The organism is Acidovorax sp. GW821-FHT10E03 (genome assembly GCF_059415205.1).
This window is the reverse complement of record NZ_JBWKMU010000001.1, coordinates 56,879-168,073: the sequence shown is the minus strand read 5'-3', so window position 1 is coordinate 168,073 and position 111,195 is coordinate 56,879. Positions and strand designations below refer to the sequence as shown.

The following is a 111,195-nucleotide window of genomic DNA, read 5'->3' as shown; positions in this document are numbered from 1 at the left end:
CTCGTAGCCAAAGTTCTCACTGTAAAACCGGGCGGTGCGATGCATGTCCTTCGCATAGATGATTACGGTGCTAAGTGCGATGGTCATGGAGATCAGATGCCTTGTGGAATGCGCGGGAGTGTATCGAGCGTCCGCTCCTGGCCCCATTCTGCCCTCGCACCCCATCCGCCTGCAGCAATCACCGCATGGCAGCCCCTTTTCCACCAACCTGCGGCAGCCACTGCCTTCGCGGCTTGTTGCCGACCACGGGCACAAGCGACGCCACCCGCTCACCACGCGCCGGCAGGCGCAGCAAATCACGCACCTGCGCTCAAAAATGCGGCCCGGGCCCTTCCTGCGCCAGCGTGTCGTGCGCATTGCGCAGCGGGCAGACCTTGAGCGACAGGCAGCCACAGCCAATGCAGCCGTCGAGCTGGTCGCGCAATGCCGTCAGCGTGCGGATGCGCTCGTCCAGGTCGTCGCGCCAGCGGGCCGACAGGCGGCGCCAGTCCGCCACCGTGGGAGTGCGTCCGGCGGGCAGGGCCTGCAAGGCATCGGCGATGGCGGCCAGGGGCACGCCCATGCGCTGCGCCACCTTGATCACCGCCACGCGGCGCAGCACGGAGCGCGGGTAGCGCCGCTGGTTGCCCGCATTGCGCACGCTGGCGATGAGCCCGCGCGACTCGTAGAAATGCAGCGCGGAGACGGCCAGGCCGCTGCGGCTGGCGACCTCGCCCACCGACAGCTCGGACTGTTCGTTCACCGGCACGTCGGGAACGGGGGCGCCCTGCACACCGGGGGCGAGGGGGACGATGGGGACGACGCGCTTGCCTGGCTTCACAACAACTCCTGCAGGGTTTTTCTCCACGGCATTTGACCTCAATTTAACTTGAGGTTTGATACTAGCCCATGAAACCGGAGAAGCCGCCGAGCCCACGGCGGCCGCCCTGGTTTCCCTGGCCATTCCACCTTTGGCTTCACTTCACCACCCACCTCTGGACTCCTGCACCATGCGCCCTGATTCCGCGACGACCCTGCGCCCCGCCACGGCCGCTTCCAAGCTCCGCTTCCTCAACCCGCCCGGCCTGTACGACCCGCGCGCCAACGGCTACACCCACGTGGTGGTGGCGCCTGCCCAGGCGCGCACCGTCTACGTGGCGGGCCAGGGCGGCGAAAACGCGGCGGGACAGCTTTCCGCCGACTTTGGCGAGCAGTTGCGGCAGGCGTTCACCAACCTGCGCATGGCACTGGTCGGGGCAGGAGCCAGCGTGCACGATGTGGCCAAGCTCACCGTGCTGGTCGTGGACCACACCGAACAGCGGCTGGCCCTGTTCAGCCAGGCGGTGCGCAGCCTGTGGCCCGACGGGGCGGCACCGGCCTGCACCCTGATCCCCGTGCCCCGGCTGGCGCTTGACGGCATGCTCATAGAAATCGAGGCCACGGCCGCCATGCCTGCATGAGCACCGCGAAGGTGGCCGCGAACGCACCCCGTTTGTGACGTACCATGCCGGCACGGTCCCATTCCGAGACCCTTACAGGAGGCCCCATGGCAAAAGGCGAACAACGCAGCAACAAGATGGCGAAGAAACCCAAGAAGGACACTTCGCTGCCCAAGGAAAGCGGCGGTTCTGACCGCCCCATGCCACCGGTGACCTCCGTCATTCCGCGTGGCAAGGAAAAGAACAAGTAACGCGGTGGCGCGCACGCGCCCACCACCCTATTGCTACTATATCAATAGCTGTCAGCGCTTTACCATCAAGCGCTGGCAGCTATTTTCATTTGAACCTTGCGTATCAGTTCCGCGTACTCGTGGCGTCGGCCCGCGCCGTGCGGGCCAGCCAGTCGGTATCGGGCTCGGGGCGGCCGAACAGGTAGCCCTGGTACACGATGTCGGGCGCGCGCTGGCTCAGGAACTCGGCCTGGTCGCGGGTCTCCACGCCCTCGGCCACCACGCGCAGGCCGAAGTGGCGGGCCACCGCCAGGATGCCCTCCACCAGCACGCCATCGTCGGCATTGGTGGGCGCGTCGCGCACGAAGGAGCGGTCGATCTTGATCTCCTGGATGGGCAGGCGCTTGAGGTAGGCCAGCGACGAGTAGCCCGTGCCGAAGTCGTCCAGCGACATGTCCACCCCCAGCGCCGCGAGCTGGCCCATCTTGGCCACGGCGTCATCGAAGTCATCGATCACCAGGCCCTCGGTCACCTCCAGCGTCAGCAGCCGCGGGTCGGCGCCCGTGGCCGCCAGCACCGCGCGCAGCTGCGGCACGAAACCCGCCTGCCGGAACTGCCGCGCGCTCAGGTTGACCGACAGCCGCAGGCGGCGCTCCTGGAACACCGGCCCCGCCAGCAGCGCGCAGGCGTGCGTGAGCACCCAGTTGCCCAGGCTCACGATGAGGTCCGATTCCTCGGCCACGGGGATGAAGACGCCTGGCGGCACCAGGCCATCGCGCGGATGCTGCCAGCGCACCAGCACCTCGGCGCCGGTGAGCTGGCCCTGCACGTCCACCTGCGACTGCAGGTACAGGCGCAGCTCGTCCGCCCCGATGGCCTGGCGCAGCTCGCGCTCCACGCGAAAGCGCTGCTCGGCCGCCTCGCCCATGCCCTGCTCGAAGAAGGCCGCGCGCCCGCCGCCCGCCTGCTTGGCGCGGTGCAGCGCGGTGCCCGCGCGGCGCAGGGCGTCGTGCGCGACGTCGTTGGCGCTCTGCGGGTAGAGCGTGATGCCCACGCTGGCGCCCAGTTGCGCCTCCTCGGCATCGTTGTCCTGCAGGCGCAGCGGCCGCAGCAGCGCCGACTGCAGTTTTTCCGCGAAGGCCAGCGCATGCCGGCCCGCGAGCGAGGCGTCCGCGCCCAGGCCATGCAGCACCACGGCAAATTCATCGCCCGCCACGCGCACGAGCAGGCCCTGGGGGGGCAGGATCTCGGACAGGCGCAGCGCCACCGCGCACAGCAGGCGGTCGCCCATCTCGCTGCCGCGCGCATCGTTGAAGGTGGTGAAACGGTCCAGGTCGAGCAGCAGCAGCGCATGCTGGGTGCTGGGCGCCCGGCCCGGGCGCCCCTGCAGCGCGGACAGCCGCTCCACCAGCGTGAAGCGGTTGGGCAGGCTGGTGAGGCTGTCGAAGTGCGCCAGGCGGTGGATCTCCTGCGCCGCGTGCTTGCGCTCGGTGACGTCCTGCTTGAGCTCCACGTAGTGGCTGATGTGCCCGTCGGGCTGGCGGATCGGTGCCACCACCACGGCCTCGGCGATCTCGGCACCGTCCTTGCGGCGGTTGAGCTGCTCACCCGCCCAGTTCTCGCCGCGCGCCAGCGTGTCGCGCAGCCCCTGGCGCTGGGCGGGCGCCATGCCGTTGCTGGACACCAGCGCGGAGGGCTGGCCCAGCACTTCGCCGCGCGCATACCCGGTGCGCGCGAGGAAGGCGGCGTTGACATATTCGACGCGCCCCTGCAGGTCGGTGATGACAATGCTCTCGGGGCTTTGCTCCACCGCGCGCTGCAGCTTGCGCAGCTCGGCATCGATGGTGGCCAGGTTCACGGCGGTGCGCTGTGCCTCCTGCACGCGGCGCAGATAGCTGCGGCGCGACAGCAGGGTGGCCGCCGCCGTGACCGCCAGGATTCCGCTCAGGTAGGCGACATAGGCCAGCCGGTTGCCATAGCGCGCCGCGGGCAGCCAGCCCTGCAGGTCGGCCCAGACGAAGAACAGGAACAGCACGCCCGTGGCACCGGTCAGCACCAGGGTGGGCCGCGCGCCGAGGATCCAGCCGGCGAACACGATCAGCACGGGAAAGTTGAGCAGGTTGGGGCCCCGCAGGCCCCCGTTGGTCGCCGCCACGATGGCGACCACGCCCCAGACGCCCCAGATCAGCACCAGTGCCGCCTGGTGCCAGCGCCGCAGGCGCCCCAGCAGCACCGCCACGCCCCCCATCGCGCCCGCGCCCAGGTTGAGCAGCACGTGGGTCCACGACAGGGGCCGGTCCAGCAGCAGCAGGGCGGCGATGACGGTGCCCGTGACCATGACCGTCCAGGAGCCAGCCCGCACCAATTGCTCGGTGGTGGCATCGTCTCGTTCGGAAGGCGAGGAAGGGACAGCAGCGGGCATTGGTTTCAGGCGGTAACAGCCAGGCTGGCATGGTAACGCGATACCCCGCGGCCACCGAGCCTGCCGTGCGCGCCCACCGCCCGGGATGCCCTGGCCGGCGCCCGTGGCCCTGGGGCGCGGGGCCTACTCGGCGTCGCCGGACGCCGGTTCGCGCACGCCCGAACCCTTGCCCTTGGCCTTGGCGCGCGCGTCCTTGCGGGCCTGGCGCCTGGCGTCCTCGGCCAGCCCGGCGGCCCGCCAGGCCTCGAACTCCTGCGGGGTTTCCAGCGTGATGCGGCCCAGGATCGCGGTGCGGAAATCGGTCATCACGATCTCGGCCGTCTTTTGCAGGTTCACGCGGCCGCCGCCCAGCATGGCGCCGCGCTTGCGGCCGATGGCCTCGAGCAGTTCGTCGTCCTGCATCGTGGCCATGGCGCCGGCTGGCAGGCCCAGCTTGTAGCGTGCCTCCAGCAGCGGGGCGTAGTGCTGCTGCAGGCGGCGCAGCAGCTCCAGCGCCACCAGTTCCTCGTCGAAGGCATTGCGGCCTACCGCGCCGCTGGCGGCCAGGTTGTAGCCGCTTTCGGGCACGATGATGCGCGGCCACAGCATGCCGGGCGTGTCCCACAGGTAGAAGTCGTCGGCCAGCGTGATGCGCTGCTCCAGCTTGGTGATGCCGGCCTCGTCGCCGGTCTTGGCCTGGCGCTTGTTGGAGAGGGTGTTGATCAGCGTGGACTTGCCCACGTTGGGCACGCCGCAGATGAGCACGCGCATGGGCTTGGCCATGCCGCCCCGGTTGGGCGACAGCAGGTGGCAGGCGTCGATGAGCTTGCGCGTGGGGGCCGGGTCGGACGCATCGAGCGGCAAGGCGCGCGTGTCGCTCAGGGCGTTGTACCAGTCCACCCACAAGGCCGTGCGTGCCGGGTCGGCCACGTCCTGCTTGTTGAGCACCTTGAGCGTGGGCTTGTGGCCCGTGATCTCGGCCAGCAGCGGGTTGGCGCTGGAGCCGGGCAGGCGCGCGTCCAGCACCTCGATCACCACGTCAATGTCCTTGATGCGTTCGGTGATGGCTTTGCGGGTCAGGTGCATGTGACCGGGGAACCACTGGATGGCCATGCGGGGGTACTTTCTTCTGTATTTGAATCAATCCAAGGGTGGCAAGGATAATCGCGGTCTCATCTTTTCATGATCTGGCGCGTTTTTGCGCCGCCCTGCCCACCATGCCGCTGCCCACTCCGTCGCCCTCCAAGCCCACCGCCAGCAAGGCCGACAAGGAAGTGCTGTTCAAGGGCGTGACCTGCGCCCTGATTGGCCTGGTCATCCTGCTGGCGCCCCATGTGGCGCGCTCCACCAGCGTGCGCGATCTCATGAGCCAGGCGGCCCTGGTGGGCTGGTTCGCGCTGGTGCTGGGCATCGCGTTCGTGGCGCAGTACGGCATGCGGCGCGCCCGGGCCGGGCGCCGCCCACGATGACATCGAACACCGCCACCATCCCGGCCCGCGCTGTGGACGGTGCCTCCGCGCAGCGGATGTTCCAGTGGCTGCAGCAGCGCGCCACGGACGCGGGCATCACCCTGCGCAACCCGCCTCCCGAGCCCACCACCTGCTGCGGCCGCGGCTGCAATGGCTGCGTGTGGGAGGGGTTTCTGGACGCCGCCGAGTACTGGCGGCAAGAGGCGCTGCTGCGGCTGGAGGGCTGAATTTCAAGCCAAATTGGCCTCTAGCGCTTGATGAATAAACGCTGGAAGCTATCAAATTCAGAGTATCGAACAACTCTGCCTTGTAGCAGAGGTCGCCTAAAACTGGCGCTGCCCAAGGCCAGTGCCACCGTGGAACTGGCTCTGCCAGGCCACCGGTGGCGTCCCCCTTGGGGGAAGCGGCGCAGCCGCTCAGGGGGTCAATTCCTTCACCGACATGTACTGCTCGCGCCAGGCCTCGAACGGCAGCGTGTCCGCCGCCTCGATGGCCTTCTGCGCCGCGATCGACTCGTCGGCCATGGCCAGGTAGCGCGCCTGCTGCTCGGCCGTCCAGGGCAGGCCCAGCAAGGCGTCGCGCGCGGCGATGGACTGCTGGCGGGCAAAGGCTTCGAAGCTGTGGTGGTGCTCCTGCACGATGCTGTCGAGCACGCGGGCCGATGGCGTGCGCCCGGGAGCGGACATCAGCGCTCGGGCGTCGCGCAGCGCGGCGCTGTAATCCTGGGTGCCGTGGATGGCGTCCAGCGCGGCGGCCAGGGGCTCGCACGCGGCCAGCACCTCGGCGCCCCATTCGGTCAGCAGCACGCTCTGGCCGTTGCGCGAGAGCTGCAAGCCGGGCTCGCGGCCCCGCTCGGCCGTGAGGTGCTGGTTCTGCTTGAGTTCGGCGATCTCTTCGGGCGTGTCGGGCGGGCTGTCGGACAGCAGGCAGTGCAGCAAGAACACGTCCAGGAGCCGCATGGTGGGCGCCGTGATGCCCACGGGCACGAACGGGTCCAGGTCCATCAGGCGCACCTCGACGTATTCGACACCGCGTTCACGCAGCGCGTGCAGCGGGCGCTCGCCGGTGCGCACGGTGCGCTTGGGGCGGATGGTGCCGTAGAACTCGTTCTCGATCTGCAGCAGGCTGGTGCCCAGCTGGTTGTAGTCGCCACCCGGGTTGCGCACGCCCACGGTTTCGTAGGCCGGGTACGGCTTGGTGAGTGCTTCGTGCAGCGAGTTGGCGTAGCCCGTGAGGCCGTTGTAGCTCACGGCCAGCGTGGCCTGCGCGTCGCTCTGGTAACCCAGACGCCCCATGCGCAGCGAGGTGGCGTGCGGCAGGTACAGCGCGCTGCCGCCCTCCATCTGCTGCAGGCGGTGTTCGCGCCCTTCCACGAAACACGGGCACAGCGCGGGCGAGGCGCCGAACAGGTACAGCAGCACGAAGGCATGGCGGCGGAAGTTGCGGATCAGCGAGAAATACTGCTCGCTGTCCACGCCCGGCAGCGACCAGTTGTAGTGGATGCCCGAGATGGTCTGCATGCGCCGGCCATAGCGGTGGCCCAGGCCCATGCGGTACACGCTCTTGGCGCGCCCGATGTTGGAGCCGCCGTAGCGCCCGATGGGAATGGTCTCGTCGGTGGGCAGCCCGCAGGGCATGCTGGACGCCCACAGCAGCTCGCCGCCGCTGTTCTTCAGGGTGTGGTGCACGAACTGGTGCACCTCGGTCAGCTCATCCAGGCACTGCTGGACGCCCTTGTGGGCGCCGGTGATGAGTTCGAGCTGGGACTCGCTGTAGTCGGTGGTGATCAGGGGGTGCGTGAGGGCCGAGCCCAGCGCCAGCGGGTGCGGCGTGAGGGCCAGGCCATCGTGGGGCAGCACCCGCAGCCCCTCCTTTTCAATGCCGCGGCGAATCCCTCCCAGGGCCTGCGCCGGGTAGGCGGCCAGTCTCTCGTGCAATTTGCTCATATGTTTATACCGATCCGTCTTCTGTCGGCCCGGAACTTAGCACGGAGCAGGATTGCGCGTATGGACCTGGCTTAAACCCTCGCCGCCATGGCCTTGCTCACTTCATTGGTTCCCTGCGCCGCGCCACTTTGTGGTACTTGTTCGCCCGCGCGCCCCGTCGCTTCGGCCAGGCGGGCCGCCAGCTGCTCGGGAACGTCGGCGCCCAGCCCCAAGTGGATGCCCTGCGTGAGCGTGATGTGCGCGGCCTCGAACGTGCCCGCGCCCGCGCACAGGATGGTGCGCGTGGGCGCACTCTCGTGCGCCAGCACCAGCATGGCGGGCACCACGGCCTCGGGCTTCAGGGCGTCCAGCACCTCCTGGGGCATCAGGCCCTCGGTCATGCGCGTGGCGGCGGTGGGTGCCAGGGCGTTCACGTGGATGTGGTATCTGGCCCCCTCGATGGACAGGGTCTGCATCAGCCCCACCTGCGCCAGCTTGGCCGCGCCGTAGTTGGCCTGGCCGAAGTTGCCGTACAGGCCCGTGGACGACGTGGTCATCACGATGCGGCCGTACTGCTGGGCCACCATGTGCGGCCACACGGCCTTGCAGCAGTGGGCGGCGCCCATCAGGTGCACGTCCACCACCAGGCGGAAGTCGTCCATCTCCATCTTGGAAAACGACTTGTCGCGCAGGATGCCGGCGTTGTTCACCAGGATGTCCACCCGGCCCCAGGCGTCGATGGCCTGCTGCACCATGGCCTGCACGGCCGCGTAGTCGGTGACCGAGGCGCCGTTGGCGATCGCCTCGCCGCCGGCCGCGATGATCTCGTCGACCACGGCCTGCGCCGCGCCCACCGAACCACCCTTGCCGTCCACCGCGCCGCCCAGGTCATTGACCAGCACCTTGGCGCCCCGCGCCGCCAGGGCCAGTGCATGCTGGCGGCCCAGGCCGCCGCCCGCCCCCGTCACGATGGCCACGCGGCCCTTGAATTCGATGTCCATGCAAGGTTCTCCTGTTGTGTCTGTGAAAAAGTTGGCTGGCGCACGCGCGCCGCGCGTGGCACTGTAAGCCACGCGGCACGGGTGCATGGTTGCGCAGGCGACTCGGGCCCAGGGGCCCATGGCGCCCGCGCGCCACGCATGCCGCAGGCACGGCCCGGGCCGGCAGACGCCGCACCAGGGCCCGCGGGCGCCCCGGCGGCCTTGGCGTGCGTGCGCTGGCAGCGCCTCTCTTGCCATGCACAGCGCGGGAGAAAAGGGGGAAGCAACGGCGCCGCTCAGGGGGTCGCCGCTTCATGCATAGCGCACGGGCTGGCTGTAGCGTGGATCGCGGTGCCAGTCCCAGTAGGTCCGCACCAGCTGGCGCACCACCGGCCCCACGGCGCCATCGCCCACCGGCCGCCCGTCCACCCGGGTGACAGGCAGCACGCCCCCGCCCGAGGTGGACAGGAACACCTCGCGCGCACCGCGCAATTCGGCCGCCGGCAAGGCCCGCGCCTGCAGCGGCAGGCCCAGCGACGCCGCCATCTCGAGGACCGTGCGGCGCGTGATGCCTTCGAGCATGCCCTGGGCGGGCGTGGCGATGGTGCCCTGCGCATCCACGCAGAACACGTTGAAGCCCGGGCCTTCGACCACATGGCCTGCTCCGTCGGTGAGCACGACGGTGTCGCCCCCGGTGTCCAGCGCCCCCAGGAGCCCCATGGTGAGGTCGTTCCAGTGGTAGTTCTTGACGCGCGGGTCCACGCTGCTGGCGGGGATGCGCTGCACGTCGCTCACGATGAGGTTCAGGCCCCGCTCGCGCTGCGCCTCGTTGGCGATCCACACATAGGGCACGGCGAACGCGTAGAACTGGTTCACGGCCTGGCGCGGGTCGCGCGAACCCCAGGGCGGCTGGCCGCGCGTGACGATCATCTCCACATACGCATCGCGCAGGCCCGACAGGCGCACGCACTGCTCCAGCACCGCCGCGATCTCGGCGGGCGAGCGTCCCGGGTCGAGCCGCAGGCGCGCACAGCTGGCCAGGAACCGCTCCAGGTGCGCGTCGAGCCGGAAGAATGCGCCGTCCCAGACGGTGACCACGTCGTAGGTGGCGTCGGAGCGCAGAAACCCCCAGTCGGTCAGCGGAATCGCCGCGTCGCCAATGGGAACGTACTGGCCGCGCACGCAGGCGGCCCCCTGGGAATAATCGGGTAAGGTGCTCATGCCCGCATTCTGGCCAGCGCGGGCCGCCCCGCAAGGCCCGTGGGGCCATTGCTCGCACATTCATCGCGGTCACCGCTTGTCCGTCAAGCGCTGCGCGGCATTCAATTGAAAGGAAATACCATGAAAGCAGTCTGGAACGGCGTGGTCGTCGCCGAGAGCGACGACACCGTGGTGGTCGAAGGCAACCACTACTTTCCCGAAAGCGCGCTCAAGCGCGAGTTCTTCACCTTCAGCAACCACAAGACCACCTGCCACTGGAAGGGCCAGGCCAGCTACCTGTCGCTGCTGGTCAACGGCGAGATGAACACCGACGCCGCCTGGTTCTATGCCGATCCCAAGCCCGAGGCCGAAGAAATCCGGGGCCGCGTGGCGTTCTGGAAGGGCGTGAAGGTCGCCGCCTGACCAGGAGGCCAGGGTTATCCCTGCCAGCGCTGGACAATCATGTGGATAAGTTTTGGCAAGTCCTGTATGGCAGCGCCAAGTGCTTGATTCATAAGGCCAAGGCCTGCGACGCCTCTTTTTTAGGCAATCGATCCCGCACTGGCTCCGGTTATCCCAGCCCGCACTGGACAATCATGTGGATAAGTTTGGAGAAGTCTTGTATGACATCCTTAAGTGATTGATTTATAAGAAATATCCTTGCATTGCCCAAAAAAGCGGCAACCACGCCCAGGGATTCCGCGCACCGCGCCCAGCCCCTTGCCACCCCCCAGTCCGCCCCGGTTATCCCTGCCCGCACTGAACAATCATGTGGATAACCCTGGACAAGCCTTGTATGGCGGGGGTAAGTGCCTGATTTACAAGGAATATCCTTGCACCGCTTAAAAAACAGGCACTGCCCCGCCACGCGCCGGCTGCGATACAGTTCCCATCGGCGCTCCTTGCATAGCTACATTTTTAATAGCAACCAGCGCCCGCCAGTCCAGCGCGCATGAGCAAAATCATCCCATGTCCCACCCTCCGCTCCCGCACAGTCCCGCCGCCGAACGCAACCAGGGCCCCATCCTGGCGGTGCTGCAGTCCCTGCTGGCGCCGGAAGGCGCGGCACTGGAGATCGCCAGCGGCACGGGCCAGCACGCGGCGCACTTTGCCGCCGCCCTGCCCGGCTGGAGCTGGCAGCCCACCGACCTGCAGGGAACGCACTTCGGCGCCATCGCCGGCTGGGCCGCGCACACGGGCGCGCGCAACGTGCGCACACCCGTGGCGCTCGACGTGCTCCAGCCCGCCTGGCCCGCCGTTGGCCCGGCGTTCAGCCAGCCGTTCGACCTGATCTACTGCGCCAACATGCTGCACATCGCGCCCTGGGCGTGCTGCGCGGGCCTGATGCGCGGGGCGGCCCGCCACCTGGCGCCAGGCGGCCTGCTGGCCACCTACGGCCCGTACCTGGAAGACGGCGTGCCCACCGCCGCGGGCAACCTGGCGTTTGACGCCAGCCTGCGCGCCCAGGACGCCGCCTGGGGCATCCGCCGCATCGACGACGTGGCCGCCGTGGCGGCCGGGGCCGGGCTGCGGCTGGCGGCCCGCCATGCGATGCCCGCCAACAACCTCCTGCTGGTGTGGACACGCGCCACCCCCGCCCCCGACGCCCACCCCGACACCACGCACCACCCATGAGCACCCCACCCAACACCGCGCCCTTCTTCATCGCCACGGTAGAGCCCGGCGGCCAGCAATGCGACGCCTGGCCCGAGCAGCCGCTGCTGCTGTCGCTGGAACAGGGCGGCATCGACTGGCCCAGTTCCTGCCGCAACGGCACCTGCCGCACCTGCATGGGCCAGCTGGCCGAGGGCACCGTGCGCTACGCCATCGAATGGCCGGGCCTCACGGCCGAAGAAAAAGACGAAGGCTGCGTGCTGCCCTGCGTGGCCTATCCCACATCGGACGTGGTGCTGCAGGGCAGCATGGTCTGAAGCCCCCCGCAGCCGCGCCGCACCGCCCGACGGCAGGGCGGCGCCGGCAAGGGGCGCCCCCGTCTGGGGAGCCTGCCCAACCCACGGGGAACTGATTTGCATCAGCCCCGGGGCGCCTCACCGGGCACGGCGCGGCCCGGTGCACTAAAATCCCATCCTTCTGGGGCAATATGCCCCTTTGACGAGCGGCAGCGCCGCATCGCATGTTCTTTGGGCGGTTTCTTGGGGGTGCGCACAGCGTGGCGGCCTCCGGCCACGGGGACCTGCGCTGCGGCACCACCGCCAGCGGTCCCCTCAGAAAGCCCAGCCTTCCATGAACTCCCCCCTCACTCCCGTGCCGATCTCGCCCGTCGAGGACATCGTGGCCGAGATGCGCGCCGGCCGCATCGTCATCCTCGTGGATGAAGAAGACCGCGAAAACGAAGGCGACCTCGTCCTGGCCGCCGACCATGTGACGGCCGAGGCCATCAACTTCATGGCCCGCTTCGGCCGGGGCCTGATCTGCCTCACGCTCTCGCGCGAACGCTGCGAACGCCTGCGCCTGCCGCCCATGGTGGCCAGCAACGGCACCAAGATGGGCACGGCCTTCACCGTGTCGATCGAGGCGGCCGAGGGCGTGACCACCGGCATCTCGGCCGCCGACCGCGCCCGCACCGTGCAGGCCGCCGTGGCCCCCAACGCCGTGGCCGCCGACCTGGTGCAGCCCGGCCACATCTTCCCGCTGCAGGCCGTCGAAGGCGGCGTGCTCATGCGCGCGGGCCACACCGAGGCCGGCTGCGACCTGGCCGTGATGGCCGACTGCAGCCCCGCCGCCGTGATCTGCGAGATCATGAAGGACGACGGCACCATGGCCCGCCTGCCCGACCTGCAGCTCTTCGCGGCCGAGCACGGCCTGAAGATCGGCACCATCGCCGACCTGATCGAACACCGCAGCCGCACCGAATCGCTGGTCGAGAAGGTGGGCACGCGCGTGCTGCAGACGGCCTTTGGCGCCTTCACCGCCCACGCCTTCCGCGACAAGCCCAGCCAGGCCGTGCACCTGGCCCTCGTCAAGGGACAGTGGGGCGCCGACGACGTGGTGCCCGTGCGCGTGCACGAACCGCTGTCGGTGCTTGACGCACTGGAGGTCAACCGCTCCATGCACTCGTGGAGCCTGGACACCAGCCTGCAATACCTGTCCGAACAGGGCAAGGGCGTGGCGGTGCTGCTCAACTGCGGCGAGACCGCCGGCCAGCTGCTCTCGCAGTTCGAGGGCACGGCCCGCGCGGCGCAGGCCCCCGAGCGCGGCCGCATGGACCTGCGCACCTACGGCGTGGGCGCGCAGATCCTGCGTGAATGCGGCGTGCACAAGATGGCGCTCATGGGCCAGCCACGCCGCATGCCCAGCATGATGGGCTACGGCCTCGAAATCACCGGCTTCATTCCGAAAGAGTAAAAAACATGTTTGGCGCAGAAAAAGGAACAGCGGACAAGCTGGACGGCAAGAAGCTGCACATCGGCATCGTGCAGGCCCGCTTCAACGAAAGCATCACCAATACCCTGGCCGCGGCCTGCCGTGCCGAGCTTCTGAACCTGGGCGTGCAGGAAAAGAACATCCGGCACGTGCTCGTGCCCGGCGCCCTCGAGGTGCCCGTGGCCCTGCAGGCCATGGCCGAAAGCGATGAGTACGACGCGCTGATCGCCCTGGGCTGCATCATCCGCGGTGAAACCTATCACTTCGAACTGGTGGCCAACGAATCCGGCGCGGGCGTCACGCGCCTGTCGCTGGACTACCAGATCCCGATTGCCAACGCCATCATCACCACCGAGAACCTCGATCAGGCGGTGGCCCGCCAGACCGAAAAGGGCACCGATGCAGCCCGCGTGGCGGTGGAAATGGCCAACCTGCTGGACGACCTGTCATGAGCGAAAACACCCCCACGCCCTCCTCGGCGCGCCCTCCCAAGCAGGGCCGCACCGGGCTCAAGTCCACGGGCACGCGCAAGGCCGCCTCCAAGTCCAACCGCAGCCGCGCGCGCGAGTTCGCGCTGCAGGCGCTCTACCAGCACCTGGTGGGCGGCAACGACGCCCACGCCATCGACGCGTTCACGCGCGACCTGGCCGGTTTTCACAAGGCGGACTCGGTGCACTACGACGCCCTGCTGCACGGCTGCATCGCCACGGCCGCCGACATGGACCTGCTCATCACCCCGCTGCTGGACCGCAAGATGGCCGAAATCTCGCCCATCGAGCACGCCACGATGTGGATCGGCGTGTACGAGTTCCAGCACTGCCTGGACGTGCCCTGGCGCGTGGTGCTCAACGAGTGCATCGAACTGGCCAAGGAATTTGGCGGAACCGACGGCCACAAGTATGTGAATGCCGTGCTCAACGGCCTGGCCCCCCAGCTGCGCGCGCTGGAAGTGGCGGCGGACAAGGCTGGCGGCGCGGCGGCCGCCCCCACCGCCCCCCCATCCGGGGCATCCGCTGACGGCGCCTGAGCTCCCGGGCGCGCCGGGCCGCCACGGAGCGGCGGCGGGCGCGCCCCCATTCCCCCTTTCCATTTCAAACGACACCCGGCCAGCACGGGCAGGACGCCTTTCCATGAAGTTTTCCACGCGCGCCGAGCGCATCGAACCGTTCTATGTAATGGAGGTGGCCAAGGCCGCGCAGGCCCTGGCGCGCGAAGTGGCGGGCACGCGCGAGCCGATGATCTTCCTGAACATCGGCGAGCCGGACTTCACAGCGCCGCCGCTGGTGCAGGAGGCCGCGATGCGCGCCGTGCACGGCGGCGCGACCCAGTACACCAACGCCCTCGGCCTGGATGCGCTGCGCGAACGCATCAGCGGCTGGTACCAGGGCCGCTTTGGCGTGAACGTGCCCGCGCGCCGCATCGTGGTGACGGCCGGCGCCTCGGCCGCGCTGCAGCTGGCGTGCCTGGCGCTCATCGAATCGGGCGACGAGATCCTGATGCCCGATCCCAGCTATCCGTGCAACCGCCACTTCGTGAGCGCGGCCGAGGGCAAGGCCGTGCTCGTGCCCACCACGGCCGCCGAGCGCTACCAGCTCAGCGCCGACAAGGTGCGCGCCGCCTGGGGCGAAAAAACCCGGGGTGTCCTGCTCGCATCGCCATCGAACCCCACGGGCACCTCCATCGCCCCCGGCGAGCTGCGCCGCATCCACGACGTGGTGCGCGCGCACGATGGCATCACCCTGATCGACGAGATCTACCTGGGCCTGTCGTACGAGGAAGAGTTTGGCCACACGGCCCTGGCCATCGACGACAACATCATCAGCATCAACAGCTTCAGCAAGTACTTCAACATGACGGGCTGGCGCCTGGGCTGGATGGTGGTCCCCGAGGCCATGGTGCCCGTGGTCGAGCGCCTCGCGCAAAACCTGTTCATCTGCGCGAGCACCGTGTCGCAGCATGCCGCGCTGGCGTGCTTCGAGTCCGAGAGCATCGCCGAGTACGAACGCCGCCGCGCCGAGTTCAAGGCCCGGCGCGACTTCTTCATCCCCGCGCTGCAATCGCTGGGCCTTTCCGTGCCCGTGATGCCAGACGGCGCCTTCTACGCCTGGGCCGACTGCACGCAGGCCGCACAGCGCCTGGGCGTGAACGGCAGCTGGGACTTCGCGTTTGAGCTGATGCGCCGCGCCCACATCGCGGTGACGCCGGGGCGTGACTTCGGCACGGCAGAGCCCGAGCGCTTCATCCGCTTCTCCACCGCGAACTCCATGGCCCAGCTGCAGGAATCGGTGGAACGGCTGCGCAGGCTCCTCGGGTGACACCATGGGCTTTGAGTTCCCCATCCGCGTCTACTGGGAGGACACCGATGCCGGCGGCATCGTGTTCTATGCCAACTACCTCAAGTTCTTCGAGCGCGCCCGGACCGAATGGCTGCGCTCGCTGGGCGTGGGCCAGCAGCGATTGCGGGAACAAACCGGCGGCATGTTTGTCGTAACCGATGCGCAGCTGCGCTACCACCGGCCCGCCCGGCTGGACGATGAACTGATTGTTACCGCCGCCCTGCAGGCCCCAGGCCGCGCATCGTTGACAATAGTGCAGCAGGCGCTCCTGAAACCAGAGCAGATGACCGAACAGCCTCCCCTGTTGCTGACCGAAGGCACCATCCGCATCGGATGGGTCGATGCCGCGACGATGCGCCCTGCAAGAATACCGAGCACCCTCCTGGAACAACTCTCACCATGAACTCCCAAAACATGTCCATCATCTCCCTGGTGCTGCACGCCAGCTGGGTGGTGCAACTCGTGATGCTGCTGCTCCTGGGCGTGTCGGTCGCCAGCTGGGCGGCCATCTTCCGCAAGCTGTTTTCCTTGAAGCGCGTGAAGACGCTCAACGACGACTTCGAACGCGAGTTCTGGTCGGGCACCAGCCTCAACGACCTGTACGCCAGCGCCGCGCAGAACGCCAAGCAGGCCGGCCCCATGGAACGCATCTTCGCCAGCGGCATGCGCGAGTACCAGAAGCTGCGCGAGCGCCGCATCGTGGACCCCGGCACCCTGCTCGACGGCGCACGCCGCGCCATGCGCGCGAGCTTCCAGCGCGAGATGGACGTGGTCGAATCCAGCCTGTCGTTCCTGGCCTCGGTGGGCTCGGTCTCGCCGTACGTGGGCCTGTTCGGCACGGTGTGGGGCATCATGCATGCGTTCACCGGCTTCGCCGGCATGGAGCAGGTCACGCTGGCCACCGTGGCGCCGGGCATCGCCGAAGCCCTGGTGGCCACCGCCATCGGCCTGTTCGCCGCCATCCCGGCCGTGATCGCCTACAACCGCTTCGCGCGCGACATCGACCGCGTGGCCATGCACCAGGAGACCTTCATCGAGGAGTTCTCCAACATCCTGCAGCGCAACCTGGGCGCGCACCCGGCGGCCCCCGCCCCATCGGCCTCCGGCCACTAACCGCAGGAGCGCCACACCATGCCCGCCATGGCATCCCGCGGCCGAGGCCGCCGCACCATCAACGAGATCAACATGGTCCCGTTCATCGACGTGATGCTGGTGCTGCTCATCATCTTCATGGTGACGGCCCCCATGCTCACGCCCGGCGTGGTCGACGTGCCCAGCGTGGGCAAGGGCAAGAACATGCCCAAGGTGGTGGCCCAGGTCATCGTCAACAAGGACGGCTCGCTCCAGTTCAAGACCCCCGAGGCCACGCGCAGCCTGAGCCAGCGCGAGATCGGCGATGCCGCCAGCCGCTGGCAGAAGGCCCAGGGCGCGGACAGCGCGAGCGCGGTGGTCATCAGCGCCGACAAGGGTGTGCAGTACGAAAACGTGGTGAAGGCGATGGACGCCCTGCAGAAGGCGGGCGTGCAACGGGTGGGCCTGTCCGTCAAGCAGGGCGGCTGAACCGAAACCGCGCTCCGCACTCTCACCGCCCATGCACGCCCACACCGACCGCGACCAGTTTGCCCCGCCCCGCCCGCCGGCACGCCTGCGCGCCATCACGCTGGCGGTGCTGGTGCACGCGGTGCTGATCGGCGCGCTGACCTGGGGCGTGAACTGGAAGAGCAGCGCCGACCAGCCCGCGGTGGAGGCCGAGCTCTGGGCCGCCGTGCCCCAGCAGGCCGCGCCCCGTGCCGTGGAGCCCCCGCCACCGCCGCCCGCTCCCCCCGAAGTCCGCACCCCCACGCCGCCGCCACCACCGCCACCGCCCCGCGCGGTGGAACCGCCGGACACGCGCGAGGCCGACATCGCCATCGAGCGTGAAAAGAAGCGCCTGGAACAGGAAAAAAAGGCCCGCGAACAGCAGCAGGAGCGTGAAAAGCGCGAACGTGAACGCAAGGAAGACGAGCGCCGCGACCGCCTGGAGCAGGAGAAGAAGGAACGCCTGCAAAAGGAAAAGGAAAAAGAGCAGCGTGAAAAGCAGCTGGCCGAGCAGAAGAAGGCCGAGCAGGACAAGCAAAAGAAGCTGGCCGAAGACAAGCGCAAGGCGGAAGAAGCCACCAAGCGCAGGACAGAGGCCGAGGAAAAGCAGCTGGCCAAGCAGCGCGAGGACAACCTGCGGCGCATGCAGGGCCTGGCGGGCGCCACCGGCAGCGAAAATGCCACCGGCACCGCGCAGCGCAGCGCCGGCCCCTCGGGCAGCTACGGCGGCAAGGTGGCGGCCAAGGTCAAGCCCAACATCGTGTACCCCGATGCGATCTCGGGCAACCCGCGCGCGGAGGTGGAGGTGCGCCTGTCGCCCGATGGCACCATCGTCGGCAAGCGCCTCGTGCAGTCCAGCGGCAACAAGGCCTGGGACGAAGCCGTGCTGCGCGCGCTGGACAAGACCGAGACCCTGCCGCGCGACGTGGATGGACGCGTGCCGCCTTCCCTGACCATCGGTTTCAGGCCGCAGGACTGAGCCCCCAAAACAAAGCGCCCGGTACTTCCGGGCGCTTTTTCTTTTGCTTTTTGACCTCCAGCGCTTGATGGGTAAGCGCCAGAAGCTATCTATTCGATAGCAAAATACCCGCCGTTGCTACCGGTCGCGCCGCTCCATGCGGCGGTTCAGATTGAGGGCACCCAATGTGCAGGCCACGCCGGACAGCAAATACACCGTCACCGCCAGCAGCCCGAATTGGGAGGACAGGTACAGGGCCACGAGGGGCGCGAAGGCGGCGCCAATGATCCAGGCCAGGTCGGCCGACAAGGCGGCGCCCGTGTAGCGGTACTGGGGCGAGAAATTGGCAGTCACCGTGCCAGAAGCCTGGCCGTACGACAGGCCCAGCAGCACGAAGCCCAGCAGCAGGAACATGGTGCTGCCCACCTCGCCGGAGTTGAGCAACACCGGCGCCATGAAGCTGAACACGCCAATCATCACCGCCATGCCGCCCAGCAGCTTGCGGCGGCCCAGGTGGTCCGACAGCCAGCCCGACACCATGATGGCCCCCGCCGCCAGGAAGGCGCCCACGATCTGCACCCCCAGAATCTGCGTGACGGGTTGTTCCGAGTACAGCGTGATCCACGACAGCGGGAACACCGTGACCAGATGGAACAGCGCAAAACTCGCCAGCGCGGCGAAAGCACCCAAAAGCACATTGCTGCCTTCGTCGCGCACCACGCGGCTCACGGGCACGGGTTGCAGTTCGCGCTCCTGCAGCAGTTCGGCGTACGACTGGCCCACCACGAGGCGCAGGCGGGCGAACAAGGCCACCACGTTCACCGCGAACGCCACGAAGAACGGATAGCGCCAGCCCCAGGCCAGGAATTCCTCGACGGTGAGGCTGCTGTACAGATAGGCAAACAGGCCCGCGGCCAAGACAAACCCCAGCGGCGCGCCCAGCTGCCCGATCATGGCGTACCAGCCCCGGCGGTGCCGGGGGGCGGACATCGCCAGCAGCGACGGCAGGCCGTCCCACGAGCCGCCGAGCGCCAGCCCCTGGCCGATGCGCAGGATCAGCAGCGCCACGATGGCGGTCATGCCCACGTCCTTGTAACCCGGCAGGAAGGCCATGGCCACCGTGCACACCCCCAGCAGGAACAGCGCGATGGTCAGCTTCGTGCCCCGCCCCCAGCGCCGCTGGATGGCCATGGAAATGGCCGTGCCCACGGGCCGCACCACGAACGCCACGGCCAGCAGCGCAAAGGCGGCGAGCGTGCCATCCAGGCGCGACATGAAGGGAAACAGAAACGACGGGAACACCAGCACGCAGGCGATCCCGAAAACGAAGAAGTCGAAATACTCGGACGACCGCCCGATGATCACGCCCACGGCGATTTCGCTGGGAGTGACATCTTCATGCGTGTCCGCCCGGGAGAGAGAGGCTGGGCTTTCTTCGAAGCCGGCCGCGGGGTAGGTGGCAGAGGCGGGGCTGCTCATGAACAGGACTCCTTGTCGTTGTCGGAAAAAACCAGGACGGCTGGGCTCGTCCGCCTGATTTTCAGTGATCGCGCTGCCCGCAAAGGCACCGGGTACCTAGGTTTTACCCGCAAGCCTGCCCCGGGACAAGTACGCCTGGGCCAGGGCGCCGTGCAGGACAACGCCGGCTCTGCCCCCATGCCCTGGATGGGGGGCAACAACCTTTGACCCTGGACAAAATGTCCAATGGACAAAAAAGCTAGCGATATTACATTCTGCGGTATCCCGACATCCGCGTTTACCCTCGAATCAACGCCTTGGTAGCGCCTTTCACATGTTCAAACTTCCTCACTTTCGCGGGCCTGCCTGGCTCGCCGCCGCTGCTGCCCTGGGCGGCCTGGCCGGCTGCAGCAAGGCGGTGGTCCTCAACCCGGCGGGCGACATCGCGGCCCAGCAGGGCCACATGGTCATCCAGGCCACCTTGCTGATGCTCATCATCATCGTGCCGGTGATCGCCCTCACCCTGTGGTTTGCCTGGAAGTACCGCCAGAACAACACCGCCAACACCGAGGAAGACTACGACCCCGACTGGCACCATTCCACCACCCTGGAGCTGGTGATCTGGACGGTGCCGCTCATGATCATCATCGCCCTGGGCGCGCTGACCTGGATCGGCACGCACAAGCTCGACCCGTACCGTCCGCTGGACCGCATCTCGGCCACCAAGCCCCTGGACACGCAATCCACCCCCATGGAAGTGCAGGTGGTGGCCATGGACTGGAAGTGGCTGTTCCTGTATCCCGAGCTGGGCATCGCCACGGTCAATGAACTGGCGGCGCCGGTGGACCGGCCCATTCTCCTGAAGCTCACGGCCACGTCCACCATGAACGCTTTCTACGTGCCCGACCTCGCCGGCATGATCTACGCGATGCCCGGCATGCAGACCGAGCTGAACGCCGTGATCAACCAGCCCGGCGTGTTCCACGGCATGGCGTCACACTACAGCGGCTCGGGCTTTTCGGGCATGACCTTCAAGTTCCACGGCCTGGTCCAGGGCGACTTCGAGCAGTGGGTCGCCAGGGCCCGGTCCGAGGGCAAGCCCCTGACCCGCCAGGCCTACATGGCCCTGGCCAAGCCCAGCGAACGCGACCCCGTGCAGCGCTTTGCCAGCGTGGAAGAAGGCCTGTACGACAAGGTGCTCAACCGCTGCGTCGAGGACGGCAAGATGTGCATGCACCACATGATGGCCATCGACGAGAACGGTGGCGATGCCTACGTGCGCGCCATGGGCCTGAACCTGCCCCAGGACGTGTGCACCTCGCAGAACGCCGCCCAGGTGGTGGCCGCCCTCGAGTCGCGCCACGCCATTTCCACCCGCAGCACCGCCGCCCAATGACCCGCCCCAGCCCCGCCCTGCCGGCCGCCGGCGCCCACGCCCAAGAAGACTGACCGCCATGTCCTCCTCACCTGTTACCGCACCCCACTGGGCCCTGGGCCGCATCACCTGGGATTCCATACCGATGGCGCACGAGCCCATCGTGCTCTGGACCTTTGTCGCCACCGTGCTGGGTGGGCTGGCCGTGATGGCCGCCATCACTAGGTTCCGCCTGTGGGGCACCCTGTGGCGCGACTGGATCTGCAGCATCGACCACAAGAAGATCGGGATCATGTACATGATCCTGGGCGTGGTGATGCTGCTGCGCGGCTTTGCCGACGCCGTGATGATGCGCCTGCAGCAGGCCATGGCCTTTGGCGACAACATGGGCTACCTGCCGCCGCACCACTACGACCAGATCTTCACCGCCCACGGCGTGATCATGATCTTCTTCGTGGCCATGCCGCTGGTCACGGGCCTCATGAACTACCTCGTGCCGCTGCAGATCGGCGCACGCGACGTGTCGTTCCCGTTCCTCAACAACTTCAGCTTCTGGATGACCACGGCCGGCGCCGTGCTGGTGATGGTGTCGCTGTTCCTGGGCGAGTTCTCCACCTCCGGCTGGCTGGCCCTGTCCAACCTCGGCGCGCAGGACCCCGGCGTGGGGCTGGACTACTACATCTGGGCGCTGCAGATCGCGGGGGTGGGCACCACGCTCTCGGGCATCAACCTGATCGTCACCATCATCAAGATGCGCGCGCCGGGGATGAACCTGATGAGGATGCCCGTCTTCACCTGGACGGCCCTGTGCACCAACGCGCTGATCGTAGCCTCGTTCCCGGTGCTCACGGCCGCGCTCGTGCTGATGTCGCTGGACCGCTATGCCGGCACCAACTTCTTCACGAACGACCTGGGCGGCAACGCCATGCTGTACGTGAACCTGATCTGGATCTGGGGCCACCCCGAGGTGTACATCCTGATCCTGCCGTGCTTCGGCATCTTCTCCGAAGTGGTGGCCACGTTCTGCAGGAAGCGCCTGTTCGGCTACACCTCCATGGTGTATGCCACGGTGGTGATCACCATCCTGTCGTACCTGGTGTGGCTGCACCACTTCTTCACCATGGGCTCGGGAGCGAGCGTGAACACGTTCTTCGGCATCACGACGATGATCATCTCGATCCCCACGGGCGCGAAGATCTTCAACTGGCTGTTCACCATGTACAAGGGCCGCATCCGCTTCGAGCTGCCCATGATGTGGACCGTGGCCTTCATGGTGACGTTCGCCATCGGCGGCATGACCGGCGTGCTGCTGGCCGTGCCACCGGCCGACTTCGTGCTGCACAACAGCCTGTTCCTGATCGCCCACTTCCACAACGTGATCATCGGGGGCGTGCTGTTCGGCCTGTTCGCGGGCATCAACTACTGGTACCCCAAGGCCTTCGGCTACAAGCTGGACCGCACCTGGGGCGTGCGCTCCTTCTGGCTGTGGGTGGTGGGCTTCTGGGTGGCGTTCGGCCCGCTGTACGTGCTGGGCCTGATGGGTGTCACGCGCCGTGCCAACCATTTCGAAGACCCGTCCCTGCAGATCTGGTTCGTGATCGCAGCCGTCGGCGCGGCCATGATCGCGGCCGGCATTGCCTGCTTCCTGATCCAGATCGTGGTGAGCTACCTGAAGCGCGAAGAGCTGCGCGACCACACGGGCGACCCGTGGGACGCGCGCACGCTGGAATGGGCCACGTCCTCGCCCCCGCCCGACTACAACTTCGCATTCACGCCCGTGGTGCACGAGATTGACGCGTGGTGGGACATGAAGAAGCATGGCTACCGGCGTCCCCTCGCCGGTTTCCAGCCCATCCACATGCCTGCCAATACCGGATCGGGCGCCGTGATCTCGGCCCTGTCCCTGGTGCTGGGCTTCGCATTGATCTGGCACATGTGGCTGCTCGCGGGCGTGTCGTTCGCGGCCGTGGTCCTGGCGGCCATCATCCACACGTTCAACTACCAGCGCGACTTCCACATCCCGGCCTCCACCGTGGCCAAGACGGAAAACCACCGCACCCAACAACTGCGTGCCAGCCATGTCTGATATCCGATACACCCCCGGCGCGGCAGGCGCCGCCAGCGCGGCGCTCGCGCCGCGCGACTACCACCTGGCGCACGAGCCCCATCCCGAGAACGGCACGGCCCTGGGCTTCTGGCTCTACCTGATGAGCGACTGCCTCATCTTCGCCGCCCTGTTCGCCACCTACGGCGTGCTCGGCCGCAGCTACGCGGCCGGCCCCACCGGCGCGCAGCTGTTCGACCTGACGCTGGTGGCCATCAACACGGCCTTCCTGCTGCTGTCGTCCATCACCTTCGGCTTCGCCATGCTGCGCAAGCAGCTGGGCGACGCCAAGGGCACGCTGCTGTGGCTGGCCGTGACGGGTTTCTTCGGCCTGTGCTTCCTGGGCCTCGAACTCTATGAGTTCGCCCACCTGATCCACCAGGGCGCCACGCCCCAGCGCAGCGCCTTCCTTTCAGCCTTCTTCACGCTGGTGGGCACCCACGGCCTGCACGTGACCTTCGGCCTCGTATGGCTGGTGGTGCTGATGGTGCAGATCGGCAAGCATGGCCTGATCCATGAAAACAAGCGCCGCCTGATGTGCCTGTCGATGTTCTGGCACTTTCTGGACGTGGTCTGGATCGGCGTCTTCACCTTTGTGTACCTGATGGGGGTGCTGTAACCATGAGCGCGCAACACACACACGCACACGATGCCCACGGCCACGGCGATCACCCCCATGAGGTGGGGCCGCACAGCAGCCTGCGCGACTACACGATCGGCTTCGTGCTGTCGGTCGTTCTCACGGCCATCCCCTTCTGGCTGGTCATGGCCAAGGTGATCGCCGACCGCAACACCGCCGTGCTGGTGCTGGGCGCCTTCGCCGTGGTGCAGATCCTGGTGCACATGGTGTATTTCCTGCACATGAACGGCAAGGTTGAGGGAGGATGGACCCTCTTGTCCACCATCTTCACCGTGGTATTCGTGGCCATCGCCATCAGCGGCACGCTGTGGGTCATGTTCCACATGAATGCCAACATGATGCCCGCGCACCCCACTCCCACGCCGCCGGCGCACGAAGCGCCGGGGCATTCGACGCCCTGACACCTTGACGCCAGAGCCCTCCCCCGCGCACGCGCCCTTCGCCCGGCGGCGGCTCCGCCAGGCGGCCCTCGTGCTCGTGGGCATCGCCCTGTTCTCGGCATTTGCCGCCCTGGGCACGTGGCAGGTCCAGCGCCGCGCGTGGAAGCTCGCGCTCATCGAGCGCGTGGAGCACCGGGTGCATGCTGCTCCCGTGGCGGCGCCACCGGCCAGCCAGTGGCCCCGGGTCAACGCGGCAGACCACGAATACCTTGCCGTCACCCTGCAGGGCCGGTGGCTGGCAGACAAGACGGTCCTCACCCAGGCGGTGACAGAGCTGGGCGCGGGCTTCTGGGTCATGGCCCCGCTGCAGCTGGACGACGGCACGCAGGTGCTCGTGAACCGCGGTTTTGTACCGCAGGCGCAGCGCAACCAGTGGCTCACGGGAGGGGCGCAGCCACCCCGGCCCGTGGCCACCGTGGAAGGACTGCTGAGGATCTCGGAGCCTGGCGGCGGTTTTCTGCGGACCAATGATCCCGCGCAGCAACGCTGGCACTCGCGCGACGTGGCCGCCATCAGCCAGGCACTGGGGCTGCCCCGCGCCGCGCCCTTCTTCGTGGATGCGGGCCTGCCCGCCGCTGGCGGCGCGCCTTCCGTGCAGACCTGGCCCCGCCCGGGCATGACGGTGATCCGTTTTTCCAACAGCCATCTGGTGTACGCGGCGACCTGGTACGGGCTCGCGCTCATGGTTGCGGGCGCCGGCTGGTATGTGGCACGCTATGAACGCCGCCGGCATGGCCCTTCCCGCCGCCCCACGACCACCGATGAACCCCCTTCGCCCTGATGCCGCCACCGCCCTGCCGCAGCGCAATGCCCGCTCGGCCGATGCCGCGGCGGGCATCAAGAACCTCCAGCAGCTGATCCAGCTGCGCTGGATCGCCGTGGTCGGACAGGTGTTCACCATCGAGATGGCGCACTACAGCCTGGGCCTGGTGCTGCCGCAGCGCGAAATGCTGCTGGTGGTGGGATGCCTTGCGCTTTTCAACGTGGCCAGCCTGCTGCGCCTGCGCATGGGCCCCGTGGTGGTGCGCAACGTGGAGCTTTTCCTGGCGCTGCTGATCGACGTCGCCGTGCTCACGGTACAGCTCTACCTGAGCGGCGGCACCAGCAACCCGTTCGTGTTTCTGTACCTGCTGCAGATCACGCTGGGGGCCGTGCTGCTGCGCGGCGCCTACATCTGGTCCATCGTGATCACCACGCTGCTGTGCTTCGGCTTGCTGGCCGTCTACCACCTGCCCCTGGAGCTGCCGCAGGACCTGCACCAGGGCCTGTCCAGCCTGTACGTGATCGGGCTGCTGGTCTGCTTCGCGCTCAATGCCACCCTGGTCGTCGTCTTCATCACGCGCATCAGCCTGAACCTGCGCGAGCGCGATGCGCGCCTGGCGGCCGCGCGCCGGCGCCGCGTGGAAGAGGAACACATCGTGCGCATGGGGCTGCTGGCCTCGGGCGCCGCGCACGAGCTGGGCACCCCGCTGTCCACCCTGGCCGTGATCCTGGGCGACTGGCGACGCGATGAGCGCCTGGCGGCCCATGAACCGCTGCAGGAAGACATCGGCGAGATGCAGGCCCAGGTGCAGCGCTGCAAGAGCATCGTGAGCGGCATCCTGCTCTCGGCCGGAGAGACCCGCGGGGAAGCTTCGGTGCAGACCACCGTGCGCACCTTCGTCGATGCCCTGGCAGAGGAATGGCGCAGCACGCGGTCGATGCCGCGGTTCGTGTACGACAACGACTTCGGCGCCGACACGCCCATGGTGTCGGACACCACGCTCCAGCAGATGGTTTTCAATGTGCTCGACAATGCGCGCGACGCCTCGCCGGCATGGGTGCGCCTGGCCATCACGCGCAGCGCCGATGCGCTGCGCATCACCGTCACCGACGCAGGGCCCGGTTTTGCGCCGGGCATGCTGGCAAGGCTGGGAACCCCCTACCAGTCCACCAAGGAGCGCCCCGGGGGCGGGCTGGGCCTGTACCTCGTGCTCAACGTGGCACGCACGCTGGGCGGCAGCGTCACGGCGCACAACCGCCCCGAAGGGGGTGCCGAAGTCACCATAGAGCTGCCGCTGGCAGCGATCGCCTTGCCTGGAGCCTGACGCGCATCATGGATACCGACACAGAAAAAGAAGAACGCCTGTTGCTGATCGTGGAAGACGACGAGGCCTTTGCCCGCACGCTGGCGCGCTCGTTCGAGCGGCGCGGCTACCGCGTGCTGCAGGCCACGGGCCTTCCCGAGGTCGAAGCCCTGCTCGCACAGCACACGCCCGGCTATGCGGTGGTGGACCTCAAGCTCAAGGGCGAAGCCTCGGGCCTGGTCTGCGTGCAGAAGCTGCATGCGGCCAGCGAGGCCATGCTCATCGTGGTGCTCACAGGCTTTGCCAGCATCGCCACGGCGGTGGAGGCCGTGAAGCTGGGCGCATGCCACTACCTCGCCAAGCCGTCCAATACCGACGACATCGAGGCCGCCTTCGGGCTCAAGGCGGGCAACACCGACGTGGAGCTGACGAACCGGTCCAGCTCCATCAAGACCCTGGAATGGGAGCGCATCAACGAAGTGCTGGCCGAAACCGGCTTCAATCTCTCGGAAGCGGCAAGGCGCCTGGGCATGCACCGCCGCACCCTCACCCGCAAGCTGGAGAAAAAACAGGTCCGGTAACGGCCGGCAGGCGAGGAAACAGCGCCCCGCGCAGCGCCCTAGCGCGACGCAAAACCATGCCATGCCAGCACGTCCACCACCATGGCCACGCCCAGGGCCAGCAGGCCCAGCATGAGGCTGCGCCGAAACCACACGGGTGACATCCGGGCCCGCAGCCACTGCCCACACGCCATGCCCGCCAGCGCAGGCAGCAGCATCACGACCGACAGCCCCACGGTCGCCATGGAATAGCTCGCGTTGAATGCCAGGCCGGCGGCCAGCGCGAGTGTGGAGACCGTGAAGCTCAGCCCCATGGCCTGCACCAGCGCATCGCGCTGCAGGCCCAGCGCCTGCAGATAGGGCACGGCGGGCACCACGAAAACACCCGTGGCGGCGGCGATGGCACCGGTCGCGAACCCCACCAGGGGCCCCTGCCAGCCCTGGGCCGGCAGGGGCAGCACCCGCCGCGTCCCCGTCAAGCCCCAGGCGCCATACAGCGCGAGGGCCAGCCCCAGCGCCAAGCGCGACCCAGGGCCCGCGGGCGCCCCCAGCCACCACGCGCACAGCCAGGTGCCCAGGCAGATTCCGCATTGCATGCCGCCCAGGCGCCGCACCAGCGGCCACACGGCGGGCCAGGGGCGCATCTGCCAGACATTGGTGACCAGCGAAGGCACCACCAGCAACGCCGCCGCCTGGGCCGGCGGAACCAGCATGGCCAAGAGGGCCATCGCCACCGTGGGCAGGCCCAGCCCCACCACGCCCTTGACCGTGCCGGCCAGCCAGAAAATGGCGGCCGCCCCCGCCAGCCAGCCCGGCGCAATGCCGTGGCCCCACAGCTCGGCAACCCCGTTCATGAGCGCCCCGCCCCGGAAGGCGGCTGATTCATCACAAGTTCCATCGGTATCCCCTGGTCCGAAACCCACCCACCGCATGTCCAGCAACGCAGTGCCAAAGGCCATTGTTTCGGATGGCCCCGCCCCTGGAAATGCGGAAGCCGCGTAGCCCGCCTCAGGCGCGGCCGAAGCCTGCCATGTGGTACGTTTGCCCCATGCGCTTTGACCTCACCGACCTGCGTCTCTTCGTGCACGTGCACGAAGCAGGCACCATCACGGGGGGCGCCGAACGCAGCCACATGGCGCTGGCCTCGGCCAGCGAGCGCATACGCGGCATGGAGGACGCGCTGGGCGTGCCCCTGCTGCTGCGCGAACAACGCGGCGTGCAGCCCACGCCCGCGGGCCACACGCTACTGCACCACGCGCGGCTGGTGCTGCAGCAGATGGAGCACCTGCGCGGCGACCTGGGCGAATATGGCGCGGGCCTGGCGGGCCATGTGCGCGTGCTGTGCAACAGCTCGGCGCTGAGCGAGTACCTGCCGCGGGCGATGGCGGGCTTTCTGGCGCGGCACCCGCGCATTTCGGTGGACGTGGAGGAGCGCTCCAGCCAGGAGGTGGCCGATGCGGTGCGCGCCGGGCTGTGCGACATGGGCCTGGTGTCCGACGCGGTGGACCTCGAAGGCCTGTCCACGCGGGTGCTGCGGCCCGACCCGCTGGTGCTGGTGGTGCCTCAGGGGCACGCACTGGCCGCGCAACGCAGCGTGGCGCTGGCCGACGTCGCGCACCTGGACTTCGTTGGCCTGGCCGAGGGCAGCGCGCTGCAGGCCCTGGTGGTGCGCCAGGCACAGCGCCAGGGGCGGCGGCTGCGCTACCGCGTGCGGCTGCGCCAGTTCGAGGCGGTGTGCCAGCTCGTGGGGCTGGGCGTGGGCGTGGGCATCATTCCCCGCACGGCAGCCGCACGCCACAGCCGGGCGCAGCACGTGAAGGCCGTGCGCCTGACCGATGCCTGGGCGGACCGGCAACTGGTGCTGTGCCTGCGCGAGCTCGACGAATTGCCGCAGCATGCGCAGCAGCTGGTGCAGCATTTGCTGCCGGCGCTGGGCTGAAAAGCCCTGGAGCGGCCGACGAAACCCTTCTCGCGCCGCTGCTGTGCCCTGCCGTGCGCCTCGCACCGCCCGCAGTGCGGCGCCCTGGCCGGAACCGCTTCACGGTGAGCGGCCAGCCGCGCCTAGCGCACACGCCCCATCAGCCACCGCTCGGCCTCGGCCTGTTGCTTGAAGCGTGCCCAGTCCAGCGCGGTCTTGCCGTGGGCGTCCGTGCGCGCAAGGTCGATGCCACGGTCGGCGAACCATTGCAGCGCCTCCACGCGGCCCCGGCCTGCGGCCAGCATCGCGGGGGTCTCGCCCCGGCTGGCGGGCGCGGGTTCGTCGAGCGGCTGGCCTTGCGCATCCAGCCATTCGAGGCATGGGATGCAGCCGCCCTGCGCGGCCATGTGCACGGGCCCCCAGTCCCAGCGGTTGCGGGCCGAGAGGCTGGCACCTGCCTGCACCAGGCGCCGTGCCGCCGCCAGATGGCCGCCGTAGAAGGCACGCAGCAGGGCTGTGTCGCCCCGCTCGCTGTCCTTGCGCGTCTGGCGCAGGTCGGGCTGGGCACCCGCGCCCAGCAGCGCCTCGATGTGCTCGAGCTGGCCACGGTGGGCCGCCAGCATGAGCACCGAGGAACCATTGGGCGCGAGCAGGTCGGGATTCGCCCCGGCGGACAGCGCGGCCCGCAGCGCAGGGGCGTCGCCGGCATTCTGTGCATCGAGCAAGCGACCCTCCGCGAGGGAATACGGCACGGCCGGCGCGGTTGCAGCCGAAGCGGAAGCCTCGGCCCCGACAACGCGGCCCACGGTGCGGCCAGCCTGGGGCCCCACGATCCACCAGCCCAGCAGGGCCAGCACCAGCAGTGCGCCCCAGGCCGGGCGGGAATGCTGCGCCCGCACGGGCCGCTGCATGCCGGCGGCGAAACGGCCCCGCCGGTGCGCCCACGCCTGGCCCAGCGATTGCCCCAGGGCCGTGGCCGCCGCCTCGCCTGCCAGGCCCGGGGTCAGGCGCACCAGCGCACCGCCCGCACCGCGCGCGTACACCGCGTGGTAGCGGTGCTCGCTGCCGCCGCTGCCCGTGGAGTGCAGCAGCTTGTGCACCAGGGTGCGGCTGGCAGCGCCCGACACCGTGTCGGCGCGCGACCAGAGCCAGGAGTGGCGGCGCGCGGTGATGCCGCCGTCCTGCACGGTCAGGGTCCAGTGGCGGGTGGTCGCATGCAGGGCAAAGGCGGCCAAGGCCATCCACGCGCCGGCGGCAAAGAACCCACGGGGCAGCATCAGCCCCTGCGGGCCCAGCCGACCGTGGATGGCCGACTCCAGCAACAGCGCGGCCAGCACCAGGCCCCCGGCCCAGCGCCAGCCGCCCTGGGCGAATTCGTAGCGCCAGGCCTGCGGGGTTTCCCGCAGCGTGACCGAAGCGGGCAGAGGCCGGGAGCCTTCTTCTTCCTCTTCCTGCTCGCCCAGGGGCACGATGGGAACCTCCTGCTGCCAGGCGGCACGCCGGTCAAAACGATCCGGCAGTTCGTCCCCACCGAAGGTGCGGGGTGCGGCCTGCACGGGAAGGTCGTAAGTCAGCTCGACGGCGCCGTCCGGGTTGTGCAGCAGTTCCACGCGCCAGTCCACGCGCTCTCCCGAGCGCTGGCTGCCGTGCGGGGGCGCATCGGGCGGTACCTCGAAGCGTGCCACCAGCCGCAACCCGCCATCGGACGTGTGCTGCATGCGCGCGGCTTCGGTGAACGACTCCACGCACCGCTCGGGCGAACCGGAGCTCGACTCGTCCACCCGGTACTGGGCCAGGCGCAGTTGCAGGCTGTTCCCCTGCTGGTAGGCGGCGGCGCGCCCGGGGAGCAGCAGGGTCACTTCGAGCGGATGCCCGGCACGCGGTGCTGGCGGCAGCAGGACAAGGGCCGCGCCCGCATAGCGCCAGGCCATGTGGGTCTGTCGCACCGCAAGGGCCAGCAAGGCCATGCCGACCAGCACGAACAGGCCGATGAAGGCCTTGGCGAACCAGGGCGACTGCGGGTCGGTCCACAACATGCCGGCCATGGGAAAGGAAATGCCACACCAGAAGAAGGTGAAGAACCAGACGGCGCCCAGCGGGCTGCCGGCAGAGTTCTTGGGCAAGGGAATGGCAGAAACCCCGGCCTGCGGCTCCCTGGACGTGCCCAGTCCTGGCAGGGTGGCCAGGAAGACCCAGGCCGCGCCCAGCCCCACCGCAGTGAACACCAGGGCAAAGGGCAGGCGGAACATCAGCAGGGCCCAGCGGATGGAGGGGTCGATGAGGGAACGCGAGGGTTCGCGCGGGTCGACCATGATGGTGATGCGCGCGCCGCGGGCCTGGGCGCCTTGCAGCTGCGCGTGCCAGCGCTGGTGCCAGTCGCCGATGTTGTCGGCCGTCTCCGTGGGGTCGAGCCCGACGCGGGAGCCTTCGTATGGCCGCCCCGCGAATTCATAGCGGTAGCGGGCCCGCACCTGCCAGGTGGTGCCGTCGCCGTCGCTGTGGCGCGCGAGGTCGGCCGCGAGCACCTGGGCCTGCATGGGCTGCCAGCCGCGCACCGCCCACGCTGCCCGCAGGGTCAGGGCCAGCGGCTTGAGCCCGACGAAGTAACCACCCAGGCCAAAGCCCAGGGCGAAGGCGGCGCTGAGCAGCAGCACCGCGAGGCGCGCGCCGAACGTGCCGGCCTTGCCGGTTGTCCCTCTTGCCATGGATGTACCTCCATTTCTTTTGTTGTTGTTATGCGGCAAGCATGCGACTCCATCATGACATTTGCATGACAAAAAAATGTCTGGACCATGGCCACGGCGTGGCAAGCGCGTGGCGCGGCGCACCCGCAACGCCATGAAAAAAGCGGCCCGCAGGCCGCTTTTTGCAGTGGATCACTCCCCGGAGGGAAACAATCAGGCGGCCACGCCGTCTGCCACTTCCTTGAACTCGGCGATCTTGTCGAAGTTCAGGTATTGGTAGATCTTGTCGCCGTTCTGGTTGATGACACCGATGTCGGCCAGGTACTCTTCCTTGGAAGGAATGCGGCCCAGCTTGGAGCAGATGGCCGAGAGTTCGGCCGAGCCCAGGTAGACGTTGGTGTTCTTGCCCAGGCGGTTGGGGAAGTTGCGGGTGCTGGTGGACATCACGGTGGCGCCCTCCTTCACCTGGGCCTGGTTGCCCATGCACAGCGAGCAGCCGGGCATTTCCATGCGGGCACCGGCCGCGCCGAACACGCCGTAGTGGCCTTCTTCGGTGAGCTGGTGCGCGTCCATCTTCGTGGGCGGGGCCATCCACAGCTTGACGGGGATGTCCTTCTTGCCTTCGAGCAGCTTGGAGGCTGCGCGGAAGTGGCCGATGTTGGTCATGCACGAACCGATGAACACTTCGTCGATCGCGGCGCCGGCCACGTCCGACAGCGTCTTGGCGTCATCGGGGTCGTTGGGGCAGCAGACGATGGGTTCGGTGATCTCGGCCAGGTCGATCTCGATGATTTCGGCGTAGTCGGCGTTCTCATCGGGGGCCAGCAGCTGGGGATTGGCCAGCCAGGCTTCCATGGCCTTGATGCGGCGGCCGATGGTGCGTGGATCGGCGTAGCCCTGGGCGATCATGTTCTTGAGCAGCACGATGTTCGAGTTGATGTACTCGATCACGGGTTCCTTGTTCAGGCGCACCGTGCAGCCGGCGGCAGAGCGCTCGGCCGATGCGTCGGACAGCTCGAACGCCTGCTCGACCTTCATGTCCGGCAGGCCTTCGATTTCCAGGATGCGGCCCGAGAAGATGTTCTTCTTGCCCTGCTTGGCCACGGTCAGGTGGCCGGCCTTGATGGCGTACAGCGGGATCGCGTGCACCAGGTCGCGCAGCGTGACGCCGGGCTGCATCTTGCCCTTGAAGCGCACCAGCACCGATTCAGGCATATCGAGGGGCATCACGCCCGTGGCGGCAGCGAACGCCACCAGGCCGGAGCCGGCGGGGAAGCTGATGCCGATGGGGAAGCGGGTGTGCGAGTCGCCGCCGGTGCCCACGGTGTCGGGCAGCAGCATGCGGTTGAGCCAGCTGTGGATGATGCCGTCGCCGGGCTTGAGCGAGATGCCGCCGCGCGTGCTGATGAAGTCGGGCAGCTCGTGGTGCATCTTCACGTCCACGGGCTTGGGGTAAGCGGCCGTGTGGCAGAAGGACTGCATCACCAGGTCGGAGCTGAAGCCCAGGCAGGCCAGGTCCTTCAGTTCGTCGCGCGTCATGGGGCCGGTGGTGTCCTGCGAGCCGACTGAGGTCATGCGTGGCTCGCAGTACGTGCCGGGCACCACGCCCAGGCCTTCGGGCAGGCCGCAGGCGCGGCCGACCATCTTCTGCGCCAGGGTGAAGCCCTTGCCGGTAGCGGCAGGCACCTGGGGCAGGCGGAACAGGGTGGAAGGCGCCAGGCCCAGGGCCTCGCGGGCCTTGGCCGTGAGGCCACGGCCGATGATCAGCGGAATGCGGCCACCGGCGCGCACTTCGTCGAACAGCACTTCGCTCTTGACGGTGAACTCGGCGATGACCTGGCCGTCCTTCAGTGCCTTGCCGGCGTAGGGCAGCAGCTCGATCTCGTCGCCCATGTTCATCTGGCTCACGTCCAGCTCGATGGGCAGTGCGCCGGCATCTTCCATGGTGTTGTAGAAGATGGGAGCGATCTTGCTGCCCAGGCACACGCCGCCGAAGCGCTTGTTGGGCACGAACGGGATGTCTTCGCCCGTGAACCACAGCACGCTGTTGGTGGCCGACTTGCGGCTGGAGCCGGTGCCGACCACGTCGCCCACATAGGCCACCAGGTTGCCGCGGGCGCGCAGGTCTTCGATGAACTTGATGGGGCCGCGCTTGCCGTCTTCTTCGGGCGTGATGCCGTCGCGCTTGTTCTTGAGCATGGCCAGGGCATGCAGCGGGATGTCGGGGCGGCTCCAGGCGTCGGGCGCGGGCGACAGGTCGTCGGTGTTGGTTTCGCCGGTGACCTTGAGCACGGTGAGCTTGATGCTCTGGGGCACTTCGGGGCGGCTGGTGAACCACTCGGCGTCGGCCCAGCTTTGCAGCACGGACTTGGCGAAGGTGTTGCCCTTGTCGGCCTTTTCCTTGACGTCATGGAACTGGTCGAACATCAAGAGCGTCTTCTTGAGCGCTTCGGCGGCGACGGAGGCCACGGCCGCGTCGTCCAGCAGGTCGATCAGGGGGGTGAGGTTGTAGCCGCCCAGCATGGTGCCCAAGAGCTGCGTGGCGCGCTCGCGGCCGATCAGCGTGCAGACTTCGGTACCGTGGGCCACGGCGGCCAAGTAGCTGGCCTTGACCTTGGCGGCGTCGTCCACACCGGCAGGCACGCGGTGCGTGATCAGGTCCACCAGCGTGGCCTCTTCACCAGCGGGCGGGTTCTTGAGCAGTTCGATCAGCTCGCCGGTCTGCTTGGCCGTCAGGGGCAGCGGTGGGATGCCCAGCGCGGCGCGCTCGGCCACATGGTCACGGTAGGCTTTCAACATCATTTTTCTCCGGTTGCGTTCTAAAGTGGGGCGGCGCGCGGTGCAGGCGGCTCCCATGGCCGCTACGCCTGCACGCGCAATCGTGTTCGTCGTTCGTTCTTTGCAAGAGGCCTGCCAGGCCCGCGCTTATTTCAGGGGTTCCAGCACGCTCACGGGCGGGTTCTTCTTGATGGCCTCGGCCACCACCAGCTGCTGCGGGCTCATGCACTCATCGGCCAGGCGCTGGCCGAGCTTCTGGTTCATCAGCATGGACTTGTTGGCGATCTGCAGCCAGACCGCGCCGCCCTTCTGGTCTTCCAGGCGCACCGTGCCGGTGGTCGTGGCCACGGGCGACATGAAGTACTTGAAGCCCTTGCCTTCCACATGGAAGTGCCCTGGCGTGGCCGGGTCGGCCGTCACCGTGACGAATGCGCCCAGCTCGCAGGGAATGCGGCCCACGTGCACGCGGTCGGCGATGGCCAGCTCCTCGGGGGAAAGGGCCGCCTCTGCGGCGATGATGCCGGTGGCCACCTGGTTGGTGGCGCTCTTGAGCTGCGTGCGGCTGCTGGTCGCCTCGCTCTTGGCCACGGTGGCCTTCTTGGCGGGGGCCTTGTCCGCCGTCTTGGCGGTTTTCGCTTCGGACTTGGCGGCCGGCTTCGCGGCGGCCTTGGTCCCGGGCTTGGCCTCGGGCTTGGCCGGCGTTTGCGCCATCACGAAGGCTGGGGCCAGCAGCATGAGGGCGGAGGCGATGAAGGATTTCATGGAAGGTCCTGCGGGGAAGCAGTCAGGAATGTTCACGACGGAACGGAGGCCGGGGCGTCAAACCAATGGCGCACGGCGGGAGGAAGCGCACGCCCGGTGCGGTGGGCGCGCTCAAGGACTTGCCAGTAAAAACGGTAGCTGGCACGGTCATGCAAGGTATCGTCAAAACTGATCGGAGCCCAGTCGGAATCTGCGGCAGCAGCTATTATTTTTGCAGCAATTTCGATGTCATCCTGCTGCGGCGCAAATGCCTGCAGGATGGGACGTATCTGCGCCGGGTGGATGCTCCACATCCGGGTGTAGCCCAGCTCCCGCGCCGCCCGGCTGGCGGCGCCCTGCATGGCCGTGGTATCGGTGAATTCGGTCACCACGCAGTGCGACGGCACCTTGCCGTGGGCGTGGCAGGCCGCTGCAATCTCCAGCTTGGCGCGCACGACAAGCGGGTGCGAGAACTGCCCCGAGGAGGTCATGCCTGCCGCAGGGATCGCCCCTCCATGGGCGGACACAAAGTCCATGAGCCCGAAGCTCAGGCTCTGCACGCGCGGGTGGGCGGCAATCTCGAAGGCGCGATGGACCGCGGCGGGCGACTCGATCAGGACATGGATGGGCACCTGGGCGGCAGATGCCTGCTCCAGCGCCCGTTCCACCCGCAGGACATCGTCCACGGACTCCACCTTGGGCACCATGATGTGGCAGAGCCTGTGGCCCGCCGTGCCCGCAATCGTGGCGACATCGTTGGCGAATGCCGGGTGGTCCACCGCATGAACCCGGGCCGCCACACGCGCGCCGTCCGCAGTGCCCAGGGCGAGGCTGGCGACCAGGCGGGCATGCTCGGCCTCCAGGCCGATCGGAGCGCCGTCCTCGCAATCGAGGGTCACGTCGAAGACGCAGGTGCCGAACTCCCGGGCCAGGTCGGCCTGCAGTTGCAGGCTCTTGCGCATGCGCGCTTCCACGCCGCTGTAGTGGTCGCAGACCGGCAGGAAGCCGGTCTGCGCCTGGGCGCCCAGCAGCACATCGCGCGGATGGGGCAGCGCAGCGCCCTGCCCCTGCGCGGGGACGGAGGCGGCCCGAAGGCCCGATGCCTGTGGCGTCGGCTGCATGGTGGGCCCTGGTTTACAGCAGGTGCTTCACGCCGTCCTGCTCGCCTTGCAGTTCGGCCAGGGTCTTGTCGATGCGTTCTTGCGAGAAGGCGTCGATCTCCAGGCCTTCAACGATCTTGTACTCGCCGTTTTCGCAGGTGACGGGGAAGCCGAACATGGTGTCCTTGGGGATGCCGTACTGGCCGTCCGAGGGGATGCCCATGGTGACCCACTTGCCGTTGGTGCCCAGGGCCCAGTCGCGCATGTGGTCGATGGCGGCGTTGGCGGCCGAGGCAGCCGACGACAGGCCGCGCGCTTCGATGATGGCGGCGCCGCGCTTGCCCACGGTGGGCAGGAAGGTGTTGGCGTTCCATTCCTGGTCGTTGATCATCTTGGCGACGCTTTCGCCGTTGATGGTGGCGAAACGGTAGTCGGCGTACATCGTGGGCGAGTGGTTGCCCCAGACGGTCAGCTTCTCGATGTCAGCCACTGCCTTGCCCGTCTTGGCGGCGATCTGGCTGGCGGCGCGGTTGTGGTCCAGGCGCAGCATGGCGGTGAAGTTTTTGCGCGGCAGGTCAGGTGCCGACTTCATGGCGATGTAGGCGTTGGTGTTGGCGGGGTTGCCGACGACCAGCACCTTCACGTTGCGCGAGGCCACGGCGTTCAGGGCCTTGCCCTGGGCCGTGAAGATGGCGCCGTTGACGGCCAGCAGCTCGGCACGCTCCATGCCGGGGCCGCGAGGGCGCGAACCCACCAGCAGGGCGTAGTCGGCGTCCTTGAAGGCGGTCATGGGGTCGCTGTGAGCGGTCATTTCCACCAGCAGCGGGAATGCGCAGTCGTCCAGTTCCATCATCACGCCCTTGAGCGCCTTCTGGGGACCTTCGACAGGGACTTCGAGCAATTGCAGGATGACCGGCTGGTCCTTGCCCAGCATTTCGCCGGAGGCGATACGGAACAGCAGTGCGTAACCGATTTGACCAGCGGCACCGGTGACGGCTACGCGAACAGGCTTCTTGCTCATGGTGAAAACTCCAGGGAAGTGAGGAAAACAGGTGTGTGTGCAACGCAAGCACCAGCGCCTGTTACCAGCAGCCCGTGCCCCGCAAAACAGCCTTGGAGTGTACCGCCGATTGGGCACCCCGGTCAATTTGTCTTATGTCTTATATAAGATATGATTGAAGACTGGAACAAGCTCGCACACCCCCCGTGCGCAGCGCGCCATTTTTCTGATCGCCATGTCCTCGCTTCCGCTCAACGCCGACACCCCTGCACAGCCTTCGGCGGGCGCAGGCTCTGCCACGCCCGCGTTCAGCCCCCTGTACCAGCAGATCAAGGGTCTCATCCTGCAAAGCCTTCAGCAGGGTGAATGGAAGCCCGGCGAGTCCATTCCGAGCGAGATGGACCTGGCCGCGCGCTTTCGGGTCAGCCAGGGCACGGTGCGCAAGGCCATCGACGAGCTGGCGGCCGAAAACCTCGTGATGCGCCGCCAGGGCAAGGGCACTTTCGTGGCCACCCATGCCGAGCAGCATGTGCAATACCGCTTCCTCAAGCTCATGCCCGACACGGGCGATGCCCGCGTGGAAGGCCGCGCCCAGCGCCAGGTCGTGGACTGCCGGCGCGTGCGCGCCAGCGCGGACGTGGCGCGGGCGCTGGCCCTGCGCAGCGCCGACCCGGTGATCCAGGCCCGCCGGATCCTGTCGTTTGCGGGCGTCCCCACCATCCTGGAGGACATCTGGCTGCCGGGCCAGGCTTTCAAAGGGCTGACGACCGACCAGCTCGCCAGCTACCAGGGGCCCACCTACGCGATGTTCGAGCTCGACTTTGGCGTGCGCATGGTGCGCGCCGAGGAGAAAATACGCGCCGTGCTGCCCGACGCCGACCAGGCGGCCATGCTGCAGATCCCGCAGGCCACGCCGCTGCTGAGCGTGGAGCGCATCGCCTACACCTACAACGACGTTCCCATGGAGTTACGGCGGGGCCTCTACCTCACCGATACCCACCACTACCGTAACGAACTGAGCTGACACCACCCTGGCACCTGAGCGGAAACGTCGAACATTCCACCTGCGACAAACCCATGCTTGTTGCGTTGCAATAGAATTTTGCGTTCTTTGCATCTTCAAATTACAAAGCAGTTACATCCACGAAAGCACACAACATGACAGAACTCGCCAAGAAACGGCCTGAATTCCGCAACATCAATGCCTTCAAGGACCTGACCACCTACCGCATGACGCCTGCAGCGTGGGTTTCGATCCTGCACCGCGGCAGCGGGCTGATCATGTTCCTGCTGCTGCCTTTCATCATCTGGATGTTCGACACCTCGGTGTCGTCCGAAATCTCGTTCGCCAAATTCACTTCGGCGTTCAGCATCGGCATCGGCTTCGTGCCCGGCTGGTTCATCAAGCTGGTGGCGCTGGCGCTGATCTGGTCGTACCTGCACCACTTCACCGCCGGCCTGCGCCACCTGTGGATGGATGTGAGCCACAGCGCGGTGAACAAGGAATTCGGCAAGACCTCGGCCCTGACCGTGCTCGCGATCAGCATCGCCCTGGCCCTGGTGCTGGGCGCCAAGCTCTTCGGCCTGTACTGATCGATCAACCCATGAAACGGTGGCTGCTGCCAGGCAGTGCCCGCCGAAAACGATAGGAAATCTCCATGTCCGTCAATTACGGTTCCAAGCGCGTCGTCGTCGGCGCCCACTATGGCCTGCGCGACTGGCTCAGCCAGCGCGTCACGGCGGTCCTGATGGCCCTGTTCACCCTGGCCCTGCTGGCCCAGGTCATCTTCTCCAAGGGCCCCATCGGCTACGACAAGTGGGCTGGCATCTTCTCGGCCCAGTGGATGAAGGTGCTGACCTTCTCCGTGATCATTGCGCTGGCCTGGCACGCGTGGATCGGCCTGCGTGAAGTCCTGATGGACTACATCAAGCCCGTGGGCCTGCGCCTGGCGCTGCAGGTGTTCAGCATCGTCTGGCTGGTCGGCTGTGCTGGCTGGGGTATCCAGGTTCTGTGGCGTCTCTGAATCCCCCGACTGAAGGCAAAAAATAATGAGCTACACCAACGCTAACATCACCAAGCGCAAGTTCGACGTCGTCATCGTCGGCGCAGGCGGCTCCGGCATGCGTGCCGCGCTTGAACTCTCCCGCGCAGGCCTGAACGTGGCCTCGCTGTCCAAGGTGTTCCCCACCCGTTCGCACACCGTGGCGGCACAGGGCGGCGTGAGCGCCTCGCTGGGCAACATGTCCGAGGACAACTGGCACTACCACTTCTACGACACCATCAAGGGCTCCGATTGGCTGGGCGACCAGGACGCCATCGAGTTCATGTGCCGCGAAGCCCCCAAGGTGGTGTACGAGCTGGAACACTTCGGCATGCCATTCGACCGCAACCCCGACGGCACGATCTACCAGCGCCCCTTCGGCGGCCACACGGCCAACTACGGTGAAAAGCCCGTGCAGCGCGCCTGCGCCGCCGCCGACCGCACCGGCCACGCCATGCTGCACACGCTGTACCAGCAGAACGTGAAGGCCAAGACCAATTTCTTCGTCGAATGGATGGCCCTGGACCTGATCCGCGACGCCGACGGCGACGTGGTGGGCGTGACCGCCCTGGAAATGGAAACCGGCGACCTGTACATCCTGGAAGCCAAGACCGTGCTGCTGGCCACCGGCGGTGCGGGCCGCATCTTCGCCGCCTCGACCAATGCCTTCATCAACACCGGTGACGGCCTGGGCATGGCGGCACGCGCCGGCATCGCGCTGCAGGACATGGAGTTCTGGCAGTTCCACCCCACCGGCGTGGCCGGCGCCGGCGTGCTGCTGACCGAAGGCTGCCGCGGCGAAGGCGCCATCCTGCTCAACAGCAATGGCGAACGCTTCATGGAGCGCTACGCGCCCACCCTGAAGGACCTGGCCCCGCGCGACTTCGTGTCCCGCTCGATGGACCAGGAAATCAAGGAAGGCCGTGGCTGCGGTCCCAACAAGGACTACGTGCTGCTCAAGCTCGACCACCTGGGCGCGGACACCATCCACAAGCGCCTGCCATCGGTGTACGAGATCGGCGTCAACTTCGCCAACGTGGACATCACCAAGGAGCCGATCCCCGTGGTGCCCACCATCCACTACCAGATGGGTGGCGTGCCCACCAACATCAACGGCCAGGTGGTGCGCCAGGCCAATGGCATCCACAACGAAGTGGTCAATGGCCTGTACGCCGTGGGCGAATGCGCCTGCGTGTCGGTGCACGGCGCCAACCGCCTGGGCACCAACTCGCTGCTGGACCTGCTGGTGTTCGGCAAGGCCGCCGGCCGCCACATCGTCGAGTTCAACAACAAGAACAAGGAACACAAGCCCCTGCCCAAGGATGCGGCCGACCGCACGCTGGAGCGCCTGAACCAGCTCGACCAATCGAACGAAGGCATCTACGCGCAGAACCTGGCGGGCGACATCCGCGCCACCATGCAGCAGCATGCCGGCGTGTTCCGCACCCAGGTCAGCATGGACGAAGGCGTCAAGAAGATCGCCGAGATCCGCAGCCGCGTCGGCAGCGTGACCCTGAAGGACAAGTCCAAGGTGTTCAACACCGCGCGCATCGAAGCGCTGGAAGTGGACAACCTGATCGAAGTGGCGCAGGCCACGATGGTCTCGGCAGCGGCCCGCAAGGAATGCCGTGGCGCCCACACCGTGTACGACTACGAGCACCCTGCCGACCACGCAGAGTTCCCGCTGGGCCGCAACGACAAGGAGTGGATGAAACACACCCTGTGGTACAGCGAAGGCAGCCGCCTCGACTACAAGCCGGTCAACCTCAAGCCCCTGACGGTGGACAGCGTGCCCCCCAAGGTCCGTACGTTCTAAACAGTAGCCCCACGAGAGAAGAAACATGCAAAAGCGCACATTCCAAATCTACCGCTACGACCCGGACAAGGACGCCAAGCCCTACATGCAGACCATCGAGATCGAACTCGACGGCCACGAACGCATGCTGCTCGACGCACTGGTCAAGCTCAAGGAACAGGATCCCTCCCTGTCGTTCCGCCGCTCGTGCCGTGAAGGCGTCTGCGGCTCGGATGCCATGAACATCAACGGCAAGAACGGCCTGGCCTGCCTGACCAACATGAACACGCTCAAGGGCACCATCGTCCTGAAGCCTTTGGCGGGCCTGCCCGTGATCCGCGACCTGATCGTGGACATGACGCAGTTCTTCAAGCAGTACAACTCGATCAAGCCCTACCTGATCAACGAAGAACTGGCCCCCGACCGCGAGCGCCTGCAGTCGCCTGAAGAGCGCGAAGAGCTCAACGGCCTGTACGAGTGCATCCTGTGCGCCAGCTGCTCCACGAGCTGCCCCAGCTTCTGGTGGAACCCCGACAAGTTCGTGGGCCCCGCCGGCCTGCTGCAGGCCTACCGCTTCATCGCCGACAGCCGCGACGACGCGACCGGCGAGCGCCTGGACAACCTGGAAGACCCGTACCGCCTGTTCCGCTGCCACACCATCATGAACTGCGTGGACGTGTGCCCCAAGGGCCTGAACCCCACGAAGGCCATCGGCAAGATCAAGGAACTGATGGTGCGCCGCGCCATCTGACCTGGCACCCCCCCCTCCCAGACGCCAGTCCATGGAAATCCTGTCCACTCCATCCATCGCGCCAGCAGCGGGCTCGCCGCTGCTGGACGAGCGCGAATTGAGCAAGCTGCACTGGCGCTGCCGGCGCGGCCTGCTTGAAAACGACTTGTTCATCGAACAGTTCTTTGCCCGCTACGAGCCCACGCTCACCCAGCGCCATGCGCAGGGCCTGCGCGCGCTCATGGACCTGGCGGACAACGACCTGCTGGACCTGCTGCTGCGGCGGCGCGAGCCGCAGGGCGAACAAGACACAGAAGAAGCGCGCGAAGTGCTCGGCATGCTGAGACAAAGCGGTGGCGCGACGACGGCTTTCCACGCCTGACGCGGCCAAGGTGCATGCCCCAAGACCGGATCATTATCGGCAACCTACCCAAGGAAAGTAACAATGAAGCTAGCTGACAACAAAGCCACCCTGTCCTTCAGCAACGGCAGCCCCAGCGTGGACCTGCCGGTCTACCAGGGCAGCATCGGCCCGGATGTCATCGACATCCGCAAGCTGTATGCGCAGACGGGCATGTTCACCTATGACCCGGGCTTCCTGTCGACGGCAGCGACCCAGTCGGCCATCACGTACATCGATGGCGACAAGGGCGAACTGCTGTACCGCGGCTACCCCATTGAGCAGCTGGCCCAGAACTGCGACTTCCTGGAAACCTGCCACCTGCTGCTGTACGGTGACCTGCCCAACGAAGCGCAGAAGACCGACTTCACCAGCCGTGTGACCAACCACACCATGGTCAACGAGCAGATGCAGTTCTTCCTGCGGGGCTTCCGCCGCGACGCGCACCCCATGGCGGTGCTGACCGGCCTGGTGGGCGCCCTGTCGGCCTTCTACCACGACAGCACGGACATCAACAATCCGCAGCACCGTGAGATCGCCGCCATCCGCCTGATCGCCAAGATGCCCACGCTGGTGGCCATGGCCTACAAGTACGGCATGGGCCAGCCCTACATGTACCCTCAGAACAACCTCTCCTACGCAGGCAACTTCCTGCGCATGATGTTCGGCACGCCCTGCGAAGAGTACAAGGTCAACCCCGTGCTGGAACGCGCGCTGGACCGTATCTTCATCCTGCACGCAGACCACGAGCAGAACGCCTCGACCTCGACCGTGCGCCTGTGCGGCTCGTCGGGCACCAACCCGTTCGCGGCCATCGCCGCCGGCGTGGCATGCCTCTGGGGCCCCGCCCACGGCGGCGCCAACGAAGCCGCGCTGAACATGCTGTACGACATCCAGGCCCAGGGCGGCGTGGAAAAGATCGGCGAGTTCATCAAGCAGGTCAAGGACAAGAACTCCGGCGTCAAGCTCATGGGTTTTGGCCACCGCGTGTACAAGAACTACGACCCCCGCGCCAAGCTCATGCAAGAGACTTGCAATGAAGTGCTGGCCGAGCTGGGCCTGGAAAAAGACCCGCTGTTCAAGCTGGCCAAGGAACTGGAAAAGATCGCCCTGGAAGACGACTACTTCGTGCAGCGCAAGCTCTACCCGAACGTGGACTTCTACTCCGGCATCGTGCAGCGCGCGATCGGCATCCCCGTGAACCTGTTCACCGGCATCTTCGCGCTGGCCCGCACCGTGGGCTGGATCGCCCAGCTCAACGAAATGATCGGCGACCCCGAGTACAAGATCGGCCGCCCCCGCCAGCTGTTCACCGGCTCCGAGCGCCGCGACGTACCGCCCCTGTCCAAGCGCTGATCGGCCGTGCGCCAGCCGTCCACGGCTGGCTGGCTGGCGGCGCGACGCCCCCTGGGGCGCCAGTCCGCGACACCCCCCAAGCCCGCCATTGGCGGGCTTTTTCTTTGCCTGTGCGCAAACGCCGGGGCCGCCCCTCGCGGCCCAGGCCCCAGGCCCCGCGCCCCGCCGCAGGGTGCGCGGGCCCCTCCTGCGCACGTCGGCGCAAGATGCCCCTTGACTTGGAGTGCACTCGAACTTTTAGGATCGCTTTCATGGAATCCCACCTCACCATCAACGATGTCGCACGGCGCACGGGTTTGACGGCGCACACCCTGCGCTACTACGAGCGCGCGGGGCTGATCGCACCAGTGGCCCGCGCGGCGGGCGGCCAGCGCCGCTATGCGGCAGCGGACATGGAGTGGATAGGGTTCCTGCTGCGCCTGCGCGAGACCCGCATGCCCATCGGGCAGATGCAGGCCTTCGCCAGGCTTCGCGGCGAAGGGGATGCCACGGTGCCGCAACGGCGCGCGATGCTGCAAGCGCACCTGAACGACGTGCAGGCCGCCATCGCGGCGATGCAGCAGTCGGCCCAGGTGCTGCAGGCCAAGATCGCGCACTACCGGGCGGTCGAGGTTTCCCTGGACACCGCATCCACCCCTGATGAAAGCACCCTCCATGCACCACCGCACACGCTACGAACAAGGGCTGGCCAAACTCCGCGAAATCGACGGTGAGGCTGGCGAACAGGTCATCGACAGCCTCGCCGGCATCGCACCGGACTTTGCCCGCTACCTGATCGAGTTTCCCTTCGGCGACATCTATTCACGCCCCGGCCTGGACCTCAGAAGCCGCGAGATCGCCGTCGTCGCGGCGCTCACCGCCATGGGCAACGCCGCGCCGCAGCTCAAGGTGCACCTGCAGGCGGCGCTGAACGTGGGCGTCACGCGCGAGGAAATCGTCGAGGTCATCATGCAGATGGCGGTGTATGCCGGCTTTCCCGCGGCGCTCAACGGGCTGGCCGCCGCGCGCGAGGTTTTCGCGGCACCGCCGCGCAGCACGGCGCAGGCTGCTGCATGAGCGTGGGCCACGCCGGATGCGGGCGTGCTACGGCGGGGCTGCCCGTCCGGCGGCCACTAGCTGTGATGTCTCAATAGGTTGTTCATCCGTCTCGGATTTGGGAAGCTGTGGTTACCAGGCCAAGCAACTCAAGTCAGGAGAGACGGATGAACAGTCATAAGCATGCCCGCTTGACGGCTGCGGGTCGAGCCCTGCTGGTCAGCAGGGTATTGGACGAAGGCTGGTGCGTGACAGCGGCCGCCCAGGCCATGGGCGTGAGCTGCCGCACCGGGTTCAAGTGGCTGGCCCGCTTCAGGGCCGAAGGCACCGCAGGGCTGTGTGATCGAAGCTCGCGACCGCATCACAGCCCCACAGCTTGCCGCCCCGAACAGGTGAGCCAGTTCGAACTGCACCGCCGACAACGCCTGCCGTTGTGGCGCATCGCCCGCGAGTGCGGCCGCAGCCTGTCCACCGTGGCCCGGCACATGGCCCGCCTGGGCTTGAGCGCCTTGCAACCGCCCGTGCCCGTGTGCCGCTATGAGCGGGCCAGCCCTGGCGAGTTGCTGCACATCGACACCAAGCGCCTGGGACGCATCCAGGGCGTGGGCCACCGAATCACAGGCCAGCGCCAGCACCGCAACCGAGGCATCGGCTGGGACGCCGTGCATCTGGCCATCGACGATCACTCCCGGGTCTCCTTCGCCCGGGTGTTGGGCGATGAGACGGCCCTGAGCTGCGTGCAGTTCCTGCGCCAGGCCGTGGACTACTACGCCAGCCTGGGCGTGCGCATCGAGCGCGTCATGACCGACAACGGCGCGGGCTACAAGAACACCTTCGGGGCAGCCTGCCAGGAACTGGGCATCCGGCACATCCGAACACGGCCCTACACGCCCAAGACCAACGGCAAGGCCGAGCGCTTCGTGCAGACCAGTTTGCGCGAATGGGCCTATGCCAGGCCCTACGAGAGTTCAGCCCAGCGCCAAGCTGCATTGCAGCCATTCATTGACGGCTACAACTGGTGTCGACCACACTCCGCTCTCAACCATCAGCCGCCCATCAGCCGCATTCCGGCCATGAACAACCTCCTGAGAATCAACAACTAGCCGCCCGCCCTGCTGAACCGCTCCCGGTACGCCAGCGGCGTGATCCCCAGATGGCGCACGAACAGATGCCGCAAGGCCTGCTCCGAACCCATGCCCATGCGCGCGGCCACGGTCTTGAGCGGCAACCCGGCCTGCGACTCGAGCAGGCGCCGCGCTCCTTCCAGCCGCGCGGACTCCACGAAGGCCGAGGGGGTCTGCCCCGTCTCCTGCGTGAACACGCGCCGGAAATGCCGCTCGCTCATCGCCGCGCGTGCCGCCAGGGCCGCCAGCGGCATGGGCTCCGCAAGATGCTCCAGCACCCAGTTCTGCACCGCCTGGATGTCGCGGTGGCCCGTGCCCTGGCTGGCCAGCTGCACGCTGAACTGCGACTGCCCGCCGGGGCGCTTGAGGTACATGACGAGGTCGCGCGCCACCTCCAGCGCCAGGGCGTGGCCAAAATCCTCTTCCACCAGCGCCAGGGCCAGGTCGATGCCCGCGGTGACGCCGGCCGAAGTCCACAGGGGGCCATCGCGCACGTAGATGGCGTCCGGGTCCACCTCGATGGCCGGATAGCGCTGGCGCAGCAGGGCCGCCACGCTCCAGTGCGTCGCGGCGCGCCGGCCGTCGAGCAGGCCGGCGGCGGCCAGGAAGAAGCTGCCCGAGCACAGGGCGATCATGCGGTCCACGCGCGGGGCCACGCTTGCCGCCCAGGCCACGAGTTCGGGAGAGGCCGCCAGCACCTGCTCGATATTGCGCGACCCCACGAGGATCACGGTGCAACCCGCGCCGCCCTGCTCCAGTTCGGCCAGGGTGTGGGTGGCGTTCAGCGCCATCAAGGTGTCCGATGGCACCGCGCCCGCCTGCGCGGCCACCACGCGCACCGCGTAGCCGTCGGGCCGGCCATGCTGGCGCAGGTGCACGTTGGCATAGTCGAACACGGACATGGGACCCACGGCCTCCAGCGCCTTGAAGCCGGGGTAGACCACGAGATCGACGCGGTGCGGGCTGTTGGCGTGGTGGTGGTCCATGGGGTCGGTCGGCAGAGCGGAAATGAAAGGCGCCTGACTATACGGGAGGCAATGTCCGGCTGCCGCCCATGCCGTCGGATCCGGCCATAACCCCAGGATCTGCGGCCACGGGCTCCACCAGGCCCTGCACATGGCCTACAGTCATGCGGTCCCCCTGCGCGCTGCCGGCCAAAGAGCCTCGCCGCCGCCCTTCCCCGACCAACCCGTTGACCCACCATGACCATCAAATCCAAAGCCGCCGTGGCCTTCAAGGCCGGAGAACCCCTGCAGATCGTCGAAATCGACGTGGCCCCGCCCCAGAAGGGCGAAGTGCTCATCAGGATCACCGACACCGGCGTGTGCCACACCGACGCCTTCACCCTGAGCGGTGACGACCCCGAGGGCCTGTTCCCCGTGGTGCTGGGCCACGAAGGCGCTGGCATCGTGGTGGAAGTGGGCGAAGGCGTGACCAGCGTGAAGCCCGGCGACCACGTGATCCCGCTGTACACGGCGGAATGCGGCGAATGCCTGTTCTGCAAGAGCGGCAAGACCAACCTGTGCGTGGCCGTGCGCGCCACGCAGGGCAAGGGCGTGATGCCCGACGGCACCACGCGTTTCAGCTACAACGGCCAGCCCATCTATCACTACATGGGCTGCAGCACCTTCAGCGAGTACACGGTGGTGGCCGAGGTCTCGCTCGCCAAGATCCACCCCGACGCCAACCCCGAGCAGGTCTGCCTGCTGGGCTGCGGCGTGACGACCGGCCTGGGCGCGGTGAAGAACACGGCCAAGGTGCAGGAAGGCGACACGGTGGCGGTGTTCGGCCTGGGCGGCATTGGACTGGCGGTGATCCAGGGCGCCAAGCTGGCCAAGGCCGGGCGCATCATCGCCATCGACACCAACCCCTCCAAGTTCGACCTGGCCCGCACCTTCGGCGCCACCGACTGCATCAACCCCAAGGACTTCGACAAGCCGATCCAGCAGGTCATCGTCGAGATGACCACCTGGGGCGTGGACCATTCGTTCGAGTGCATCGGCAACGTGAACGTGATGCGCGCGGCGCTCGAATGCGCGCACCGCGGCTGGGGCCAGAGCGTCATCATCGGCGTGGCGGGCGCGGGGCAGGAGATCTCCACCCGCCCCTTCCAGCTCGTCACCGGCCGCAAGTGGCTGGGCACGGCCTTTGGCGGCGTCAAGGGCCGCAGCGAGCTGCCCGGCATGGTGGAAGACGCGATGGCCGGCAAGATCCAGCTGGCGCCCTTCGTGACGCACACCATGGGCCTCAAGGACATCAACGAAGCCTTCGACCTGATGCACGAGGGCAAGTCCATCCGCTCCGTGGTCAAGTATGCCGCCTGAGCCTGCCCCGCAGGCGATCAATCAAGGTAAAAACAGCCCCTAGCGCTTATCCTTCATGCGCTGCAAGCTATCAATTTTGAAGCAATCCACATGACCACCTCCCTGGACCTGCTCGGCAGCCACGCCTGCTTTGGCGGCGAGCAGCGCTTCTACCAGCACGCCTCTGCCGAGATCGGCCTGCCGATGAAGTTCTCGGTCTTCCTGCCGCCGCAGGCGCGGCAGCGCCCTGTGCCCGCCATGCTGTACCTGGCGGGGCTGACCTGCACGGAAGAAACCTTCATGGTCAAGGCCGGTGCCCAGCGCCTGGCGGCCGAGCTGGGCCTGGCGCTGGTCGCGCCCGACACCAGCCCGCGCGGTGCCAACGTGCCGGGCGAGGCCGAGAGCTGGGACTTCGGCGTGGGCGCGGGCTTCTACCTGGACGCCACGGCCGCGCCCTGGGCGCGCCACTGGCGCATGGAAAGCTACCTGATGAAGGAACTGCTGCCGCAGGTGGCGGCGCAACTGCCCATCGATGGCGAGCGCCTGGGCATCTGCGGCCACTCCATGGGCGGCCATGGCGCGCTCACGCTGGCGCTGCGCCACCCGGGGCGGTTCAAGAGCCTTTCGGCCTTTGCGCCGATCTGCGCGCCCACGCAGTGCCCCTGGGGCGAGAAGGCCTTCACGGGCTACCTGGGGCCAGACCGCACGGGCTGGATCGAGCACGACGCCACGGTGCTGATGCAGCACCAGCCGGTGGCGCCCTACCCGGCCGGCATATTGATCGACCAGGGCCTGGCCGACAAGTTCTTGCCCACGCAGTTGCACCCGCATCTGTTCGAGGAGGCGTGCCAGGCCATCGGCCAGCCGCTCACCCTGCGGCGCCACGAAGGCTACGACCACGGCTACTACTTCATCCAGAGCTTCATGGCCGACCACCTGAGGCACCACGCCAGGACCCTGCAGGCCCCCGGATGTTAATGCGGCCTTAAGTCTCGGGCGCCACAGTGCGCCCATGCCTTTGATCCTGCAGCGCCTGCTGCTTTCCCATGCAGCCACGGGCGCCGGGCCCCGGTCTCCAGCCCCAGCTTCCTCCGCACCCGCACCGCGCCACCTGCACCCCGCGTGGGTGGTGGTGCTCATCAGCGCCTGGCTGGCCACGGCCTGCAACGTGCCGCTGTGGCGCGAGGTGGCCGAGCTGCCCGGCCACGGCAGCGCGCGCGGCTGGGCCTTTGCCGCGGCGTTCGTGGTCATCGTGGCCGCCGGCAACGCGGCCCTGCTGAGCCTCCTGGCCTGGCGGGGCACGCTCAAGCCCGCGGCAGCGGTGCTGGTGGTGATGGCAGCCTTCGGGGCCTACTTCATGCTCGCCTACGGCATCGCCATCGATGCCAGCATGCTCGTGAACGTGCTGCAGACCGATGCCCACGAGGCGGGCGACCTGCTCGGCTGGCGCATGGCGGGCACCGTGCTGGCGCTGGCGGTACCGCCGCTGGCGTGGCTCTACCGCACTCCGGTGCTGCGCCTGGGCGGCCTGCGGCACGCGGCCCACAACGGCGCGCTCTTGCTCGGAGCCATCGCGGTCATCGTGGTGTGCCTGCTGATGGTGTTCCAGGACTTCGCATCCACCATGCGCAACCACACCAAGCTGCGCTATCTCATCAACCCGCTCAACAGCGTGTACGCGCTGGGCAACATCGCCACCAGGCCCTTGCGCATCGACACCAGCAAACTGCTGCCGCTGGGGCGCGATGCCAGGCTGGGCGCAAGCTATGCGGGGCAGAAACAACCGCCCCTGCTGGTGCTGGTGCTGGGCGAAACCGGCCGCAGCGGCAACTTCGGGCTCAACGGCTATGGCCGTGGCACCACGCCGCTTCTTTCGGCCCGCACCGACCTCGTGAGCGCCCGCAACGCGTGGTCCTGCGGCACCAGCACCGCCGCGTCGGTGCCCTGCATGTTCTCGCACCTGGGGCGCACCGGCTACGAGGCGCGCGTGGCCAATTTCGAGAGCCTCGTCGATGTGCTGCACCACGCCGGGCTGGCCGTGCTCTGGGTGGACAACCAGTCGGGCTGCAAGGGGGTGTGCGACCGCCTGGGCGACACCAACACGTCGGCACTGCAGGACCCCGCGCTGTGCCCCACCCGGGGCGAATGCCTGGACCGCATCATGCTCAAGGACCTGGACGCCCGCATTGCCGCGCTGCCCGCCGAGCAGCGCCAGCGCGGGACCGTGGTGGTCCTGCACCAGATCGGCAGCCATGGGCCCGCCTACTCCAAGCGCTCGTCACCCGAGCACAAGAAATTCCTGCCCGAATGCACCTCCACGGCGCTGCAGGAATGCGAACGCCAGCAGGTGGTGAACGCCTACGACAACAGCATCGTGGAAACCGACTTTTTCCTCGACTCAGTGCTCAAATGGCTTTCCACGCGCTCCGAACAAGCGCAGACAGCTATGGTTTATGTAGCAGACCATGGTGAATCACTGGGCGAGAACAACCTCTACCTGCACGGCCTGCCCTACGCCATCGCGCCCGACGTGCAAAAGCACGTGCCCTGGATCACCTGGCTCTCGCCCGCCATGCAATCGCGCACGGGTGCGGCCACGGGCTGCCTGCAGCAGGACCTGGCCGAACGGCGCATCACGCACGACAACTACTTTCACTCCGTACTCGGCCTCCTGGACGTGACGACGGGGGCCTACAACCCGGACCTGGACATGTTCACCGCCTGTCGCCACCAGGCACAGGCGATGGCCGCGCCCCCCGGCGGCAGCCGCAGGCTGTGACGGCGAGCAAGCCGGACTTGTGCGTTCCGGCCAGCTCCGGCCACTTCCACTTCCCTCGCAGCCCGGCCTGGCTCAGAACAGGCTGCCCTGCCCGCGCGCAAGCCCCGGCCTGAACTGCGACAGGTCCAGCTCCAGCCGCTCCCGGTTGAGCCCCAGCCGCCGGCACGCCCCCGCGAACCGCTGGCGCAGCATGTCCGCCCACAGGCCGCTGCCCTTCATGCGGGTGGCGAAGCTGCTGTCGTAGTTCTTGCCCGCGCTGCGCTGGGCCGCATCGAGATTGTGCAAATCCTGCACCCGCGCAATCACGCGCGCCGCGCGCTGCGGGTAGTGCACCTGCAGCCATTCGCGGAACACCGCATCCAGCTCCCACGGCAGGCGCAGCACGGTATAGAACGCGCTCCTGGCCCCCGCATCGCGCGCGGCCTCCAGCACCTGCTCCATGTCTTCGGTGATGAAGGGGATCTGCGGGGCCACGCTCACGCCCACCGGAATGCCGGCCTCGGCCAGCGTGCGCAGCGTGCGAAGGCGCCGGTGGGGGGCGGCGGCGCGCGGCTCCATGCGGCGCGCCAGCAGCGGGTCGAGCGTGGTGATCGTCACGTACACCGCGGTCAGTTGCTGCGCTGCCAGCGGCGCGAGCAGATCGAGATCGCGCTCCACCCCGCTCGACTTGGTGATGAGCGAGAACGGGTGCCGTGCATCGCGCATCACCTCAATGAGGCCGCGCGTGAGCCTGAGTTCGCGCTCCACGGGCTGGTAGCAGTCGGTGGCCGAACCGATGTTGAGCAGGCGCGGCACATAACGCGGCTGCGCCAGTTCGCGGCGCAGCACCTCGGCGATGTTTTGCTTGGCCACGATCTGGGTCTCGAAGTCGAGCCCGGGCGAAAAATTGAGATAGCTGTGCGTGGGCCGGGCGTAGCAGTACACGCAGCCGTGCTCGCACCCCCGGTAGGGATTGACGGACAGCTCGAAAAAAATGTCGGGGGAGTCGTTGGCGCAGATGGCGCTGCGGGCCGTCTCCAGGTGCACCGTGGTGGCGGGGGCGGGCCCGCCGCCGCCGCCATCATCATCCCCATCCGCCCCTCCCGCGCCCTGCGGGCCGTGGTTCCAGCCATCATCCACCACCTCGCGCACATCGCGGCTGAACCGGTGCGGCATGGCCGTGGCGGCCCCCCGGCCCCGGATGGCCTGCAGGGGGACGCGCACTTCCGCCGGTGCGTCGGGCAGGTCGGGGTCGGCGGCAGGGTTTGGTTTCATAACTGTATGAATATACAGTTATTTGAAGCGGGGCGCACTGCCCTCCCCCCGCCACACCCTACTCGCGGAAGAGCCTTTCGATCACCCCCCGCAGCCACTGGTTGCCCGGATCGCTCTCGAACCGGCGGCTCCAGTGCAGCGACACCGTGAAATCCCGCAGCGGCAAGGGCGGCTCGATGAGGGTGTAGCCCCCATCGGCCGCGAAGGTGCGCGCGATGTTGCGCGGCATCACCACCGCGAGGTCCGTGGCCCGCACGATGGCGGGCAGCACCATGAAGTGCTCGGTGGTCAGGCGCAGGCGGTCTTCGAGCTGCAGCATCTCCAGGATCCGCAGCGTGTCCGAATGCGTGCGCACGGCCACGAACTCCAGCTGCCGCAGGTCCTTGAGCAGGCCGGCCCCGGCGCGCCTTCGCGCGGCAAAGGGGTGGCCGGCGCGCAGGAGCACCACGTAGCGGTCCTGGATGAGCTCCACGCGCTGCGTGTCCTTCACCGTCGGCAGGAAACCAAAGGCGAAGTCGATGCGCCCGCTGTCCAGCCGCTGCGCGATCTCGCTGCGCGGCACGGGCAGCGTCTCCAGCCGCACGCCGGGTGCCTCGCGCCGCAGCGCCACCATCAGGTCCGGCAGAAAGCGGCCTTCGCCGATGTCGCTCATGTGGATGCGGAACACCTTGCGCGAATTCGCCGGGTCGAACAGCGCGGACTCGTTGAGCGCCTCCTCCAGCAGTCCGAGCGCGCCGCGCACCGCATCGGCCAGCCGGTCGGCCTTGGGCGTGGGCTCCACGCCGCCGCCCGCGCGCACGAACAGCGGGTCCTTGATCAGCAGGCGCAGCCGCGTCAGCGCCTGGCTGGCGGCGGGCTGGGTGAGGTCCAGCAGTTCGGCGGCCCGGCTCACGTTGCGCGTGCGATAGACCGCGTCGAACAGCCGCAGCAGATTGAGGTCGATGTCCTTGATATGCATTGGATGAATACCGCTTAGTCGTTTCATTGTATTGATGGATGACGCATGCCCGCCGAAGATCAGGGCCTTCCTCTTCAGCACCGCCACGCCCCATGCTCCAGGCTCTCCCCAAGAACACGGCCCCTGCCGCGCCCGCCCCCTCCAGCCGCCCCACGGTGCGCGAGGTGGTGCTCGACCTGCTGCGCGGCTTCGAGATCAACACCATCTTCGGCAACCCCGGCTCCACGGAGCTGCCGCTGTTCCTCGACTACCCCAGCGACTTCCGCTACATCCTGGGCCTGCAGGAATCCGTGGTGGTGGGCATGGCCGATGGCTATGCGCAGGCGAGCCACAACGCCGCCTTCGTGAACCTGCATTCGGCGGCCGGCGTGGGCCATGCGATGGGCAACATCTTCACGGCGCACAAGAACCGCACGCCCATGGTCATCACGGCCGGCCAGCAGGCGCGGTCCATCCTGCCGTTCGACCCGTTCCTGTTTTCGGGCCAGGCCACCGAGCTGCCCAAGCCCTATGTGAAATGGAGCATCGAGCCCGCCCGCGCCGAGGACGTGCCGCTGGCCATCGCGCGCGCCTACTACATCGCCATGCAGCAGCCGCGCGGGCCGGTGCTGGTGTCCATCCCCGCGGACGACTGGGACAAGCCCTGCGAGCCGCTGCAGGCCCGCACCGTGAGCACCGGGTCGCGCCCCGAGCCCCGCGTGCTGCAGGCCATCGGCGACGCACTGGACGCCTCGCGGCGCCCCGTGTTCGTGGTGGGCGCCGCCGTGGACCGCGACCGCGCCTGGGACGACGTGCTGGCCCTGGCCGAGCGGCACAGCGCCGCCGTATGGATCGCCCCCATGTCCGGCCGCTGCGGCTTTCCGCAGGACCACCGCCTGTTCGCGGGCGTGCTGCCGGCCATGCGCGAGAAGATCGTGTCGCTGCTCGGCGGCCATGACCTGGTCTTTGCGCTCGGCGCCGCCGCGTTCACCTACCACGTCGAAGGCTTCGGGCCGCACGTGCCCCCCGGCGCGCATCTGGTGCAGCTGATCGACGACCCCGGCACGGCCGCCTGGACGCCCGAGGGCACCTCGGCCGTGGGCAGCGTGCGCCTGGGCGTGCAGGATCTGCTCGCACGCCCCGCGCCCGCCGTGCGCGACCTGCCCGCCGCGCGCGCCGCACGGCCGCGCGCGGAGCCCTCCGCCCTGATGAGCGTGCCCTATGTGATGCAGACGCTGGCCGAGGTGCGCGAAGCGGCCTCCATCGTGGTGGAGGAAGCCCCCAGCTCCCGCGCGGCCATGCACGCCTACCTGCCCATCCTGCAGAGCGAGACCTTCTACACCATGTGCAGCGGCGGCCTGGGCTACGGCCTGCCCGCCGCCGTGGGCGTGGCGCTGGCCAGGCCCGACCGCAAGGTCATCGGCCTCATCGGCGATGGTTCGGCGATGTATTCCATCCAGGCGCTGTGGAGCGCCGCGCAGCTCGAGCTACCCATCACGTTCATCATCCTCAAGAACCGCCGGTACGCGGCGCTGCAGGAGTTCGCGCCCACCTTCGGCTTCCACGAGGGTGACAAGCTGGAGGGCACCGACCTGCCGGACCTGGACTTCCTGGCGCTGGCCCGGGGCCAGGGCTGCGATGCCGTGCGCGTGAGCGACGCCAGCGAGCTGCCGGACGTGCTGCGCACGGCGCTGGCCCATCCGCGCGCCATCCTGGTGGAGGTGGACGTGGCCTGACACGACCGCCACGGCGAGCCCCGCCATCCCTTGGTTTCACCCCGCAAAAGAAGCACACAAGACCCGGCACGCCCGGGCCACACCTGGAGACAAGCATGCATTCATTTCCCCCTCGCACCACGCGCCGCCTGCTGGGCGCGCTAGCCCTGACCGGCGCCGCGTCCAGCCTGCTGCTGCTGCCCGCCGCGGCACGCGCAGACACCTGGCCCGGCAAACCCATCAAGGTGGTGGTCAATTTCCCGGCGGGCGGCGCTGCGGACCAGATCGCCCGCGCGGTCACGGTGCCGCTGCAGGCCGCGCTCGGGCAGCCCGTGGTGGTGGAGAACCGGGGCGGCGCCGGCGGCAACATCGGCGGCGAAGCCGTGGCCAAGTCGCCGGCGGACGGCTACACCCTGCTCATGAGCTCGGGCGGCATGGTGTCGGTCAACCCGCACCTGTACCCCAAGATGCCGTTCGACCCCGCCAAGGACCTGGTCCCGGTGGCCGCCGCGGCGCGGGTGCTGGTGTTCCTGGAGGTCCGGCCCACGCTGCCGGTCAACAACATCCAGGAGTTCCTGAAGTACCTCAAGGCCAACCCCGGCAAGCTGACCTTCGGCACGCCGGGCAACGGCAGCTCGCCGCACCTGGCGGCCGAGATGCTCAAGGCCCAGGCCAACGTGTTCGCGGTGCATGTGCCCTATCGCGGCGCAGCCCCCGCCATGCAGGACCTGCTGGGCGGGCAGGTGGACTTCATGTTCGACCCCGGCATCGGCCTGCAGCACGTGAAGGCGGGCAAGCTCAAGCTGCTGGCGGTGGGCAGCTCCAGGCGCTCGCCGCTGTTCCCGGACGTGCCCACGCTCGAAGAGGTGGGCCTCAAGGGCTTCGATGCCGACACCTGGTTCGGCTTCTACGCCCCGGCTGGCACGCCGCCCGAGGTGGTCAGCCGCCTGAACCGCGAGATCAACAAGGTGCTGGCCACGCCGGCCGTGAAGGAGCGCATCGCGGCACTCGGAGGCGTTCCCGCACCGATGTCCCCCGCCGACTTCAACGCCCGTGCATCCATCGACAGCACACGGTTTGGAGCGCTGATCAAGGCGCGCAACATCCAGGGGGATTGACCCTCCGGGCCCCCAGCGCCGTCCCCACCGGGGGAAGCGGGCGGGCCGCCGTGGGGCCGCCCCGAATGACCGTGCGCGGCAGTGCGAGATTGGCGATGGTCTACAGTCCCGCGCTTTGCAACACACCACCGAGGTACCGCCATGGCGCGCAAGCCCCAGATCATCCTGTCGTCCCTGGACGTTGACCGCATCGAGGCCCTTCTGGCAGCCATTCCGGCCAGCGTCTTTCCGGGCAAGGCCGAGCTGCAGGCGGAGCTGGACCGCGCCGACGTGGTGGCCCCGGAAGAAATCCCGCCGCACGTGGTCACGATGAACTCCACCGTGCAGTTCTCGATCATGGAGACGGGAAAGGAGTTCTGCCTGACGCTCGTCTACCCCCGCGACATGGACGGCAGCGCGGACCGGATCTCGATTTTCGCGCCCGTGGGCAGCGCCCTGCTGGGCCTGTCCGTGGGCGACGAACTCGCCTGGCCCGGCCCGGGCGGCAAGTCGATGACGGTGCGGGTGAAGGACCTTCTGTACCAGCCCGAAAGCGCGGGCGAACTCCACCGCTGACCGCGCGACGAAACGTCGCCTGGCGGCACCACGCTTGGTGCCACCGCCACATGCAGTGACAATGGCATCCGCCATGACCAGCCCGCCTCCACCCCCCGACAACCCGCTCATCGAAACGTTCGACCCGGACTCGACCGTCGCCTTTCAAAGGCGGATGGAGCGCGCGCCGGAATGGTTCTGCTCGTTCCTGGCCGGCAACAGCCGCGAGAAAAGCCGCCTCAAGCGCGAGATGGCCACGATGAAGGGCTCGGTGGTGTGGCTGGTGCAGCAGCGCCGCCAGGGCAACTGGACCGCCGACGAACGCACGCACCTGCGCGATGTGATGCGGTCGGCGTCTTCCGTCAGCCCCTACCTTTTCATCTGGGTGATTCCTGGATCGATGCTGATCCTGCCCTTCATGGCCTGGTTCCTCGACCGCCAGCGCAAGCGCCGGGAACGCAAGCTGCGAGGCTGATTGCGCCAGGTGCCGCCGCGCGGCACCTCAGGGGTTTGCTGCGGCCCTCAGAACCTGTTCCTGCCTCATGCCCAGTTGCTGGATACCGCCACCAGCATGCCCGCCCCCACCAGCCCCATCTGCCAGCGCAAGGCCGTGGTCCAGGAGGGCACGTGGCGCTCCACGCGCAGATACAGCTGCCGCCCCGCCGCCAGCGACAGCACGAACGCCAGCAGCATGCCCAGCGCGTTGGGCACCGGCGATGCGGGCCACAGGTGGCTGACCACCGCGTTCACGAGCAGGCACACCGCGAAGTGCACCAGGAACACCGAGTACGACATCTGCCCGAGCTGCACCAGCGGCCCCACCCCGCGCCATGACCGCACGCCTTCAGAGCGCAGGGCGGCCACCAGGCACAGCGCCGTCACCAGGGCCACCAGGATGCGGCCACGGTGGTCAATGGCCAGCGCAACGCCCCCGAGCAGCACCATCGCGGCGAGCCAGCCCCACGCCTGGCGCGCCCGCACGGCCCAGTAGGCCAGCATGCCCAGCCCGTACGCGCCGAAGAAATACACGGCCCACATGTCCAGCTCGGGCATGCGGTTGAACACCCACAGCGACAGGGCCACGCCCGCCACGATCGCGCCCTGCGCCAGCCACGCCGCATGCCGCCGGGCCCAGGCGCCAGGCAACGCGCGCGCTCCGGCCCATGCCAGCACGCTCACCGCGAACAGCTGAAAGTCGATGGCCACGTACCAGACGCCCGCGGAAAGCGCGCTCTCGCCGACGATGTCCTGCAGCAGCAGCGCGTTGGCCAGCAGCTGCGCCAGGGTGGGCTCGTCCGGCACGGAAGCGTGCTCCATCCACGGCCGCACCAGCGCGGCCACCACCACCGTCAGCAGCAGCGCCACGGCATAGGGCACCACCAGCCGCACGAAGCGCCTGGCGATCGCGTGGCCTGCGTGGTCGAAGCGCGGCACGCCCTGCGGCGCCAGGCTGGCGGCGGCCAGGTAGCCGCCAAGCACCAGGAACACCTGCACCGCCATGCGGCCGTAGTCGTACAGCCAGGCGATGAGCCCCGGAGCCAGGGGCTGCGCGATGTCCGACATGGGCCCGTAGAAGGCCAGGTGGTGCCAGACGATAGCGATGCATGCCAGGCCTTTGGCCATGTCGATGACGGGCGTGCGGGAAAGGGAAGAGGACATGCTGCGGCAGGTAGTGGGCAAGCCGTGCGCCTACAGGAACACAGCCCAAAACCCTCTATTGTCGCCGTCCTTCGGATTCGATGCTGGTCGCCCAGGTGTCTTGCCGGATAACCCAGCCCTTCAGTCCACAATTTCCTGAATTTTCAGTATTTACTGAAAATTCAGGAAATGAGGCACAATCGATGTCCATGACCTACATCAATCATCTGCCACCCCTGAACCGCCAGTTCGTCGCCCACTTTGGCGAGATGGGCAGCCGGTGGGGGATCAACCGCACCGTGGGCCAGATGTATGCGCTCATCTTCCTGTCACCGCGCCCGCTCAACGCGGACGAGATCGCCGAGACGCTGGAGTTCTCGCGCTCCAACGTGAGCATGGGCCTCAAGGAGCTGCAGGCCTGGCGCCTGGTCAAGTTGAGCCACCAGCCCGGCGACCGGCGCGAGTACTTCGAGGCGCCCAAGGACGTGTGGGAGATTTTTCGCGTGCTGGCCGAGGAGCGCCGCCGCCGCGAGATCGAGCCCACGCTGTCGATGCTGCGCATGGCGCTGCTCGAGGAGCCCGGATCGGACGAAGAGCGCCATGCCCAGGAGCGCATGCGCGACATGCACGAACTGATCGACCGGCTCATGACCTGGTTCGACGACGTGCAGCGCCTCGCGCCCGAGACGGCGATGCAGCTCATGGGCATGGGCACCGCCGTCACCCGCGTGCTCGAATTCAAGGACCGGCTGACCGGCAAGGGCGGCCCCGCCAAGGGCAAGAGCAACCACCAGGGAGCCTGAAACCATGGACACCTTCATGCTGTCGCGGATCCAGTTCGCCGCCAACATCAGCTTTCACATCCTGTTTCCCACCATCACCATCGCGCTGTGCTGGTTCCTGGTGTTCTTCCGCTTGCGCCACTCGGCCACGCGCGGCACACCGGCCGCGCCGGGCTGGGAGCAGGCCTACTATTTCTGGACCAAGGTGTTCGCGCTGACCTTTGCCATGGGCGTGGTCTCGGGCATCACGATGAGCTTTCAGTTCGGCACCAACTGGCCGGGCTACATGGAGCACGTGGGCAACATCGCCGGGCCCCTGCTGGGCTACGAGGTGCTCACGGCCTTTTTCCTGGAGGCCACCTTCCTGGGCATCATGCTGTTCGGCCGGGGCCGCGTGTCCGAGCGCATGCACCTCGTCGCGACACTCATGGTGGCGTTTGGCACCACGCTGTCGGCGTTCTGGATCCTGAGCCTGAATTCCTGGATGCAGACCCCCGTGGGCTACGAAATCATCGACGGCAAGTTCCACGCGGTGGACTGGCTGGCGATCGTCTTCAACCCCTCCTTCCCCTACCGGCTGGGCCACAAGCTGCTGGCGTCGGCCCTGACCGCGGGCTTTCTCATCGCCGGGGTGAGCGCCTGGCAGCTCGTCAAGGGCACGGCCACCGAAGGCACCCGCAAGGCCCTGCGAACCGCCGTCGCCGCCGTCGCCATGGCGATCCCGCTGCAGATCCTCATGGGCGACATGCACGGCCTGAACACGCTGGAGCACCAGCCCGCGAAGATCGCGGCGATCGAAGGCATCTGGCACACCGAGCGGGGCGCGCCCCTCACGCTGTTCGGGCTGCCCAACGAAAAGGAAGGCCGCACCGACTACGCCCTCCAGATCCCCAAGGCGGCGAGCCTGATCCTGGCGCACGACATCGATGCCGAGCTCAAGGGCCTGAACGAGTTTGCTGGCGCCCATCCCCCCGTGGCGCCGGTGTTCTGGGCGTTCCGCGTGATGGTCGGCGTGGGCATGCTGATGCTCGCGGTCGCCTGGGCGGGTGCTGTCGTGCTGTACCGCCGCCGCAGGCACGACCTGGCCACCCTGCCCCGGCCCATGCTGTACGCGCTGGTGGGCATGACGTTCTCCGGCTGGGTGGCCACCCTGGCCGGCTGGTACGTGACCGAGATCGGCCGCCAGCCCTACCTGGTCTATGGCCTGTTCAAGACCGCCGACGCCGTGGCGGCGCATCCTCCGGCCATGGTGGCCTCCACCCTGGCCGCCTACCTCACCGTGTACGTGCTGCTGCTCGCGGCCTACGTCGGGGTGATCAAGTACATGGCGGAGCACTCGGCCATGCCGGTTCCCGCCGTGGCGCCGCCCGCCGCGCCACCCCATCCGCTGTAAGGAGGACACCATGGAAATGACCCTGGCCCACACCCTGCCCCTGGCGTTCATGGCCATCATGGGCCTGGCGCTGCTCGCCTACGTGATCCTGGACGGCTATGACCTCGGGGTGGGCATCCTGCTGCCCTTCGCGAGCGATGCGGAAAAGGACGTCATGGTGTCGAGCATCGGCCCGTTCTGGGACGCCAATGAAACCTGGCTGGTGCTGGGGGTGGGCGTGCTGCTGATCTGCTTTCCGATGGCCCACGGCGTGGTGCTGTCCGCCCTGTACCTGCCCGTGGCCGTGATGCTGGTGGGCCTGATCCTGCGGGGGGTGGCGTTCGACTTCCGCGTGAAGGCCCGCGATTCGCACAAGACGGCCTGGAACCGCCTGTTTGCCGCGGGCTCGCTGGTCACCACCCTGGCCCAGGGCTGGATGCTGGGCGCCTATGTCACCGGCTTCCAGAACGACACCTGGGGCCTGCTGTTTTCCACGGGCATCGCCATCACCCTGCCCGCGGCCTACGCCATGCTCGGCGCCGGCTGGCTTCTCATGAAAACCGACGGCGCATTGCAGCGCAAGGCTGCCCGCTGGGGCCAGGGGGCCCTGTGGCCCATGGGGTTTGCGCTCATGGGCATCTCGCTGGCCACGCCGCTGGTCAGCCACACGGTGTTCGCCAAGTGGTTCGTGCTGCCCGAACTGTTCGCCCTGCTGCCGATACCGCTGGCCTGCGTGGCCGCCTTCTTCGCCATCCGCCACGTGCTGGCCACGCCCCGCGTGGTCGAGGCGGGCTATGGCTGGATCGTGTTCGCGGCCACGGTGCTGATCTTCGTGCTGGCCTTTTTCGGGCTGGCCTACAGCATCTATCCGTACATCGTGATCGACCGCCTCACGGTGTGGCAAGCCGCCAGCGCGCCGGAGTCCCTCGCGGTGATCGGCATCGGGGTGGCCATCACGCTGCCGGCCATCATCGTCTACACGGTCTTCATGTACCGGGTGTTCTGGGGCAAGGCGCGGGAGCTGACCTACGGGCTGTGACACGCGCCCAGGCCCGCTGCCAGGGCGCCGTGGCCCGCCCGCAGCACGGGCGGCTTCCCCCTGGAGGCGGGCGCGCTGCGCCCCAGATATGGGATCAATACCGCAAGCTGCCCTCGGCATCCACGATGGCCAGCTCCACATAGGTGGAGCCGTTGTGGCTCCTGGGCGAATACTTGACGTTGAAGCGCCCGAACGAGATATCGCCCGCATCCTCCATGGTCTTGATGAAGGACTCCGTGCTCAGGTTGCGCCCGGTGCGGCGCAGGCCCTCCACCAGCAGCCGGGCGTGCACGAAGCCCTCGAACTGCGAGGCCGACGGCTGGGCGCTTGGTGACTTGGCGCGCAGAAGGGCCAGGTACTCGGCCACCACGGGCACCGTGGTGCTGCGCAGCGAGGGCATGATCTGCGCCAGGATGATGCCGCGCGCCTTGTCCTTGAGCTCGCGGTGGATCACGTCCATGCTGGCCACGGAAAACCCGTAGTACGCGGGCCGCGCCGCCGTGGACTGCACCGCCTTGATGTAGCTGGTGAACGTGGTGCCCGCCGTCGCCACGATGACGGCCTGGGGCTGTGCCTTGTCGGTGGCCTGCGCGGCGGCCGCGAAGTCGGGCTGCTTGGGGTCGACCTTGATCTCGGCGACGAAGGCGAGCTTTTCCTCCTCGGAGGCTTTCTTGAGCTCGGCCAGCAGCGTCTTGCCCAGGCCGTCGTCCTGGTAGAACACCGCCACGCGGCTGATGCCCTGGTGGCGCAGCTGCGAGACGATCTTGCCGGCCTCGCTGGCGTAGCCGGCCCGCACGTGAAAGACATAGGGATTCAAGGTTTCCCGAAACGCCGAGGCCCCCGTGACCGGCCCGAACAGCAGCGTGCGGTGTTCCTTGACCAGGGGCAGGATGGCCGCCGTCTGCGCCGTGCCCGTGCTGTTGTAGATCATGAAGACCTTGTCGTTCTCCAGCAGCTGGCGCGTGTTCTCCACGGCTTTCTGGGTGTCGAAGCCGTCGTCCAGCGTGGTGTAGCGGATCATGCGGCCGTGCACGCCACCCTGCGCGTTCACGGCGTCGAACATCAGCCGCGACCCTTCCCCATACTGCGCGGTCTGAGCGCCGAGCGGCCCGGAGAGCACGGCGGACGCGCCCAGGCGGATCTCGTCGCCGGTCACGCCCTCATTGCGGGCGTGCGCCCCCTGGCTGGCACAGAGGGCCAGCATCAGCCCCAGCAAACATGAACGAAGCATGGCACCTTCCCCGCGACGATGACGGACGGCGCCACACGATGTGGCACCCATCTGGTTATTAATCATCATCATTGTCCACGGCATGCGCTGCCGTCCATTGAGGGTTTGCCCTGTCGCGACCAGCCCACACCCGCCCCACGGGGCCGCACAAACGGCTGCGCCCGCAGCGCATGGCACGCTGCGGGCGCACAAGGCAGGCCTCGCCGGGGATCAGAGCTTCAGGCGCGCCCGGGCAGCCTCGTACTCCGCGCGCAGCCGTGCCACCAGCTCGGCGGTGCTGGTCACCGCATTGATCGCGCCAATGCCCTGGCCGCAGCCCCAGATGTCCTTCCAGGCCTTCTTCGCGTCGCCGCCGAAGTTCATCTTGCTCGGGTCCGATTCGGGCAGGTTGTCGGGGTCCATGCCCGCCGCGCGGATCGACGGCGCCAGGTAGTTGCCGTGCACGCCGGTGAACAGGTTGCTGTAGACGATGTCGTCCGAGCTGCCTTCCACGATGGCCATCTTGTAGTCATCGCTGGCGCGGGCCTCGTGCGTGGCGATGAAGGCCGAGCCGATGTAGCCGAAGTCCGCGCCCATGGCCTGCGCCGCCAGTACCGCGTCGCCGCTGGCGATGGAGCCGCTGAGCGCGATGGGGCCGTCGAACCACTGGCGGATCTCCTGGATCAGCGCGAACGGGCTCTTCACGCCCGCATGGCCACCCGCACCGGCGGCCACGGCGATCAGGCCGTCGGCGCCCTTTTCAATCGCCTTGTGGGCAAACTTGTTGTTGATGATGTCGTGCAGCACCACGCCGCCCCAGGCGTGCACGGCCTGGTTCACATCCTCGCGCGCGCCCAGGCTGGTGATGATGATAGGCACCTTGTACTTGGCGCACACCTGCATGTCGTGCTCCAGCCGGTCATTGCTCTTGTGCACGATCTGGTTGATGGCGAAGGGCGCGGCCGGCTTGTCGGGATGGGCCTTGTTGTAGGCGGCCAGCGTCTCGGTGATCTCGGCCAGCCATTCATCGAGCAGTTCGGCGGGGCGGGCGTTGAGCGCGGGCATGGAGCCCACCACACCCGCCTTGCACTGCTCGATCACGAGCTTGGGGTTGCTGATGATGAACAGCGGCGAGCCGATGACGGGGAGCGACAGGTTTTGCAACACGGGAGGCAGTTTGGACATGGCAACAACTTCCTGAACAGGTTTTTGGATGAAATAGGGCTCTAGCGCTTATTCATCAAGCGCTAGCAGCTATCATTTTTATATCAATGAGCTGCCCGCTCTGCGGGCAGTCAGTCTCCTCACAACACGCTCAACCTTCAAAAGGCGTCTAGCGCCAGTTCGGTCACGCTGGCGGCGCCGTCCACGATGCTGTCGCGCAGCCCCGGTGCCTTCACCAGGATGTGCTCGGCATAGAACTGGGCCGTGGTGATTTTTGCGCGCATGAAGGCTTCGTCCTGTCCCTTGTGCAACAGGTCCTGCGCCACCAGCAGGCTGCGCGCCAGCTGCCAGCCCGCCACCACGTTGCCTGCCAGCATCAGGTAGGGCACGCTGCCCGCGAACACGGCGTTGGGCTGGGCCTTGGTGCCACCCGCCACGAAGTCGATCACGTCGAGCAGCGCCTTGCGCGCGGCCGTCAGGCGCCTGGCCACGGCCAGTGCGGCCGGGGTGCCGCTGGCCAGCAGCTCGCCTTCGGTGGTCTCGATCTGCGCGGCGATGCCCTTGGCCACCTGGCCCCCATCGCGTGCCGTCTTGCGGCCCACGAGGTCATTCGCCTGGATGGCGGTGGTGCCTTCGTAGATGGTCAGGATCTTGGCGTCGCGGTAGTACTGCGCCGCACCGGTTTCTTCGATGAAACCCATGCCGCCATGCACTTGCACGCCCAGGCTGGTCACCTCCAGGCTGGTCTCGGTGCTGTAGCCCTTGACCAGCGGCACCATGAATTCGTAGAACGCCTGGTTCTGCTTGCGCGTCTCGGCATCGGGGTGGTGGTGAGCGGCATCGAACGCAGCAGCGGCCACGGTGGCCATGGCGCGGCAGCCCTCCACGGTGGCGCGCATGGTCATGAGCATGCGCTTCACATCGGGATGGTGAATGATGGCGGCGCTGGCGTTGATGCTGCCGTCCACGGGGCGGCTTTGCACGCGGTCCTTGGCGTACTGAACGGCCTTCTGGTAGGCGCGCTCGGAGATCGCGATGCCCTGCATGCCCACGGCGTAGCGGGCTGCGTTCATCATGATGAACATGTATTCGAGGCCCCGGTTTTCCTGGCCCACCAGGTAGCCCACCGCACCGCCGTGGTCGCCGAACTGCAGCACCGCCGTGGGCGATGCCTTGATGCCCAGCTTGTGCTCGATGCTCACGCAGTGCGCGTCGTTGCGCGCGCCCAGGGTGCCGTCCTGGTTGATCATGAACTTGGGCACCACGAACAGGCTGATGCCCTTCACGCCATCGGGCGCGCCCGCCACCCGTGCCAGCACTAGGTGCACGATGTTCTCGGCCATGTCATGTTCACCATAGGTGATGAAGATCTTGGTGCCGAAGATCTTGTAGGTGCCGTCGGGCTGGGGTTCGGCGCGTGTGCGCACAAGGGCCAGGTCCGAGCCCGCCTGGGGTTCGGTCAGGTTCATGGTGCCAGTCCATTCGCCCGTCACCAGCTTTTCAAGGTAGGTGGCCTTGAGCTCGTCACTGCCGGCCGTGAGCAGCGCCTCGATGGCCCCGTCGGTGAGCAGCGGGCACAGCGCGAAGCTCATGTTGGCGCTGTTGGTCATCTCGATGCAGGCCGCGCCGATGGTCTTGGGCAGGCCCTGGCCACCAAAGTCGGCCGGATGCTGCAACCCCTGCCAGCCGCCTTCGCCGTACTGGCGGAAGGCTTCCTTGAAGCCGGGGGTGGTGGTGACGACACCGTCTTTCCAGCTCGACGGGTTCTTGTCGCCTTCGAAATTGAGCGGAGACAGCACCCCTTCGTTGAACTTGGCGCACTCTTCCAGCACGGCGGCGGCCGTGTCCAGGCCTGCGTCTTCAAAGCCGGGGATCTGCGCGATCTGTTCAATGTTGGCCAGGTGCTCGATGGCGAACAGCATGTCCTTGAGGGGGGCGGTGTAGCTCATGGGTGTCTCCGGGGAATTTCGTCAAAAAAAAGGCATCGCGAGCGATGCCTTTGTGTGCACGGTGGCGTTCTTACAGGGCCTTGACCAGCTCTGGCACGGCCGTGAACAGGTCGGCTTCCAGGCCGTAGTCGGCCACGCTGAAGATCGGTGCCTCGGGGTCCTTGTTGATCGCCACGATCACCTTGGAGTCCTTCATGCCCGCCAAATGCTGGATGGCTCCCGAGATGCCGGCGGCGATGTACAGCTGCGGCGCCACGATCTTGCCGGTCTGGCCCACTTGCCAGTCGTTCGGGGCGTAGCCCGCGTCCACCGCGGCGCGGCTGGCGCCCAGGGCGGCACCCAGCTTGTCGGCCAGCGGGGTCATCACTTCGTCGAACTTTTCCTTGCTGCCCAGCGCCCGGCCACCAGAGACGATGATCTTGGCGGCGGTCAGTTCGGGGCGGTCGCTCTTGGCGATTTCACTGCCCACGAAGGTGCTCTTGCCGGCATCAGCGGTAGCAGCAGCGGTTTCGACGGCGGCAGAGCCGCCGGTGGCGGCTGCGGCGTCAAAGCCGGTGGTGCGCACGGTGATGATCTTCACGCTGTCGGCGCTTTGCACGGTGGCGATGGCGTTGCCCGCGTAGATGGGGCGCTCGAAGGTGTCGGCGGCGACCACCTTGGTGATGTCGCTGATCTGGGCCACGTCGAGCTTGGCGGCCACGCGGGGCGCCACGTTCTTGCCGCTGGCGGTGGCGGGGAACAGGATGTGGCTGTAGTTCGAGGCGATGGCCAGGACTTGCGCGGCGACGTTTTCCGCCAGGCCATGCTCCAGGCCGGGCGCGTCTGCATGGATGACCTTGGCGACGCCAGCGATCTGGCCCGCGGCGGCTGCGGCAGCGCCTGCATTGTGGCCGGCGACCAGCACGTGCACGTCGCCACCGCAGGCCACGGCGGCGGTCACGGTGTTCAGGGTGGCGCCCTTGATGGACGCGTTGTCGTGTTCAGCAATAACGAGTACCGACATTTAGATCACCTTCGCTTCGTTCTTGAGTTTCTCGACCAGGGCGGCCACGTCGGCCACCTTCACGCCCGCGCCACGCTTGGCGGGCTCGGTGACCTTCAGGGTCTTCAGGCGCGGAGCCACGTCCACGCCGAGGTCTTCGGGCTTGACGGTATCGAGCTGCTTCTTCTTGGCCTTCATGATGTTGGGCAAGGTGACGTAGCGGGGCTCGTTCAGGCGCAAGTCGGTCGTGATGACCGCAGGCAGGGTCAAGGCCAGGGTTTCCAGGCCGCCGTCCACTTCGCGGGTCACGTTGACCTTGTCGGCCGACAGTTCCACCTTGTTGGCGAACGTGGCCTGGGGCAGGTCGGCCAGAGCCGCCAGCATCTGGCCGGTCTGGTTGGCGTCGTCGTCGATGGCCTGCTTGCCCAGGATGATGAGGGAGGGCTGCTCCTTGTCCACCAGGGCCTTCAGGAGCTTGGCCACGGCCAGAGGCTGCAGTTCGACGTCGGTTTCCACCAGGATGGCGCGGTCGGCGCCAATGGCCATGGCAGTGCGCAGGGTTTCCTGGCACTGGGCCACGCCACACGAGACAGCGATGACTTCGGTCACCAGGCCTTTTTCTTTCAGGCGCACGGCCTCTTCGACGGCGATTTCGTCAAAGGGGTTCATGCTCATCTTCACGTTGGCGATGTCCACACCCGTGTTGTCCGACTTCACGCGGACCTTCACGTTGTAGTCCACCACGCGCTTGACAGGGACCAAGACCTTCATTGCTGCGGCTCCTAGATAGAGTTGGTTGAATTGACGTTTACGTAAACTAGAACATTCTATGCCGCACTGCAACGAAAGCGCTACGGGGCCGGAACACAGACCTCACGATTCCAAAAAAGAACGATCGTGCTTTTTGTCGATTATAGGCGAGTGCACCGGGCGCCTGTCTAGAGTCTGCTGTCGCATGCGGCACCCCGTTCGCGGCCCCCGGGGCCCGGTCACCGCGCGGTGGCAGCCCCAGGCGCCGCTGGCGCGCCGGGTGACAGCGCCGCCGCCAGCCCCCCTTCGACCTGCACGTGCATGACCCGCTGGGGGTAGGGAATCTCGATCTGGTGGGCGCGCAAGGCGCTCAGGATGGCGCGGTTGATCTCCGAGCGCAGGCCCAGTGAGCCGTTCTCGGGGTCGGCGATCCAGAAGCCGACCGTGAACTCCAGCCCGTCGGCCCCAAACGCCGAGAGGGCCACGCTGGGGGCGGGATCGCGCAGCACCCGGCTGCTGGCCAGCGCGGCGTCCGCGAGAAGCCGGGTCACCAGGTCCACGTCGCTTTCGTAGGCCACGCTCACCACGGTCGACAGCCACACGCGGGGGTCGGCCAATGACAGGTTTTCCACCCGCTGGGTGATCAGCATTTCATTGGGCACGATGGACTCGCGCCCCGTGGACGAACGCACCACGGTGTAGCGCGCATTGATGTTGGTGATGCGGCCTTCGAAATTGTCGACGCGCACGTTGTCGCCGATGCGCATGCTGCGCTCGGCCAGGATGACGAACCCGCTCACGTAGTTGGACGCCAGCTTCTGCAGGCCAAAGCCGATGCCCACGCCCACGGCACCACCCAGCACCGACAGCGCCGTCAGGTCGATGCCCACGGCCGACAGCGCCATGATGAGCCCGACGAAGATCAACAGCGCCCGCACGGCATTGCTCACCGCCTTGCGCAGCGACAGTTCCGCCCCCGTGGCCGAGCGCAGAAGGCGCGACTCGATGGCGGCGGAGATCCACAGCGCGATGAGCAGCACCGCACCGGCGGTCAGCGCGCCTTCGATGATGGTGCGCACCGACAGCGTCGCGCCCCCTACCTTCCAGTGGATCTGGTCCAGCTCCTCCAGCACCAGCGGCAGCAGTCCCGTGACCCAGAGCACCATGCCCAGCCAGGCCAGCCAGGAGATGGAGCGTTCGATGGGCCGCACCCAGGCAGCGTCCGGGTATGCCACCTGCAGCACCTTCACGCCAATGCGGATCACCACCAGCGCCACCAGCACCGGGATCGCCAGCTTGAAGGCGGCCAGCGCCACCCAGTGGTGCAGCAGCGTGCGCGCCACATAGGCCAGGCTCAGCAGCACCAGCGGAAACAGCGCGCCATCCACGATGCGGGTGCCAAACAGAATGGAGCGTGGATCGCCCCGGTGCAGGCCCCGCTGCAGCAGCGAGACCAGGCCCCAGGCCAGGGCGACGCACCCCGCCAAGGCCGCCAGCTCCACCAGCACCGTCGGGCTGAGGAAGGACTGCACCCACAGGCCCACATCGTCGAGCATCGGCTTGTCCATCGTGGCGATCCTCAGCGCTTCCAGCGGGGCTGGCGTTTTTCCGCAAAGGCGCGCGCGCCCTCCTGCGCGGCCTCGTCCATCATGTTGGTGGCCATGGCCTGGCCCGCCAGCTGGTAGGCGGCATCCATGCCCAGCTCGCGCTGCTGGTACACCAGCGCCTTGCCCATGGCCACGGCCACGCGGGGCTTTTGCAGGATGGACTGCACCAGCATCTCCACCTCGGCGTCCAGCGCATCGGCGGGCACCACGCGGTTCACCAGGCCCTGTGCCAGCGCGGTGGGGGCATCGATGAAATCGCCGGTGAGCAACATTTCCATCGCCCGCTTGGCGGGCACATTGCGCACCAGCGGCACGCTGGGCGTCGCGCAGAACAGGCCGTAGTGGATGCCGCTGGTGGCAAAACTCGCGCTGTCGGCCGACACGGCCAGGTCGCACTGCGCCACCAGCTGGCAGCCCGCCGCCGTCGCCATGCCCTGCACCCTGGCGACCACGGGCACGGGCAGCTTGTGGATGGTGAGCATCATGCGGCTGCATTGGGCAAACAGCTTCTGGTAGTACGCCAGCTCCGGGTTCGCCGCCATGTCCTTGAGGTTGTGCCCGGCACAGAAGGCCTTGCCCGCTGCGGCCAGCACCACCACGCGCACAGATTCGTCGCGGTGCGCTTCGTCCAGCGCCTGTTGCAGGGCTGTCAGCATTTCAGAGCCCAACGCATTGAAGCGTGCAGGGTCGTTCAAAGTGAGGGTGATCACACCGCGCGTATCACGGGTGATCAGCAGCAGCTCGTCAGAATTCGGAATCGTCATGTTGTTTCTCCTGTGCACAGCAATGCGAGGGGCGTTTGAAACAGGCGCGCATGAGGCCAGTGCCACCGTGGAACTGGCTTCGCCAGGCCACGGGTGGCGTCCCCCTCAGGGGGAAGACGCCGCAGGCTGCTCAGGGGGAGTCAAAGATCAGCCAGGACGCGCAGATGCGCCTCCACGCTGCGCGCCAGCGGCCCCATCACATAACCGCCCTCCAGGCACGACACGATGCGGCCCTGGGAATAGCGGCGGGCCACGTCCTTCACCCGCTGGGTGATCCAGGCATAGTCCTGCTCGGTCAGGCCCAGCTGGCCCATGTCGTCCTCGCGGTGGCCGTCGAAGCCGGCGGAGACGAAGATCATCTCGGGCTTGAAGGCCTCCAGGCGCGGCATCCACATCATCTCGATGATCTCGCGGATGTCCATGCCACGGGTGTACGCTGGCACGGGCACGTTGACCATGTTGGGGGCCGGGTCCTGGTCGCCGCTGTACGGGTAGAACGGGTGCTGGAAGATGCTGACCATCAGCGCGCGCGGGTCGCCCGCCAGGATGTCCTCGGTGCCATTGCCATGGTGCACATCGAAGTCCACCACCGCCACGCGCTGCAGGTTGTAGCGCTGCAGCGCATATTTGGCGGCCACCGCCACGTTGTTGAAGAAGCAAAAACCCATGGCCTTGTCGCGGCATGCATGGTGCCCGGGCGGACGCACGGAGCAGAACGCGTTCTCGACCTCGCCGGCCATCACCGCATCCGTGGCGGCCAGCGCGGCACCCGCGGCGCGCAGCGACGCCTTCCAGGTGTGGGCGTTGATGGAGGTGTCGGTGTCGATCTGCGCGTAGCTCGGGCCGCCCGCCATCAGCTCTTCGTTGAGCCGGTCGGACAGGCCCCGCAGCGCCGCGATGTGCATGCGGCCATGCGCCAGCTCGATGTCGGCCAGCGAGGCCTCGGGGGCCTCGTAGCGCTCCAGCGCATCGCCCACCCCGGTGACCAGCAAGCGGTCTTCGATGGCATCGAGCCTTTCGGGGCATTCTGGGTGGCCCGGGCCCATCTCGTGCTTCCAACAATCCCGATGGGTGAAATAGCCCGTCTTGCTCACAGTCAATCCCCGTGTCTCGTATTTTTTTGGATGGTTTTCGGATAACGTCGCGCCATGACAATGAATGCACAGCACAAGATCAAATCGCTTCTGGATCAGCTTAACACGGTGATCGTGGGCAAGCAGGCCCAGGTACAGGACTGCGTGGCCTGCCTGCTGGCCGGCGGGCACCTTCTCATCGAGGATGTTCCGGGGGTGGGCAAGACCACCCTGGCCCATGCGCTGTCGCGCACTTTCGGCCTGCAGTTCTCGCGCGTGCAGTTCACGGCCGACCTGATGCCCAGCGATCTGACGGGCGTCTCGGTCTACGAGCGCGGCAAGGAAGCCTTCGTGTTCCACCCTGGCCCGGTGTTCGCCCAGGTGCTGCTGGCCGACGAAATCAACCGCGCCAGCCCCAAGACGCAAAGCGCGCTGCTCGAAGCCATGGAGGAAAAGCAGGTGTCGGTAGAGGGCGAGACGCGCGCCCTGCCCCACCCCTTCTTCGTGATCGCCACCCAGAACCCGCACGACCAGCTGGGCACCTTCGCGCTGCCCGAATCGCAGCTCGACCGCTTTCTGATGCGCATCTCCATCGGCTACCCCGACCGCGCGGCCGAGCGCGTGCTGCTGGCGGGCGCGGACCGGCGCGACATGGTGGACACCATGCTGCCCCTGCTGTCCGACGAGGAACTGGCCGAGCTGCAGCGCCAGGTGCAGGCCATCCATGCGGCCGACCCGCTGCTCAACTATGTGCAGGACCTCATCGCCGCCACGCGCTCGGGCCGGTGGTTCCTGCAGGGCCTTTCGCCCCGCGCGGGCATCGCCCTGGTGCGTGCGGCCAAGGCACAGGCCCTCATCAGCGGGCGCGACTACGTGGCGCCCGACGACGTGCAGGCCGTGCTGCCCCAGACCATCGCCCACCGCCTGGTGCCCGTGGGCGATGCCGGACGCGGCGCGGTGGAACAGGTGCGCGCCATGGTCGAGGCCGTGCCGCTGCCGTGAAATGACAGCCGCCCATCCCCCCGCCACGCTCCGCCCGACCGGGGGCTGGCGCGCCATCCTGGCCCGGGTGAGCCCGCTTGCGCCACTGCGCCGCCGCTTCCAGCGCTGGTGGCAGGCGCGCCTGCCGCTGAGCGACACGCTCGCGCTCACGCAGCGCAATGTCTACATCCTGCCCACCGGCTCGGGCTGGATGCTGGCATTGACGCTCATCGTGCTGCTCATCGCGTCCATCAACTACCAGCTCAACCTGGGCTACCTGCTGACCTTTCTGCTGGCGGGCAGCGCCGTGGTGGGCATGCACATCTGCCACGCCAACCTGCGCGGCCTCACGCTGCACCTGAAGGCGCCCGAGCCACACTTCATGGGCACCAGCACGGCGTTTGACATCCAGCTGTCCAGCGAGCGCAAGACGCCGCGCTACGGCATCGCCCTGTCGGTGCACGGCACGGGCAAGGAGGCACACCACTGGGCCTGGACCGACGTGCCCGCGCAAGGCCAGTCGAGCGTGCAGGTCGCCTTCAAGCCCCCGCGCCGGGGCCTGCACCGCGTGCCCACGCTGACGGCCGAGACGCGCTTTCCGCTCGGCACCTTCCGCGTCTGGACATACTGGCGGCCCGCGGCCCAGGTGCTGGTCTACCCCGCGCCCGAGACCCCGGCACCGCCGCTGCCGACCGGCGAACCGCGCGCGGGCGGCGCCGGCAACACGCCCACGCAGGGCATTGGCGAATTCGACGGCGTGCGCGCCTACCGCCGGGGCGACCCGCTCAAGCTCGTGGTCTGGAAGAAGGCCGCCAAATCGCTGGGCACTGGCACGGACGACCTGGTCAGCCGCGACGCCCAGCAAGCCCAACGGCACGAACTGTGGCTGGACCTGGCCCGCGCCTCGCTGCCCGACCACGAAGCCCGCATCTCGCGCCTGACCGCCTGGGTGCTGCAGGCCGACCGGCTGGGGCTGGACTATGGCCTGCGCCTGCCGGGTGTCGAGATCGCCCCGGACACGGGTGCGGCGCACCGACGAAATTGCCTGGAGGCACTGGCGCTGTGCTGAACCCCGCTTCAAAATCCGTATCCAGTGGGCCCCTGTCGCATACAGGCAAGGCGCAGGGAGCTATATTTTTTATAGCATGTCCACCACTCCAAGCCGGGCCTGGACCGTTGCCATGAACCTGCGCCGAACCCTTGTTTCCCTGCCGCGCGACGCCCGCGACACGCTCTTTCTGCTGTTCGTGATCGTCTGGGTCATCGCACCTCAGGTGTCCAACCTGCCGGTGTGGACCAGCCTGCTGGCCGGCGGGCTGCTGCTGTGGCGCGGCTGGCTCGCCTGGAAAGGCCGGCCCCTGCCCGGGCGCTGGACCGTGGGCGCCCTGCTGGTGGTGGCGGTGGCGGGCACGCTGTTCACGCACCGCACCATCCTCGGGCGCGATGCGGGCGTCACCCTGGTCGTCATGCTGCTGGCGCTCAAGATGCTGGAGCTGCGCGCGCGCCGCGACGCGATGGTGGTGTTCTTCCTGGGCTTCTTCACGATGCTCAGCAACTTCTTCTTCTCGCAGTCGCTGCTCACCGCCGCCGCCATGCTGGTGGCGCTGCTGGGCCTGCTCATGGCGCTGGTCAATGCCCACATGCCGGTGGGGCGCCCGCCCCTGGCGCAGACCTTTCGCATGGCGGGCACCATGGCGCTGCTGGGGGCGCCCATCATGGTGGCGCTGTTCATGCTGTTTCCGCGCATGGCGCCGCTGTGGGGCATGCCCGGGGAGAACCTCACGGGGCGCAGCGGCCTGTCGGGCACCATGAAGATCGGCGAGATGGCCGAGATCGCGCTCGACGAACGCGTGGCCATCCGCCTGCGCTTCGCGGGGGCGCCCACCGATGTCCCGCCCCAATCGGCGCTGTACTTCCGCGGCCCCGTCATGACGGCGTTCGATGGCCGGCAATGGCAGGCAGAGCCGTTTCGCGAAGACAGCGCCTGGGCCGCACGCGCGGCCCTGCCAGCCAACCTGCAGGTCAGCGGACCGGCCGTGCGCTACGAAGTGACGCTCGAGCCCCAGCGGCAACCCTGGCTGATGGTGCTGGAAGCCACCCCCGAGGCGCCCGAGCTGCCCAACAACATGCGGGCCTACATGACCCAGGACCTGCAGTGGATGACCTCACGCCCCATCACCGAGGTGATGCGCTACCAGGCCGTGAGCTACCCCGAGTACCGCCATGGCCCCCAGCAGTCCGTGCGGCAGCTGCGCGTGTACACGGAGCTCCCCCCCGGCTTCAACCCCCGCACCCTGGCTTTGGCCGCGCAAATGCGCGCAGACCCCGCGCTGGCCAGCGGCGGAACAAGCGCGCTGGTCAATGCGGCCCTGCAGCGCCTGCGCACGGGCGGCTACACCTACACCCTCGATCCCGGCGTCTATGGCGAACACACCGCCGACGAGTTCTGGTTTGACCGCAAGGAAGGTTTTTGCGAACACATTGCCTCGGCCTTCGTGGTGCTGATGCGCGCCCTGGATGTGCCCGCACGCATCGTCACGGGCTACCAGGGGGGTGAACGCAATCCCGTGGACGGCTACTGGACCGTGCGCAATGCCGATGCCCACGCCTGGGCCGAGGTGTGGATGGAAGGCCGCGGCTGGGTGCGCGTGGACCCCACGGGCGCCGTCTCGCCAGGCCGCGTGGGGGCGTTCCAGCGCCTGCAGGCGCCCCAAGGCGCGTTCGCGGCAGCGATGGGCGCGCTCAGCCCGGGCATGGTGCAGAACCTGCGCGCCGTGTGGGAAGCCGTCAACAACAGCTGGAACCAGTGGGTGCTCAACTACACGCAGAGCCGCCAGATGGACCTGCTCAAGGCGCTGGGGTTTGAATCCCCCAGCTGGCAGGACCTCACCACCGTGCTGGGCACCCTGGTCATCGCGGCCGCGCTGGGCGGCATGGGCTGGAGCCTGTGGGAACGCAGCCAGCACGACCCCTGGCTGCGGCTGCTGGCCCGCACGCGCCAGCGCCTGGCGCGCGCGGGCCTGCCACTGCCGGAAACCCTGCCACCGCGCGCGATGGCCGAACGGGTGCGGGCACAATTCGGGGCGCCAGCCGACGCAGTGGCAGACTGGCTGCTGCGGCTGGAGCGACTGCGCTACGCCCCCCACCCCGACACCGAACTGGGCACGCTGCGGCGCGAATTCCGCACCCTGCCCTGGCCCAAGAAATGAATCATCCCCCTGAGCGGCTTCGCCGCTCCGTGCAGCCGCCAGAGACGGCAGCCCTTCGGGGCCGTCCCAGCCTGCGCAGGCAGGCCTGGATCCGCGGCCTCCAGCTCCTTCTCTCGGCTCCGCCAGCGCGGCGGGGCTGCCCTTGCGCGGTGACGCTGGCCCGGGCCGCGCCGGTTGCGCGGCGCAGGGACACAACAAAGTAACGAACAACCGACATGAAGAAGACAGCCCGATGGGCCAATATTGCTATATTTTTAATAGCATCTTGCGCAATAACAGCAAGCGCCAGCCCCCAAAAACCCTCTAAACCCACCGCCACGAAGCAAAAGCCCGCGGTGCCCTATGCATCGCGCCCCGAGGCCCTGCAGTTTGCCGACGACCTGGCCGCGCGCCGCGACCTGGACCGCGAATGGGTGCGCCAGGCCATCGGGCAGGCGCACTTCCTACCACAGGTCCCCCGCCTCATGCTGCCGCCAGCCAAAGGCACCGCCAAGAACTGGCGCGTGTACCGCAGCCGCTTCATCGACCCCATCCGCATCCGCGCCGGCCAGCGGTTCTGGCAGGAGAACGAGGCCACGCTGGAGCGGGCCGAGCGCGAGTACGGCGTGCCCGCCGAGATCATCGTGGGCATCATCGGCGTGGAGACCATCTACGGCCAGCAGATGGGCACGTTCCGGGTGATGGACGCGCTGGCCACGCTGGCGTTTGATTTCCCGTCAACCCACCCGCGTGCCAAGGAGCGCACCGCATTTTTCCGCGGTGAGCTGGAGCAGTTCCTGAGCCTCACCAACCGCAGCGACACCGACCCGTTCGAGCCCCGTGGCAGCTACGCCGGTGCCATGGGCCTGGGGCAGTTCATGCCGTCGAGCTGGGTGCGCTATGCGATTGACTTCGATGGCGACGGCCGCGTGGACCTGTTCAAGAGCCCGGCGGACGCCATCGGCTCGGTGGCCAACTACTTCCGCGGCCATGGCTGGACGCCAGGCATGCCCACGCACTTTGGCGTGCAGTTCGACGCCGCGCGCCTGCAGCTCGACGACCTGCTGGCACCCGACATCCTGCCCACCTTCAGCGTGGCCAGCATGACAGCCAAAGGCGCGGTGCTGGATGCCCAGGGCGCGCAGCACACCGGCCCGCTGGCACTGGTGGAACTGCAAAACGGCGGCGAGCCCGCCAGCTATGTGGCAGGCACCGAGAATTTCTACGCCATCACGCGCTACAACTGGTCCAGCTACTACGCGATGGCCGTGATCGAGCTCGGCCGCGAGGTGGCGGCGGCGCGAGCGCGCTGATCCTGGCGCTGAGGCGGCCGGAGCAGGCGCACAGGGTCGACCGAGGGGCCGAGCACCGGATGGCCCGCAATACCCTTCGCGAGCCGAACTGCCTGGTGGGGCTGCGGATCGGAGCCAGCTGTGCTACCCGCACCGCACGCATCCGGTGGCGAAGGGGAAAGACCTGTCCTGGCCGCAGGGCCAAAGCGGGGTTTGCCAGCGCCTGCCAGCGCGGTTGCGCAACTCAAGCCACAATGCGTCGCTCCCCCGCTTGCCCGGCAACCGCCGCGGCGGCATGCACTATTCCTGACCACCATCCCATGCCTGCATCACCTTCTTCCATGCCCGCTGCGGACGCGATCGTCCGTGTGCGCGGCGTGAGCAAAACCTACGCTGGCGGTTTCCAGGCACTCAAGAACATCGACCTGGACATCCGGCGCGGCGAGATCTTTGCCCTGCTCGGGCCCAACGGCGCGGGAAAGACCACGCTCATCAGCGTGATCTGCGGCATGAGCAATGCCACGGCGGGCTCCATCAGCGCCGATGGCCATGACACCGTGCGGGACTACCGCGCCGCCCGCGCGGCCATTGGCCTCGTGCCCCAGGAGCTGCACACCGATTCGTTTGAAACCGTGTGGGCCACGGTCAACTTCAGCAGAGGGCTGTTCGGCAAGGCTCCCGACCCTGCTTTCATCGAAAAGATCCTGAAGGACCTGTCGCTGTGGGACAAGAAGGACAGCAAGATCCTCGCGCTCTCGGGCGGCATGAAACGCCGCGTGCTGATCGCCAAGGCGCTGTCGCACGAGCCCAAGATCCTGTTCCTCGACGAGCCCAGCGCGGGCGTGGACGTGGAGCTGCGCCACGACATGTGGCGCCTGGTGCGGGCGCTGCGCGATGCGGGCACCACCATCATCCTGACCACGCATTACCTGGAGGAAGCCGAGGACATGGCCGACCGCATCGGCGTGATCCGCAAGGGCGAGCTGATCGTGGTGGAGGACAAAAATGTGCTGATGCGCAAGCTGGGCAAGAAGCAGCTTGCACTCACGCTGCAGCAACCGATGCAGCAGATACCCGCGTCGCTGGCCCGCTGGCCACTGGTGCTTAGCCAGGGTGGCACCATGCTCACCTACACCTTTGACACCCAGCAAGAAGACACAGGCATTGCCGCACTTTTGCGCGCGCTGGCCGAACACGGGATTGACTTCAAGGACCTGCATTCCAGCGAGAGTTCGCTCGAAGACATTTTTGTGGGCCTGGTGCACCAGGACAAGGACCAGGACCACGCCCCGTCGCAACAGAAAGCATCCCGAGCATGACCGGCCTGAACCTGCATGGCGTGCGTGCCATCTATCGCTTCGAGATGAACCGTGCCTTTCGCACCTGGATGCAAAGCCTGATCGCACCGGTGCTGTCCACAGCGCTGTACTTCATCGTCTTTGGCTCGGCCATTGGCTCGCGCATGGGCGACATCGGCGGCGTGAGCTATGGGGCCTACATCATCCCCGGCCTGCTCATGCTGTCGCTGCTGTCCGAAAGCATTTCCAACTCGGCTTTTGGCATCTACATGCCCAAGTGGTCCGGCACCATCTACGAGCTGCTCAGCGCGCCGGTCAACTGGGTCGAGGTGCTGCTGGGCTATGTCGGCGCCGCAGCCACCAAGTCGCTGCTGGTATCGGTGCTCATCCTCACCACCGCCAGGGTGTTTGTGCCCTACGAAGTGGCGCATCCGGTGTGGATGGTGGGCTTTCTGGTGCTCACCGCCGTCACGTTCTGCCTGTTCGGATTCATCATCGGCCTCTGGGCTGACAGCTTTCAAAAGCTGCAGGTGATACCGCTACTGGTCATCACACCGCTGACGTTTCTCGGCGGTGCGTTCTACAGCATCAGCATGCTGCCGCCGTTCTGGCAGACCGTTTCGCTGTTCAACCCGGTGGTCTATCTCATCAGCGGGTTGCGCTGGGCGTTCTACGGCCAGGCCGATGTCCACATCGGCGTGAGCGCGGGCATGACGTTCGTGTTCATGGCCCTGTGCCTTGTCGTGGTGTGGTGGGTGTTCAAGACGGGACGGCGCATCCGGCGCTGAACGCACCGCAAGACGTGGGCTGGGCGGTGCTTCATAGAGTCAGCATTTTGAACTTGAAACAACCCGTTCGGTCTGAGCCTGCTGCAACTGGATCACCTCTTACCGCAAGACTCCTGCCCACCTTCAGCGCTGCCAGCATACAAGCAAAGGGCGGCGTGCTGGATGGCGCCGCCGCGCCCCTGGCCTCGTCGAACTACACAACGGCGGTGATACGCCGAGCTACGTGCCGGGCACCGAAAACCGCTACGCCATCACCCGCTACAACCGGTCGATCTGCTACGCCATGTCGGTGATCGAGCTGGGCAGCGACGTCGCGGCTGCGCGGTCCACGCAGTAGCCGTCGACAGTCGGGCCGGCCGCCGCTGGAACCCAGCCCAGCTCCGGCGCAATGTACTGCGCGGTGTCGCTCAGGATCTGCGCGTACTCGTGCACGTTGAAGTCATATGGCAGCTCCAGCCGCAGCTCCTGCACGCGCGGCACGATCGGGTCCTGGCGCAGGCTTTCCAGGATCTCATCGGACGTCCCCACCAGATCGCGCGCAAACAGCGTACGGCGCTCGCCCTGGGGTGCCATCGTGCGAACCTCGCGCAGCGCCGCCCAGGCTCGGTAGCGCGCCCGGCTCGCAGCATCTGCGCTGTCCAGCGGCACGACGACCCGGCCCAGCGCCACACGCGGGGCGTGGGGAGCCGACCAGTGGGCATGAAACAGTTCGAGCTGACTGCGCTGCGCCGCGAAGAAATCGTCTGTCTGCTCACCACGGTTGAGATTGCCGATCAGCAGGTGGTAGCCCTGGGCACCCGCCCACTGCGCAGACTTCAGCGACCCGCCGCCGTACCACAGTCTCTCCACGAGCCCCGCCGCATGCGGCTGCACCCGCGGGCGCTGGCGTCCTGCGGGCGACTCCACGAAAAAGTCGTCGTCGCCGAAATAATCACCGCGCAGGTTGCTGCGCAGCCGCTCCACCCGCGCGTGCGAAAAATCGATGGCCTGCGCATCGCCGTCGAACAAACGCCCGCCCAACAGCGGCCCGTAGGGTGGCGCCCCCGCACTCAGCCCCACCTGCAGGCGCCCGCGCGACAGCACGTCCACCGTCGCCAGGTCCTCGGCCAGCCGGAAAGGGTTCTCATACCCCATCTGGATCACCGCCGTGCCCAGCGCGATGCGCCCCGTGCGCTGCGTGGCGGCGGCCAGCAGCGTGGCCGCGGACGACACCGCCCGCTCCAGATGCCGCTGGCGCACCCAGGCGCCCTGGTAGCCCAGCGCTTCCCCCAGCTCGAACAGGCGCAAGGTGTCTTCCAAACCCTGCAGCGGGCTGTCCTCGGCATAGTTGCCCGGCGTCAGAAATGCGAGATGAGAAATAGCCATGGATGAAAAAGAAAAAGGATCAACAGACGCCGATCAGACCGACAGACGCCCGCAACCGGCGCGCCCCCATACCAGCGCACCCGTGGATCTGGCTTCGCCAGTCCACCGGGTGCGTCCCCCTGAGGGGGAAGTCGCGCAGCGGCTCAGAGGGCTTCAGAACTTGGGCAAGCCCGGGGGATTGGTTTCCGATTTGGGCAACGCTTCCTCCAGCAGACTCCAGCGCTGCAGCGCCTGCGTGTACTTGCCGTTCTTGATGAGCCCATTGGTGGCCAGCGTCAGCGCATCGGCCAGGCCCGAGCCCTTGCGCGTGGTGATGGCCACGTCGGACTTGAGCGGCCAGCCCGCGTTCACCGTGCCCACGAGCTTGATCTTGCCGTCCTTGGCCGCGTGGTAGGCCTGCGGCGCGTTGGGGTTGAAGTTGGCGTCGGCCCTGCCCGACACCACGCCCAGCAGCCGCGCGGCGTCGTCGTCGAAGTACACGGGCTCCACGGGCTTGAGGCCTGCGGCGACGTTTTGCTTGTTCCACTCCAGCAGGATGCGCTCCTGGTTGGTGCCCGATCCGGTGATGACCTTCAGCCCCGCAATGTCCTTGGGCTCCTTGATGGACGTGATCTTGCTGTCGGCGCGCACATAGAAGCCGTGCAGGCCCAGGCGGTAGGTGGAGAAGTCGTACTTCTCCTTGCGCTGCTCCGTCACGCCCACGTTGGAGATCACCGCGTCGTACTTGCCCGAGGTGAGCCCGAGCGGCCAGTCGGCCCAGGCAATCGGCAGCAGTTCGAGCTTGAGCCCCAGTGCGTCGGCAATCAGCTGTGCATAGTCCGGATCGAACCCCACCACGGTCTTGGCGTCGCTGGCATAGGTGGCGATGGGCGGCGCAAACGGCGCGATCGCCACGGTAAAGACGCCCTCCTTCACGAACTTGAAATTCTTCGGAATGGACTGGACGGCCGCTGCGTCTTTCTCGGCGCGGATGCGGCCCTTTTGCCCGGGGCTGAAGTCAAACGCGGTGGCCGCACCGGCCACGGTCCACGCGCAGGCCAGCGCGCACGCCGAGGCCAGGGCTACCAGGCTGCGGCGCGACAGGGAATGGAGAGTCAGAATCATGGATGGTCCTTGAAGGCTGCAGGCTTACTTCTTGGGCAAGCCAGGAGGGTTGGTGCGCGAGACCTGGATGGCCTCGGACTGCAGGTTCCAGCGCTCGAGCGCCTTGGCGTAGTTGCCGTTCTTGATCTGCGCATTCAGTGCCGTGGTGATCGCGTCGGCAATGCCCGAACCCTTGCGCGAGGTCACGGCAATCTCGGCCGCCTGCGGCCAGCCGCCCGAGAAGGTGCCTACCAGTTTCGTCTTGCCATCGCGCGCGTTGTGCGCGGCGATGCCGTTGGGGGCCAGGTACGCGTCGGCGCGGCGCGAGGCCAGCGCCAGGTACAGCACCACATCGTCGTCGTAGTACTGGATGTCCACCGGCTTAAGGCCTGCGGCGATGTTCTGCTGGTTCCAGCGCAGCAGGATCTGCTCCTGGTTGGTGCTCGCGCCGACCACGACCTTCAGGCCCGCCACATCCTTCGGCTCTTTGATGGACGTGATCTTGCTGTCGGCCTTGACATACACGCCCAGCTGGTCGTTGCGGTAGGTCGAGAAGTCGAACTTCTCCTTGCGCTCCTCGGTCACGGTGACGTTGGAGATCACCACGTCGAACTTGCCGGATTGCAGGCCCAGCGGCCAGTCGGCCCAGGCCACGGACACCAGCTCCAGCTTGCGCCCCAGGCTGTCGGCCACCAGCTGCGCGATGTCCGGCGCGTTGCCCACGGGCGTCTTGTTGTCGGTGGCATAGGCGCCAAACGGCAGCCGGCCCGTGGTGGTGCCCACGGTGAGGACGCCGTCCTTGGCGAACTTGAAATCCTTGGCGACGAGCTTGATCGCCTCGTCCACCTTCTGCGAGCGGGGGCGCGTGGGCTGCTCGGGACTCAGGTCGATGGCCTGCGCAGTCGCGTGGATGGGCGCCAGTGCGGCGATGGACGCAGCGGCCAGTGCCAGGGCTGCGAGGGTTCGGTTCACAAGGGTCATGGATCGGCTCCGGGGATGAAATGGATGGGTCAGGAAAACAGGCAAAGGGAAAAACAAAAAATCGGCAGATCACAGCGGCGCCCATGCCGCAGCCCGGCCTGGGCTAAAGGCCGGCTGACCCAGAAAGGCCGCTGCGGGTGGGGGAATGTGAGGCGGGTGGCGGCTCAGAGCACCTTGGCCAGGAACTCCGCCGTGCGGGGGTGGTCGGGCTGGCTGAACACCTTGGCGGGCGTGCCGGTTTCCAGCACGCGGCCCTGCTCCATGAAGACGACCGTGTCGGCCACCTCGCGGGCAAAGCCGATCTCGTGCGTCACGATGATGAGCGTGGTGCCGGTGCGCGCCAGCTCCTTGATCACATCGAGCACCTCGCCCACCAGCTCCGGGTCCAGCGCAGACGTGGGCTCGTCGAACAGCAGCACCTTGGGCTTGAGCGCCAGGGCGCGCGCGATCGCCACGCGCTGCTGCTGCCCGCCGGAAAGCTGCCGCGGGTAGCTGTGCGCCTTGTCGGACAGGCCCACGCGCGCCAGCAGCTCCAGCCCCAGCGCTTCGGCCTCTGCACGGGGCAGCCTGCGCACGGTGACCGGTGCTTCGACGATGTTCTCCAGCACCGTGAGGTGCGGGAACAGGTTGAAGTTCTGGAACACCATGCCCACGTCCACCCGGCGTTGGAGGATGTCCTTCTCGCCCAGCTCGTACAGGGTGTCCGCTTCCTGGCGGTAGCCGATCAGCTCGCCATCGATGGCAATGAAACCATCGTCCACGCGCTCCAGGTGGTTGATGGTGCGCAGCAAGGTCGACTTGCCCGAGCCGGACTGCCCCAGGATCACCGTGACGCTGCCGGGTGGCACCGTCAGCGTCACGTCCTTCAGCACTCGCAGGGCGCCGTAGCTCTTGGACACGCCGTGGATGGTGACTTCACCACCGCGGTTGCGCTCGCCCGTCCAGCGCGGCACGGTGGCGACGGCGGGCGTGGGCGCTGCTGCCGGTGCGGTCACCGCTGTATCACCTTGAACGGCCGCGCGCCGCGCAGGCCGCAGGCGCTGCGCAATGCCGCCGAAGATCGACGGCGGCAGGCTGCGCAGCGCGCCCTTGGAAAAATGCCGCTCGATGTAGTACTGCAGCAGCGACAGCACCGTGAGGATCACGAGGTACCACACGGTCGCCACCATCAGCAGCGGGATCACCTCCAGGTTGCGGCGGTAGATGATCTGGATGGTGTAGAACAGCTCGGGCAGGGCCAGGATGTACACGTTGGACGTGCCCTTGGCCAGCCCGATGATGTCGTTGAAGCCCGCCGGCAATATGGACCGCATGGCCTGCGGCAGCACGATGCGGAACGCCTGGCGGCGGCGCGGCAGGCCCAGGGCGGCCGCCGCTTCCAGCTGCCCCTGGTCCACCGACAGGATGCCGCCGCGCACGATCTCCGACGCGAAGGCTGCCTGGTTCAGCGTGAGGCCGATCAGCGCCGCCACGAACGGGCTGATGAGCTGCGTGGTGGGGTACGAGAAGAACGTCCAGCCGGTGAACGGCACGCCCAGGCTCACGGTCTCGTACAGGTAGCCCAGGTTGTTGATGATGAGCAGCAGCACGATGACCGGGATGGACCGGAAGATCCAGATGAAGGTCCACGACAGCCCCACCAGCAGCGGCGAGCGCGACACCCGGGCCAGCGCCAGCGCCGTGCCCAGCGTGAAGCCGAACAGCGCCCCCAGCGCGGTGAGCAGCAGCGTGCGGCCCAAGCCCACCAGCACGGGCTCCGAGAAGAAATACTCGCCGAAGATGCTCCAGCCCCAGCGCGGGTTTGTGAAGACCGAATACAGCACCAGCGCGATGACCACGGCGGCAAACACCGTGCCGGCCGCCCGTGCCCGGTAGCGCGCGGGCACGACTTTGTAGTGTGAATAGTCGCCCTTCACCGGGGAAGGGGCCAGGGAAGGCGAGGGTGTGAGGGCAGGCGCGCCGGGCGCATGGCTGTGGACACCAGGGGGCGCGGCATGGCCGGGGCCCAGCGGCAAAACGGCTGCGGCGTCCAGGGTGGTGGAGGTGGACATGGTGATGAGGTCTCGCAGGCTGTCGGGGTTCGTGGAAAAGAGCGAGGCAGGCGGGGCCGGTGTGCTTGGCGGCTTTCAGGCCGCTTGCGCCACGACCGCAGCGCGTCCCAGGCCCAGGGCGTGCGGTGTGGCGGGCGCCGTCGTCAACGTGGCGGGGGACTCCAGGCCGTCCACTGCGCGCAGAGTCTTCTCGAACGGCAGATGGCGGTACGTCTCGTGCGGCAGCGTGGTGTCGAACAGCGCCGTGTACCCGTGGCCCAGATACAGCCCGACGGCCTCGGGCTGGCGAAAGCCGGTGGTGAGGTACAGCCGCGCATAGCCCTGGCGCAGCGCCTGCGCTTCGAGCTCCCGCAGCACCTTGGCGGCGAGGCCCTGGCGGCGGTGGGCCGAGTGCGTCCACACGCGCTTGAGCTCCGCCGTGTGCGCATCGCTGTGACGCTTGAAGGCGCCGCCGCCAATGGCCTGCCCGCCGCGCAGCAGCAGTACAAAGCTGCCACCGTGCTCCGGCGTGAACAGTTCGGGCGGGTACTTCTCCATCTCGCGCTGCCCGCCTTCGCGGTCATAGAACTCGCCGTAGCGCGACTCGTACTCGTGCGACAGCTCGTCGATGAGCGGGCGGGCCAGGGGATCGGCAGGCGAGGTGTAGATGAAGCGGTCACTCATGGGGAGGGCTTTCTCGTGAAAGGGGTCTCAGGCCAGAAAGCGCTCGGCCAGCCGCACCCAGTACGTGGCCGAGGGCGCCAGGATGGCGTCGTTGAAGTCGTAGTACGGGCTGTGCAGCGATGCCCCATCGCCATTGCCCACGAACACGTAGCTGCCAGGGCGCTTGAGCAGCATGAAGGCGAAGTCCTCGCTGGCCGTGCGCGGGCGAAAGCCTGCGTCCACACGGGCTGCGCCAAAGGTGTCCAGCGCCACGCTGCGTGCCAGCTCCGTCTCGGCTTCATGGTTGAGCACGGCCGGGTAGCCGGGCCGGTACAACACATCGGCCGTGGCGCCAAAGCTCTCGGCCTGCGCGCGGGCGATGGCCGGAATGCGCTCCTTGAGCACCTCGCGCACCTCGGGCTTGAAGGCGCGGGCCGTGAGCTTGAGCTCCACGCTCTCGGGCACCACGTTGGGTGCGTTGCCTCCGTGGATCGAGCCCACCGTGACCACGCCCATGTCGAGTGGATCGACGTTGCGCGAGACCACCGTCTGCAGCGCGGTGATGATGTGCGCGCTGGCCACCACCGGGTCCACCGTCTCATGCGGCGCAGCGCCATGGCCGCCCTTGCCGCGCACGGTGATGGTGATCTGGTCCACCGAGGCCATGGCAGGCCCCGTCACGCAACCAAAGTGCCCCTCGCCCACGCAGGGCCAGTTGTGCAGGCCGAACACCGCGTCGCACGGAAAGCGCTCGAAGAGTCCCTCGCCGATCATGCGGTGGGCACCGCCGCCGTTCTCCTCGGCGGGCTGAAAGATCAGGTTGAGCGTGCCGTCGAAGCGGCCCGACTCGGCCAGGAAGCGCGCGGCCGCCAGCAGCACCGTGGTGTGCCCATCGTGTCCGCAGGCGTGCATCACACCGGCGTTCCGGCTGGCATAGGGCAGGCCCGTGGCCTCGGTGATGGGCAGTGCGTCCATGTCGGCACGGATGCCCAGGGTCTTGGTGCCCTGCCCCTTGCGCAGCGTGCCTACCAGGCCGGTGCCCGCGATGCCGGTGGCTACTTCGTAGCCCCAGGACGCGAGGCGCTCGGCCACAATGGCCGAGGTGCGGTGCTCCTGGAACGACAGCTCGGGGTGCTGGTGCAGGTCCCGGCGCAATGCCTGGAACTCGTGGATGAAAGCGGCAATGCCCTCTTCCACACTTTTCACCCGCTGCACGTCGTGTGCGGAAGCCGCTGTCGGTAATGCTGCGCCCATCACGCCACCTTCTTCTCTGGCGCCGTGGCTGCGTCCGCACCGGCCTGCGCATACCGGCTGGCCTTGCGCGGCAAGCCCAGGTGGTCGCGCAGCGTATGGCCCGGCAGCGTGCGCTGGTAGCGGCCCCGCGCTTCCAGCGCCGGGATCACATGGGCGATGAAGTCATCAAGCCCCTGCGACAGCACGGGGAAGCCCAGGATGAAGCCATCGGCCGCGCCCTCGTCCACCCAGCGGATGATCTCGTCGGCCACGCGCTCGCCCGTGCCCACGAACTGCGAGCGCGGCGTGGCGGCCTCCAGCGCCACTTCGCGCAGGGTCAGGCCGCGCGCCTTGGCGTCGGCCTTGATGCGGTCGGTGGTGGAGCGAAAGCTGTTGCGGCCGATCTCGCCCAGCTCCGGGAAGGGTTCGTCGAGCGGGTACTGGCTGAAGTCGTGGTGGTCGAAGTAGCGGCCCAGGTAGGCCAGCGCTTCATCGACCGTGAGCAGCTCGCGGATGGCCTGGTATTTGGCGTCAGCCTCTTCCTGCGTGGCGCCCACCACGGGCCCGATGCCGGGGAAGATCTTCACATCGTCGGCCTGGCGGCCATGCACCACGGCACTGGCCTTGACCTTGCGCAGAAAGCTGCGCGTCTCCTCCACCGACGGCGAATGCGTGAACACCGCATCGGCGTACTTGCCCGCCAGGCCGATGCCGGCGTCCGATGAACCCGCCTGGAAGATCACCGGCTGCCCCTGCGGCGACCGGCCGATGTTGAGCGGCCCCGCCACCTGGAAGAAGCGGCCCTTGTGGTTCAGCGTGTGCAGCTTGGCGGGGTCGAAGAACTGGCCCGTGGCGCGGTTGCGCACCACGGCGTCTTCGTCCCAGCTGTCCCACAGGCCTTGCGTCACCTGCAGGTATTCGTCGGCGATCTCGTAGCGCAGCGCATGGTCGGGGTGGTTGCGGCTGTAGTTGCTGGCCGTGCCCTCCAGCGGCGTGGTCACCACGTTCCAGCCGGCGCGCCCCTTGCTGATGAGGTCCAGCGACGCGAACTGCCGCGCCACCGTGAATGGCTCGCTGTAAGAGGTGGAGATGGTGCCCGCCAGCCCGATCTTCGACGTCGCCACGGCCAGCGCCGACAGGATGGAGATGGGCTCGAAGCGGTTCAGAAAGTGCGGGATGGACTTCGCGTTGATGAACAGCCCGTCGGCAACAAAGGCGAAGGCGATGCCGTTGGCCTCGGCCTTCCGCGTGGTCTCGATGTAGAAGTCGAGGTTGACGCTCGCGTCCGCAGGGCCTGCGGGGTGCTTCCACGAATTCATGTGGCCGCCTGCGCCATGCAGCATGACGCCGAAACGGATGGGGGATGGGGTGTAGCTCATGGTGTCTTTTCCAGGGAAAGTAATGGCCGCGCCCGGCAGCTCAGACCTCGGCGGTGGCGTAGGCACCGGCCAGCAGTTCGACCGACGCCAGCCGCTCGGCAAAGCCCGTGACGGGCGTGTCGACCACGAACTCCTCGATGCCGTAGCGCTCGCTGAGCACATCGAGCTGCTCGCGCACATGCTCGGGCGAGCCGGCGATCACGTGGGGCCGGGTTTCTTCGAGCCGGTAATCCGCCACGCCGGCCTGGCGCGCGAACTCCGCGGCCGCCTGCGCGCTGGGCAGGTTCACGCTCTGTCCGGTGGACAAATGCAGCTTGAAGACGCGCAAGGCACCCACCAGGCTTTCGGCCTCGGCCTGCGTGGGGGCCACCAGCGCATAGAGCGCCAGCGACGGGGCCCGGCCAGCGGCTTCGCGGTACACGCGCACCGTGCGCTCGATGTTGACGGGGTCGCCGTTGAAATGGCCCGCGTACGTGAAATGCCAGCCGTGGCGCGCCGCCAGCACAGCGCTGTCGGGGCTGCCGCCGAGCAGATGGCGCTCGGGCAGGCTGGGCGGTGCGGGGTAGGCCACGGCGCCCGCCAGCGCGTGGTCCGGGTCCAGCGTGCCGTGCAGGAAGGCGTCCAGCTCCGCAAAGCGCGCGCTGAAATCGGACGGCCTGGATTTGTCGTGCAGCGCCTGCAGCGCCCGCGTGGACAGCGGCAGGCCGCCGGGCGCCTTGCCCACGCCCAGGTCCACGCGGCCGGGCGCCAGCGAGGCGAGCACCTTGAAAGCCTCGGCCACCTTGAAAGGGCTGTAGTGCTGCAGCATCACGCCGCCCGAGCCGATGCGGATGCGCGAGGTGCGCGCCAGCAGATGCGCCACCAGCACCTCGGGCGCCGAGCCGGCCAGGCCCGGGTTGCCATGGTGCTCCGCCACCCAGAAGCGTCGGTAGCCCAGTTGCTCGGCGCGCTGGGCCAGCGCTACGGTGCGCTGCAGCGCCTCGGCCGCCGTGGCCCCGTCGGGGATGGGACTTTTGTCGAGCAGGGAAAGGGCGTAGGACACGGTGGAGGCAGCGAATCGCGCATGAGTGATCGATGCGGCAAATTCTGTGGCCCGGGGGCCTCCACCGGTTGCGCTAACTTTTCATATCGATATGCGGCGCGCGCTGGGCCGCACATCCCCAAGTCGCGCGTCAGGGACGCTGCATTGCACAGCTGTGAGGCTGCTGGGCCTTGGCGGCGGCAATCTGCCTCACTACGCGAAAGCCGTAGCCCGAGCCCTCCACGTCGAACTTCACGCCCGGTGCACCCTTCTTGTCCATCACGCCCACCACCAGCGCCTGCTGGAACTGGTGGTCCGCCGCGCGCATGCTGCCGCCCTGGCCCGACAGCTGCACATTCGCGTTCTCCATCTGCCGCGCCACGGCCACGGCGTCGGTGCTGCCCGCGCGTTCGATGGACTGGGCCAGCGCCTCGACCATGAGCTGCATGCGCATGTGCACGTAGTCATCCTGCGGCTTGGGAAAGCGCGTGCGGAACGACTGGTAGAACGCCTCGCTCTGCGCGCCCGGCACGTTGGGCAGCCAGTCGGCCACGGCCACCACCTTGCCGATGCCCGCGTCGCCGATGGCGGCGGGCGCGCCTAGGGCGTTGCCGTAGAAGGTGTAGAAGCTGCCTTCGTAGCCCACCTCGCGCGCGGCCTTCACCAGCAGCGTGAGGTCGTTGCCCCAGTTGCCGGTGACCACGGCCTGCGCGCCGCTGGTCTTGATCTTGACCGCATAGGGCGCGAAGTCCTTCACGCGGCCGATGGGGTGCAGCTCGTCGCCCACCACGGCCACGTCGGGGCGCTGGGCGGCCAGCTGCTTTTTCGCCTCGCGCAGCACGGCCTGGCCGAAGCTGTAGTCCTGGCCGATGAGGTACACGCTCTTGATGCCCTTGTCTTCGCGCATCACTTCCATGAGCGCGGCCATGCGCATGTCGGCATGGGCGTCGAAGCGAAAGTGCCAGAAGCTGCACTTCTCGTTGGTGAGGATCGGGTCCACCGCCGAGTAGTTCAGGAAGATCACGCGCTTGTTCGGCTCGCGCTCGTTGTGCTTGTTGATGGCTTCGATCAGCACCGCCGCCGTGGCCGACGAATTGCCCTGCAGGATGACCTGCGCGCCGTCGTCGATGGCCGCGCGCAGTGCCGACAAGGCCTCCTCGTTCTGGCCCTTGCTGTCGTAGCGCTCCAGCGCCAGCGGGCGGGGGCCGCCGCTGCTGGCGGGCAGCTGCACGCCGCCGCGTGCGTTCACACGCTCCATGGCCCAGTAGACGTTGCGGTAGACCGCCTCGCCGGTGTTGGCGAACGCGCCCGAGAGGCTTTCGATGAGCGCCACCTTCACCGGTTTGGCCGGGGCCGCGGCCGTGGTGCCGGGCGCGGTCTGGGCATGGCTGGCGGAAAGGGGGGCCACAGCGCAGACCAGCGCCGCGGCCAGCGCCAAAACCGGTTGACGTAATGCCGCTGCGCCTGTTTTCAAGCCCACGGAGCGCAATTTATTCATGCCATTTTTCCCTTGAAAAGCAACCCGGCCGTACACAACTCCTTGGCATGCGGCGACCACGTCGAGAGCCGCGCAGTTTATAGGAGTTACCCATGATCTTCGCCCCCGTGATCCGCCGTGCCGCTTATGCCCAGTCCCCCCGTTCCGCCGACCTGGCGCTGCAGCGTTTCCTGATGGGCGCACTGGCCGCACCCGCAGCCCCGGCCTCTGCCGGCTGCGCCGTGACGCAGGACGAAAAGACCACCACCTTGCAGCTGGATGTACCGGGCCTGGCCCGCGAGCAGCTGTCCATCAGCATCGAAGGCAACCAGGTGCGCCTGCAAAGCGTGGAGGGCGCGCCCCGTCAGGTGCAGCGCGCCTGGGAGCTGGCCACTGATATCGACGTGGCCAACAGCTCCGCCAAGCTGGAAAACGGCGTGCTGACCCTGACGCTGGCCCGCCTGGAGCCCGCGAGCCGGGCCACGTCGCTGAGCATCCAGTAAACGGCTGCGCTTGCACAGTTACCCGCCCGCCCGCGCAGGGCGGGCCGCCTGCCGCCAGCACGACCGCTATTGATTCAATAGCTGAAAGCGGCAGGGGCGTTTTTTCTTATGAAACGACCTGCCGACAGGCCTGCGCAGCGGCCGGAGAGCGCGCTCAGTGTGGCAATGCCGGAACCCGGGCCCGCATGCGGTATTCGCTGGGGCTGCAGCCCACATGTGCGCGGAACACACGGCTGAAATAGGCGCTGTTGGAGAAACCCCAGGACAGCGCGATGTCCGTGACCGACCGCTGCGCCTGCGCGCTGCTGCGCAGGTCTTGCAGGCACGCCTCCAGCCGCCGGTGCTGGATCATGGTGGCCAGCGTGTTCTCCTCGTCCGCCACCGCGTTGTACAGGTGCCGCTTGCTGCAGTTGAGCGCCTGCGCAATACGGTCGATGGTGAGGTCCGGGTCTGCGAGGTGGCGGTCGATGTACTGGCCGATGCGGTCCCGCAGGGCCTCGCGCTGCGACACGGCACTGTGCTGGCCGTTGCGCTCCAGCAGCGACAGCTGCACCAGGTGCGTGATCACGTCGGCCACGCCGTCGGCAGCGGCGTCGGACATGCTGGGCAGCTCGGTGAACGCAGCGCGCATGGTGTCCCACGCCAGGCGCGACACGCCCGTGGTGCCTGAAAACCGCTGCACCATCAGGTCGTCGAGCTTGAGCTTGCGCTCGGGCAGTTGTTCCTTGGGGATCATCAGCACCATCTGGCGCACGGCCTCCGGGTTGCTCACCGCGTAGGCGCGCGTGGTGTCGTACACGCTCCATTCGCCCGGCGACAGCCACACCTGGCGGCCGTTCTGCTCGAAGCAGGCGCGCCCTTCGAGCTGCGCCACCACCTTGATGTAGGCCCGGTCGCTGCTGCGGATGAGGCTGGGGGTGCGCACCACGCGGTGGCGGCTCACGTCGAGCTGGCACAGGTTGACGTAGCCCGCCTGGCCCGACGTGATGTGGCCCGCGAAGGCCTCGTCGCCAAACGCATCGGACTCCAGCCCGCCAATGAGGCGCCACACCGCATCGCCCCACAGGTGCAGGCGGTCGCGCGGTGGCACGGTGTCGGTCGATACCTCGGTCAGAGGGTGGGCCATGGGTGTCTCCAGTCGTCATGCAGACGGTGCCGCCTGTCTCAGCGGGATTATCGGCCGCGCCGCTATTCCTGCGGCGGGCACGGAAATCCGGGTAAACCCCCTGCGCCGTGCACGCTGGGACAAGGCTTTTGTGCACGCTCAGCCCAGCGTACCGGGCGGCGTCTTCCTACGATCCGGGTACGGCCTGCACTGCGCGGGCCTCCCATCCGAGGAGACACACAATGACAACGCATTCACCATCCCAACCCTCCAAGCGCCAATGGATCAAGGGGGCCGCCGCCACCGTGGGCGCGCTGGCCGTGGCGCCGCAGCTGCTGGCCCAAGGCAGTGGCAGCGCCCCCGTGCGCATCGGCTACGCGATTGCCCGCACAGGCCCCTGGGCCGCAGGCGCCCAGGTCAGCCAGGAGCCCAACTACCTGCTGTGGGCCGAACAGGTGAACGCGGCGGGCGGCCTGAGCATCAAGGGCACCAAGCGCCCCATCGAACTCATCGGCTACGACGACCGCAGCGAGACCGAGACCTGCGTGCGGACGTTCGAAAAACTCATGGGCAGCGACAAGGTGGACCTGATCCTGCCGCCCTGGGGCTCGGGCGCCAACTTCGCCATCGCGCCGCTGGCCAACCGCTTCGGCTACCCGCTGCTGGCGCCCACGGCGCTGTCGCGCAAGCTGATCGACATGAACCTGCCCTACTTCTTCTCGCTGCTGCAGCAGCCCGACAAGATGATGGGCGCGCTGGTGGACATGCTGGTGGCCAACGGCGTGAAGTCGGTGGCCATCGTCTACATGGACGATCTGTTCGGTCTGGAGAACTTCGCGGCGCTGAACAGCGCGCTCAAGAAGACCAGCATCCAGGTGGTGGAGCGCAAGAGCTACCCGCTCGGCGTGAAGGACCTGGCGCCCGTGCTGCGCGGCATCAAGGACCAGAACCCCGACGCCTTCATCGGCATCACCTACCCGCCCGACACCATCCTGGCCAGCCGCCAGGCGCGCGAGGTGGGGCTGAACCCCAAGTTCTTCTACGCTTCGGTGGGCACCGCCTTCCAGCTGTACAAGAACGTGATGCAGGCCAACACCGAAGGCGTGATCGGCATGGGATCGTGGAGCGTGAAGACCAGCCCCGAGGCCAAGGCCTATTTCGACGCCCACGTGAAGAAGTTCAACAAGGAGCCCGACCGCTGGGCCAGCGGCCATGCCTGGGCAGGCCTGCAGATCCTGCAGCAGGCCGTGGAGAAGGTGGGCCTGGACCGCAAGGCGCTGCGCGAGCACATCGCCAGGAACGAGTTCAAGACCATCCTGGGCGGCATCCGCTTTGTGGGCAGCGAGAACGCGTCCATCCCCGGCACCGTAAGCCAATGGCAGGGCAGCGACTTCGAGGTGGTCTGGCCCAAGGACCGCGCCACGGCGCAGCTGAACACCACGAAACCAGCCTGGAAATAACACAGTGTCTTTGACTTCCTGGGCCGAACTGGTCGCCAGTGGCCTCATTACCGGCGGCATCTATGCGCTGGTGGCCATGGGCCTGAACCTGCAGTACGGGCTGATGCGCATCATGAACATCTCGCATGGCGAGTTCCTGATGCTCGGCGCCTTCCTCACCTGGTGGGCGCACACCGCCTGGGGCTGGTCGCCGCTGCTGCTGATGCCCATCGCCTTCATCGCGCTGTTCGTGCTGGGGGTGGCGGTGCATGCGCTGTGCTTCAAGCGCCTGGCGGCGCGCGCGCCGAACGTGGACGTGTTCGAGGCGCGCAGCCTGATGGTGGGCTTCGGCCTGATGTTCCTGGTGCAGAACACCGCCCTGCTGATCTGGGGTGGCGACCTGCGCGGCTACGAGTACCTGGCCGACCCGGTGCAGGTGGCGGGCATGCGCTTCACCGAGAACAAGCTGGTGCTGTTCGGCGTGGCGCTGGCGCTGTCGGCCGCGCTGATCGCGCTGCTCAAGCTCACCTTGCTGGGCAAGGCCGTGCGGGCGCTGATGCAGTCGCCCACGGGCGCGCAGCTCGTGGGCATCAACACCCGGCGCCTGCACCCGATGATGTTCGGCATTGGCCTGGGCCTGTCGGGCGTGGCGGGGGCGCTGCTGTCGATGACGTACGAGATCTCGCCGTCGATGGGCGAGCCCTACACCGTCACTGCGCTCATCGTCATCACGCTGGGCGGCTTTGGCAGCCTGGCGGGCAGCCTGGCCGGGGGCCTGCTGCTGGGTGTGGTCGAGGCGCTGGGCATGCACTTCAGCAGCCCCTCTCTCAAGATGCTGCTGAGCTATGCGGTGTTTATCGGCGTGCTGATCTGGCGCCCCAACGGACTGTTCAAGAAATGACACCCCCTGAGCCGCTTCGCGTCTTCCCCCTCTCCTTCGGGAGGGGGACGCCACCCCTGGCCTGGCAAAGCCAGTTCCACGGTGGCACTGGCTTCGATCGCGCCGTATCCCTTCGCCCATGGCGAAACAAAGCACGACCAACAACTCCATGAAAAATTCATCCTCAAGGCCCTGGCTCGCGCTCGCCGTGGGCACGGCCGTGGTCGGCACCCTGCCCTGGCTGGTGTCCGAGTTCGTGGCCTCGGTGCTGCTCAGCTGCCTCATGTACATCGCGCTGGCCACCAGCTGGTCGCTGTTCTGCGGCGCCACGCGCTACCTCTCGCTGGCCACATCGGCCTTCTTCGGCATCGGGGCCTATGCCAGCGCCACGCTGCTGGGCAGCCTGCCCTGGCCGCTGGTGATCGTGGCCGGCGCGCTGATCGCCGCCGTGGTGGCCGTGGTCATGGGTGCGGCGGTGCTGCACCTGCGCGGCACCTATTTCGCGGTGCTCACCTTCGGCATGACGGAGCTGATCCGCCACGCGGTGACCTTTGTCGAAAAGCAGGTATCGGGCACGGTGGGCCGTGTGCTCACGGTGGTGCCCAGCAACGAGACGGTGTACCTCACGGTGCTGCTGATCGCGGCGGCGGCCATTGCGACCGCCATCGCCATCCAGCGCAGCCGCTTCGGCCTGGCGCTCTCGGGCATCGGGGCCGACGAGCAGCGTGCGCAGACCCTGGGCGTGGACACGCGCCTGGCGAAGATCGCGGGCTTCGGCATCACGGCCGCGTTTGCGGGCGCCGTGGGCGCGGCCATGGCCGTGCGCTGGACCTACATCGAACCGGCCGCCGTGTTCAGCCCCTTCATCGGCTTCCAGACGGTGCTGATCGCGCTGATCGGCGGGGCGGCCAGCATCGGCGGGCCGGTGCTCGCGGCCATCGTCTTCAGCCTGCTGGCCGAGACGCTGCGCCTGCAGCTGCCCTATGGCTACATGATGGTGCTGGGCCTGCTGCTGATCCTGTGCGTGATGTACCTGCCCAACGGGCTGGCCACGCTGTGGCAGCGCAAGCGGGCGGCCACGCCTGCAACGGAGGCCAGCCATGTCTGAAGCCCTGCTGACCATCGACAGCGTGACCGTGCGCTTTGGCGGGCTGACCGCCGTGGACGGCGTGAGCGCCAGCCTGCACGCAGGCGAGCTGATCGGCATCATCGGCCCCAACGGCGCGGGCAAGACCACGTTCTTCAACGCCATCTCGGGCGTGCAGCCACCGACCTCGGGCACGCTGCACTGCGGTGCCGACAACCTGACCGGCAAGGGCCCGCACCACTATGCGGCCCACGGCATTGCGCGCACCTTCCAGACGCCGCGCGTGTTCCCCGACATGAGCGTGCGCGACAACGTGCGCTTTGGCATGCAGTTCGCGGGCCGCCACCGCCAGGGGCCCGTGGGCCTGCGCAGCGAGGACGAGATCCTGGCCATGCTGGGCCTGTCGGCCTTGGCCGAGCGCCCTGCCGCCGATGTGACGCCCTCGCAGCAGCGCCTGCTGGAGATCGGCATGGCCCTGGGCACGCGCCCGCGCCTGCTGCTGCTCGACGAGGTGGCCGCTGGCCTGACCGAGGCCGAGGTGGACGCCATGGCCCAACGCATCCGCCGCCTGCGCGATGACTGGGGCCTCACGGTGGTGTGGATCGAGCATGCGGTGACCACGCTGCTCAAGTACGTGGAGCGCGTGCTGGTGCTGCACCAGGGCCGCAAGATCGCCGATGGCACGCCCGCCGAGGTGGTGCGCAACCCGGAGGTGATCGAGGCCTACCTGGGCGATGAGATGGGCACACAGGCAACACCCGAAGGAGCCACGGCATGAGCGGCGCACACCTCACGGTACAAGGGCTGGTCACGGGCTACAACGGCTTTCAGGTGCTGCAGGACCTGTCGCTTGAGGCCCAGCCCGGCATCACGGTGATCGTCGGCCCCAACGGCGCCGGCAAGACCACGTTGCTCAAGGCCCTGGCCGGCCTGCTGCCGCGCCAGGGCACGGTGCAGCTCGACGGCCAGGCCGTGCCGGCCCTCAATGCGACCGCCTGCGTGCAACGCGGCCTGGCCCTGGTGGCCGAGGGCCGCCAGCTGTTTCCACAGATGACGGTGACCGAGAACCTGGAGCTCGGCGGTTGGTTGGTGCCCTCGCGCACGCGCGCCGAGCGCCTGGCCCAGGCCTTCGAGGACTTTCCGCGCCTCAAGGAGCGTGCCCAGCAACTGGCCGGCACCATGAGCGGCGGCGAGCAGCAGATGGTGGCCGTGGCCCGCGCCATGATGAGCGGCCCGCGCCTGTTGATGCTGGACGAGCCCTCGCTGGGCCTGGCCCCACGCATGGTGGACGAGCTGCTGGCCATCGTGCAGCGCATCGCGGCTCAGGGCGTCACCGTGCTCATGGTGGAGCAGAACGTGCGCAAGGCGCTGCAGGTGGCCCAGCGCGGCTATGTGCTGGAGCGTGGGCGCATCGTGGCCTCGGGCGATGCCGCCACGCTGCTGCAGTCCAACGCCGTGCGCCAGGCCTACCTGGGCTTTGCCTGAACGTCCCGCACCCCATCCCCATCCGATTTTTCCTTCCTATTCATCCAGGAGATATTCCATGACTGCCATTTCCATGCTGATCAACGGCGAGCGCGTGCAGGCCACTGGCAGCGCGACTTTCGAGCGCCGCAACCCGCTCGACGGCTCCGTGGCCACCACCGCGCCCGCCGCCACGGTGGCCGATGCCCAGGCCGCCGCCGACGCTGCGGCCAAGGCCTTCCCGGCCTGGTCGGCCCTGGGGCCCAATGCGCGCCGCGCGCTGCTGCTCAAGGCCGCGCACGCACTCGAAGCCAAGGGCGAGGCCTTCGCAGCCGCCATGGCCGCCGAGACCGGCGCCTCGGGCCTGTGGGCCGGCTTCAACGTGCACCTGGCGGCAGGACTGCTGCAGGAGGCTGCGGCCCTCACCACGCAGATCGCCGGCGAGGTGATTCCGTCGGACGTGCCCGGCAGCCTGGCCATGGGTGTGCGCCAGGCCGCGGGCGTGGTGCTGGGCATCGCACCGTGGAACGCCCCCATCATCCTCGGCGTGCGCGCCATCGCCACGCCGCTGGCCTGCGGCAACACGGTGATCTTGAAGGGCTCGGAGCTGAGCCCCGCGACGCACGGCCTGATCATCGAAGCGCTGCAAGAGGCCGGCCTGCCCCCGGGCGTGGTGAACTTCGTGACCAACGCACCCGCCGATGCCGGTGCCGTGGTCGAGGCCATCGTGGCCCACCCGGCCGTGCGCCGCGTGAACTTCACGGGCTCCACCAAGGTGGGCCGCATCATCGCGCAGACGTGTGCCAAGTACCTCAAGCCCGTGGTGCTGGAGCTGGGTGGCAAGGCTCCGCTGCTGGTGCTGGACGATGCAGACGTGGATGCCGCGGTGGCGGGCACCGTGTTCGGCTCGTTCGCCAACTCGGGCCAGATCTGCATGTCCACCGAACGCATCGTCGTGGACAACGCCGTGGCCGACGAGTTCGTGGCCAAGCTCGGCGAGCGCGCCAAGGCCCTGCCCCTGGGCGACCCACGCAAGGGCCCGGTGGTGCTCGGCTCGGTGGTGGACATGGCCACGGTGCACCGCTGCAACGCGCTCATCGACGACGCGCTGGCCAAGGGCGCCACGCTGGTGTGCGGCGGCAAGAGCGACAGCACGCTGATGCAGGCCACCGTGCTCGACCACGTGACGGCCGAGATGGACATCTACCGCGAGGAGTCGTTCGGCCCCGTCAAGCCCGTGGTGCGCGTGAATGGCGTGGAAGAAGCCATTGCCTGCGCCAACGACAACGAGTTCGGCCTGTCATCCGCCGTGTTCAGCCGCGATGTGGCCAAGGCGTGGAACGTCGCGGCGCGCATCGAGTCGGGGATCTGTCACGTCAACGGGCCGACGGTGCATGACGAGGGGCAGATGCCGTTCGGTGGGGTGAAGAGTTCGGGGTACGGGCGGTTTGGGGGGATGGCGGGGGTGCGGGAGTTCACGGAGCTGCGCTGGATCACGGTGCAGACAACCCCGAGGCACTATCCATTTTGAGGGCGTTGAAACGGCTCCCATGTACGGTGGACGGGTATCAGCGTCCACCTGAATGCCGCGCGCCTGGTCAATGTCGGTCAAGCCGCCATTCCCCCCCTGCGTCCGAGCTTGAGAGGCGTATTCAAAGGTTTCTGGGAAAGGTGCACAGAAATCAGCGCCCGTCGCACAACCCCGCGGGCATCGCCGATGCCTGCGCTTTTTTTCTTGACAGCTGGTAGCCCACCCCATAAGGTTGTTAGCGATTGTTTCAGCATTCATCGGCTAGTGCGCCGGCCCGGAAATAGCTGCATGCAACGAAGTCGATGGCTTCATTCTCAAAAAAGCAGGCGCGCCCCTCAGTGACCACCGCAGCGGTATCGAGGACTTGCAGTGCGGTACCGAGTGTGAAAATCCGATTTCGTGAGCATGTGGCTTGAGCGGTGACAGCACACTAGATTCGCGCAATGTGCTGTCCAGCATGAATGGCGCGACAAACGAACCGCCGCAAATGTGCCTCCCACGGGAGCGGACACGCATCAGCGTTGTCAATCACTACAGCGGACAGCCAGACATGAGCAGGATTTGTTTTCGTATTGCCACAATGATTCTCTTTGTGGTTGGTTTTTCCAGCCAGGCCTGGGCCCAGGCATTCACAGAGGATTTTGACAACATCACGTTGCTCACGGGCAATGGATGGTTCATGCAGAACAACAGCACCCCGGCCGGCTCAACCAGCTGGTTCCAGGGGACAGCAACCACAGCGACGCCAACCCCCGGCCCCTTCAACGCGTATAGCGGCGCAGCCAATGCATACATTGGCGCCAACTACAACAACACCGGCAGCACCGGCACCATCAGCAACTGGCTCGCGATGCCAAACCGGACGCTGCGCAATGGGGATGTGCTGACCTTCTTCACAAGAAAACCCACGGGGACCGACTATCCCGATCGGCTGGAAGTCCGGCTGAGCACCAATGGCGCAAGCACAAATGTGGGATCAGGCGCCACCGCCGTGGGGGACTTCACGGCGCTGCTGCTCAGCGTCAATCCAACGCTGGTGGCCGGCGGCTATCCCCAGACGTGGACGCAATACACCATCACTATCTCGGGACTTCCAGCCCCCACCTCTGGACGCATGGCGTTTCGCTATTTCGTCACCTCAGCCGGTGCTCTCGGAACGAATTCCGACTACATCGGTATCGACAACACGGTGTACACACCCTATGTGTGCCCGGCATTCACGATGACACCGGGGGGCGCGCTGGCCCCGGCAGTCTGGGGTCAGGCCTATAGCACCCCCCTTTCACAGACGGGTGCACTGGGAGCGCCAAGCTATGCGGTGACTGCTGGTGCTTTGCCCCCCGGGTTGACGCTGGGTGGTAGTGGCACCATCTCCGGCACGCCAACGGCCACTGGAACCTTCAACTTCACAGTGACAGTCGCGGACGCTAGCGGCTGCTCGGGTTCGCAGTCCTACTCCATCCAGGTCGAGGCCAATGTGCCTGGCGCGCCCCAGAACGTCAGCGTCACGGCTGGCAACGGGCAAGCGACCGTGAACTGGCAAGTACCATCCCACGATGGCGGCAGCGCCATCTCCGGCTACACGGTCACAGCGGTGCAAGACAGCAGCAAAACGTGTACGACCTCGGGTGCGCTCGGCTGCACGGTCTCTGGCCTCACCAACGGATCGGCGTACAGCTTCCGCGTCGTGGCTACCAACAACAAGGGGCCTTCCGCCGCGGGCATCAGCAATGTGGTCACACCAACACTTTCGACGGTGACCGGCGCGGTACCTGGCATGTCAGGCGCCGGCTCAGTCACCCTCGCTGGCGGAGGCGCAAGCTGTACGCTGGATTCCAGCTCTGCATTCACGGTGCCTTCTACGGCCCCCGCCAACCGCACCTTGCCTCATGGCGCGTTCGAGTTCCTCGCCACCGGCTGCACCGGCAGCGTCACCATCTCCATCACGTACCCGACTCCGTTGCCTGAAGGCGTGCAGTTCTGGAAGTTCGGACCGGCTACGGCAGGAGCACAGACCTCCACCTGGTTCTTATGGACCGAGGCAGCGCTCAGCCCGGACCGCCGCACAGTGACGTACAGCATCACTGACAACGGCATAGGTGATTCAGACATTGCCGCAGGGCGTATCCGCGATCCGCTGGCTCCGGCACTGGGCTCTGACCCCACCAGCATCCCGGTCAACAACCCGTGGGCACTGGCTGCACTGGCTGCCATCCTGGGTTGGATGGGACTGCGCAGGCAACAGCGCGGTTCTGCAGGATAGTTTTGTCGAAGGGGCTGGAATGACCAGCCCATTTCAGCCGACTGGCACGATGGAATCCAGCGGCCACCGCGGCTTCACATCAAACGCATAGTCGGTGTTCGCCTCCTGCTGCCCCGCCTGCAGCCGCATTGCCGCCGCCATGGCGATCATGGCCCCGTTGTCGGTGCACAGGTGCAATTCGGGGTAGTGCACCCGTACCCTGGCCGCCGCGCAGGCGGCATTGAGCTGCGCCCGCAGATGCCGGTTCGCGCCCACACCACCGGCCACCACCACGCGCTTGAGGCCGGTCTGCTTGAGCGCCGCCAGCGTCTTTTTCACCAGCACCTCGACGATGGCGGCCTCGGTGCTGGCCGCCAGGTCGGCCTTGCGCGCTTCCAGCCCGTCGCCCAGTTTCTTGGCCTGGGTCAGCACGGCGGTCTTGAGCCCGGCAAAGGAGAAGTCGAGATTGCCGCTGTGCAGCAGCGGGCGCGGCAGCTTGAAGGCCGCCGGATCGCCCTGCTCGGCCAGGCGTGACAGCGCCGGCCCTCCCGGGTAGCCCAGGCCCATGAGCTTGGCCGACTTGTCGAAGGCCTCACCCGCCGCGTCGTCGATGGTCTCGCCCAGGATCTCGTAGCGGCCCACGCCGTCCACCCGCATGAGCTGGGTGTGGCCGCCGGAGACCAGCAGGGCCACGAAGGGGAACTCGGGCGGGTCCGCGCTCAGGAAGGGCGAGAGCAGGTGCCCCTCCAGGTGGTGCACGCCCAGCACCGGCTTGTCCAGCGCCGCGCCCAGCGCGCAGGCCACGCCGGCCCCCACCAGCAGGGCACCCGCCAGGCCCGGGCCGCGCGTGTAAGCGACCACGTCCACGTCCGCCAGCGTCTGGCCAGACTCGGTCAACACTTGCGTGGCCAGCGGCAGCACGCGGCGGATGTGGTCGCGGCTGGCCAGCTCGGGCACCACGCCACCATAGGCCTGGTGCATCTCGATCTGGCTGTGCAGGGCGTGGGACAGCAGGGTGGGAACGGCATCGCCCGTGGAGCGCACCAGCGCCACGCCGGTCTCGTCGCACGAGGATTCAATTCCGAGGATCAACAGACTCATGCCCCGAGTGTAAAACCCGGGCTCGCGAGGGGCCTGATGCAAAAACCCCTGCCGGCGGTGGCCGGCAGGGGTCGTGCATCCCCAGGGTCGCAGGCCGCGCCTACCAGCGGTCCGAGCGCATGCGCAGCTCCCAGCTGCCGCTGCGCAGTTCGTACACGCCCACCGCGCCGTAGCGCTGCTCGCCCTTGTCATCCCAGGTCATCGTGCCGATCACGGGCGCGTAGCCGTTGATGCCGTGCATGGCCTTGGTGATGTCCTTGGGGTCCGCGGACTTGGCCTTCTGGATGGCCGCCGAGAGCACGTACATGCTGTCGTAGCTGTAGTGCCCGCCGTACGCGGGCGGCTTCTTGTAGGCATCGATGTACTTTTCCAGGAAGGGCTTGCCCGTGGAAAACTCCTTGGCTTCCAGCACGGGCGAGGTGGCATAGACGCCCTCGACGATGCCGGCCCCCTTGGTCATGTCGGTGGTCTTGATGGTGTCGCCGCCCAGCAGGCTCACCTTGGTGTGCCCCACCTTGCGCAGTGCTTCCAGCAGCGCCAGCGCCTGGAAGTCATTGAGGGTGGAGACGATCACCTCCACCTTCGCGGCCTTGAGTTCGCCGGCCAGTTCGTCGAATGCCGTGGTCTTGTCGTCGAACGACTTGCGCACCACCACCTCTTTCTTCTCGGCCTTGAGCTGCGCGGCGGCCCCGTCGGCCAGGCCCTTGCCGTAGGGCGTGCCATCATCCAGCGCGGCATAGCGCGCGGCGCCCAGCTGGGTGGCGGCAAACGAGCCGATGGCGCGCGCCTGCAGCGTGTCGTTGCCCACCATGCGGAAGGTGGTGGAGAAACCCAGCTGCGTGAACTTGGGGTTGGTGGAGATGGCGATCTGCGCGATGTCCTTGGCCGCGTAGATGGGCGCGGTCTCGATGCTCACGCCCGAATTCAGGTGCCCGATGACGGCCACCACGCCGGCATCCACCAGCTGCTGGGCCACCGTCTTGCCGGTGGCCGCGTCGGCCTTGTCGTCCACCGCCACCACCTCCAGCGTCACCCGCTTGCCGTCCACGGTGTAGCCGCCCTTGTTCAGTTCGGCCACGGCCAGGTTCACGCCATTGAGCAAGTCCTGCCCGAGGGCGCCCAGGGGGCCGCTCAAGGGCTGTGCCACGCCGATCTTGATGGTGTCGGGCACCTTGCCGCACCCGGACAGGAGCAGCAGCGCCATGGACGCGGCGGTGGTCAAGGCCAGCCCGGCGGCGAAACGGCGCCGGTCAATATGCTTGTTCATGCGGAATCCTCATCAATATGTCAATGTGACCAGATGTATATGCGACGACGGAGGAAAGGCGCTATCGGGTATGCCCTGCCAATCGGCAAACTATTAGCAAGTTTCAGACCCTGCAAGGCAAGGCCCTTGCCGGGACCGGGCGCCCGCCCGGGGCGCACCGCTTCGGCGCACCAATTTGTGGCGTAAAAATTGCTTATGCTCCAGGGTATGAACGAGTCTCTGCGCATCGTGGTGGTGGCCCCGGACCTGGCCATTGCCGACCCCGACGACGAACACGCCGTGCTGCAGGCGGAGCGTTCGCGGGCGCTGCGCATCGGGCTGCTGGAGAACAATTTCAATCTGATCGCCACGCTGCCCGCGGATGTGTTCCTGAGCGAGCGGATCGCCCAGCTGCAGCCCGACCTGATCATCGTGGACGCCGAGAGCGAGGCCCGCGACGCGCTGGAACACGTGGTGGTGGCCACGCGCGACGAACGCCGCCCCATCGTGATGTTCACCAACGACGAGGACACCTCGCACGTCAAGGACGCGGTGGCCGCGGGCGTGTCGGCCTACATCGTGGCCGGCCTCGCGCCCCAGCGCATCCGCCCCATCCTGGACGTGGCGATGGCGCGCTTCCAGCACGAGCAGGCGCTGCGCGCCGAGCTCGCCGATGCCAAGACCGAGCTCAAGGACCGCAAGACCATCGACCGCGCCAAGGGCCTGCTCATGCAGCGCCAGGGCCTGACCGAGCAGGCCGCGTACGAGAAACTGCGCAAGACCGCCATGGACAAGGGCCTCAAGCTCGTGGATGTGGCCCAGCGCATGCTCGACGTGATGGACCTGCTCGGGTAAGCAGGTGACATCCTCCTGAGGCGCTGCGCGCATCGGTGCAGCCGCCAGAGGCCGCCCGCTCCTGGGGACGTCCAGACTGCGCAGGCAGTCTTGGAACCGCGGCCCCTGGCCCCTCCTCTCGAATCGCTGCCCGACTCGGGAAAGGGGACGATCCCCTCGCTGCGCAGCGGTCCTTCCCCGGCATCCCCGGCCTGGGCCACGCCCAGGTCCACCGGCTTCTCCCGGATGGTGCGCCGCACAAAGGCAGTGCGGCATTCACCGCGCGCACCACCTCCGCGCGTTTGCAGGTCAAAAAGGCCCCCAGCGCTTGATTCATTTGCGCAAGCAGCTATTAATTCAATAGCAAACCATGCGCCGAACTGATGCGGAGCCCGTGCGGCAAGGCCTGGCACGCCACTTGCATTAACCCCTGCGAGACCAATGGCGGTCTCACCCCCACACAGCACGGGCCCAAAGGCGGGCCGGTGCTGGGCGAGCCCTTCATCGGGTATCGCCATGGACAGAGGCGTCCCTCACCGACCGGTGCTGCATGTATGCAGGCTGCTCGGGAGGACGCCTTTTTTGTTTTCAACGCTATGAGGAAGTGCCCCATGACCGATCTGCTCAAAACCAGCCTCAACCGCCGCACCGTGCTGCAGGCCGCCACCGTGGGCGCCGTCGGCGTCAGCCCCGCGCTGCGTGCGCTGGTGCACGCCCAGGGCTCGGACGCGCCGGAGAAGAAGGAAGTCAAGATCGGCTTCATCCCGCTGACCGACTGCGCCAGCGTGGTGATGGCCTCGGTGCTCGGCATCGACAAGAAGTACGGCGTGACCATCATCCCCACCAAGGAAGCCTCCTGGGCCGGTGTGCGCGACAAGCTGGTCAACGGCGAACTCGACTTCGCCCACGTGCTGTACGGCCTGGTCTACGGCGTGCACCTGGGCCTGGCCGGGCCCAAGAAGGACATGGCCGTGCTGATGAACCTGAACCACAACGGGCAGGCCATCACGCTGTCCAAGAAGCTCGCCGACAAGGGCGCCGTCAATGGCGCGGGCCTGGCCAAGCTGATGGCCAGCGAGAAGCGCGAGTACACCTTCGCGCAGACCTTCCCCACCGGCACACACGCCATGTGGCTGTACTACTGGCTGGCGGCCAACGGCATCAACCCGATGAAGGATGCCAAGGTCATCACCGTGCCCCCGCCACAGATGGTGGCCAACATGCGCGTGGGCAACATGGACGGCTTCTGCGTGGGCGAGCCCTGGAACCACCGCGCCATCATGGACGGCATCGGCGTGACCGCCACGACCACGCAGGACATCTGGAAGGACCACCCCGAGAAGGTGCTGGGCACCACGTCCGAATTCGTGCAGAAGTACCCCAACACGGCCCGTGCCGTGACGGCCGCCATCCTGGAGGCCAGCAAGTGGATCGACGAAGGCCTGGCCAACAAGAACAAGATGGCCGAGACCATTGCCGGCAAGGCCTACGTGAACACGGGCGTCGATGCCATCAACCAGCGCATCCTGGGCCGCTACCAGGACGGCATGGGCAAAACCTGGGACGACCCCAACCACATGAAGTTCTTCAACGAGGGCACGGTGAACTTCCCCTACCTCACGGACGGCATGTGGTTCCTCACGCAGCACAAGCGCTGGGGCCTGGTCAAGGACCACCCCGACTACCTGAACGTGGCCAAGGCCGTGAACCGCATCGACGTCTACAAGCAGGCGGCCGCCGCTTCCAAGACGCCGCTGCCCAAGAGCGAAATGCGTACGAGCAAGTTCATGGACGGCGTGGTGTGGGACGGCAAGGACCCCGCCAAGTACGCCGACAGCTTCAAGATCAAGGCGTAAGCGCCCTGCCCCGTCCACCCTGCACAGGAGAACACCATGGTCAGTGCCGTCTTTCACTCCCCGCTGGATGCAGCCCCCGTGGTTGCACAGAACGCTATGAATAATGTAGCTAGCAGCGCTTCGCCCGCAAGCGCCAGAAGCCAAAAACAGTCAAAAATGGCAATGGCGGCAAGCCCTGCGCCCACGGCACCCGCAGCCCCCGCCGGTCGCGACTGGGCGGCGCTGTCGCGCGGCTTCTGGATGGCGGTGCTGCCGCCGCTGTGTGGCCTGGGCTTGCTGGTGGGTCTGTGGGCCGTGGTGTCAGCCACCACGGGCAACAGCATTCCCGGCCCGGTGGAAACCTGGAAGCAGGCGCTGGAAATCTTCAGCAACCCGTTCTACCGCAACGGTCCCAACGACCAGGGCGTGGGCTGGAACGTGCTGATGTCGCTCGAACGCGTGGCCGTGGGCTTTGGCATGGCGGCGCTGGTGGGCATTCCGGCGGGCTTCGTGATCGGGCGCTTCAACTTCCTGTCGCGCATGTTCAACCCGCTCATCAGCCTGCTGCGCCCGGTGTCTCCATTGGCCTGGCTGCCGATCGGCCTCCTGGTGTTCAAGGGTGCCAACCCGGCCGCCATCTGGACGATCTTCATCTGCTCCATCTGGCCCATGATCATCAACACCGCCGTGGGCGTGCAGCGTGTGCCGCAGGACTACATGAACGTGGCCCGCGTGCTCAACCTGTCGGAGTGGAAGATCGCCACCAAGATCCTGTTCCCCGCCGTGCTGCCCTACATGCTGACCGGCGTGCGCCTGGCCGTGGGCACCGCGTGGCTCGTGATCGTGGCGGCCGAGATGCTGACTGGCGGCGTGGGCATCGGCTTCTGGGTGTGGGACGAGTGGAACAACCTCAACGTCAAGAACATCATCATCGCGATCTTCGTGATCGGCATCGTCGGGCTGGTGCTGGAGTTCGCGCTCATCAAGCTGGCCACTGCGTTCACCTTCGAAGAGGTCAAAACCTGACCCACCCCTGAGCCGCGCCTGCGGCGCGTCATCCCCTCAGGTGCCCCCCAGTGGCCCGGCCAAGCCGGTGCCGCGGCGGTCCTCGAAACAACCCGGAGTTCCTCATGCACACCTCTCTCACCACCAAGTTCATCGAAGTCCATGGCGTGGAGCAGACCTTCAAGACCGCCAAGGGCCTGTTCCCGGCGCTGCGCGACATCAACCTCACCATCGCCAAGGGCGAGTTCGTCGCGCTGATCGGCCACTCGGGCTGCGGCAAGTCCACGCTGCTGAACCTGATCGCGGGGCTGACCACGCCCACCAACGGCGCACTGCTGTGCGCCAACAAGGAGATCAGGGGCCCGGGGCCGGAGCGCGCCGTGGTGTTCCAGAACCACTCGCTGCTGCCCTGGCTCACCTGCTTTGACAACATCTACCTCGCCGTGGAACGCGTGTTTGGCGGCAAGGAAACGAAGGCCCAGCTCAGGGCCCGCACCGATGCGGCGCTGGCGCTGGTGGGCCTCACGCACGCCGGGCAAAAGCGCCCCGGCGAGATCTCGGGCGGCATGAAGCAGCGCGTGGGCATCGCCCGTGCGCTGGGCATGGAACCCCAGGTGCTGTTGATGGACGAGCCCTTCGGCGCGCTCGATGCCCTGACCCGCGCCAAGCTGCAGGACGAGCTGCTGGAGATCGTGGCGCGCACGCAAAGCACCGTGGTCATGGTCACCCACGACGTGGACGAGGCCGTGCTGCTGTCCGACAAGATCGTGATGATGACCAACGGCCCCGCCGCCACCATTGGCGAGGTGCTGGCCGTCGACCTGCCCCGCCCCCGCCGCCGCGTGGAGCTGGCCGAGGACCCGCGCTACGTGCAGTGCCGCAAGGCGGTGATCGACTTTCTGTACACGCGGCAGGCGCATGTGGAGAAGGCGGCCTGACGGCCAGAGCCTCCGGGGCTTTTCCCCGGCGGGCATCGGGAAGCAGCCTTGGCTTGGGCCAATACGGCACAATGCGGCCCCATCCGCAGGCCGCATTCGCTTCCTGTGGAAGACGGGCCTGGCATCCCGCATCCATGGCGACTTTCCACATGACATCTCCCCCTTTTTTCAGGCCCCACCAGCCCACCGCAAGCGCCGCCTTCCAGATTGACCAAGCCTTCCAACAGGCCCTGACCCTGCATCGCAGTGGACAACTGCAGGGCGCTGCCAACCTCTACCAGCAGATTCTGGCCAGGAGTCCCCATCATCCTGGTGCATTGCACATGCTGGGCGTGGTGGCGCTGGGCAGCGGCGCATTTGCAGACGCGCAACGGCTGATTGGGCAGGCAGTGCGGTTGTTGCCACAGGATGCGGGTGCTCACGTGAATCTGGCTCTGGCACTGGCCGGGGGCGGCAAGCCCCAGGAGGCCCTAGAGCGCATCAATCAGGCTCTAGATCTGCAGCCAGAAATGCCCGCCGCACAAATGAACCGCGTGGGCATCCTCATCAAGGCAGGTTTTCACGAAGAAGCCCTGTCCAGCGCTAGCCAACTTATCGAAGCGGGGCACGACCACCCCGAGCTACGGGTCAACCAGGGGATTGCCCTGCTGGAACTGAAAAGGTCCGAGGAAGCGATTGCCGCTTTCGAGCACGTGCTGGCGGCAGCCCCTGAAAACCTCAAGGCCCTCAACAACCTGGCGTGCGCCCTCATAGAAACAGCTCAGCTTGATGCGGCCATCGCTGCAGCCGACCGGGCGCTGGCGATTCACCCTCAGTATGCAGAGGCGTGTTTGACCAAAGCCCGCGCGCTCGCTGCGCAGGGCCTGCTTTTAGAAGCAGAACCTTTGCTGCGGCGTGCCGCCGAACTGCAGCCTGGCAATGCGCAGGTGGTGCTGGACCATGCAGGCTGCCTTCTGGACCTGCACCTCCACGAACAGGCCATTGCGCAAGTGGAAAATGCCCTTTCCATCAATCCGCAGCAAGCCAGCGCCTACGTCATCGGCGGACGGGCTCTGGCAGGAATGGGAAGGCACGATGACGCGATCGCCAACTACCAAAAGGCCCTGGAAATCGACCCCGCGCTGGAGGCTGCCCACTTTCACAAGGCGGCATCGGAAATCGACCTCAAGCGATTCACCGCCGCCATTGACAGCCTTGCGCATTGCCACGCCGATCCAGCCGTCGCGCAACCCGTGCGCATGCATATCTGCGACTGGACAGGATTCGATTCCTACCTGGAGGAATTGCGGAGCAAGGGTGCGCTGCAAAGAAGCAGCCCCTTTCCCTTCCTTGCGATAGTGGACGACCCACTCCTTCACCTCCAGCTGGCGCGTGCATATCTGAAATTGCATCGGCTGGACAAAGCTGCACAGCACAGCTTCCCTGCACGGCGGCCCGGACGCATCCGAGTGGGGTACTTCTCTGCAGACTACTTCACACATGCCACCACCTACCTGATGGCCGAACTGTTCGAAAGCCACGCCAAGGAACAGTTCGAGATTCACGCGTTTTCGCTTGGCCCCCAGGTGATGGATGGCATCCGCCGCCGTATCGAGCAGAGTGTGGACCATTTTCACGAGGTCGATGGGCGCACAGATCAGGAGATCGCCGCCATGGCTCGGGGCCTGGGAATCGACATCGCGGTCGACTTGAAAGGATTCACCCGGGATGGGCGCATGGGCATTTTTGCCAACCGCTGCGCACCCGTTCAGGTGAGCTATCTCGGCTACCCCGGCACCACCGGTGCCGATTACATGGACTATGTCATTGCAGACGAAGTCGTCATCCCCCCGGAGCACCAGGGATTCTTCACTGAAAAAGCAGTCTGGATGCCGTACAGCTACCAGGTCAACGACAGCCGCCGCCCCATCTCCGACCGCCAGTTCACACGCGCGGAACTGGGCCTGCCAGACAGCGGATTCGTTTTCTGCTGCTTCAACAACAACTACAAAATTCTTCCGGGCACCTTTGACTGCTGGATGCGCATCCTGAAGGCGGTACCTGGCAGCGTTTTGTGGCTGTTCAAGGACAACGAGGCCGCCGCCGAGAATCTCGTCAAGGAGGCCGAAAAGCGCGGCGTGGGTGGCGCTCGCCTGGTCTTTGCACAGCGGATGCCGCTGGACGACCATCTTGCGCGCCATCGGGCGGCAGATCTTTTCATCGACACCCTGCCCTACAACGCCCACACCACTGCCAGCGACGCGCTCTGGGCCGGGCTACCCGTGCTCACGCTCGCGGGCCAGGCCTTCGCGGGACGAGTGGCCGCCAGCCTGCTCACCGCAGTGGGTTTGCCCGAATTGATTACCCACACCCCGCAGGACTACGAAGCCCGTGCCATTGAACTTGCCAGCCAACCCGAGACCTTGGCGGCCGTTCGTGCCAAGCTTCAAAGGCTGCGCACCAACTCGCCGCTGTTTGATGGTCAACGCTTCACACGCGACCTCGAAACGGCCTACCGGATCATGTTCGAGCGCCAGCAAGCCGGTGAGGCTTGCGAGCCGATTCTCGTCGCCGGCTAGCAGCGGGTTCTCGGCCGATCCAGGCTGCCGGCCAACCGGTTTTCTCGCCCACGCGCCTGGGCTGCCGGGCATCTCCTGCCGTCAGCGCGCCCCGGTGATGTACTGCTCCAGCTGCTCGATGATGAATTTCTGCTCGGAAATGATGTCCTTGACCAGGTCACCGATGGAAATCATGCCCACGAGCTTGCTGCTGTCGTCCACCACGGGCAGGTGGCGCAGCCGGTTGCCGGTCATCAGCTGCATGCACTGCTCGCTGGTGTGGTCGGGCCGCACGAACAGCACGGCGGTCGTCATCACGTCCCGCACCTGGGTGACCGAGGACGTGCGCCCCATGAGCGCGATTTTTCGCGCGTAGTCCCGCTCGGTGAAGATGCCCACGATGTCGGCGCCTTCGGTCACGATCAACGCACCGATGCCCTTGTCCGCCATGAGCTTGAGCGCATCGAACACCGAAGTGGCGGGCCCGATGGTATGCACGGTGGCATCGGGTTTGGATTGAAGAATCTTGGCGACTACGGTCATTGGAACCTCCCTCGTGATGGCTGAAACAGGTACAGAGTGATTTCAGCCCATAAGCCTTGCCGATGCAACCCGCGCAAGTGCCATTCACCACACCTTTGGCGCGTTCCCCACGGACTCGATGCACATGTTTCGCACTTGTTGCATTCGGGAGAACCCGAAACAAACCGAAAAGAACCGAAACCGCGCTGAGACGACGCATGCCGCGCCGCCCGGCACGATACAGCCCATGTCCAACGCGCTTTCGAAAGGACTCACCGCCCACCTCTCCTGCCACCACGATCGCTTGCGACTGGCTACCGGCCCTCGGGCCGCAGGCAGAAAGACAGGCGTCTGGATTGTTTCCAAAACTGGAACAGTTAGTTTGCGACCGAGTAGTTTTTCTTTGTACCACCGCGGCGTACAGTTCATCCCATCGATGAGCCGAACCCGCAAGGCGACTCACCGAACCCGGTTCAGAAATGGTTTTTGTCCCGGCTTTTTTGAGACGCTTTTTTCTTCCTGAAGGATTTCATCATGAACAAGACCGCCCGCTTCCTCTCCATCGCCGCCGTGGCTGCTTTCGCTTCTTTCGGTGCCCAGGCCGACGAGGCCGATGCATCGCAGTTCGCCACGAAGTTCGAGACGAACCGCACCCGCGCCGAAGTGGCCGCCGAAGCCGCCACCGTGGCCCAGACCCGCTCCATCGAACCCGCAGGTTCGCGTGTGGTGACGTATCAATCCACGGCCGACCGCGCCGCCGTGCGTGCCCAGGCCGCCGATGCCGTGCGCACCGGCCAGATCCCTTCGGGTGAGCGTGGTTGATCAGCGTTTGATTCGCTGAATCCAGGCCCTCTCCTGCTGCGTATTTCCAAGTACATCGCCCTCATTTTTTTGAATTTCACCGGAGTTTCACCATGAACAAGACCGCACGCTTCCTCTCCATCGCCGCCGTGGCCGCTTTCGCTTCTTTCGGTGCACAGGCCGACGAAGTCGATGCTTCGCAATTCGCCACGAAGTTCGAAACGAACCGCACCCGTGCCGAAGTGCAAGCCGAAGCCTCGGCAGTGCCCCAAACCAGCGGTGCCATCCCCGTCGGTTCGCGTGCCTTGGTCTACACCTCCACCGCTGACCGCAACGCGGTGAATGCCCAAGCTGCAGACGCCCTGCGCACTGGCAAGATCTCGTCCGGCGAAATCGGCTCCCTGTAATCCGTCCTGCCCGCGCCGCAAGGCGGTGCGGGCAGGCAGTTGCAAATGCAAAAAGGCCGAGGCCCCTTTCGGGGCCTCGGCCTTTTGTCTTTGGGAGCCGCAATGGCGTTGCGGCAGCCGCGTCTCACCCAGGCTTATTTGCTCCCACGCGCCTGCGCCACGGCGCCCTGCACGTCCTTCCACAGCGCCTCGCCCACGTTGGCGGCAATGCTGGTATTGACCGCCCCCAGTTTCTCGCGCATGCGGCTGGCTTCTGCGGGCGACAGTTCGTTGACCTGCATGCCCTTGGCCTTGAGGTCGGCCAGCGCCTTGTCGGCCTCGGCGCGCGTATCCTGGCGCTCGAAGTCGCGGCTCTTCCTCGCGGCATCGAGCAGCACCTTCTGCTCGGCCTTGTTGAGGCCGTCCCAGTACTTCTTGCTGACCAGCACGATCCAGGGGCTGTAGACGTGGTTGGTCACCGTGAGGTACTTCTGCACCTCGTAGAACTTGCTCGACAGGATGGTGTTGTAGGGGTTCTCCTGGCCGTCCACGGTGTTGGTCTCGAGGGCGGTGAACAGTTCCGAGAACGGCAGTGGAACGGCATTGGCTCCCAGGGTCTTGAAGCTGTCGAGGAACACGTTGTTCTGCATCACGCGCAGCTTGATGCCATTCATGTCCTCCAGCTTGGTGACAGGGCGCTTGCTGTTGGTCAGGTTGCGAAAGCCGTTCTCCCAGTACACGAGGCCCACGAGGCCCTTTTCCTGC

At 67.2% G+C, this 111,195-nt stretch carries 104 protein-coding genes (2 of these 104 only partly in view); 64 read left to right on the top strand and 40 right to left on the bottom strand.

The window, feature by feature from the left end:
• Both AC07OD_RS00755 and soxR read right to left on the bottom strand, forming a co-directional pair.
• Positions 1 to 87: the 5' end (the start) of a VOC family protein gene (locus AC07OD_RS00755; protein WP_369641936.1), read on the bottom strand. The gene continues 276 nt to the left of window position 1, outside the view; the window shows 87 of its 363 coding nt (coding positions 1-87); the start codon lies at positions 85 to 87; its stop codon lies off the left edge, out of view.
• A 223-nt stretch (positions 88 to 310) separates the two neighbouring features.
• Positions 311 to 772, bottom strand: coding sequence for a redox-sensitive transcriptional activator SoxR (soxR, locus tag AC07OD_RS00750; RefSeq protein ID WP_370627834.1), 462 nt, complete (start codon positions 770 to 772; stop codon positions 311 to 313).
• A gap of 217 nt (positions 773 to 989) precedes the next feature.
• Here soxR and AC07OD_RS00745 point away from each other — a divergent pair, with 217 nt between their 5' ends.
• Both AC07OD_RS00745 and AC07OD_RS00740 read left to right on the top strand, forming a co-directional pair.
• The gene (locus AC07OD_RS00745) at positions 990 to 1,439 is read left to right on the top strand and encodes a RidA family protein (protein WP_218293967.1); all 450 of its coding nucleotides are present in this window, start codon (positions 990 to 992) and stop codon (positions 1,437 to 1,439) included.
• An 86-nt stretch (positions 1,440 to 1,525) separates the two neighbouring features.
• Positions 1,526 to 1,669, top strand: a complete 144-nt coding sequence (locus AC07OD_RS00740; protein WP_218293966.1) for a hypothetical protein — start codon at positions 1,526 to 1,528, stop codon at positions 1,667 to 1,669.
• A gap of 103 nt (positions 1,670 to 1,772) precedes the next feature.
• On the opposite strand, the gene AC07OD_RS00735 is transcribed toward AC07OD_RS00740, so the two are convergent.
• Both AC07OD_RS00735 and ylqF read right to left on the bottom strand, forming a co-directional pair.
• On the bottom strand, positions 1,773 to 4,070 hold the full coding sequence (locus AC07OD_RS00735; RefSeq protein WP_494594603.1) for a putative bifunctional diguanylate cyclase/phosphodiesterase: 2,298 nt from the start codon (positions 4,068 to 4,070) through the stop codon (positions 1,773 to 1,775).
• A gap of 123 nt (positions 4,071 to 4,193) precedes the next feature.
• Complete coding sequence (ylqF, locus tag AC07OD_RS00730) at positions 4,194 to 5,162, bottom strand: ribosome biogenesis GTPase YlqF (RefSeq protein WP_494594601.1); 969 nt, start codon at positions 5,160 to 5,162, stop codon at positions 4,194 to 4,196.
• Between the two features lie 104 nt (positions 5,163 to 5,266).
• Between ylqF and AC07OD_RS00725 the strand changes: the two genes are divergently transcribed.
• Both AC07OD_RS00725 and AC07OD_RS00720 read left to right on the top strand, forming a co-directional pair.
• Entirely contained in the window at positions 5,267 to 5,518 is a 252-nt protein-coding gene (locus AC07OD_RS00725; RefSeq protein ID WP_218340694.1) for a hypothetical protein, read from the top strand.
• A complete protein-coding gene (locus AC07OD_RS00720; protein WP_370628433.1) occupies positions 5,515 to 5,745 on the top strand; it encodes an oxidoreductase-like domain-containing protein in 231 nt (76 codons plus the stop codon). The genes AC07OD_RS00725 and AC07OD_RS00720 overlap by 4 nt, the downstream gene beginning before the upstream one ends.
• Positions 5,746 to 5,934: 189 nt before the next feature.
• Here AC07OD_RS00720 and gshA read toward each other — a convergent pair whose 3' ends face one another.
• The 3 genes from gshA to AC07OD_RS00705 all read right to left on the bottom strand — a co-directional run bounded on the left by gshA (position 5,935) and on the right by AC07OD_RS00705 (position 9,644).
• Positions 5,935 to 7,464: a glutamate--cysteine ligase gene (gene gshA, locus AC07OD_RS00715; protein ID WP_494594598.1), complete on the bottom strand. Its 1,530-nt coding sequence runs from the start codon at positions 7,462 to 7,464 to the stop codon at positions 5,935 to 5,937.
• A gap of 71 nt (positions 7,465 to 7,535) precedes the next feature.
• Complete coding sequence (locus AC07OD_RS00710; protein WP_218340691.1) at positions 7,536 to 8,444, bottom strand: SDR family NAD(P)-dependent oxidoreductase; 909 nt, start codon at positions 8,442 to 8,444, stop codon at positions 7,536 to 7,538.
• Between the two features lie 291 nt (positions 8,445 to 8,735).
• Positions 8,736 to 9,644 carry an aminotransferase class IV gene (locus tag AC07OD_RS00705; protein ID WP_218340690.1) on the bottom strand — a complete coding sequence of 303 codons (909 nt, stop codon included), beginning with the start codon at positions 9,642 to 9,644 and terminating at the stop codon, positions 8,736 to 8,738.
• Between the two features lie 120 nt (positions 9,645 to 9,764).
• Between AC07OD_RS00705 and AC07OD_RS00700 the strand changes: the two genes are divergently transcribed.
• The 11 genes from AC07OD_RS00700 to tolA all read left to right on the top strand — a co-directional run bounded on the left by AC07OD_RS00700 (position 9,765) and on the right by tolA (position 17,900).
• Positions 9,765 to 10,046 carry a DUF427 domain-containing protein gene (locus AC07OD_RS00700; RefSeq protein ID WP_218293960.1) on the top strand — a complete coding sequence of 94 codons (282 nt, stop codon included), beginning with the start codon at positions 9,765 to 9,767 and terminating at the stop codon, positions 10,044 to 10,046.
• 546 nt (positions 10,047 to 10,592) lie between these two features.
• A complete protein-coding gene (locus AC07OD_RS00695; RefSeq protein ID WP_218340689.1) occupies positions 10,593 to 11,258 on the top strand; it encodes a DUF938 domain-containing protein in 666 nt (221 codons plus the stop codon).
• Positions 11,255 to 11,554: a 2Fe-2S iron-sulfur cluster-binding protein gene (locus AC07OD_RS00690; RefSeq protein ID WP_218293958.1), complete on the top strand. Its 300-nt coding sequence runs from the start codon at positions 11,255 to 11,257 to the stop codon at positions 11,552 to 11,554. The genes AC07OD_RS00695 and AC07OD_RS00690 overlap by 4 nt, the downstream gene beginning before the upstream one ends.
• A 313-nt stretch (positions 11,555 to 11,867) precedes the next feature.
• Positions 11,868 to 12,989 (top strand): bifunctional 3,4-dihydroxy-2-butanone-4-phosphate synthase/GTP cyclohydrolase II, encoded by a 1,122-nt coding sequence (gene ribBA, locus AC07OD_RS00685; RefSeq protein ID WP_494594595.1) that lies wholly within the window; start codon positions 11,868 to 11,870, stop codon positions 12,987 to 12,989.
• A gap of 5 nt (positions 12,990 to 12,994) precedes the next feature.
• Positions 12,995 to 13,459 carry a 6,7-dimethyl-8-ribityllumazine synthase gene (gene ribH / locus AC07OD_RS00680; RefSeq protein WP_218340687.1) on the top strand — a complete coding sequence of 155 codons (465 nt, stop codon included), beginning with the start codon at positions 12,995 to 12,997 and terminating at the stop codon, positions 13,457 to 13,459.
• Complete coding sequence (gene nusB, locus AC07OD_RS00675; protein ID WP_218293955.1) at positions 13,456 to 14,034, top strand: transcription antitermination factor NusB; 579 nt, start codon at positions 13,456 to 13,458, stop codon at positions 14,032 to 14,034. The genes ribH and nusB overlap by 4 nt, the downstream gene beginning before the upstream one ends.
• A 103-nt stretch (positions 14,035 to 14,137) precedes the next feature.
• Entirely contained in the window at positions 14,138 to 15,322 is a 1,185-nt protein-coding gene (locus AC07OD_RS00670) for a pyridoxal phosphate-dependent aminotransferase (RefSeq protein WP_218340686.1), read from the top strand.
• 4 nt (positions 15,323 to 15,326) lie between these two features.
• A complete protein-coding gene (ybgC, locus tag AC07OD_RS00665; protein ID WP_218340685.1) occupies positions 15,327 to 15,746 on the top strand; it encodes a tol-pal system-associated acyl-CoA thioesterase in 420 nt (139 codons plus the stop codon).
• Positions 15,743 to 16,456: a protein TolQ gene (gene tolQ, locus AC07OD_RS00660; RefSeq protein ID WP_494594592.1), complete on the top strand. Its 714-nt coding sequence runs from the start codon at positions 15,743 to 15,745 to the stop codon at positions 16,454 to 16,456. The genes ybgC and tolQ overlap by 4 nt, the downstream gene beginning before the upstream one ends.
• A gap of 18 nt (positions 16,457 to 16,474) precedes the next feature.
• Complete coding sequence (locus AC07OD_RS00655; protein WP_056170151.1) at positions 16,475 to 16,903, top strand: ExbD/TolR family protein; 429 nt, start codon at positions 16,475 to 16,477, stop codon at positions 16,901 to 16,903.
• Between the two features lie 31 nt (positions 16,904 to 16,934).
• Entirely contained in the window at positions 16,935 to 17,900 is a 966-nt protein-coding gene (gene tolA, locus AC07OD_RS00650) for a cell envelope integrity protein TolA (RefSeq protein WP_218340684.1), read from the top strand.
• Between the two features lie 117 nt (positions 17,901 to 18,017).
• On the opposite strand, the gene AC07OD_RS00645 is transcribed toward tolA, so the two are convergent.
• Entirely contained in the window at positions 18,018 to 19,358 is a 1,341-nt protein-coding gene (locus AC07OD_RS00645; protein WP_494594590.1) for an MFS transporter, read from the bottom strand.
• A gap of 313 nt (positions 19,359 to 19,671) precedes the next feature.
• On the opposite strand from AC07OD_RS00645, the gene cyoA reads away from it, so the two are divergent.
• From cyoA to AC07OD_RS00610, 7 genes are read left to right on the top strand one after another with little or no spacing between them, the layout of a single operon-like run.
• On the top strand, positions 19,672 to 20,733 hold the full coding sequence (gene cyoA / locus AC07OD_RS00640) for a ubiquinol oxidase subunit II (protein ID WP_218293949.1): 1,062 nt from the start codon (positions 19,672 to 19,674) through the stop codon (positions 20,731 to 20,733).
• 58 nt (positions 20,734 to 20,791) lie between these two features.
• A complete protein-coding gene (gene cyoB / locus AC07OD_RS00635) occupies positions 20,792 to 22,798 on the top strand; it encodes a cytochrome o ubiquinol oxidase subunit I (protein ID WP_494594588.1) in 2,007 nt (668 codons plus the stop codon).
• A complete protein-coding gene (gene cyoC, locus AC07OD_RS00630) occupies positions 22,791 to 23,435 on the top strand; it encodes a cytochrome o ubiquinol oxidase subunit III (protein ID WP_218293947.1) in 645 nt (214 codons plus the stop codon). Before cyoB ends, cyoC begins: the two co-directional genes overlap by 8 nt.
• A gap of 2 nt (positions 23,436 to 23,437) precedes the next feature.
• Positions 23,438 to 23,857 (top strand): cytochrome o ubiquinol oxidase subunit IV, encoded by a 420-nt coding sequence (gene cyoD / locus AC07OD_RS00625; RefSeq protein WP_218293946.1) that lies wholly within the window; start codon positions 23,438 to 23,440, stop codon positions 23,855 to 23,857.
• Between the two features lie 4 nt (positions 23,858 to 23,861).
• Positions 23,862 to 24,677 (top strand): SURF1 family protein, encoded by an 816-nt coding sequence (locus AC07OD_RS00620; RefSeq protein WP_218293945.1) that lies wholly within the window; start codon positions 23,862 to 23,864, stop codon positions 24,675 to 24,677.
• On the top strand, positions 24,658 to 25,983 hold the full coding sequence (locus AC07OD_RS00615; protein ID WP_218340679.1) for an ATP-binding protein: 1,326 nt from the start codon (positions 24,658 to 24,660) through the stop codon (positions 25,981 to 25,983). Before AC07OD_RS00620 ends, AC07OD_RS00615 begins: the two co-directional genes overlap by 20 nt.
• 8 nt (positions 25,984 to 25,991) lie before the next feature.
• Complete coding sequence (locus AC07OD_RS00610) at positions 25,992 to 26,543, top strand: response regulator transcription factor (RefSeq protein WP_492254897.1); 552 nt, start codon at positions 25,992 to 25,994, stop codon at positions 26,541 to 26,543.
• Between the two features lie 38 nt (positions 26,544 to 26,581).
• Here AC07OD_RS00610 and AC07OD_RS00605 read toward each other — a convergent pair whose 3' ends face one another.
• Complete coding sequence (locus tag AC07OD_RS00605) at positions 26,582 to 27,376, bottom strand: sulfite exporter TauE/SafE family protein (RefSeq protein ID WP_494594584.1); 795 nt, start codon at positions 27,374 to 27,376, stop codon at positions 26,582 to 26,584.
• A 194-nt stretch (positions 27,377 to 27,570) separates the two neighbouring features.
• Between AC07OD_RS00605 and AC07OD_RS00600 the strand changes: the two genes are divergently transcribed.
• Positions 27,571 to 28,461, top strand: coding sequence for a LysR family transcriptional regulator (locus AC07OD_RS00600; RefSeq protein WP_494594582.1), 891 nt, complete (start codon positions 27,571 to 27,573; stop codon positions 28,459 to 28,461).
• Positions 28,462 to 28,583: 122 nt separating this feature from the next.
• On the opposite strand, the gene AC07OD_RS00595 is transcribed toward AC07OD_RS00600, so the two are convergent.
• The 5 genes from AC07OD_RS00595 to AC07OD_RS00575 form a co-directional block, all read right to left on the bottom strand.
• Positions 28,584 to 31,145 (bottom strand): ankyrin repeat domain-containing protein, encoded by a 2,562-nt coding sequence (locus AC07OD_RS00595; RefSeq protein ID WP_494594581.1) that lies wholly within the window; start codon positions 31,143 to 31,145, stop codon positions 28,584 to 28,586.
• Between the two features lie 192 nt (positions 31,146 to 31,337).
• Positions 31,338 to 33,923 (bottom strand): bifunctional aconitate hydratase 2/2-methylisocitrate dehydratase, encoded by a 2,586-nt coding sequence (gene acnB / locus AC07OD_RS00590; RefSeq protein ID WP_494594579.1) that lies wholly within the window; start codon positions 33,921 to 33,923, stop codon positions 31,338 to 31,340.
• A gap of 126 nt (positions 33,924 to 34,049) precedes the next feature.
• On the bottom strand, positions 34,050 to 34,664 hold the full coding sequence (locus AC07OD_RS00585; RefSeq protein WP_218293938.1) for a hypothetical protein: 615 nt from the start codon (positions 34,662 to 34,664) through the stop codon (positions 34,050 to 34,052).
• Between the two features lie 32 nt (positions 34,665 to 34,696).
• Positions 34,697 to 35,764, bottom strand: coding sequence for an HpcH/HpaI aldolase/citrate lyase family protein (locus tag AC07OD_RS00580; protein ID WP_255591334.1), 1,068 nt, complete (start codon positions 35,762 to 35,764; stop codon positions 34,697 to 34,699).
• A 13-nt stretch (positions 35,765 to 35,777) separates the two neighbouring features.
• Entirely contained in the window at positions 35,778 to 36,764 is a 987-nt protein-coding gene (locus tag AC07OD_RS00575) for a malate dehydrogenase (RefSeq protein ID WP_218293937.1), read from the bottom strand.
• A 214-nt stretch (positions 36,765 to 36,978) separates the two neighbouring features.
• On the opposite strand from AC07OD_RS00575, the gene AC07OD_RS00570 reads away from it, so the two are divergent.
• From AC07OD_RS00570 to AC07OD_RS00525, 10 genes are all read left to right on the top strand, one after another.
• Entirely contained in the window at positions 36,979 to 37,767 is a 789-nt protein-coding gene (locus AC07OD_RS00570) for a GntR family transcriptional regulator (protein ID WP_218293936.1), read from the top strand.
• Positions 37,768 to 37,901: 134 nt separating this feature from the next.
• Positions 37,902 to 38,336 (top strand): succinate dehydrogenase, cytochrome b556 subunit, encoded by a 435-nt coding sequence (gene sdhC, locus AC07OD_RS00565; protein WP_218293935.1) that lies wholly within the window; start codon positions 37,902 to 37,904, stop codon positions 38,334 to 38,336.
• A gap of 65 nt (positions 38,337 to 38,401) precedes the next feature.
• Positions 38,402 to 38,767, top strand: a complete 366-nt coding sequence (gene sdhD, locus AC07OD_RS00560) for a succinate dehydrogenase, hydrophobic membrane anchor protein (protein WP_124515511.1) — start codon at positions 38,402 to 38,404, stop codon at positions 38,765 to 38,767.
• Positions 38,768 to 38,792: 25 nt separating this feature from the next.
• Positions 38,793 to 40,601 (top strand): succinate dehydrogenase flavoprotein subunit, encoded by a 1,809-nt coding sequence (gene sdhA, locus AC07OD_RS00555; RefSeq protein ID WP_218293934.1) that lies wholly within the window; start codon positions 38,793 to 38,795, stop codon positions 40,599 to 40,601.
• Positions 40,602 to 40,626: 25 nt separating this feature from the next.
• Positions 40,627 to 41,331: a succinate dehydrogenase iron-sulfur subunit gene (locus tag AC07OD_RS00550; RefSeq protein ID WP_218293933.1), complete on the top strand. Its 705-nt coding sequence runs from the start codon at positions 40,627 to 40,629 to the stop codon at positions 41,329 to 41,331.
• A 31-nt stretch (positions 41,332 to 41,362) separates the two neighbouring features.
• Positions 41,363 to 41,692: an FAD assembly factor SdhE gene (locus AC07OD_RS00545; protein ID WP_218340675.1), complete on the top strand. Its 330-nt coding sequence runs from the start codon at positions 41,363 to 41,365 to the stop codon at positions 41,690 to 41,692.
• A gap of 63 nt (positions 41,693 to 41,755) precedes the next feature.
• A complete protein-coding gene (locus AC07OD_RS00540) occupies positions 41,756 to 43,066 on the top strand; it encodes a citrate synthase (RefSeq protein WP_218293931.1) in 1,311 nt (436 codons plus the stop codon).
• A 251-nt stretch (positions 43,067 to 43,317) separates the two neighbouring features.
• Entirely contained in the window at positions 43,318 to 43,779 is a 462-nt protein-coding gene (locus AC07OD_RS00535) for a MerR family transcriptional regulator (RefSeq protein ID WP_218340674.1), read from the top strand.
• Positions 43,721 to 44,122 carry a carboxymuconolactone decarboxylase family protein gene (locus AC07OD_RS00530; RefSeq protein WP_218293929.1) on the top strand — a complete coding sequence of 134 codons (402 nt, stop codon included), beginning with the start codon at positions 43,721 to 43,723 and terminating at the stop codon, positions 44,120 to 44,122. Before AC07OD_RS00535 ends, AC07OD_RS00530 begins: the two co-directional genes overlap by 59 nt.
• A gap of 146 nt (positions 44,123 to 44,268) precedes the next feature.
• Positions 44,269 to 45,204 (top strand): IS481 family transposase, encoded by a 936-nt coding sequence (locus tag AC07OD_RS00525; protein WP_494594573.1) that lies wholly within the window; start codon positions 44,269 to 44,271, stop codon positions 45,202 to 45,204.
• Here the strand turns inward: AC07OD_RS00525 and AC07OD_RS00520 are convergent.
• Positions 45,201 to 46,211, bottom strand: a complete 1,011-nt coding sequence (locus AC07OD_RS00520; protein WP_218293928.1) for a GlxA family transcriptional regulator — start codon at positions 46,209 to 46,211, stop codon at positions 45,201 to 45,203. The genes AC07OD_RS00525 and AC07OD_RS00520 overlap by 4 nt on opposite strands.
• A gap of 222 nt (positions 46,212 to 46,433) precedes the next feature.
• Here AC07OD_RS00520 and AC07OD_RS00515 point away from each other — a divergent pair, with 222 nt between their 5' ends.
• The 3 genes from AC07OD_RS00515 to AC07OD_RS00505 all read left to right on the top strand — a co-directional run bounded on the left by AC07OD_RS00515 (position 46,434) and on the right by AC07OD_RS00505 (position 50,307).
• A complete protein-coding gene (locus AC07OD_RS00515) occupies positions 46,434 to 47,549 on the top strand; it encodes an S-(hydroxymethyl)glutathione dehydrogenase/class III alcohol dehydrogenase (protein WP_492806542.1) in 1,116 nt (371 codons plus the stop codon).
• 90 nt (positions 47,550 to 47,639) lie between these two features.
• Positions 47,640 to 48,506, top strand: a complete 867-nt coding sequence (gene fghA / locus AC07OD_RS00510) for an S-formylglutathione hydrolase (RefSeq protein ID WP_492806059.1) — start codon at positions 47,640 to 47,642, stop codon at positions 48,504 to 48,506.
• 34 nt (positions 48,507 to 48,540) lie between these two features.
• The gene (locus AC07OD_RS00505) at positions 48,541 to 50,307 is read left to right on the top strand and encodes a phosphoethanolamine transferase (RefSeq protein ID WP_494594571.1); all 1,767 of its coding nucleotides are present in this window, start codon (positions 48,541 to 48,543) and stop codon (positions 50,305 to 50,307) included.
• Between the two features lie 72 nt (positions 50,308 to 50,379).
• Here AC07OD_RS00505 and AC07OD_RS00500 read toward each other — a convergent pair whose 3' ends face one another.
• Both AC07OD_RS00500 and AC07OD_RS00495 read right to left on the bottom strand, forming a co-directional pair.
• Complete coding sequence (locus tag AC07OD_RS00500) at positions 50,380 to 51,561, bottom strand: PA0069 family radical SAM protein (RefSeq protein ID WP_492806056.1); 1,182 nt, start codon at positions 51,559 to 51,561, stop codon at positions 50,380 to 50,382.
• A 58-nt stretch (positions 51,562 to 51,619) separates the two neighbouring features.
• Positions 51,620 to 52,519, bottom strand: a complete 900-nt coding sequence (locus AC07OD_RS00495; protein ID WP_218340667.1) for a LysR family transcriptional regulator — start codon at positions 52,517 to 52,519, stop codon at positions 51,620 to 51,622.
• Between the two features lie 92 nt (positions 52,520 to 52,611).
• Between AC07OD_RS00495 and mdlC the strand changes: the two genes are divergently transcribed.
• The 4 genes from mdlC to AC07OD_RS00475 all read left to right on the top strand — a co-directional run bounded on the left by mdlC (position 52,612) and on the right by AC07OD_RS00475 (position 56,340).
• Positions 52,612 to 54,234 (top strand): benzoylformate decarboxylase, encoded by a 1,623-nt coding sequence (gene mdlC, locus AC07OD_RS00490; protein WP_494594568.1) that lies wholly within the window; start codon positions 52,612 to 52,614, stop codon positions 54,232 to 54,234.
• Positions 54,235 to 54,329: 95 nt separating this feature from the next.
• A complete protein-coding gene (locus tag AC07OD_RS00485) occupies positions 54,330 to 55,331 on the top strand; it encodes a Bug family tripartite tricarboxylate transporter substrate binding protein (protein ID WP_494594567.1) in 1,002 nt (333 codons plus the stop codon).
• 141 nt (positions 55,332 to 55,472) lie between these two features.
• The gene (gene rnk / locus AC07OD_RS00480; protein ID WP_494594565.1) at positions 55,473 to 55,886 is read left to right on the top strand and encodes a nucleoside diphosphate kinase regulator; all 414 of its coding nucleotides are present in this window, start codon (positions 55,473 to 55,475) and stop codon (positions 55,884 to 55,886) included.
• A gap of 73 nt (positions 55,887 to 55,959) precedes the next feature.
• Positions 55,960 to 56,340 (top strand): hypothetical protein, encoded by a 381-nt coding sequence (locus tag AC07OD_RS00475; protein WP_218293919.1) that lies wholly within the window; start codon positions 55,960 to 55,962, stop codon positions 56,338 to 56,340.
• A gap of 65 nt (positions 56,341 to 56,405) precedes the next feature.
• Here the strand turns inward: AC07OD_RS00475 and AC07OD_RS00470 are convergent, their stop codons facing one another.
• Positions 56,406 to 57,524 (bottom strand): acyltransferase family protein, encoded by a 1,119-nt coding sequence (locus tag AC07OD_RS00470; protein WP_494594563.1) that lies wholly within the window; start codon positions 57,522 to 57,524, stop codon positions 56,406 to 56,408.
• Between the two features lie 188 nt (positions 57,525 to 57,712).
• On the opposite strand from AC07OD_RS00470, the gene AC07OD_RS00465 reads away from it, so the two are divergent.
• From AC07OD_RS00465 to AC07OD_RS00455, 3 genes are read left to right on the top strand one after another with little or no spacing between them, the layout of a single operon-like run.
• On the top strand, positions 57,713 to 58,306 hold the full coding sequence (locus AC07OD_RS00465; protein ID WP_369641917.1) for a GbsR/MarR family transcriptional regulator: 594 nt from the start codon (positions 57,713 to 57,715) through the stop codon (positions 58,304 to 58,306).
• Between the two features lie 4 nt (positions 58,307 to 58,310).
• A complete protein-coding gene (locus AC07OD_RS00460) occupies positions 58,311 to 59,678 on the top strand; it encodes a cytochrome ubiquinol oxidase subunit I (protein ID WP_492254886.1) in 1,368 nt (455 codons plus the stop codon).
• A gap of 16 nt (positions 59,679 to 59,694) precedes the next feature.
• Positions 59,695 to 60,696: a cytochrome d ubiquinol oxidase subunit II gene (locus AC07OD_RS00455; protein WP_370628452.1), complete on the top strand. Its 1,002-nt coding sequence runs from the start codon at positions 59,695 to 59,697 to the stop codon at positions 60,694 to 60,696.
• Positions 60,697 to 60,790: 94 nt separating this feature from the next.
• On the opposite strand, the gene AC07OD_RS00450 is transcribed toward AC07OD_RS00455, so the two are convergent.
• From AC07OD_RS00450 to AC07OD_RS00415, 8 genes are all read right to left on the bottom strand, one after another.
• Positions 60,791 to 61,927, bottom strand: a complete 1,137-nt coding sequence (locus AC07OD_RS00450; protein WP_218293914.1) for an ABC transporter substrate-binding protein — start codon at positions 61,925 to 61,927, stop codon at positions 60,791 to 60,793.
• Between the two features lie 210 nt (positions 61,928 to 62,137).
• Positions 62,138 to 63,091: an NAD(P)H-dependent flavin oxidoreductase gene (locus AC07OD_RS00445; protein ID WP_218293913.1), complete on the bottom strand. Its 954-nt coding sequence runs from the start codon at positions 63,089 to 63,091 to the stop codon at positions 62,138 to 62,140.
• 137 nt (positions 63,092 to 63,228) lie between these two features.
• Positions 63,229 to 65,019, bottom strand: coding sequence for an acyl-CoA dehydrogenase (locus AC07OD_RS00440; RefSeq protein WP_494594560.1), 1,791 nt, complete (start codon positions 65,017 to 65,019; stop codon positions 63,229 to 63,231).
• Between the two features lie 70 nt (positions 65,020 to 65,089).
• Positions 65,090 to 66,022 (bottom strand): electron transfer flavoprotein subunit alpha/FixB family protein, encoded by a 933-nt coding sequence (locus AC07OD_RS00435; protein ID WP_494594558.1) that lies wholly within the window; start codon positions 66,020 to 66,022, stop codon positions 65,090 to 65,092.
• The gene (locus AC07OD_RS00430; protein ID WP_494594556.1) at positions 66,023 to 66,772 is read right to left on the bottom strand and encodes an electron transfer flavoprotein subunit beta/FixA family protein; all 750 of its coding nucleotides are present in this window, start codon (positions 66,770 to 66,772) and stop codon (positions 66,023 to 66,025) included.
• Positions 66,773 to 66,990: 218 nt separating this feature from the next.
• Positions 66,991 to 68,319: a mechanosensitive ion channel family protein gene (locus tag AC07OD_RS00425; protein ID WP_218293909.1), complete on the bottom strand. Its 1,329-nt coding sequence runs from the start codon at positions 68,317 to 68,319 to the stop codon at positions 66,991 to 66,993.
• An 11-nt stretch (positions 68,320 to 68,330) separates the two neighbouring features.
• A complete protein-coding gene (locus tag AC07OD_RS00420) occupies positions 68,331 to 69,122 on the bottom strand; it encodes an enoyl-CoA hydratase (RefSeq protein ID WP_218340659.1) in 792 nt (263 codons plus the stop codon).
• Positions 69,123 to 69,262: 140 nt separating this feature from the next.
• Positions 69,263 to 70,168, bottom strand: a complete 906-nt coding sequence (locus AC07OD_RS00415) for a histone deacetylase family protein (RefSeq protein ID WP_255591329.1) — start codon at positions 70,166 to 70,168, stop codon at positions 69,263 to 69,265.
• 108 nt (positions 70,169 to 70,276) lie between these two features.
• On the opposite strand from AC07OD_RS00415, the gene AC07OD_RS00410 reads away from it, so the two are divergent.
• The 6 genes from AC07OD_RS00410 (at position 70,277) to AC07OD_RS00385 (ending at position 77,742) form a co-directional block, all read left to right on the top strand.
• Positions 70,277 to 71,197: an AAA family ATPase gene (locus AC07OD_RS00410; protein WP_218294447.1), complete on the top strand. Its 921-nt coding sequence runs from the start codon at positions 70,277 to 70,279 to the stop codon at positions 71,195 to 71,197.
• Position 71,198: 1 nt separating this feature from the next.
• Entirely contained in the window at positions 71,199 to 72,245 is a 1,047-nt protein-coding gene (locus AC07OD_RS00405) for a DUF58 domain-containing protein (protein WP_494594552.1), read from the top strand.
• 112 nt (positions 72,246 to 72,357) lie between these two features.
• On the top strand, positions 72,358 to 74,385 hold the full coding sequence (locus tag AC07OD_RS00400; protein WP_494594550.1) for a transglutaminase TgpA family protein: 2,028 nt from the start codon (positions 72,358 to 72,360) through the stop codon (positions 74,383 to 74,385).
• A gap of 215 nt (positions 74,386 to 74,600) precedes the next feature.
• On the top strand, positions 74,601 to 75,677 hold the full coding sequence (mltB, locus tag AC07OD_RS00395) for a lytic murein transglycosylase B (RefSeq protein WP_494594548.1): 1,077 nt from the start codon (positions 74,601 to 74,603) through the stop codon (positions 75,675 to 75,677).
• A gap of 299 nt (positions 75,678 to 75,976) precedes the next feature.
• Positions 75,977 to 76,975 (top strand): ABC transporter ATP-binding protein, encoded by a 999-nt coding sequence (locus AC07OD_RS00390; RefSeq protein WP_369641911.1) that lies wholly within the window; start codon positions 75,977 to 75,979, stop codon positions 76,973 to 76,975.
• A 5-nt stretch (positions 76,976 to 76,980) separates the two neighbouring features.
• Complete coding sequence (locus AC07OD_RS00385; RefSeq protein ID WP_218294445.1) at positions 76,981 to 77,742, top strand: ABC transporter permease; 762 nt, start codon at positions 76,981 to 76,983, stop codon at positions 77,740 to 77,742.
• 276 nt (positions 77,743 to 78,018) lie between these two features.
• Here the strand turns inward: AC07OD_RS00385 and AC07OD_RS00380 are convergent, their stop codons facing one another.
• The 9 genes from AC07OD_RS00380 to AC07OD_RS00340 all read right to left on the bottom strand — a co-directional run bounded on the left by AC07OD_RS00380 (position 78,019) and on the right by AC07OD_RS00340 (position 88,995).
• The gene (locus tag AC07OD_RS00380) at positions 78,019 to 79,107 is read right to left on the bottom strand and encodes an LLM class flavin-dependent oxidoreductase (protein ID WP_218340654.1); all 1,089 of its coding nucleotides are present in this window, start codon (positions 79,105 to 79,107) and stop codon (positions 78,019 to 78,021) included.
• 153 nt (positions 79,108 to 79,260) lie between these two features.
• Positions 79,261 to 80,211, bottom strand: a complete 951-nt coding sequence (locus AC07OD_RS00375) for an ABC transporter substrate-binding protein (protein ID WP_494594545.1) — start codon at positions 80,209 to 80,211, stop codon at positions 79,261 to 79,263.
• 24 nt (positions 80,212 to 80,235) lie between these two features.
• Positions 80,236 to 81,171: an ABC transporter substrate-binding protein gene (locus AC07OD_RS00370; RefSeq protein ID WP_494594543.1), complete on the bottom strand. Its 936-nt coding sequence runs from the start codon at positions 81,169 to 81,171 to the stop codon at positions 80,236 to 80,238.
• A 164-nt stretch (positions 81,172 to 81,335) separates the two neighbouring features.
• Entirely contained in the window at positions 81,336 to 83,222 is a 1,887-nt protein-coding gene (locus AC07OD_RS00365) for an amino acid ABC transporter permease/ATP-binding protein (RefSeq protein WP_494594541.1), read from the bottom strand.
• Between the two features lie 75 nt (positions 83,223 to 83,297).
• Positions 83,298 to 83,885 (bottom strand): GNAT family N-acetyltransferase, encoded by a 588-nt coding sequence (locus AC07OD_RS00360; protein ID WP_494594539.1) that lies wholly within the window; start codon positions 83,883 to 83,885, stop codon positions 83,298 to 83,300.
• Positions 83,886 to 83,912: 27 nt separating this feature from the next.
• Positions 83,913 to 85,118: a M20 aminoacylase family protein gene (locus AC07OD_RS00355; protein WP_494594537.1), complete on the bottom strand. Its 1,206-nt coding sequence runs from the start codon at positions 85,116 to 85,118 to the stop codon at positions 83,913 to 83,915.
• A complete protein-coding gene (locus tag AC07OD_RS00350; protein WP_494594535.1) occupies positions 85,118 to 86,476 on the bottom strand; it encodes an LLM class flavin-dependent oxidoreductase in 1,359 nt (452 codons plus the stop codon). Before AC07OD_RS00350 ends, AC07OD_RS00355 begins: the two co-directional genes overlap by 1 nt.
• Positions 86,477 to 86,516: 40 nt before the next feature.
• Positions 86,517 to 87,518 carry an LLM class flavin-dependent oxidoreductase gene (locus AC07OD_RS00345; RefSeq protein ID WP_218386104.1) on the bottom strand — a complete coding sequence of 334 codons (1,002 nt, stop codon included), beginning with the start codon at positions 87,516 to 87,518 and terminating at the stop codon, positions 86,517 to 86,519.
• Positions 87,519 to 87,648: 130 nt separating this feature from the next.
• A complete protein-coding gene (locus AC07OD_RS00340) occupies positions 87,649 to 88,995 on the bottom strand; it encodes a branched-chain amino acid ABC transporter substrate-binding protein (RefSeq protein WP_494594533.1) in 1,347 nt (448 codons plus the stop codon).
• Between the two features lie 92 nt (positions 88,996 to 89,087).
• Between AC07OD_RS00340 and AC07OD_RS00335 the strand changes: the two genes are divergently transcribed.
• The gene (locus AC07OD_RS00335) at positions 89,088 to 89,477 is read left to right on the top strand and encodes an Hsp20/alpha crystallin family protein (protein ID WP_218340645.1); all 390 of its coding nucleotides are present in this window, start codon (positions 89,088 to 89,090) and stop codon (positions 89,475 to 89,477) included.
• Positions 89,478 to 89,631: 154 nt separating this feature from the next.
• On the opposite strand, the gene AC07OD_RS00330 is transcribed toward AC07OD_RS00335, so the two are convergent.
• Positions 89,632 to 90,603 (bottom strand): AraC-like ligand-binding domain-containing protein, encoded by a 972-nt coding sequence (locus AC07OD_RS00330; RefSeq protein WP_494594531.1) that lies wholly within the window; start codon positions 90,601 to 90,603, stop codon positions 89,632 to 89,634.
• Positions 90,604 to 90,824: 221 nt separating this feature from the next.
• Here AC07OD_RS00330 and AC07OD_RS00325 point away from each other — a divergent pair, with 221 nt between their 5' ends.
• The 7 genes from AC07OD_RS00325 to AC07OD_RS00295 all read left to right on the top strand — a co-directional run bounded on the left by AC07OD_RS00325 (position 90,825) and on the right by AC07OD_RS00295 (position 99,246).
• Positions 90,825 to 92,042, top strand: coding sequence for an amino acid ABC transporter substrate-binding protein (locus AC07OD_RS00325; RefSeq protein WP_494594529.1), 1,218 nt, complete (start codon positions 90,825 to 90,827; stop codon positions 92,040 to 92,042).
• Positions 92,043 to 92,046: 4 nt separating this feature from the next.
• Positions 92,047 to 92,922: a branched-chain amino acid ABC transporter permease gene (locus tag AC07OD_RS00320; protein ID WP_218340642.1), complete on the top strand. Its 876-nt coding sequence runs from the start codon at positions 92,047 to 92,049 to the stop codon at positions 92,920 to 92,922.
• Between the two features lie 148 nt (positions 92,923 to 93,070).
• Positions 93,071 to 94,009: a branched-chain amino acid ABC transporter permease gene (locus tag AC07OD_RS00315; protein ID WP_369641901.1), complete on the top strand. Its 939-nt coding sequence runs from the start codon at positions 93,071 to 93,073 to the stop codon at positions 94,007 to 94,009.
• Positions 94,002 to 94,766, top strand: coding sequence for an ABC transporter ATP-binding protein (locus AC07OD_RS00310; RefSeq protein ID WP_494594527.1), 765 nt, complete (start codon positions 94,002 to 94,004; stop codon positions 94,764 to 94,766). Before AC07OD_RS00315 ends, AC07OD_RS00310 begins: the two co-directional genes overlap by 8 nt.
• The gene (locus AC07OD_RS00305; protein WP_494594525.1) at positions 94,763 to 95,473 is read left to right on the top strand and encodes an ABC transporter ATP-binding protein; all 711 of its coding nucleotides are present in this window, start codon (positions 94,763 to 94,765) and stop codon (positions 95,471 to 95,473) included. Before AC07OD_RS00310 ends, AC07OD_RS00305 begins: the two co-directional genes overlap by 4 nt.
• 58 nt (positions 95,474 to 95,531) lie before the next feature.
• The gene (locus tag AC07OD_RS00300; RefSeq protein ID WP_494594523.1) at positions 95,532 to 96,983 is read left to right on the top strand and encodes an aldehyde dehydrogenase; all 1,452 of its coding nucleotides are present in this window, start codon (positions 95,532 to 95,534) and stop codon (positions 96,981 to 96,983) included.
• Positions 96,984 to 97,533: 550 nt separating this feature from the next.
• Entirely contained in the window at positions 97,534 to 99,246 is a 1,713-nt protein-coding gene (locus AC07OD_RS00295) for an IPTL-CTERM sorting domain-containing protein (RefSeq protein ID WP_494594522.1), read from the top strand.
• A 33-nt stretch (positions 99,247 to 99,279) separates the two neighbouring features.
• Here the strand turns inward: AC07OD_RS00295 and tsaD are convergent, their stop codons facing one another.
• Positions 99,280 to 100,326, bottom strand: a complete 1,047-nt coding sequence (tsaD, locus tag AC07OD_RS00290) for a tRNA (adenosine(37)-N6)-threonylcarbamoyltransferase complex transferase subunit TsaD (RefSeq protein WP_369641897.1) — start codon at positions 100,324 to 100,326, stop codon at positions 99,280 to 99,282.
• A 100-nt stretch (positions 100,327 to 100,426) separates the two neighbouring features.
• A complete protein-coding gene (locus AC07OD_RS00285) occupies positions 100,427 to 101,593 on the bottom strand; it encodes a branched-chain amino acid ABC transporter substrate-binding protein (protein WP_218293884.1) in 1,167 nt (388 codons plus the stop codon).
• A 207-nt stretch (positions 101,594 to 101,800) separates the two neighbouring features.
• On the opposite strand from AC07OD_RS00285, the gene AC07OD_RS00280 reads away from it, so the two are divergent.
• From AC07OD_RS00280 to AC07OD_RS00260, 5 genes are all read left to right on the top strand, one after another.
• Complete coding sequence (locus AC07OD_RS00280) at positions 101,801 to 102,427, top strand: ANTAR domain-containing response regulator (RefSeq protein WP_218293883.1); 627 nt, start codon at positions 101,801 to 101,803, stop codon at positions 102,425 to 102,427.
• A gap of 590 nt (positions 102,428 to 103,017) precedes the next feature.
• Positions 103,018 to 104,262 (top strand): CmpA/NrtA family ABC transporter substrate-binding protein, encoded by a 1,245-nt coding sequence (locus AC07OD_RS00275; protein WP_218340636.1) that lies wholly within the window; start codon positions 103,018 to 103,020, stop codon positions 104,260 to 104,262.
• A 36-nt stretch (positions 104,263 to 104,298) separates the two neighbouring features.
• Entirely contained in the window at positions 104,299 to 105,267 is a 969-nt protein-coding gene (gene ntrB / locus AC07OD_RS00270) for a nitrate ABC transporter permease (protein WP_494594519.1), read from the top strand.
• Positions 105,268 to 105,371: 104 nt separating this feature from the next.
• Positions 105,372 to 106,184 (top strand): ABC transporter ATP-binding protein, encoded by an 813-nt coding sequence (locus AC07OD_RS00265; RefSeq protein ID WP_218340634.1) that lies wholly within the window; start codon positions 105,372 to 105,374, stop codon positions 106,182 to 106,184.
• A 149-nt stretch (positions 106,185 to 106,333) separates the two neighbouring features.
• Positions 106,334 to 108,742, top strand: coding sequence for a tetratricopeptide repeat protein (locus tag AC07OD_RS00260; protein ID WP_494594517.1), 2,409 nt, complete (start codon positions 106,334 to 106,336; stop codon positions 108,740 to 108,742).
• An 81-nt stretch (positions 108,743 to 108,823) separates the two neighbouring features.
• Here the strand turns inward: AC07OD_RS00260 and AC07OD_RS00255 are convergent, their stop codons facing one another.
• The gene (locus tag AC07OD_RS00255) at positions 108,824 to 109,264 is read right to left on the bottom strand and encodes a CBS domain-containing protein (RefSeq protein WP_218293878.1); all 441 of its coding nucleotides are present in this window, start codon (positions 109,262 to 109,264) and stop codon (positions 108,824 to 108,826) included.
• 513 nt (positions 109,265 to 109,777) lie between these two features.
• Here AC07OD_RS00255 and AC07OD_RS00250 point away from each other — a divergent pair.
• Both AC07OD_RS00250 and AC07OD_RS00245 read left to right on the top strand, forming a co-directional pair.
• Positions 109,778 to 110,065, top strand: coding sequence for a DUF4148 domain-containing protein (locus AC07OD_RS00250; RefSeq protein WP_218293877.1), 288 nt, complete (start codon positions 109,778 to 109,780; stop codon positions 110,063 to 110,065).
• Between the two features lie 92 nt (positions 110,066 to 110,157).
• A complete protein-coding gene (locus tag AC07OD_RS00245; RefSeq protein ID WP_218293876.1) occupies positions 110,158 to 110,451 on the top strand; it encodes a DUF4148 domain-containing protein in 294 nt (97 codons plus the stop codon).
• 134 nt (positions 110,452 to 110,585) lie between these two features.
• Here AC07OD_RS00245 and AC07OD_RS00240 read toward each other — a convergent pair whose 3' ends face one another.
• Positions 110,586 to 111,195, bottom strand: partial view of a TRAP transporter substrate-binding protein gene (locus AC07OD_RS00240; RefSeq protein ID WP_218293875.1) — the 3' portion only. It continues 410 nt past the right edge of the window; only the last 610 of its 1,020 coding nucleotides appear in the window; its start codon lies off the right edge, out of view — the gene reads right to left on this strand; the stop codon is at positions 110,586 to 110,588.

What these genes read in the sequence shown, in the direction of transcription:
- ntrB (WP_494594519.1), top strand. Translation starts at nt 104,299, where the DNA reads ATGGTCAGTGCCGTCTTTCACTCCCCGCTGGATGCAGCCCCCGTGGTT.
- AC07OD_RS00525 (WP_494594573.1), top strand. Translation starts at nt 44,269, where the DNA reads ATGAACAGTCATAAGCATGCCCGCTTGACGGCTGCGGGTCGAGCCCTG.
- AC07OD_RS00745 (WP_218293967.1), top strand. Translation starts at nt 990, where the DNA reads ATGCGCCCTGATTCCGCGACGACCCTGCGCCCCGCCACGGCCGCTTCC.
- AC07OD_RS00705 (WP_218340690.1), bottom strand. Translation starts at nt 9,644, where the DNA reads ATGAGCACCTTACCCGATTATTCCCAGGGGGCCGCCTGCGTGCGCGGC.
- AC07OD_RS00435 (WP_494594558.1), bottom strand. Translation starts at nt 66,022, where the DNA reads ATGTCGGTACTCGTTATTGCTGAACACGACAACGCGTCCATCAAGGGC.
- AC07OD_RS00460 (WP_492254886.1), top strand. Translation starts at nt 58,311, where the DNA reads ATGGACACCTTCATGCTGTCGCGGATCCAGTTCGCCGCCAACATCAGC.
- AC07OD_RS00310 (WP_494594527.1), top strand. Translation starts at nt 94,002, where the DNA reads ATGTCTGAAGCCCTGCTGACCATCGACAGCGTGACCGTGCGCTTTGGC.
- AC07OD_RS00380 (WP_218340654.1), bottom strand. Translation starts at nt 79,107, where the DNA reads ATGGCTATTTCTCATCTCGCATTTCTGACGCCGGGCAACTATGCCGAG.
- AC07OD_RS00550 (WP_218293933.1), top strand. Translation starts at nt 40,627, where the DNA reads ATGCAAAAGCGCACATTCCAAATCTACCGCTACGACCCGGACAAGGAC.
- AC07OD_RS00335 (WP_218340645.1), top strand. Translation starts at nt 89,088, where the DNA reads ATGATCTTCGCCCCCGTGATCCGCCGTGCCGCTTATGCCCAGTCCCCC.
- AC07OD_RS00410 (WP_218294447.1), top strand. Translation starts at nt 70,277, where the DNA reads ATGAATGCACAGCACAAGATCAAATCGCTTCTGGATCAGCTTAACACG.
- fghA (WP_492806059.1), top strand. Translation starts at nt 47,640, where the DNA reads ATGACCACCTCCCTGGACCTGCTCGGCAGCCACGCCTGCTTTGGCGGC.
- AC07OD_RS00615 (WP_218340679.1), top strand. Translation starts at nt 24,658, where the DNA reads ATGAACCCCCTTCGCCCTGATGCCGCCACCGCCCTGCCGCAGCGCAAT.
- nusB (WP_218293955.1), top strand. Translation starts at nt 13,456, where the DNA reads ATGAGCGAAAACACCCCCACGCCCTCCTCGGCGCGCCCTCCCAAGCAG.
- AC07OD_RS00600 (WP_494594582.1), top strand. Translation starts at nt 27,571, where the DNA reads ATGCGCTTTGACCTCACCGACCTGCGTCTCTTCGTGCACGTGCACGAA.
- AC07OD_RS00655 (WP_056170151.1), top strand. Translation starts at nt 16,475, where the DNA reads ATGCCCGCCATGGCATCCCGCGGCCGAGGCCGCCGCACCATCAACGAG.
- mdlC (WP_494594568.1), top strand. Translation starts at nt 52,612, where the DNA reads ATGCTCCAGGCTCTCCCCAAGAACACGGCCCCTGCCGCGCCCGCCCCC.
- acnB (WP_494594579.1), bottom strand. Translation starts at nt 33,923, where the DNA reads ATGTTGAAAGCCTACCGTGACCATGTGGCCGAGCGCGCCGCGCTGGGC.
- AC07OD_RS00255 (WP_218293878.1), bottom strand. Translation starts at nt 109,264, where the DNA reads ATGACCGTAGTCGCCAAGATTCTTCAATCCAAACCCGATGCCACCGTG.
- AC07OD_RS00485 (WP_494594567.1), top strand. Translation starts at nt 54,330, where the DNA reads ATGCATTCATTTCCCCCTCGCACCACGCGCCGCCTGCTGGGCGCGCTA.
- AC07OD_RS00355 (WP_494594537.1), bottom strand. Translation starts at nt 85,118, where the DNA reads ATGGGCGCAGCATTACCGACAGCGGCTTCCGCACACGACGTGCAGCGG.
- AC07OD_RS00325 (WP_494594529.1), top strand. Translation starts at nt 90,825, where the DNA reads ATGACAACGCATTCACCATCCCAACCCTCCAAGCGCCAATGGATCAAG.
- tolQ (WP_494594592.1), top strand. Translation starts at nt 15,743, where the DNA reads ATGAACTCCCAAAACATGTCCATCATCTCCCTGGTGCTGCACGCCAGC.
- AC07OD_RS00700 (WP_218293960.1), top strand. Translation starts at nt 9,765, where the DNA reads ATGAAAGCAGTCTGGAACGGCGTGGTCGTCGCCGAGAGCGACGACACC.
- AC07OD_RS00580 (WP_255591334.1), bottom strand. Translation starts at nt 35,764, where the DNA reads ATGCAGCCGACGCCACAGGCATCGGGCCTTCGGGCCGCCTCCGTCCCC.
- AC07OD_RS00725 (WP_218340694.1), top strand. Translation starts at nt 5,267, where the DNA reads ATGCCGCTGCCCACTCCGTCGCCCTCCAAGCCCACCGCCAGCAAGGCC.
- AC07OD_RS00275 (WP_218340636.1), top strand. Translation starts at nt 103,018, where the DNA reads ATGACCGATCTGCTCAAAACCAGCCTCAACCGCCGCACCGTGCTGCAG.
- AC07OD_RS00495 (WP_218340667.1), bottom strand. Translation starts at nt 52,519, where the DNA reads ATGCATATCAAGGACATCGACCTCAATCTGCTGCGGCTGTTCGACGCG.
- cyoD (WP_218293946.1), top strand. Translation starts at nt 23,438, where the DNA reads ATGAGCGCGCAACACACACACGCACACGATGCCCACGGCCACGGCGAT.
- AC07OD_RS00315 (WP_369641901.1), top strand. Translation starts at nt 93,071, where the DNA reads ATGAAAAATTCATCCTCAAGGCCCTGGCTCGCGCTCGCCGTGGGCACG.
- AC07OD_RS00595 (WP_494594581.1), bottom strand. Translation starts at nt 31,145, where the DNA reads ATGGCAAGAGGGACAACCGGCAAGGCCGGCACGTTCGGCGCGCGCCTC.
- AC07OD_RS00420 (WP_218340659.1), bottom strand. Translation starts at nt 69,122, where the DNA reads ATGACGATTCCGAATTCTGACGAGCTGCTGCTGATCACCCGTGATACG.
- ribH (WP_218340687.1), top strand. Translation starts at nt 12,995, where the DNA reads ATGTTTGGCGCAGAAAAAGGAACAGCGGACAAGCTGGACGGCAAGAAG.
- sdhC (WP_218293935.1), top strand. Translation starts at nt 37,902, where the DNA reads ATGACAGAACTCGCCAAGAAACGGCCTGAATTCCGCAACATCAATGCC.
- AC07OD_RS00545 (WP_218340675.1), top strand. Translation starts at nt 41,363, where the DNA reads ATGGAAATCCTGTCCACTCCATCCATCGCGCCAGCAGCGGGCTCGCCG.
- AC07OD_RS00280 (WP_218293883.1), top strand. Translation starts at nt 101,801, where the DNA reads ATGAACGAGTCTCTGCGCATCGTGGTGGTGGCCCCGGACCTGGCCATT.
- AC07OD_RS00450 (WP_218293914.1), bottom strand. Translation starts at nt 61,927, where the DNA reads ATGCTTCGTTCATGTTTGCTGGGGCTGATGCTGGCCCTCTGTGCCAGC.
- AC07OD_RS00390 (WP_369641911.1), top strand. Translation starts at nt 75,977, where the DNA reads ATGCCTGCATCACCTTCTTCCATGCCCGCTGCGGACGCGATCGTCCGT.
- AC07OD_RS00305 (WP_494594525.1), top strand. Translation starts at nt 94,763, where the DNA reads ATGAGCGGCGCACACCTCACGGTACAAGGGCTGGTCACGGGCTACAAC.
- AC07OD_RS00245 (WP_218293876.1), top strand. Translation starts at nt 110,158, where the DNA reads ATGAACAAGACCGCACGCTTCCTCTCCATCGCCGCCGTGGCCGCTTTC.
- AC07OD_RS00645 (WP_494594590.1), bottom strand. Translation starts at nt 19,358, where the DNA reads ATGAGCAGCCCCGCCTCTGCCACCTACCCCGCGGCCGGCTTCGAAGAA.
- AC07OD_RS00340 (WP_494594533.1), bottom strand. Translation starts at nt 88,995, where the DNA reads ATGAATAAATTGCGCTCCGTGGGCTTGAAAACAGGCGCAGCGGCATTA.
- AC07OD_RS00375 (WP_494594545.1), bottom strand. Translation starts at nt 80,211, where the DNA reads ATGATTCTGACTCTCCATTCCCTGTCGCGCCGCAGCCTGGTAGCCCTG.
- AC07OD_RS00575 (WP_218293937.1), bottom strand. Translation starts at nt 36,764, where the DNA reads ATGAGCAAGAAGCCTGTTCGCGTAGCCGTCACCGGTGCCGCTGGTCAA.
- sdhD (WP_124515511.1), top strand. Translation starts at nt 38,402, where the DNA reads ATGTCCGTCAATTACGGTTCCAAGCGCGTCGTCGTCGGCGCCCACTAT.
- AC07OD_RS00455 (WP_370628452.1), top strand. Translation starts at nt 59,695, where the DNA reads ATGACCCTGGCCCACACCCTGCCCCTGGCGTTCATGGCCATCATGGGC.
- AC07OD_RS00330 (WP_494594531.1), bottom strand. Translation starts at nt 90,603, where the DNA reads ATGGCCCACCCTCTGACCGAGGTATCGACCGACACCGTGCCACCGCGC.
- cyoB (WP_494594588.1), top strand. Translation starts at nt 20,792, where the DNA reads ATGTCCTCCTCACCTGTTACCGCACCCCACTGGGCCCTGGGCCGCATC.
- cyoC (WP_218293947.1), top strand. Translation starts at nt 22,791, where the DNA reads ATGTCTGATATCCGATACACCCCCGGCGCGGCAGGCGCCGCCAGCGCG.
- AC07OD_RS00735 (WP_494594603.1), bottom strand. Translation starts at nt 4,070, where the DNA reads ATGCCCGCTGCTGTCCCTTCCTCGCCTTCCGAACGAGACGATGCCACC.
- AC07OD_RS00400 (WP_494594550.1), top strand. Translation starts at nt 72,358, where the DNA reads ATGAACCTGCGCCGAACCCTTGTTTCCCTGCCGCGCGACGCCCGCGAC.
- AC07OD_RS00425 (WP_218293909.1), bottom strand. Translation starts at nt 68,319, where the DNA reads ATGGACAAGCCGATGCTCGACGATGTGGGCCTGTGGGTGCAGTCCTTC.
- AC07OD_RS00470 (WP_494594563.1), bottom strand. Translation starts at nt 57,524, where the DNA reads ATGTCCTCTTCCCTTTCCCGCACGCCCGTCATCGACATGGCCAAAGGC.
- AC07OD_RS00300 (WP_494594523.1), top strand. Translation starts at nt 95,532, where the DNA reads ATGACTGCCATTTCCATGCTGATCAACGGCGAGCGCGTGCAGGCCACT.
- AC07OD_RS00695 (WP_218340689.1), top strand. Translation starts at nt 10,593, where the DNA reads ATGTCCCACCCTCCGCTCCCGCACAGTCCCGCCGCCGAACGCAACCAG.
- rnk (WP_494594565.1), top strand. Translation starts at nt 55,473, where the DNA reads ATGGCGCGCAAGCCCCAGATCATCCTGTCGTCCCTGGACGTTGACCGC.
- AC07OD_RS00670 (WP_218340686.1), top strand. Translation starts at nt 14,138, where the DNA reads ATGAAGTTTTCCACGCGCGCCGAGCGCATCGAACCGTTCTATGTAATG.
- AC07OD_RS00405 (WP_494594552.1), top strand. Translation starts at nt 71,199, where the DNA reads ATGACAGCCGCCCATCCCCCCGCCACGCTCCGCCCGACCGGGGGCTGG.
- AC07OD_RS00720 (WP_370628433.1), top strand. Translation starts at nt 5,515, where the DNA reads ATGACATCGAACACCGCCACCATCCCGGCCCGCGCTGTGGACGGTGCC.
- AC07OD_RS00360 (WP_494594539.1), bottom strand. Translation starts at nt 83,885, where the DNA reads ATGAGTGACCGCTTCATCTACACCTCGCCTGCCGATCCCCTGGCCCGC.
- AC07OD_RS00285 (WP_218293884.1), bottom strand. Translation starts at nt 101,593, where the DNA reads ATGAACAAGCATATTGACCGGCGCCGTTTCGCCGCCGGGCTGGCCTTG.
- AC07OD_RS00570 (WP_218293936.1), top strand. Translation starts at nt 36,979, where the DNA reads ATGTCCTCGCTTCCGCTCAACGCCGACACCCCTGCACAGCCTTCGGCG.
- AC07OD_RS00365 (WP_494594541.1), bottom strand. Translation starts at nt 83,222, where the DNA reads ATGTCCACCTCCACCACCCTGGACGCCGCAGCCGTTTTGCCGCTGGGC.
- AC07OD_RS00740 (WP_218293966.1), top strand. Translation starts at nt 1,526, where the DNA reads ATGGCAAAAGGCGAACAACGCAGCAACAAGATGGCGAAGAAACCCAAG.
- AC07OD_RS00540 (WP_218293931.1), top strand. Translation starts at nt 41,756, where the DNA reads ATGAAGCTAGCTGACAACAAAGCCACCCTGTCCTTCAGCAACGGCAGC.
- gshA (WP_494594598.1), bottom strand. Translation starts at nt 7,464, where the DNA reads ATGAGCAAATTGCACGAGAGACTGGCCGCCTACCCGGCGCAGGCCCTG.
- AC07OD_RS00265 (WP_218340634.1), top strand. Translation starts at nt 105,372, where the DNA reads ATGCACACCTCTCTCACCACCAAGTTCATCGAAGTCCATGGCGTGGAG.
- AC07OD_RS00520 (WP_218293928.1), bottom strand. Translation starts at nt 46,211, where the DNA reads ATGGACCACCACCACGCCAACAGCCCGCACCGCGTCGATCTCGTGGTC.
- tsaD (WP_369641897.1), bottom strand. Translation starts at nt 100,326, where the DNA reads ATGAGTCTGTTGATCCTCGGAATTGAATCCTCGTGCGACGAGACCGGC.
- sdhA (WP_218293934.1), top strand. Translation starts at nt 38,793, where the DNA reads ATGAGCTACACCAACGCTAACATCACCAAGCGCAAGTTCGACGTCGTC.
- AC07OD_RS00445 (WP_218293913.1), bottom strand. Translation starts at nt 63,091, where the DNA reads ATGTCCAAACTGCCTCCCGTGTTGCAAAACCTGTCGCTCCCCGTCATC.
- AC07OD_RS00415 (WP_255591329.1), bottom strand. Translation starts at nt 70,168, where the DNA reads ATGGGCCCGGGCCACCCAGAATGCCCCGAAAGGCTCGATGCCATCGAA.
- AC07OD_RS00585 (WP_218293938.1), bottom strand. Translation starts at nt 34,664, where the DNA reads ATGAAATCCTTCATCGCCTCCGCCCTCATGCTGCTGGCCCCAGCCTTC.
- tolA (WP_218340684.1), top strand. Translation starts at nt 16,935, where the DNA reads ATGCACGCCCACACCGACCGCGACCAGTTTGCCCCGCCCCGCCCGCCG.
- AC07OD_RS00370 (WP_494594543.1), bottom strand. Translation starts at nt 81,171, where the DNA reads ATGACCCTTGTGAACCGAACCCTCGCAGCCCTGGCACTGGCCGCTGCG.
- AC07OD_RS00710 (WP_218340691.1), bottom strand. Translation starts at nt 8,444, where the DNA reads ATGGACATCGAATTCAAGGGCCGCGTGGCCATCGTGACGGGGGCGGGC.
- AC07OD_RS00295 (WP_494594522.1), top strand. Translation starts at nt 97,534, where the DNA reads ATGAGCAGGATTTGTTTTCGTATTGCCACAATGATTCTCTTTGTGGTT.
- AC07OD_RS00250 (WP_218293877.1), top strand. Translation starts at nt 109,778, where the DNA reads ATGAACAAGACCGCCCGCTTCCTCTCCATCGCCGCCGTGGCTGCTTTC.
- ylqF (WP_494594601.1), bottom strand. Translation starts at nt 5,162, where the DNA reads ATGGCCATCCAGTGGTTCCCCGGTCACATGCACCTGACCCGCAAAGCC.
- AC07OD_RS00530 (WP_218293929.1), top strand. Translation starts at nt 43,721, where the DNA reads ATGCACCACCGCACACGCTACGAACAAGGGCTGGCCAAACTCCGCGAA.
- AC07OD_RS00690 (WP_218293958.1), top strand. Translation starts at nt 11,255, where the DNA reads ATGAGCACCCCACCCAACACCGCGCCCTTCTTCATCGCCACGGTAGAG.
- ybgC (WP_218340685.1), top strand. Translation starts at nt 15,327, where the DNA reads ATGGGCTTTGAGTTCCCCATCCGCGTCTACTGGGAGGACACCGATGCC.
- AC07OD_RS00535 (WP_218340674.1), top strand. Translation starts at nt 43,318, where the DNA reads ATGGAATCCCACCTCACCATCAACGATGTCGCACGGCGCACGGGTTTG.
- AC07OD_RS00465 (WP_369641917.1), top strand. Translation starts at nt 57,713, where the DNA reads ATGACCTACATCAATCATCTGCCACCCCTGAACCGCCAGTTCGTCGCC.
- mltB (WP_494594548.1), top strand. Translation starts at nt 74,601, where the DNA reads ATGAAGAAGACAGCCCGATGGGCCAATATTGCTATATTTTTAATAGCA.
- cyoA (WP_218293949.1), top strand. Translation starts at nt 19,672, where the DNA reads ATGTTCAAACTTCCTCACTTTCGCGGGCCTGCCTGGCTCGCCGCCGCT.
- AC07OD_RS00350 (WP_494594535.1), bottom strand. Translation starts at nt 86,476, where the DNA reads ATGAGCTACACCCCATCCCCCATCCGTTTCGGCGTCATGCTGCATGGC.
- AC07OD_RS00500 (WP_492806056.1), bottom strand. Translation starts at nt 51,561, where the DNA reads ATGAAACCAAACCCTGCCGCCGACCCCGACCTGCCCGACGCACCGGCG.
- AC07OD_RS00260 (WP_494594517.1), top strand. Translation starts at nt 106,334, where the DNA reads ATGACATCTCCCCCTTTTTTCAGGCCCCACCAGCCCACCGCAAGCGCC.
- AC07OD_RS00430 (WP_494594556.1), bottom strand. Translation starts at nt 66,772, where the DNA reads ATGAAGGTCTTGGTCCCTGTCAAGCGCGTGGTGGACTACAACGTGAAG.
- AC07OD_RS00605 (WP_494594584.1), bottom strand. Translation starts at nt 27,376, where the DNA reads ATGAACGGGGTTGCCGAGCTGTGGGGCCACGGCATTGCGCCGGGCTGG.
- AC07OD_RS00610 (WP_492254897.1), top strand. Translation starts at nt 25,992, where the DNA reads ATGGATACCGACACAGAAAAAGAAGAACGCCTGTTGCTGATCGTGGAA.
- AC07OD_RS00440 (WP_494594560.1), bottom strand. Translation starts at nt 65,019, where the DNA reads ATGAGCTACACCGCCCCCCTCAAGGACATGCTGTTCGCCATCGAGCAC.
- ribBA (WP_494594595.1), top strand. Translation starts at nt 11,868, where the DNA reads ATGAACTCCCCCCTCACTCCCGTGCCGATCTCGCCCGTCGAGGACATC.
- AC07OD_RS00475 (WP_218293919.1), top strand. Translation starts at nt 55,960, where the DNA reads ATGACCAGCCCGCCTCCACCCCCCGACAACCCGCTCATCGAAACGTTC.
- AC07OD_RS00505 (WP_494594571.1), top strand. Translation starts at nt 48,541, where the DNA reads ATGCCTTTGATCCTGCAGCGCCTGCTGCTTTCCCATGCAGCCACGGGC.